76 protein-coding genes (2 of these 76 running past the window's edge) are annotated in these 115343 nt (G+C 35.3%); 40 read left to right on the top strand and 36 right to left on the bottom strand.

Annotated features, from left to right (window positions below):
- From KMW28_RS02740 to KMW28_RS02765, 6 genes are all read right to left on the bottom strand, one after another.
- On the bottom strand, positions 1-354 hold the start of the coding sequence (locus KMW28_RS02740) for a COG3014 family protein (RefSeq protein WP_169664997.1). The gene continues 1038 nt to the left of window position 1, outside the view; only the first 354 of its 1392 coding nucleotides appear in the window; its start codon is at positions 352-354; the stop codon falls past the left edge of the window.
- A 120-nt stretch (positions 355-474) separates the two neighbouring features.
- The gene (locus tag KMW28_RS02745; protein ID WP_066210309.1) at positions 475-1065 is read right to left on the bottom strand and encodes a penicillin-binding protein activator LpoB; all 591 of its coding nucleotides are present in this window, start codon (positions 1063-1065) and stop codon (positions 475-477) included.
- A gap of 27 nt (positions 1066-1092) precedes the next feature.
- A complete protein-coding gene (locus KMW28_RS02750) occupies positions 1093-1512 on the bottom strand; it encodes a hypothetical protein (RefSeq protein WP_066210307.1) in 420 nt (139 codons plus the stop codon).
- Positions 1513-1622: 110 nt separating this feature from the next.
- Positions 1623-5264 carry a PAS domain S-box protein gene (locus tag KMW28_RS02755; RefSeq protein WP_169664996.1) on the bottom strand — a complete coding sequence of 1214 codons (3642 nt, stop codon included), beginning with the start codon at positions 5262-5264 and terminating at the stop codon, positions 1623-1625.
- A 5-nt stretch (positions 5265-5269) separates the two neighbouring features.
- A complete protein-coding gene (locus KMW28_RS02760) occupies positions 5270-6877 on the bottom strand; it encodes a mechanosensitive ion channel family protein (RefSeq protein ID WP_169664995.1) in 1608 nt (535 codons plus the stop codon).
- A 99-nt stretch (positions 6878-6976) separates the two neighbouring features.
- Positions 6977-8575, bottom strand: coding sequence for a mechanosensitive ion channel family protein (locus KMW28_RS02765; protein WP_169664994.1), 1599 nt, complete (start codon positions 8573-8575; stop codon positions 6977-6979).
- A 98-nt stretch (positions 8576-8673) separates the two neighbouring features.
- Here KMW28_RS02765 and KMW28_RS02770 point away from each other — a divergent pair, with 98 nt between their 5' ends.
- The 4 genes from KMW28_RS02770 to KMW28_RS02785 all read left to right on the top strand — a co-directional run bounded on the left by KMW28_RS02770 (position 8674) and on the right by KMW28_RS02785 (position 15022).
- Positions 8674-9303: an HAD family hydrolase gene (locus KMW28_RS02770; RefSeq protein WP_169664993.1), complete on the top strand. Its 630-nt coding sequence runs from the start codon at positions 8674-8676 to the stop codon at positions 9301-9303.
- A gap of 123 nt (positions 9304-9426) precedes the next feature.
- Positions 9427-12516, top strand: a complete 3090-nt coding sequence (locus KMW28_RS02775) for a glycosyltransferase family 117 protein (RefSeq protein ID WP_169664992.1) — start codon at positions 9427-9429, stop codon at positions 12514-12516.
- A gap of 196 nt (positions 12517-12712) precedes the next feature.
- Positions 12713-13507 (top strand): acyl-CoA desaturase, encoded by a 795-nt coding sequence (locus KMW28_RS02780; protein WP_066210296.1) that lies wholly within the window; start codon positions 12713-12715, stop codon positions 13505-13507.
- 165 nt (positions 13508-13672) lie between these two features.
- Positions 13673-15022 carry a hypothetical protein gene (locus KMW28_RS02785; RefSeq protein WP_169664991.1) on the top strand — a complete coding sequence of 450 codons (1350 nt, stop codon included), beginning with the start codon at positions 13673-13675 and terminating at the stop codon, positions 15020-15022.
- Positions 15023-15120: 98 nt separating this feature from the next.
- On the opposite strand, the gene KMW28_RS02790 is transcribed toward KMW28_RS02785, so the two are convergent.
- Positions 15121-17697 (bottom strand): T9SS type A sorting domain-containing protein, encoded by a 2577-nt coding sequence (locus tag KMW28_RS02790; protein WP_169664990.1) that lies wholly within the window; start codon positions 17695-17697, stop codon positions 15121-15123.
- A 432-nt stretch (positions 17698-18129) separates the two neighbouring features.
- On the opposite strand from KMW28_RS02790, the gene KMW28_RS02795 reads away from it, so the two are divergent.
- From KMW28_RS02795 to KMW28_RS02840, 10 genes are all read left to right on the top strand, one after another.
- Positions 18130-19098: a helix-turn-helix domain-containing protein gene (locus KMW28_RS02795; protein ID WP_169664989.1), complete on the top strand. Its 969-nt coding sequence runs from the start codon at positions 18130-18132 to the stop codon at positions 19096-19098.
- A gap of 164 nt (positions 19099-19262) precedes the next feature.
- Positions 19263-20576, top strand: coding sequence for a DcaP family trimeric outer membrane transporter (locus KMW28_RS02800; RefSeq protein ID WP_169664988.1), 1314 nt, complete (start codon positions 19263-19265; stop codon positions 20574-20576).
- A gap of 159 nt (positions 20577-20735) precedes the next feature.
- Positions 20736-22112 (top strand): serine hydrolase domain-containing protein, encoded by a 1377-nt coding sequence (locus KMW28_RS02805; protein WP_169664987.1) that lies wholly within the window; start codon positions 20736-20738, stop codon positions 22110-22112.
- A gap of 202 nt (positions 22113-22314) precedes the next feature.
- Positions 22315-23607, top strand: coding sequence for a serine hydrolase domain-containing protein (locus KMW28_RS02810; RefSeq protein WP_205958205.1), 1293 nt, complete (start codon positions 22315-22317; stop codon positions 23605-23607).
- A 155-nt stretch (positions 23608-23762) separates the two neighbouring features.
- Positions 23763-25418, top strand: a complete 1656-nt coding sequence (locus tag KMW28_RS02815; protein ID WP_169664985.1) for an amidohydrolase — start codon at positions 23763-23765, stop codon at positions 25416-25418.
- Positions 25419-25422: 4 nt separating this feature from the next.
- Complete coding sequence (locus KMW28_RS02820) at positions 25423-26478, top strand: CobW family GTP-binding protein (RefSeq protein ID WP_169664984.1); 1056 nt, start codon at positions 25423-25425, stop codon at positions 26476-26478.
- A gap of 175 nt (positions 26479-26653) precedes the next feature.
- Positions 26654-27292 carry a trimeric intracellular cation channel family protein gene (locus KMW28_RS02825; RefSeq protein ID WP_169664983.1) on the top strand — a complete coding sequence of 213 codons (639 nt, stop codon included), beginning with the start codon at positions 26654-26656 and terminating at the stop codon, positions 27290-27292.
- 102 nt (positions 27293-27394) lie between these two features.
- The gene (locus KMW28_RS02830) at positions 27395-28723 is read left to right on the top strand and encodes a serine hydrolase domain-containing protein (RefSeq protein WP_169664982.1); all 1329 of its coding nucleotides are present in this window, start codon (positions 27395-27397) and stop codon (positions 28721-28723) included.
- Between the two features lie 272 nt (positions 28724-28995).
- Complete coding sequence (locus KMW28_RS02835; RefSeq protein WP_169664981.1) at positions 28996-30219, top strand: DcaP family trimeric outer membrane transporter; 1224 nt, start codon at positions 28996-28998, stop codon at positions 30217-30219.
- A gap of 197 nt (positions 30220-30416) precedes the next feature.
- Positions 30417-30785, top strand: coding sequence for a hypothetical protein (locus tag KMW28_RS02840; protein WP_169664980.1), 369 nt, complete (start codon positions 30417-30419; stop codon positions 30783-30785).
- A 138-nt stretch (positions 30786-30923) separates the two neighbouring features.
- Here the strand turns inward: KMW28_RS02840 and KMW28_RS02845 are convergent, their stop codons facing one another.
- Positions 30924-31157: a ferredoxin gene (locus KMW28_RS02845; protein WP_062620355.1), complete on the bottom strand. Its 234-nt coding sequence runs from the start codon at positions 31155-31157 to the stop codon at positions 30924-30926.
- Positions 31158-31173: 16 nt separating this feature from the next.
- Positions 31174-32454, bottom strand: a complete 1281-nt coding sequence (locus tag KMW28_RS02850; RefSeq protein ID WP_236941073.1) for a peptidase U32 family protein — start codon at positions 32452-32454, stop codon at positions 31174-31176.
- 452 nt (positions 32455-32906) lie between these two features.
- On the opposite strand from KMW28_RS02850, the gene KMW28_RS02855 reads away from it, so the two are divergent.
- A complete protein-coding gene (locus tag KMW28_RS02855) occupies positions 32907-34856 on the top strand; it encodes a PAS domain-containing sensor histidine kinase (protein WP_169664979.1) in 1950 nt (649 codons plus the stop codon).
- 34 nt (positions 34857-34890) lie between these two features.
- Here KMW28_RS02855 and KMW28_RS02860 read toward each other — a convergent pair whose 3' ends face one another.
- The 4 genes from KMW28_RS02860 to KMW28_RS02875 all read right to left on the bottom strand — a co-directional run bounded on the left by KMW28_RS02860 (position 34891) and on the right by KMW28_RS02875 (position 41127).
- Positions 34891-37995 carry an efflux RND transporter permease subunit gene (locus KMW28_RS02860; protein WP_169664978.1) on the bottom strand — a complete coding sequence of 1035 codons (3105 nt, stop codon included), beginning with the start codon at positions 37993-37995 and terminating at the stop codon, positions 34891-34893.
- A gap of 17 nt (positions 37996-38012) precedes the next feature.
- The gene (locus tag KMW28_RS02865) at positions 38013-39128 is read right to left on the bottom strand and encodes an efflux RND transporter periplasmic adaptor subunit (RefSeq protein ID WP_169664977.1); all 1116 of its coding nucleotides are present in this window, start codon (positions 39126-39128) and stop codon (positions 38013-38015) included.
- Between the two features lie 29 nt (positions 39129-39157).
- Positions 39158-40429, bottom strand: coding sequence for a TolC family protein (locus KMW28_RS02870; RefSeq protein WP_215585789.1), 1272 nt, complete (start codon positions 40427-40429; stop codon positions 39158-39160).
- Positions 40430-40740: 311 nt separating this feature from the next.
- On the bottom strand, positions 40741-41127 hold the full coding sequence (locus KMW28_RS02875; protein ID WP_169664975.1) for a hypothetical protein: 387 nt from the start codon (positions 41125-41127) through the stop codon (positions 40741-40743).
- A 214-nt stretch (positions 41128-41341) separates the two neighbouring features.
- Between KMW28_RS02875 and KMW28_RS02880 the strand changes: the two genes are divergently transcribed.
- Positions 41342-42403 carry a Fic family protein gene (locus KMW28_RS02880; protein ID WP_169664974.1) on the top strand — a complete coding sequence of 354 codons (1062 nt, stop codon included), beginning with the start codon at positions 41342-41344 and terminating at the stop codon, positions 42401-42403.
- 81 nt (positions 42404-42484) lie between these two features.
- Here KMW28_RS02880 and KMW28_RS02885 read toward each other — a convergent pair whose 3' ends face one another.
- The 4 genes from KMW28_RS02885 to KMW28_RS02900 form a co-directional block, all read right to left on the bottom strand.
- Positions 42485-43282, bottom strand: a complete 798-nt coding sequence (locus tag KMW28_RS02885) for a class I SAM-dependent methyltransferase (RefSeq protein WP_169664973.1) — start codon at positions 43280-43282, stop codon at positions 42485-42487.
- 4 nt (positions 43283-43286) lie between these two features.
- A complete protein-coding gene (locus KMW28_RS02890) occupies positions 43287-44435 on the bottom strand; it encodes an AAA family ATPase (RefSeq protein ID WP_169664972.1) in 1149 nt (382 codons plus the stop codon).
- Entirely contained in the window at positions 44425-45213 is a 789-nt protein-coding gene (locus KMW28_RS02895; protein WP_169664971.1) for an RNA ligase family protein, read from the bottom strand. The genes KMW28_RS02890 and KMW28_RS02895 overlap by 11 nt, the downstream gene beginning before the upstream one ends.
- A 281-nt stretch (positions 45214-45494) precedes the next feature.
- Entirely contained in the window at positions 45495-46430 is a 936-nt protein-coding gene (locus KMW28_RS02900; protein ID WP_169664970.1) for an NAD(P)-dependent oxidoreductase, read from the bottom strand.
- A 184-nt stretch (positions 46431-46614) separates the two neighbouring features.
- On the opposite strand from KMW28_RS02900, the gene KMW28_RS02905 reads away from it, so the two are divergent.
- The 4 genes from KMW28_RS02905 to KMW28_RS02920 all read left to right on the top strand — a co-directional run bounded on the left by KMW28_RS02905 (position 46615) and on the right by KMW28_RS02920 (position 55567).
- Entirely contained in the window at positions 46615-49068 is a 2454-nt protein-coding gene (locus KMW28_RS02905) for a glycoside hydrolase family 31 protein (RefSeq protein ID WP_215585791.1), read from the top strand.
- 513 nt (positions 49069-49581) lie between these two features.
- Positions 49582-50652, top strand: a complete 1071-nt coding sequence (locus KMW28_RS02910; protein WP_169664968.1) for a DUF1573 domain-containing protein — start codon at positions 49582-49584, stop codon at positions 50650-50652.
- A 416-nt stretch (positions 50653-51068) separates the two neighbouring features.
- Positions 51069-54092 (top strand): SusC/RagA family TonB-linked outer membrane protein, encoded by a 3024-nt coding sequence (locus tag KMW28_RS02915; protein WP_169664967.1) that lies wholly within the window; start codon positions 51069-51071, stop codon positions 54090-54092.
- Positions 54093-54190: 98 nt separating this feature from the next.
- Positions 54191-55567 (top strand): RagB/SusD family nutrient uptake outer membrane protein, encoded by a 1377-nt coding sequence (locus tag KMW28_RS02920; RefSeq protein WP_169664966.1) that lies wholly within the window; start codon positions 54191-54193, stop codon positions 55565-55567.
- A gap of 233 nt (positions 55568-55800) precedes the next feature.
- Here KMW28_RS02920 and KMW28_RS02925 read toward each other — a convergent pair whose 3' ends face one another.
- The 6 genes from KMW28_RS02925 to ruvB form a co-directional block, all read right to left on the bottom strand.
- On the bottom strand, positions 55801-57237 hold the full coding sequence (locus KMW28_RS02925) for an efflux transporter outer membrane subunit (RefSeq protein ID WP_215585793.1): 1437 nt from the start codon (positions 57235-57237) through the stop codon (positions 55801-55803).
- Between the two features lie 4 nt (positions 57238-57241).
- The gene (locus KMW28_RS02930; protein ID WP_169664964.1) at positions 57242-60403 is read right to left on the bottom strand and encodes an efflux RND transporter permease subunit; all 3162 of its coding nucleotides are present in this window, start codon (positions 60401-60403) and stop codon (positions 57242-57244) included.
- Positions 60403-61584, bottom strand: coding sequence for an efflux RND transporter periplasmic adaptor subunit (locus tag KMW28_RS02935; RefSeq protein ID WP_169664963.1), 1182 nt, complete (start codon positions 61582-61584; stop codon positions 60403-60405). The genes KMW28_RS02930 and KMW28_RS02935 overlap by 1 nt, the downstream gene beginning before the upstream one ends.
- A 238-nt stretch (positions 61585-61822) precedes the next feature.
- On the bottom strand, positions 61823-63319 hold the full coding sequence (gene glpK / locus KMW28_RS02940) for a glycerol kinase GlpK (RefSeq protein WP_169664962.1): 1497 nt from the start codon (positions 63317-63319) through the stop codon (positions 61823-61825).
- Positions 63320-63451: 132 nt separating this feature from the next.
- Positions 63452-65674 carry a tetratricopeptide repeat protein gene (locus KMW28_RS02945; RefSeq protein ID WP_169664961.1) on the bottom strand — a complete coding sequence of 741 codons (2223 nt, stop codon included), beginning with the start codon at positions 65672-65674 and terminating at the stop codon, positions 63452-63454.
- 96 nt (positions 65675-65770) lie between these two features.
- Positions 65771-66802, bottom strand: a complete 1032-nt coding sequence (ruvB, locus tag KMW28_RS02950; RefSeq protein WP_169664960.1) for a Holliday junction branch migration DNA helicase RuvB — start codon at positions 66800-66802, stop codon at positions 65771-65773.
- Between the two features lie 98 nt (positions 66803-66900).
- On the opposite strand from ruvB, the gene KMW28_RS02955 reads away from it, so the two are divergent.
- The 7 genes from KMW28_RS02955 (at position 66901) to KMW28_RS02985 (ending at position 80196) form a co-directional block, all read left to right on the top strand.
- Complete coding sequence (locus KMW28_RS02955; protein ID WP_169664959.1) at positions 66901-68136, top strand: M16 family metallopeptidase; 1236 nt, start codon at positions 66901-66903, stop codon at positions 68134-68136.
- Between the two features lie 2 nt (positions 68137-68138).
- The gene (gene porQ, locus KMW28_RS02960; RefSeq protein ID WP_169664958.1) at positions 68139-69197 is read left to right on the top strand and encodes a type IX secretion system protein PorQ; all 1059 of its coding nucleotides are present in this window, start codon (positions 68139-68141) and stop codon (positions 69195-69197) included.
- Between the two features lie 26 nt (positions 69198-69223).
- The gene (gene hslU, locus KMW28_RS02965; RefSeq protein WP_169664957.1) at positions 69224-70597 is read left to right on the top strand and encodes an ATP-dependent protease ATPase subunit HslU; all 1374 of its coding nucleotides are present in this window, start codon (positions 69224-69226) and stop codon (positions 70595-70597) included.
- A gap of 378 nt (positions 70598-70975) precedes the next feature.
- Positions 70976-74107: a SusC/RagA family TonB-linked outer membrane protein gene (locus KMW28_RS02970; RefSeq protein WP_169664956.1), complete on the top strand. Its 3132-nt coding sequence runs from the start codon at positions 70976-70978 to the stop codon at positions 74105-74107.
- 1 nt (position 74108) lies between these two features.
- Positions 74109-75596 carry a SusD/RagB family nutrient-binding outer membrane lipoprotein gene (locus KMW28_RS02975; protein ID WP_169664955.1) on the top strand — a complete coding sequence of 496 codons (1488 nt, stop codon included), beginning with the start codon at positions 74109-74111 and terminating at the stop codon, positions 75594-75596.
- A gap of 8 nt (positions 75597-75604) precedes the next feature.
- Positions 75605-76516: a hypothetical protein gene (locus KMW28_RS02980; protein ID WP_169664954.1), complete on the top strand. Its 912-nt coding sequence runs from the start codon at positions 75605-75607 to the stop codon at positions 76514-76516.
- Positions 76517-76521: 5 nt separating this feature from the next.
- Positions 76522-80196 carry a S8 family serine peptidase gene (locus KMW28_RS02985; protein ID WP_169664953.1) on the top strand — a complete coding sequence of 1225 codons (3675 nt, stop codon included), beginning with the start codon at positions 76522-76524 and terminating at the stop codon, positions 80194-80196.
- A 68-nt stretch (positions 80197-80264) separates the two neighbouring features.
- Here the strand turns inward: KMW28_RS02985 and KMW28_RS02990 are convergent, their stop codons facing one another.
- From KMW28_RS02990 to porW, 4 genes are all read right to left on the bottom strand, one after another.
- The gene (locus tag KMW28_RS02990) at positions 80265-82769 is read right to left on the bottom strand and encodes a TonB-dependent receptor domain-containing protein (RefSeq protein ID WP_169664952.1); all 2505 of its coding nucleotides are present in this window, start codon (positions 82767-82769) and stop codon (positions 80265-80267) included.
- Positions 82770-82966: 197 nt separating this feature from the next.
- Complete coding sequence (locus KMW28_RS02995; protein ID WP_169664951.1) at positions 82967-83779, bottom strand: AraC family transcriptional regulator; 813 nt, start codon at positions 83777-83779, stop codon at positions 82967-82969.
- Positions 83780-83852: 73 nt separating this feature from the next.
- Complete coding sequence (locus KMW28_RS03000) at positions 83853-86264, bottom strand: transglycosylase domain-containing protein (protein ID WP_169664950.1); 2412 nt, start codon at positions 86262-86264, stop codon at positions 83853-83855.
- Positions 86265-86460: 196 nt separating this feature from the next.
- The gene (gene porW / locus KMW28_RS03005; protein WP_169664949.1) at positions 86461-88734 is read right to left on the bottom strand and encodes a type IX secretion system periplasmic lipoprotein PorW/SprE; all 2274 of its coding nucleotides are present in this window, start codon (positions 88732-88734) and stop codon (positions 86461-86463) included.
- A gap of 286 nt (positions 88735-89020) precedes the next feature.
- Between porW and KMW28_RS03010 the strand changes: the two genes are divergently transcribed.
- The 9 genes from KMW28_RS03010 to atpG all read left to right on the top strand — a co-directional run bounded on the left by KMW28_RS03010 (position 89021) and on the right by atpG (position 96438).
- Positions 89021-89893 (top strand): M23 family metallopeptidase, encoded by an 873-nt coding sequence (locus KMW28_RS03010; RefSeq protein WP_066210219.1) that lies wholly within the window; start codon positions 89021-89023, stop codon positions 89891-89893.
- A gap of 55 nt (positions 89894-89948) precedes the next feature.
- The gene (locus tag KMW28_RS03015) at positions 89949-90416 is read left to right on the top strand and encodes a bactofilin family protein (RefSeq protein WP_066210218.1); all 468 of its coding nucleotides are present in this window, start codon (positions 89949-89951) and stop codon (positions 90414-90416) included.
- Positions 90400-90666 (top strand): AtpZ/AtpI family protein, encoded by a 267-nt coding sequence (locus tag KMW28_RS03020; protein ID WP_066210217.1) that lies wholly within the window; start codon positions 90400-90402, stop codon positions 90664-90666. The genes KMW28_RS03015 and KMW28_RS03020 overlap by 17 nt, the downstream gene beginning before the upstream one ends.
- A 519-nt stretch (positions 90667-91185) precedes the next feature.
- The gene (atpB, locus tag KMW28_RS03025) at positions 91186-92241 is read left to right on the top strand and encodes a F0F1 ATP synthase subunit A (RefSeq protein ID WP_240972883.1); all 1056 of its coding nucleotides are present in this window, start codon (positions 91186-91188) and stop codon (positions 92239-92241) included.
- 134 nt (positions 92242-92375) lie between these two features.
- Positions 92376-92627, top strand: coding sequence for an ATP synthase F0 subunit C (atpE, locus tag KMW28_RS03030; RefSeq protein WP_044222836.1), 252 nt, complete (start codon positions 92376-92378; stop codon positions 92625-92627).
- Positions 92628-92740: 113 nt separating this feature from the next.
- Positions 92741-93232: a F0F1 ATP synthase subunit B gene (gene atpF, locus KMW28_RS03035; RefSeq protein ID WP_066210214.1), complete on the top strand. Its 492-nt coding sequence runs from the start codon at positions 92741-92743 to the stop codon at positions 93230-93232.
- 46 nt (positions 93233-93278) lie between these two features.
- Positions 93279-93815 carry an ATP synthase F1 subunit delta gene (gene atpH / locus KMW28_RS03040; RefSeq protein ID WP_066210213.1) on the top strand — a complete coding sequence of 179 codons (537 nt, stop codon included), beginning with the start codon at positions 93279-93281 and terminating at the stop codon, positions 93813-93815.
- Positions 93816-93889: 74 nt separating this feature from the next.
- Entirely contained in the window at positions 93890-95470 is a 1581-nt protein-coding gene (gene atpA / locus KMW28_RS03045) for a F0F1 ATP synthase subunit alpha (RefSeq protein ID WP_169664948.1), read from the top strand.
- 71 nt (positions 95471-95541) lie between these two features.
- Positions 95542-96438: an ATP synthase F1 subunit gamma gene (atpG, locus tag KMW28_RS03050; protein WP_066210211.1), complete on the top strand. Its 897-nt coding sequence runs from the start codon at positions 95542-95544 to the stop codon at positions 96436-96438.
- Positions 96439-96720: 282 nt separating this feature from the next.
- Here the strand turns inward: atpG and KMW28_RS03055 are convergent, their stop codons facing one another.
- The 4 genes from KMW28_RS03055 to KMW28_RS03070 form a co-directional block, all read right to left on the bottom strand.
- Positions 96721-98004 (bottom strand): c-type cytochrome domain-containing protein, encoded by a 1284-nt coding sequence (locus KMW28_RS03055; protein ID WP_169664947.1) that lies wholly within the window; start codon positions 98002-98004, stop codon positions 96721-96723.
- 194 nt (positions 98005-98198) lie between these two features.
- Positions 98199-99311 carry an NHL repeat-containing protein gene (locus tag KMW28_RS03060; RefSeq protein WP_169664946.1) on the bottom strand — a complete coding sequence of 371 codons (1113 nt, stop codon included), beginning with the start codon at positions 99309-99311 and terminating at the stop codon, positions 98199-98201.
- Between the two features lie 24 nt (positions 99312-99335).
- Positions 99336-100826 carry a DUF1501 domain-containing protein gene (locus KMW28_RS03065; RefSeq protein WP_066210207.1) on the bottom strand — a complete coding sequence of 497 codons (1491 nt, stop codon included), beginning with the start codon at positions 100824-100826 and terminating at the stop codon, positions 99336-99338.
- Between the two features lie 2 nt (positions 100827-100828).
- The gene (locus KMW28_RS03070) at positions 100829-104065 is read right to left on the bottom strand and encodes a DUF1553 domain-containing protein (protein ID WP_169664945.1); all 3237 of its coding nucleotides are present in this window, start codon (positions 104063-104065) and stop codon (positions 100829-100831) included.
- A gap of 205 nt (positions 104066-104270) precedes the next feature.
- On the opposite strand from KMW28_RS03070, the gene KMW28_RS03075 reads away from it, so the two are divergent.
- Complete coding sequence (locus tag KMW28_RS03075; protein ID WP_169664944.1) at positions 104271-105893, top strand: tetratricopeptide repeat protein; 1623 nt, start codon at positions 104271-104273, stop codon at positions 105891-105893.
- Between the two features lie 122 nt (positions 105894-106015).
- On the opposite strand, the gene KMW28_RS03080 is transcribed toward KMW28_RS03075, so the two are convergent.
- Positions 106016-107305, bottom strand: coding sequence for a Na+/H+ antiporter NhaC family protein (locus KMW28_RS03080; protein WP_183363984.1), 1290 nt, complete (start codon positions 107303-107305; stop codon positions 106016-106018).
- 275 nt (positions 107306-107580) lie between these two features.
- Between KMW28_RS03080 and KMW28_RS03085 the strand changes: the two genes are divergently transcribed.
- Positions 107581-108837, top strand: a complete 1257-nt coding sequence (locus tag KMW28_RS03085) for a hypothetical protein (RefSeq protein WP_169664943.1) — start codon at positions 107581-107583, stop codon at positions 108835-108837.
- A 105-nt stretch (positions 108838-108942) separates the two neighbouring features.
- On the opposite strand, the gene KMW28_RS03090 is transcribed toward KMW28_RS03085, so the two are convergent.
- From KMW28_RS03090 to KMW28_RS03105, 4 genes are all read right to left on the bottom strand, one after another.
- Positions 108943-109947 (bottom strand): aspartate-semialdehyde dehydrogenase, encoded by a 1005-nt coding sequence (locus KMW28_RS03090; protein ID WP_066210203.1) that lies wholly within the window; start codon positions 109945-109947, stop codon positions 108943-108945.
- A 243-nt stretch (positions 109948-110190) separates the two neighbouring features.
- Positions 110191-110796 (bottom strand): sigma-70 family RNA polymerase sigma factor, encoded by a 606-nt coding sequence (locus KMW28_RS03095; RefSeq protein ID WP_066210202.1) that lies wholly within the window; start codon positions 110794-110796, stop codon positions 110191-110193.
- Positions 110787-111908, bottom strand: coding sequence for a glycosyltransferase (locus KMW28_RS03100; protein WP_169664942.1), 1122 nt, complete (start codon positions 111906-111908; stop codon positions 110787-110789). The genes KMW28_RS03095 and KMW28_RS03100 overlap by 10 nt, the downstream gene beginning before the upstream one ends.
- Positions 111908-113179 (bottom strand): asparagine synthetase B, encoded by a 1272-nt coding sequence (locus KMW28_RS03105; RefSeq protein WP_169664941.1) that lies wholly within the window; start codon positions 113177-113179, stop codon positions 111908-111910. Before KMW28_RS03105 ends, KMW28_RS03100 begins: the two co-directional genes overlap by 1 nt.
- 217 nt (positions 113180-113396) lie before the next feature.
- Between KMW28_RS03105 and KMW28_RS03110 the strand changes: the two genes are divergently transcribed.
- Together KMW28_RS03110 and KMW28_RS03115 are read left to right on the top strand one after the other, a co-directional pair.
- Positions 113397-114239, top strand: a complete 843-nt coding sequence (locus KMW28_RS03110; RefSeq protein WP_169664940.1) for a PorV/PorQ family protein — start codon at positions 113397-113399, stop codon at positions 114237-114239.
- Positions 114236-115343 carry the 5' portion of a hypothetical protein gene (locus KMW28_RS03115; protein WP_169664939.1) on the top strand. The gene runs 827 nt beyond the window's last position, so 1108 of the gene's 1935 nt are visible here — the first part of the coding sequence; its start codon is at positions 114236-114238; the stop codon falls past the right edge of the window. Before KMW28_RS03110 ends, KMW28_RS03115 begins: the two co-directional genes overlap by 4 nt.

A 115343-nucleotide genomic window follows, 5' to 3' on the forward strand; every position in this document is an offset into this window, starting at 1 on the left:
GTCCTCACCCGGGTAAGTAGTTAAATTAGGGTTTAGTAATAAAGCACCACCTTCTTCGAACACATTTTTCTTGTGATCCTCAATAAAAATATCAGCTTTTTGAAAGTCTTTGTTACTTTTTTCGAAGTCATTCATTAAGGATGCCACCATACCGGCATTCACATAATAAAGAAATTCCAATCTTCCAGAGCTCATTTTTTTCTCGCTCTGTTGCATCATAATCGATGCAGATTCGAAATTACCTTCTGCAAGTGCTTTGTTAAATTCGTAGGTTTTTTCGTAAAAAGTAGGTGCACACGCCACCACAATTACGGCAACAACAGCACATATAAAAAATCGTAGATAATACTTCATTCTTTGAAAGAATTAAGTGAAGGTTGAAGTAAAATAGTAAATCTCCTTACCTTCATTTAAAAAGGTAAGGAGAAGTATAGCGGATATATGTATGCCCTCTAGGCATTGTCCATACGTCAACTAGTTTTTGATGTATTTTTTGATCTCTTTGTCACCAATCCATACTTTTTCAGTTGATTCTAAATCAGCCAACTCCAAGTTGATTTTGTAGTTTACTAATTTTTCTTTTTTCAACTGATCAACAGTAGAATTGATTGTACCAAACATAATAAAATCAGCACCTAATTCTTGAGCGATTTTCTTTTTAGTTTCCTCAGAAGCATTCACTTGCTGAGATTGTTGTTCGGCACGCAATTGAGCTCTAAACTGATCGTTTTCTACAACTCTAACTTTACCAGAGTTAACGAATTCACGCTCGATATCTTTAATGAAAGTCTCTGCTTCAATATGTTCGTGAGATTTATTGATCACACCACCAACAATTACAACAGGCTTTCTATTTTTTGAGTTTTCAAAGTTTGGCAACCAAGGGCGGCTCATCACATCTGAAATCATATCTTTAGAAACTTGTCTAGAATCTGTATCGTTCCAACGTCCACTGATATCTACAGCTTGGTTAGGATCCATACGAGTAACAGATCTTGAACATGATCCAACAACTAATAAGGAAATAAATGCGATTGCTAACGCGATTGTTCTAGTAAACTTCATTGTAGTTTTTATTCTTTAGGTATCAAATTATTGTAAAACGAACTTGCCCTTAGGCTTGTCTAATTTCTTTAGGATAATTCGTGTTTCTGAGATTTTCACGATTTTAAAACGAGAAGAAGCAGTATCTGATGATCCGTCTCCTTTACCATGAGTTAAAAGTAATGATTTCTTTCCTGCCATTACCCATTTTCCTGCAAGGTATTCGTTTTTGTTGTTTTTAAAACCAAATTTTTTGTCGATTGAAAAATGTAATGTATTTCCTTCGTCCAAAGCGTAAACTTCTTGTTTGGTTAGTTTTTCACGTTTTACCTCGGTAATAGTCCAATCTTTGCTAATCAAATATTGCTTTCTTTTTTCGATGTCTTGAGCTTTAGACTCTACTGAAGACAAAAGAAATATTGCAAAAAATAATGTGATTAAGCTTCCGAGTTTAGTAATTGTTTTCATAGTTATCGATTGATTTTGTTATAATGCACAACGTGAATTACGAATTAAAGTTACAAAAAAAAGTTTCTTTAACCCGACATGCATGTACATTGTATTAATTCAAGAAATATTTAAAATCCTACATTTTTATTCCAAGTAATCTTAAACTCTTCATAAAGAGTGAAAACATCGTCTATGTCTTCCATAAGATTAGTGGTGTCATCCGTTTTTAATTTTTGTTCAGAATGTTTTGCCTTATCCGCTAGCTTCATGATGCCTATGGTGGCAGCTGTACCTTTGAAAGTATGCATAATCGATTTAATTTCAACAATATTCATACTGTTTTTTGCTTCAACTAAATCATGAATCAATTGATCTCCTTCGTTGATAAAATCGGCAAAAGATAATTCAATTAACTCTACACCTCCATATTTTGCTAACTCAGCAGTGATTGAATAGTCAATAATCACATGATTATTTTCATCCATATCAACATCTGTTCTTGGCACTTTTTCTTCCTCTGTTTCCTCTTCTATTATTTCGGGAACTATATCTTCAATATTTTCATTTACTTCATTGTCCATTGGTAATTGTTCATCTATTTTTTGAACAATTACCTGTTCTACTTTTTGAAGTAAATCGTGTGCCTTAATAGGCTTTGCCAAGAAACCATCCATACCTGCTTTCATGAACTCCTCTTGTTCTTCTTGAAGGGTAAAGGCAGTCATTGCAATTATTGGTGTCTTCACTTCTGGAAATTGTTTATGGATTTTCTGGGTAGTTTCCATGCCGTTCATATTTGGCATCTGAATATCCATAAAGATCATATCAAACTGGTGTCCGTCTGATAATAACTCCAAAGTTCTATTTCCACTATTGGCTGTAGTTGTGTTACATCCTGCTTTTTTTAGGATACTTTCTGCAACCATTAGATTGACACTGTTATCATCTACGACAAGTACCTTAGGCTGTTGGACAGAAATTTTAGGAGAAAATATTTCTTGAACATCTTCAGCATTATTCGTTGGGGTAAGGTGATTGACCTCTTTTACCTCTATGGTAAACCAGAAAGTACTACCTTTTCCAACCTCAGATTCAACACCAATATCACCACTCATCATGTTACATAATTCTTGTGATATGGATAGTCCAAGTCCTGTTCCACCTTTTGTTCTTTTGTAGGCGTCTTCTTCAACTTGACTAAACTGCTTGAACAAATGTTTTTGACCTTCAGGAGAGATACCACATCCAGTATCGATAACGTCAAACATTAACGTATAAACGCCATTAAACTTCTGAATACCATTTACATCAATACGTACAGTTCCACCATCTGTAAACTTGATGGCATTCGAAGTTAAATTGGATAAGATTTGAAGTAAGCGGGTCTCATCAGCTAAAATAACTTTAGGTACGGAATCACTTACATTCGAACTTAATACGGTATTTTTGTTTTTTGCATTTTGATGAAAGAGAGCGATCAATTTTGAAATGGTCGTTCTCGGATCGATAGGCAATGGACGAAGCTCCATTTTGCCTGCTTCAATTTTTGATAAATCAAGAATATCATTCAGAATATTTAATAAAATTTCTGATGATCTTTTGATTGTGGAGACGTATTTTTCTTGTTCTTGAGTGAGTGTTGTTGTTCCCAATAAATCTACCATACCAATAACACCATTCATAGGTGTTCTGATCTCGTGGGACATATTGGATAAGAACTGACGTTTCACCTCCAATGAACGTTCGGCTAAATCTTTTGCCTCTCTCAGTTCATGTTCTGATTGTTTGATTGGGGTAATGTCACGAGCCAGACCTTCAACTCCTGCGGGCTCTTTATCTTTATTGTATATCAAACGGAAGTTCGATAGGATATACCTCACTTCTCCCTTTTTATTTCTAACTGTACTTTCGTAGTTCTTTACCGATTTTTTTACAGCCAATTCCTTCATCAATCTCGATAACTGAGATTCACTGATGTAATAATCGGTGACATGTTTATCGACCACATGCATTTGATCTTCTCCCAACATATCTTTCACTGATGGAGAGATCAAGCTGAATTTACCTTCTAAATCGGTTCTAAAATAAACGTCTTGAAGGGTTTCAAAAATATTACGGAAAAGCTCTTCACTATCGGCCAAGTGAAGTTCCATTTTCTTTCTGTTGGTAATATTTTTAGTTACACCGGCTATTTCCTGAATAATTTCGCCATCCCCAGAGTACATTCTTACTGGGTTGAGTGAAATTGAGTGCCATTGTTCCTCTTTAGCGAAAGTGTTAAACTTAAATTCAAAAGATTCTGATTTTCCTTCGAAAACGCTTCTTAAACGATCCTTCCAGAATTCAGGGGGAGCCATTTCTTCAGGAATGACATCTTTTAGATTCATGCCTTGCAGCAATTCGATATTCGAATACTTCTTGATTATTTCCGCAAAGCGCTGATTGTGTCTAGTGATTTCACCCTTTTTGTTAAAGGTCCAGATGGCTTGGTTACCACTTTCAAAGATTGCTTCCAATTGTGCACGTTGTGCCCTTACTTTTAATTGAGATTGATCTCTAATGATGGCAGCGGCTAATAAACCTGTAGCTAAATCAAATAAATTTAAGTCGGGTTTACTGAATGCTTTTCTATTGGAGAAAGATTGTATCACAATCATCCCCATTTTTTGATTATTAGTGACTAAAGGTAGTCCCATCCAAATTTCAGGAACTTTATCTAGTTTGATGTTGTATTGATCTGCCAATTTTTCGATCACTTCACGATACATAAACATAGGTCTGTTTAATACATCGACCATATGTAACGCAAAATCGGAGGCAGGGACTTGTTTTTTATTGTTTGAGCGGGTGTGATTATTAAAAGCGATATACATTCCGGCGTTAAAAACTTTCTTTCTAACGACGATAAAGCTTTCAATATCCACCACCAATTTCATGGCTAAATAGACTTTCTCGAGAAGATCACTAATGCTAAAGTTTTGTTGTAATAACTTGGCAAAAGTGATAATCACTTCTTTCTCTCTATCCTTACGTTTTTTCTCTGTAATATCCGTAAGGTGAAGTCGGTAGCAGTTGTTGGCTTCTTTTTTAAAGTTGATTTGACAATGGGTGATTTTAGTTTTGCCTTCTGTTTCTAAAGCAAGTTCAATCTTTTTGTCTGAAGTAGATTCCTCTGCCAACTTTAAACTAATCAGAAGTTTTTCTTGATATTCTTTTGGGATAAGATCAATAAAAACAGTGCTTTTGAGATCTTGATCATTTAAGTTGAGAAGTTGTCGAAACTTTTCGCTGGCAAATTGAATAAGACCTTGTCGGTTAAAAACAACCACCATTTCATCAGAAGAACTAAAAAGCTCTTTCATTAAGGTATTGCTTTTGACTAAATCATGTACATGATAGGTCTCCTTAGAAATGTTTTGGACAGAAATATAGACGCGTTCATCATCTTGATGTTCCACTTTCACACCGCCAATTTTCAAAGCAAGTTCTTCTCCATTTCTAGTTTTCACTCTGGCATCAAGCGATTGAGTGAGACCATTTAAAGAGAATGTTTTTTCATAATGAAAAATATCGAAAAAATCAGAATAGTGTTTTCCTATGGTTTCCTCAGGGTAATAATCAGAAAGGGTGTGCATAGCACCATTCCAAAAGATTATTTCACCTTTTGCATTAAGCCCAAAATTGGGAAGGTCACCTGACTCATAGGCCTTTTCGAAAATTTCAAAGTAATTTTGTTCTGCGGTTATATGGGTGGAGTGTTCTTTATCCATTGTTGTTAATCATCAATGAGCATATTGTCATTTTGAGCAAGATGTATTGTTTGAGTTGGAAATGCAAAATCAATACCCATCTGTTGTGCAATACGTAAAATTTTCAGCATCAGATACTCTCGAGCTTGTAATTCCTCGCTCCAATCTTTGGTAATAAAGAAAATATACAAAAGAATATCCAATGATGAGCTAGAAAAGTTGTTCAATCTTACTTCATAGAAGTCTTTTCTTGTTTGAGGATGCTCTTCTACTGCTTTTTTTATCGCTTTGATAAACATTTCAATCTTATCTGGCGGTGTGCCATATGGAATAGCCAAATTAGTTTTAAATCTTCTGTATTGTCTTTTTCCTAAGTTATCGATATCACTATCAGCTAAAGAACCGTTAGGGATATTTAAAATGGAATTGGCAAAAGTTCTTATTCTTGATGTTCTGAATCCGATCTCTTCCACAATACCTTCTTGACCTCTTACAATAACCCAATCGCCCACCTCAAAAGGACGATCAGCAAAGATCATGACCGATCCAATAAAGTTTTTGATAGTGTCCTGAGCAGCAAATGCGATGGCAACACCACCAAAAGAAATACCTGTAACTAAGTGTGTAATGTCGTATCCTAAAATCTGGAGCACCATCAAAATCCCTAATGAGATGGCTACTATTCTGAAGATTACTTTTAGTATTGGGATGAGGTTTTCGTCTACCTTTTTCGATTTCTTAGAGAAGATGCCAATTCTTAAGACCAAAATATCAGCAAATTCAAAGAATAAAACGGCAAAGTTTATTCCCAAACCTAGTTTAACAAGTATCGTGGCTACATAAGAAAAGCCGCTTGGAAGAAGTAAAAATGGAATGGCCACTAATCCAAAGGCTAAGATACTGAGCCAAGCAATTGGTCTTCTTAATTTAGGGACGATAATCTTGGCAAGCTGTTCTTGTTTTGCTTTTAATAATAGTCTTGAGAGTACTTTCTCAGTAAACCAAACACTAAAAAAGTAATAGAGATAGGTTAATACCAATAAGCTAAAAATGGAGATCCATTGCCATACTTTTAAGTTAAGAAACTTGCCCTGTGTACGCTGTAAATTACTTGTGTAAAGTACTAACTCTCTAGCAAAAGAGGGATAGGTATCTTTAAATAGCTGATGGATGGACTGACAAGAATATGTAGAATATCTCCATTGTCCGTTTTGATATTCTAGATAAATATTTGGAATCTTATCACTTATCTGAAAACGTCTTGATTTTGTTTTCGGGTCTATGTATTTCTTAGTTAATGGTAGGTCGATATTATTTACATAAATATTATTCGCTAAATAGATCAATTTAAGTTCTATAGCCAACTCTTTTCTCTCTTCTAAAGAGCCTACATTCGAAGGAAATACTTGTGCAGAAACTTTAGGATGAAAACTAGATTCTTCCAAGTTATTCAGATGCGTATGAAAAGCGTGATATGGAGTATTCAATGAATATTCTACACTGTCTAAATTTTTAAAATTATAAAAACTGTGATCATCTGGGTAGCTTTGTTCTTGTATAGTAGAATCTGATTGTGCATAAACACTAACAGAAGCAACTAAAAATATATATATGTAAGTGAAGAATCTGTTCATAAGTGTATTCCGAAGAATTAAATGTTCTTTAGTTTATGATGTAAATGTAAAAATAAAGAATCACTTCGGCTTTCAAACTTTTTGATTAATAACATACATTTATTCTTCTCCCGATTTATTGAGGTGAATAGTTTGTGTAGGAAAGGCAAAATTCACTTCAGCACGCTGAGCGATTTCCATAATCGAAAACATCATTTCTTCTCTAGATTGTAACTCTATATTGTAATCGTCTGTAATGAAGAAAACATTAAGATACACATCGATTGAACTGCTAGAAAACTGAAAGAGCCTTACTTGATACCCTTCTTTACGTGTGAGTTCATGGTTTTCTATACATTCTTTGATACCTTCAATAAACCTTTTGATGTTTTCAGGTGGTGTTCCATATTCTAAAGTGAGCATTGTTTTGAATCTTCTAAACTCCCTTTTACCCAAATTATTGATATCATTATCAGCTGCTAAGTTATTTGGTAAACTGACCAATGAATTGTCAAATGTTCTGATTTTAGTTGTTCTGAATCCAATTTCTTCTACTATTCCTGCTTGCCCTTTCACAACAACATTATCACCAACTTTAAAAGGCTGATCAGTAAATAGCATGATTGACCCTATAAAATTTTTCACAGTGTCTTGTGCTGCAAAAGCCAAAATCAAACCACCAAATGAGATTCCTGTAATTAGATTTGTAATGTTATAGCCCATCACCTTCATCAAAAGTAGAATACCGATCATTAAGGCAACTAATCGGAGGGACGATCTTAAAACAGGTTCTAAGTGTTGATCTAATGATAAACGCTGCTTTGAGTGCATCAATTGAATGACTATAATATCAGCCGTTCTAAAGACAAAAACGGCAGAACAAATACCAAAGAAGAATCTGATGACTAGTGAAATGACTCTCATGACCTGACTATCCAATAAAAGCATAGGAAGACAGAGGTACATTATAAAGGCTAAAAAGGCGAGTGTACTTGGTTTACTAAATTTTTTGATGATTAAATGAATCACACTAGGGCTCGCCTGCTTCGAAAACAAGAGTTTGATGATGATGGCTACCACCCATTGAGAAATAAAATAGGCGAGGTACATAATCACTCCCAAAGCTAGAAAGGCCATCCATTGCCATACTTTTAGTCCAAAGTAGATTTCCTGCCCTTTATTTAATTTACTCACATACTTAATAAACTTTCTAGAGTAAGGTGGGTAGGACTTTTCGAATAAATCCCGAATTTTTAAACAAGAATAACTGGAGTATCTCCACCTTTCGCCCACTTTTATCAAGTAGATCTCAGGAATACGACTATCGATGATAAAACGCTTTTTGTTCGTGTTTTTTTCGACATAGTCTTTTTCCAAGGGTAACTCTTTAGCAGAAAGATAAATTCCTTTGGCAGCATAAATCAATTTTAGTTCATAGGCCATATTAATACGTTCTTCCAATGAACCCATTTTTGTAGGGAATACTCTTGCAGCAACGGCAGGACGGTAGTTTTCTTCATCAAGGAAGTCCATATGTGTATGCAGAGCATGATAGGGAGTACTTTGAGAATACTCGGTACTATCGTAGATGTAAAACTTGTAGAAATCATGGTCGTTTGGAAAGCTTTCCATGATGACTTCTTCCTCAGTTTCTTGTCCGTAAATCGGAAAAACAATAAGAAAACTTAAAAGTGATAGAAAGGATAGGTAGTATTTCATTTTTAATTTGAAAACAATAGTATCTTTGGCGGTCAATAAGAATTAAAATGGAAAAGTTCAGCTCATAGAGTAGGAACAAACCAATTAAATATCTAAAAATGTCATACGAAGCGATCATTTTTGATTTAGGAGGCGTAATCCTGAACTTAAGATACGAAAATACATTAGAAAAATTCGCAGAAATCTTACAAAAACCTGTTGCCCCTTTTTATACTAAAAAAGAGCAGACTTCTTTGTTCGATGATTATGAGAAAGGAAATATTTCTTCTGCCGATTTTAGAAAAGGAATTAGGGGTCTTGTAGATGCTCCAATTACCGACGAACAAATTGATGAGGCTTGGAATGCCATGTTATTGGATTTACCTGTGGAAAGAATTGAAATGTTGAAGGAAGTGGGTAAGAAGTACAGAATCTTCTTATTATCAAATACCAACGAGATTCACATTCACGCTTTCAATAAAATTGTGAAGGACACATTGGGAGAGGATTTTGGCGATTTCAAAAAACTATTTGAAAGAGGTTATTATTCTTATGAAATGTCTGATAGAAAACCTCATCCAAGTATTTTCGAAACAGTTATTGAAGAAAATAAATTAGACAAATCAACTACTTTATTTATAGATGATTCCATTCAACATGTGGAGGGAGCAAAGAAAGCAGGCTTGCATGCACATCATTTAGAAGACTTGAACGTGATTGGTTTCTTAAAATCTATTGACGTCTATTAATAAAGTATGTTAAAAAATAAATAACTAGACCTACAATTTGAGCGAAAACGAACAAGATCAAGATTAGGGTTTGAATGAAGACCATAATTTCACCTATTTTCGCTAGTTGCAAACAGAAATAGAATGAACGAATTTAAGCGATTAAACAATTTAGCAGGTTGGACGGTATTTTTAATATCTTTAGCTGTCTACACCATCACAATGGAAGAAACTGCATCCTTTTGGGATTGTGGTGAATTTATAGCGGTATCTTATAAGTTAATGGTACCTCACCCTCCGGGAGCTCCTTTCTTTCTTTTAATAAACAGAATGTTCTCCTTCTTAGCATTTGGAGATGTACTTAAAGTAGCTTGGTGGATCAACTTCCAATCTGCATTTATGAGTGCACTAACGATCTTATTCCTTTTCTGGAGTATTGTGATGTTAGGGATGAAAATTGTTAAACCATCAGAAAACGGTTATTCTTTAACGAATAAGATTCTTCTTTTAGGATCAGCTGCTGTTGGTGCGTTAGCTTACACATTCTCAGATTCATTCTGGTTCTCAGCTGTAGAAGCCGAAGTATATGCTATGTCGTCTATGTTTACGGCCTTGGTATTCTGGGCCATCTTAAAATGGGAACATATCGAAAATCCTGCGGCTTCCAACCGTTGGTTAATCATGATTGCATATATCATCGGATTATCTATTGGGGTCCACTTAGAAAACCTTCTTTGTTTACCAGCAGTAGCAATGATCTACTACTATAAAAAATATCCTAATAATATCACCTTTAAAGGTACTATCGCGGCAATGGCTGCTGGTGGCGCAATTATCTTAGGTATTATCATTATTGTCATTCCAGGCTTACCTTCATTTGCCTTTTTAGTGGATAGAATCTTTGTAAACATGTTTGGTGCTTCATTTGGTACTGGCGGTTTAGTATTCTCATTCTTATTGGTAGGAGCACTTGTTTTCGGTATTTATGTGACGCAAAAGAACAACATGGTTACCCTAAACAATTTGATTCTTGGAACGACATTCATTTTAGTAGGTTACATGAGTTATACTTTGGTTATTATTCGTTCAAACCAATTGACTCCAATTAATGAAAACGCTCCAGACGATTTGTTAGGATATGTATCTTACCTAAAACGTGAACAGTATGGTGATCGTCCATTATTATACGGACCAACTTTCGATGCTGAACATGTAGGAACTGAGGTTGTAGGTGATAAATACAGACAAGCAAAGAGAAACGGAAACGATTATTACGAAGCTTACGATAAGAAAACAAAAGCTGAATTTGCTAAAAAGGACATGATGTTGCTTCCTAGATTATATTCTAGACAAGGTCATCATGCTGATTTATATAGACAATGGGCATGGATAAAACCTGGAGAGAAACCTACGTTTAAGCATAATATGATCTATCTATTTAGATATCAGATAAAGCACATGTATTTGAGGTATTTCTTGTGGAACTTTGCCGGTAGAGAAAGCGATGAAAAAGATGCTAACTCCCTTGCTCCATGGGATGACATGCAAGACCTACCTGAGTTATTACAAAAAAATAAAGCGAGAGCCAATTTCTATTTCTTGCCTTTAATCTTAGGTATTTTAGGTGCATTGTATCATTATATGAAGGACAGAAAGAACTTCTATGTAGTCGCAATATTATTTATTACTATGGGTATCGCTTTGGTTGGATACCTGAACTCTCCTCCTGTTGAACCTAGGGAACGTGACTACATATATGCAGCCTCCTTCTATGCCTTTGCCATGTGGATTGGATTCGGTGCATTTGCTATCGCTCAATTCTTGGCAGAGAAATTAAACGCTAAAGGAGCAATTGCTGGTATTGCTGTATCGTTCTTGATTCCTTCAGTAATGGCTGTAAATGGATGGGATGGTCACGATAGATCGAACCGTTGGCATTCAGTTGATCAAGCAAGAAATACATTAGCTTCTTGTGCACCGAATGCAATTCTATTTACAGGTGGTGATAATGATACCTTCCCATTATGGTATGTTCAAAACGTAGAAGGATTTAGAACCGATGTTCGTGTGGCAGTATTAAGTTACTTTAGTACTGGGTGGTATTTGGATCAGATGAAACAACAACAGTATGAATCAGCTCCATTGCCATTATCAATTTCTAAAGAAAACTATGTGGAAGGTAAAAACGATTACATTCCATTAGTAGAAGACGAAAGAGCAAAGAATGGTGTGAATCTTAAAGCTTACTTAGAGTATGTAAATAAGAACTTGCCAGCTGTTCAAGTAGGATTACAAGGTGGATTAACAACATCTAAATTATTATCAAGAAGATTTATTTTAGATGTTGATAGTGCCGATGTAGTCAATAAAGGAATCATTCCTAAAGGGAAAGAAAAATTTGTTTCTTCTAAAATGGTATGGGACTTGAAGTCATCAAAAGGACATATCTTCAAAAACGAATTGGCCTTACTTGATTTGATTGCGACCAACGATTGGAAACGCCCTATCTATTTCAATAACACTTCTGCAAATACCATCAACATGGACTTGAGAAGATACTTGTATTTAGAAGGTATGACGTACCGTTTACTACCTGTAGTTACAGAAGAAAATCCTGGTGAGGTAGGAGAAGTAAACACTGAAGTGATGTTGGAGAACATCAAGAAGTTTGCTTTCAGAGGTCTTCAAGATGAAAGTGTATATTATGATGATGAATACCGTAAGTTTGGTGCAAACACTAGAAATAACGTGTACCGTCTTGCAGAAACATTATACTATGATGGTCTTCTAGAAAACGATCCTGGGAAATTGGCTAAATCGAAAGAAACATTGGATTGGATTCTTGAGATGGTTCCAGATAAAACAATTCCATTTAGTTTCTACGCACCTAAGTACATGGATTTATACTATAGTTTAGGTGATATAGATAAAGCTAACGAGATCTTTAACCTATTGGTAAGACGTGATGCTGAAAATGTAAATTACTATGTCGCTACAGGCATGGGTACAGATACTGTTGCTAGAAGATCTTTGATTACTTTACAGCAGCTTTTCCAAATTTTCCAAGGCAAATCAAGAGATATCGATGCTCGAATTAAGTCAGTTGAAAATGGAGAGGCAGACTACGAAGGAAAATCTTTAGAAGATTTGAAAGCTTTAAAAACAGTATATGCTGAAAACTTCAAGTTAGCACAATCTACTTTCCAAGATTGTTATAAAAAGATGATGCAATAGCATTTGTCTCAAAAATAAATACGAAAAGTGATGGTTCCTTAACATTAGGAATCATCACTTTTTTATTTCTCTAAATCAATGTTTTATTAAATATTTGTAAAAATAATTTTAATTTTTGTCACAAATACGTGTGTAAGGTGGTTTTAAAGTCGACAGTTTCAATTAAGCTATTGAATTTTTATTTACTACGGAACATATGTATTTAATTATTGCCTTTTTTATAATTCATTGGTACTCTTCTTTATTCTTCCAAACATTTTTCTTGCATAGATATGCAGCACATCAAATGTTTACCATGTCGAAAGGATGGGAGAGAGTATTTTTTGTATTAACCTACATCTTTCAAGGATCAAATTATTTAAGTGCGTACGGTTATGGAATTATGCACAGAATGCACCATGCTTTTGCCGATACGGAAGACGATCCACATTCACCCAAATACTCACCATCGTTATTCTCGATGATGTGGTCTACAAAAAACATTTATACAGATATCTGTAAAGGTAGAGTAGAAGTTGATGCTAAATTCACTAAGAATGTTCCTGAGTGGCATTCGTTCGATAAATTTGCAAGTAATTGGTTCTCAAGAATTGGTTGGGGATTAGTTTACGTAGCTGTTTACGTTTATGCTTACATGGAATTAGGTATGAGTCCTTGGTTCTTCTTATTACTTCCTATTCACTTTTTGATGGCACCGGTTCACGGGGCAATCATCAATTGGTTTGCACATATCTACGGATATAGAAACTTTGAAGTAAGTGATACATCAACGAATTTCTTACCTTTTGATTTCTTGATGATGGGTGAGTCTTATCACAATAACCATCACGCAAGAGGTTCAAGAGCCAATTTTGGAGGTATTCGTTGGCACGAAATCGATCCAACATATCTAATCATTATTGTATTGGATAAGGTAGGAGTGATTAAGTTGAAACAAACGAAAGAGAAAAAATCAACTACAGTAAATGAGAAAGCTGCTGTGGCAGGGTAATTTGTTTACTGGAATAGTTGATAGGAAAGAGTGAATCAGAAGTGGTTCACTCTTTTTTGTTTAAAAAAATATTGTCGACTAATTTATCATAACTTATTTATTAGTAATTGTTAATGAGAATTGATAAATTGAACAGTATCAATTTTTTAATCATTTCTTTCTAACATGTACAAACTATTTTCAATATTAATTTTAGCAAGCTTACTTTTTTCATGCTCTTCTACAAGTCTAGATCAAGTTTTGGAAGATGATAACATTGAAGAACCAACAGATGAAAGTGATAGTGTAACTATTTCTTTACAAGTAGACCCTAATTTCTTTGATAGTGTTGAAGATGATGTAATCAAAACAGAAGTCAATCATGGGTATTTATATTTTCAAAATAAAGAAGGGGAACCAATATCTGATTTTATAAATATTCAAAATAATGTTAGTGAGCTGAAATTACCATCTGAATATCTTGATGAAACAGTCTACTATGCATTTGCTAGAAACATCAAACGAACTTATGACGGTGAAAATACTAACCTTGCAAATATTAATTTCTATGAAATTCAGTTGAAAGAAAATTATCAATTAGATATACACAGATCAGGGAACCTACAGTACATACCACTTTCTTCAAGTGAACGATTAAATACAATTTTATCAACTATTAGAAAAGTAATTATAGTGCCTAATACCTATGAGATTTTAGATTACAACCCTTCTAGATATGATTTTTTGGAAAAAAAAGAATATGATGAAAATAGAAGTTGTTTTACTATTGAATTAAAAGCAAATAATTATGATGTGGAGAATGCTATTTTAAATTCTATATCTTTTATAGATAATAATGATGAAGTAAACTTTGTAGTGGTAGCAGATAGTTATGATCAAGATACCATCAAAATAAATGATGATCAGATTAATAAAACTATTCAAATATTGAATTGGGATGAAACTGGTAAAAATAAATTAGAACATTTTTATTTATTTACTGAATTAGAAAAAAATGGAATTACATTTTATGTGCAATTAGTAAATTTATATGGATTTAATTCGACGATAAAAAAACAGAATATTTTCCCTCAATTATTCATAAAGGATGCAACTGATGTTAACTATGGTATAAAGCATTTATATTCGAATGAAGAAAAAGCAATAATGTACTCTCAATATAGTTCTGAAATACCTTTTGATTTAGAGGAAAAAGATTTTAGTCCATATTTTAATATAAGTGGAAGTAATCATTTATACACATTAACTTCTAATGAGATAGAATGCACTTCTTATAAAGTTACTGCTGATTTTCAAATATCTATGATAGGAGATTACATTTCATATCTTTCTTACAATTATGAAAGTGTTCATCCTATTGAAGGATTCCAGTTTTTGTTCCATGAGCAATTATTGGAAAATCCTGAATTTGATATTACCAATAGAGAGGTAGAAAATAAGTGGGGTTATTTTGATAACCTTAATAATGTTCACTATTATCATAAGGATGCCTATAACTACGGAATTAGTTTTTAAAGAGCGTACTGCAAAAAAGAGTTTTATAAAAATGGGGTAGTTTATAATTTTATAAGCTACCCCATTATTTATAAGTTTTATGATTATGATAAGATGAATTATTGTAATACTATTCGCCCAGTATAAACATCATCATTTTTCATTGCCTTAACTATATATATTCCTGGATTTAAAGTACTAATGTTATATGACGGTTGTTCTACAAAGCTCTTAATTAGTGTTCCCTGAGTAGAATAGATGTTTAGGGAATCAATATTTTTATCTATACTAAAGCTTTGAGAAGTAGGGTTTGGATATAAATTTATCGATAAGAAATTTGTGTTTATTGAATTTATATCTTGATTATTTTCAACTTTTAGTGTTTTGTAAATAATAGTACCGTATTGATTGGGTGAATCTTCCTGTTTTAAGGTAATATTTACTTCCCCTTCATTTTTCAATCTAATTTTATTATCGACTATTTGAGCAATTTCTGGGTTAGAAGAAAACAATGAAATATCATCCAAACGGTTAGAGCTAATTTGAGGTATCAACTCTTGCTTATCTAAATGTATAGTCTCTGGGATTTCAAATTGTACATCATTAGCCTCTTTAATAATTATTTCATTTCTGTACTCAGAAAGTGAATAACCAAATCCCTTATTTTTATCTATTTCGTACTCAATTTTAAATAGATCGGTACTTAGGTCTAAAGAATAAAACTTAGTATTATTTTCTCTTATCCAGCCATTATCAGAACAGAAGTATAAAAGCCCTTCATTAATAGAAAATTGTTTTTGATAATATATTAAAATATCATCTGGAATGATAATATCTTTAGTTATTGACCATGTTTCCTTATTAAAAAATCTAAAAATACTAGGTTTCGTGAAGTCATTAGGCTTGTATAAAACAATAATTTTATCTTGATATTCTTTAAAAGTTAAGTATTTATAATCTTCATCAACTATAGTACGTTTAGTTACCTTTTTTTCTCCAAATGAATATTCACAAAAATCAACTTTTTGACCATTATCAATAGATACACTATAAAATAAATTTCCTTGTGAATTGATATAAAATTGATGTGGATAAAAGTTATCTTCATCTGATTCATATATATATGTTAAGGACTGCCGATTTAAATCAAATTCAAATATTCCAGGTTTTTGAGTACTTCCCTTATTTCTTGAATACCCATAAATCTTATCACCTTTTTTATAGAACTTACTTGAATTATTTTCAGCTTCTAAATCAGAAAATGTGTAAAGATCCTTTAATTGTTTGTTGACTAGATCATATAATATGAATTTCCCTTTATTGTAAATACCAGAATAAGGTATATACATAATTAGTGAGTCATTCTCAAGATGAAAAGAATTATTAATATCAGGGTAAGGTAGTTTATCAATAATTTGGTGTTCAGAAGTTAGAATATCAAGGGTATTTATATAGGATTCACCTTTTATGATGTCTTTAGTGAAGAAAATTACTTTATCCTTATTTTGTATTAATTCTGTATTGGTAAATTTATATTGTCCATCATCAAGTAATGAAGCTTTTGTAACAGAATTGCTTCGGTCATCATAAGTGAAAAATTCCCCATGAGCAACACTAATAAAGTGCATTTTATAGTCAGTTACAATAATATCATAATTCGGAATATATTCACTTTGTAAACTATTTTCTGCAAGTTCAAATGTTTCATTTTCTTTATTGTATTTAAAAAATGAATGATCATGACTATTTATACCACTATCATTAAAATAACAAATGCTATTATTAAATCTGAAAAATGGTAAATAATTCCAATATCTTTCAAACCTTTTAATTTGTTGATAGGAATTGCTTGTTAAATTAAACGTGAAAAGTTCATATTGACTCGTATTATTCTCATTGGAGAAAAATAATGTCTGCCCAAAAATAACTCCATCTTCTACTATAAAATCAATATTATAATTTATATCTAGATTTAATATTTCGAACTTGTTAGATACGTTTACTTCGTTAGTTGAAATATTAATTTTATAAAATTGATAATTATTGAGTGCATAAATGTGATTATCTTCAATTTGAATTCTTATCTCACTACCATTAGTTATAGTGTAAAGTAGCTTACTTGTATTATTTTCAATATCATATGAATAAATTTTATCTGAAGAACTAATAATGATATTTTGGTCATTAGCAGCAATATCAAAAATATCACTTTGTAGATTATTCCCCAATTCTATAATTTTTTGATTTTCTAGGTCAAATTCAACTATGGTATCCACTTTATCGTTTTCAGTTTTTAACGCATAAAGCTTATTTTGGTATTTGAATAAGTGAGAGTAAAATATTTTTGTATTGTTTGCTTTAAAATGTAAACATATTATTAGTTGATTGGTCTCAATATCAAATTCATTTATTCCTCCTGCTCCAAAATTGCCATAATTGACAAATAGATTATAAACTTTATTACCTATTTGGACATTTTCTAAGCGGTCAATATGACCATTGTATTTTTGTTTAAACTGATGTTCTAGTTGAAACGATTTTTCATCACTACTTAAAGATGTACTAACAATTGAACCTAAGGAATTTTCTCCACCATATAAATAGGTAAGCCAAAGTTCTTTGTCTTGAGCTTTTGATGTTGAAAAAAATAAGATTAAGAATAGAATAAAATAGTTTGCTTTATTGAAGAAGTTCATAGTTGTGTAAAATAAAAAGTACCAGTATTAGTTTTGTGATTACAATCTAATATTTTTCTAACTAAATGCCTATAATACTAGAAACTCAAAACACTAAAAGCCCCCTACGTTAGCAGGAGGCTTTATAATTACCCAAAATTAGCTTGAGAGAGTAGTAGAAACTAACCTATTACATTTTATTCTAATTTGATATGAAATGATAATTACGTGATACTATCTATCTTTTGCTTTACAAAGTTCAAGGATTAATTCTGAATTGATTTACACGATTTGATTAATGATTTGCATAAAATCGTCAACATTAAATCAACAGTTTACATCAAAAATTATTTATATTAGATTCGTGCTTTCATTTACTTTCTTATGAATTGATGGTACTCCCGAATCAATGGGACTCCTAAAAAAAATATTTCATTAACCTGCTATTTAATTGTGAAAAAATACCAAATCCAATCCAATGAGGACATGCCTCATGAGAGTTATCAAAGAATTGCTGAAGATTTTAATGGAACCTGGGATGGTGTCGATATGTTCATCGATAATGATGATTTGAAATTACAAATCACATCTTATGAATATATGGATGGAATGTATGTAGGGCATTTAAAGATGAACAGTAATACTCAAATTATATATTCCAACGTTCCCAATAAGGATAGAAATTTTGTGATCTTAAGAATTGGATATTCTGGTGCTTATTCTAAAAAAGACAAGTTTAGAAGGTTTAATCATGATGGGATATTTTTATACAATGCCAACCAATTATTTAATATAGAATATCCTTTTCAAATAAGCTGTCAGTGGATTACAATTCGTTTTCCATTAGAAGTATTCGATTTTTTCGAAGAGGATGGCGATTCTAAATTCAAACAGCTAATTAATGAGAAAGATGATTGGTTTCATTACTTTACTTTATCACCAGAAATTGAGGGGTATGTGAATGAATTAGTGAAATCTAGTCAGAATAAAACCAAAAGAAAGTTTTCGTATTTCTCTAGGGCCTTGGATATTTTAGGTGCTTTAAAAGAGAATATGGAAAAAGGATTGATGACGAAATCCAACATCAAAATACATCCCGAAGACTTTAGTAGTATGGTCTTGTTAAAGGATAAAATTTTAGCCGACTTTACCGAGCCACCTAATCTTAACGATTTAAGCTTCGAGCTCGGAATGAGTATATCAAAGTTAAATAGAAACTTTAAAGCAGTCTATCAATTACCAATTCTACAATACTTTAACCAACATAGAACGGAGGAAACATACCGTCAGGTGAAATATTCAGACAAAAGCTTAACAGAAATTGCTGATGATTTGGGCTACAGTCATGTAGGTCATTTAAGTAGAACCTTTAAGAAACATTTCGGATATGCACCATCATCTATCAGAGGAACTTTACAGTAATACAAAGTTTACTTTTTGATGTAAGTGGTTGCCGAGAATTTGTAAAGCATTTGAAATCTATTCCTACACCTTTGTAAAGTCATCATTAAGGGGGTGTCTATCAACGTCTCTAACTATTTGATGATATCACAATGATGATTTCAATCTAAATACAAATTCTTAAAATGAAAAAGTTTACTACACGTCTAAAGAGTAAGCATAGGCTTTTACACCCTTATGTTTTATCAATTTTAGGTTTTTTCCTTTCAGTACCATTATTCGCCCAAGAAAATAAAGAAGATCTAGTGGGCGTAAAAGGGGCAATTAACCCTCAGCAGATGAATGCTAGACAATTAGTAGGACAAGAATTAATCGATGATGCTTTTCCTAATTCCATTCCTATTTTTGGTTCGAAGTCGAGAATCAAGTTTGGTGGTTATGTGAAAATGGATTACATCCAAGATTTCAATTATATCGGTTCTGCTTATGAATTCGAAAGTGCAACTATTCCAATTAAAGGTTCACCTGAATCTTACCTTAAAGGTCAGTCTACATTTCATGCTAAAGAAACACGTTTCAACGTTGACTTTAGAACGGTGGTTAAAGGATTAAGATCTGGTAAGGAAATGCCATTACAAATTTTTATTGAAATGGATTTCTTTGAAGACGATCCTTCATTATATCGTCAACCACGTTTACGTCATGCCTATGGTGTATTTGGAAATATCCTTGCGGGTCAAACATGGTCTATTAATGCCGATTTAAGTGCAATTCCAGGTATTATTGACTTTGCTGGAGGTGATGGAACATATGGCGACCGTGTAATTCAAATCCGTTGGACCGATAAAATCACAAAGAACTTAAGTTATACTGTAGGTATGGAAGGACCAAAAAGTGGTATCGATAACCCTTACGAATTAGAAGGAGTTGCACGCACTACTATGCCTACGTTTGCTGGTAATGTGAGATGGGAAATGAATAAGTTTTCCCATATGCAGTTAGGTGCTGATGTATTTCAACATCATTGGCAAGGCGGTCAATATGGCCCAACGCAAAAAGCGTATGGTTACGGTATTAACCTAACAGGACGATTTGTATTGGACAAAAAACATCGTAATTCATTGATGTTTGGTGCCTCTACAGGTAAGGGTGCTGGACATAGAATTTTATTCTTAGAGTTTTCGCCAAGTGATGGTGTGATTTCTGACAATCAATTGGAATTACTCAATGCCCATCAAGCATATATCGGTTATAATCATTACTGGACGAAGAGCTTAAATACAACCGTTGCGGCTTATTATGCTTCATTGAATACAGTGGATTATCAATTAGACGAAACCACTCAGCAGGGAGGTACATTCCACGCCAACCTAGTTTGGATGCCTTATACCAATGTGTCATTTGGTGTAGAATATATGCACGGTGTTCACGTCGTTAAAGATGGAAGATACGGTCAGGCGAATCGTCTTCAGTTTATGACAAGATTCAGAATTCCTTAAAGACAATTTTATTGATGTAAAAACGAGTATTGAAAACGATTTCCGATTTCATGTAACTACTATCCTATTTCTTGTAAATCATTCAGTATCAATATTTTGATATTTGTATCATCAATCGAAATAAAGACACTTTAAAAGTTTAAATCAATCTAAAAGAAAATGAAAAATCAATTAATTAAATTCTCAACTATTTTATTGCCTTTTACCATGATGTTAAATACTGCATGTTCTTCTTCGGAAGCACAAAGCGAACATGAAGTAACTGTTCCAAAAACGGAAAAATATATTAGTAAAATTACAGAGACTACAACACCCATATCAAAAGTAAAAGATGGTTTCTCATTAGATTTTATCAGAGAAACGCATAGAAACTTTAGTACTCCCAATTGGCAGGCGGCAGGTGACCAATCGGTGTATATCAATATGAATATCCCTGAGTTTATCAATGTAGATATCGCAATGCCTACACATGAAGAACGTCACTTGGAACGTAATATTGATGCTGATTTAGGTAATACAAAGTTCACTTTAGAAGACGGATCTGAAACTCCTACTTTAAATGAATACTTGAATGATGATTACAATAGAGTACAAGGGATCATCATGGCACATAAAGGAAAAGTAATTTTTGAAGCATATCCAGGTATGAAACCTTCAGACTTCCATGTGTGGATGTCAGCTTCAAAAACAACGGTAGGTACTTTGGCGATCTTGCTGGAAAGTGAAGGAAAATTGGATCTTGAAAAACCAATTACTTATTATGCAAAAGAATTAGCCGGAACAGCTTGGGATAAAGTATCTGTAAAAAATGCTTTGAACATGGCTTCTGGTTTGGACTTGGAAGAAACAACAGCGGCATTCTCTGATCCTAATAGCTGGATTGAACAGTATTTCGCTTCTCTATTCGATATTGAAGGAACAGGTGACGGTTGGATTGAGGTAATGCGAAGAGTAAAGCCAATTGAAGGTGAAGAGCCAGGTGATCGTTTTCGTTATTCAACAGCTATTACGCAAGCTTTAGTATTAGCGATAGAAAGTGCGACAGGTCGAGCTTACAAAGATGTATTCAATGAAAAAATTTGGTCTCAAGTAGGTGTTCATAATCAATTTATGGTGGGACTAGCTTCCGATTACCATGCCGTAGGAGGTGGGTTAGTCAACACTACAATTGAAGATGCATTGAAATATGCGATGATGTATACACCTAGTTGGAATGTGGTATCTGATAAAAGAGTAGTTACCCCTGAGATCTTAAAAAGAATCAGAACTTTAGGCGATCCAAAAGCTTACCAAGGAAGTGAAGAGGAAGGATATAGCTTAGAATGGACTGGCGATATCGGTGAGAGAAACTCTGCACAGTGGGATCAAGTTTGGGCTGATGGAGCGATGTTCAAACACGGTAACATGCACCAAGGTATTTATGTAGATCCTGACAGAGATTTCTGTGCGTTTGTTTTCTCAAACACTCCTAATGAAAGATCAGATAAAGCTCCAGGTTTTATGCGTGCAGTGGCGAAAAAAGTAGCTGATCAATAAGAAAATATAGATTTAATAAATAAGGTAATAATAAGCTCGTCAGGAAAGGTCTACGGACTGATTCTGATGGGCTTTTTTCATATAAAAACAGAATTATCAAATAGCCGAAATCTTGTAAACACCTGCTTTTATCTTGTAAATGATTTCACCATCAAAGAGAGATATTTGTATATCATTAATAATCAATCAAATTACTAAGAAAATGAAAAGCTTAAATCAACAATCTCAAGAAAACAATATCATTGAAGCAAATGATGAGAATTTAAAAAGCAATATCCCTTTGAATAAAACACAAGAGGTGAGCCAATTCTTTAATGAGCCAGAGAACAAAGTCAAGATGCAATTTCCTAACGAAATGTCATCTTATGCATGGATAGAGCAATCAAAATATTATCCGACAGCACAAGTACCAAGGAGTGGTCAAGTAAGTGAATTGCCTTATAATGTAAATGCAAATATTGGAGAGATTCAGTATAAGAATAAAGACGACAATATGGTAAGTGTCAACCAACACTTTGATACGAAACCTATTGATGCAATGGTAGTCGTAAAGAATGGTGAAATTGTTTATGAGCGTTATAAAACAATGAAGCCAGATGAAAAGCATCTTTGGTATTCAGTATCTAAAGTAACAGGAGCATTGATGTTGGCTTTTCTTGAATATGAACAAAAAGTAGATGTCAATAATTATGTTTCTTTCTACTTACCAGAATTGAAAGATTCCGTTTGGGATACTGTAAAAGTAGAAGAAGCATTGGATATGGCTACTGGCTTAAATGGCACTGAGCACGATGAGGAAATTCAGAATTCAAGAACTGATCCTGATCAAATTTGGTACCGTTGGGCAGCAACTTCAGCAGTGGGTATTTTGCCAGATGTAAAAGAAAGAAATGAAACTTGGGTAGATGTCTTAAGATCTATGGAAAGAAAAACTCCAGGTCATCAGAAGTTTGAATATAACTCTATCAATACTTTCGTAGTCAACCGTATTGCTGAGAGAGTAGCGGACAAACCATTGAACGAAATGTTTGCAGATCGTATCTGGAGTAAAGCTGGAATGGAGCATGATGCATTTTATATGATGAGCCCTTCAGGAAATACATTAGGCTTTTTAGGAGTTAATTCAAGCCTTAGAGATCTAGCAAGATGGGGAATGGTATTTACACCAAGTTGTGAAAAAATAGCAGGAGAAGCACTTGTCCCAAAAGAAATCATGGATAAGTTTTATGATAACAGATTTGTAGAAATGTATGATAAAGGGTGGATTGGTAAACAAAACACAGTTTCTTTCTATGATGAAGCAGGAAAAATCTACAATAGATACCAATGGGATGCGATTATGTCTGATGGAGATTTGTATAAAAAAGGAGTAGGAGGACAAGGTGTTTACATATCACCAGAAAATGATACAGTAGTAGCATGGTTCTGTACTAGTGATGGAGAAAACCAAGAAGAAGCAATGGCAAGAGCAATTGTCAAAGCGATTAACGCATAACAATGAGCAATAATGTAAGGGTCCTGATTTATATCTCTTTTGGTGATGAAGGAGGTAAATAGAAGGTGTTTTAAAACCAAGACATTTGTATCATAAGCTTTAAGGTAATGGATAATAACCCAATTGCCTATTTAATATCAATCAATACTATAAATATGAAAAATCAACAAAAAGTAACTGTTTTCACTGCTAAAAAAATTCATACCATGGATCAAGGAAATCCAGAAGCGGAAGCAATAGCAGTCCTTGATGGAAAAATATTATCAATAGGAACATTAGAATTTATGAAGCCTTGGCTTGACAGGTATGATGTTACTTATGACGATACATTAAAAGATAAAATTATTCTTCCTGGTTTAATCGAACCACATTCTCACTGTTGGATGTCAGCAGGTTTTCTAGGATTAGATTATATTGGTCCACTTCCTTGGCCAGGTTTGAATGGTATCAATCCACCTCACCCTCATTATGAAGATGTGATTGAATATTTAAAAGAAATTCATGCGAAGAAAGAAGATCCAAACGAAGCAATCATTGCTTGGGGTTTTGATCCCGCCAATCAAGGAGGTAGCTTGGACCGTAAAGTTTTGGATGCTATATCGACGACTCGTCCCATCTTTGTGATTGGCTTTGTTCCTCACTTTGCTTATTTAAATTCACCTGCCATTGAGATGGCAAATATTCCAGAAGGCTTACAATCTCCTCATATTTTAAGAGAAGAAAATGGTGATTTGAAAGGTGTTTTCTTAGAATCTGATGGTGCAAAATTAGCCATCGCACCAATTATCGATGTCATTTCAGAATTGGGTGGAGAAAAAGGTTTGAAGTTTATGAGTGGAATTGGTCACCGTGCTGGGATCACCACAATTGCCGATTTGATGTTTGGTGTTTTGAATTATGATGAAGAATTAAAGGACCATGTCAATGCGACCAACGATCCTGATTTTCCTATCCGTATGTCATTAACTCCACATGCGATGTCGATGACATTGGCTCACGGAGATAAAGCACCAGAATTTGTAAAAGGGTTGAAGCAATATGAAACGGATAAGTTATTTTTCACAGGAGTAAAATTCTTGAGCGATGGTTCTTTCCCGTTGATGGGATCTCAAGTCAATTTTCCAGGTTATTTAGATGGAGGAAATGGTGTAGATGGAGATGCTTCTTTCAAAGAAATGCTTCCTTATTGGAAAGCTGGGTTCCAGATTCACTGTCATGCAAACGGCGATTTGGCTTTAGATAATTCTTTAGACATGTTAGCCAAATTACAGGAAGTTCATCCTCGTTTTGATCATAGATTTACCATAGAACATTATGCGATTAGTAATCCAATGCAAGCAAGAAGATTGAAAGCATTAGGTGGCTTGGCAAGTGTCAATAACTACTTCTCACACTTTAGATCATTATTGCATTCAGAACATGCATACGGTCCTGATAGAGCACAGAGAGAAGCACGTCTTGGATCATTAGAAAGAGAAGGAGTTATCTTCGCTTTGCATTCAGATTATCCACAAGTAGTAGTTCCAATGCATCCATTAACTGCTGTATATGCTGCAGTCACAAGAATTGCTGAAGATGGAAAAACAGTGGTAGCAGAACACGAAAGAATTGGTGTGGAAAGAGCATTACGTGCCGTAACGATTGATGCTGCTTACATCTTAGGATTGGAAGATAAAATAGGTAGCCTTGAACAAGGAAAAATGGCGGACTTTACCGTATTGGATCAAGATCCGATGGAAGTTGAGCCAGAAGAAATCAAGGATATTCCAATCTGGGGAACAGTATTAGGTGGTAAAATCAATAAATGCTAGTAAGATGAATTCGATTAAAAAAACAATGACGAATCCATTGGATCAAGCTTTGGATGCAAGACAAACAATGTCGGGGTTAATATTTGCCGCTATGGCATTGAGAAATAAAAATATAGCACCTGTAAAAACAATTCCTCTTACCATTTTAGGAGGTTTTCTTGGAGCAGGAAAAACAACCATGCTAAATCATCTCCTTCAAAATCCAGGAGGAAGAAAGATTACCGTTTTGGTCAATGACTTCGGAAAAATCAATATTGATGCTGTAATGGTAGAATCGCAAACGGATGATATGATTAGTCTGACCAACGGTTGTGCATGTTGTGCTGTATCAAGTGATTTGACAAAAACATTAATTGATATTGCAGATAAGGAAGAACAACCTGATGCCATTATTCTTGAATGTAGTGGTGTTGCAGAACCGGGTTCTATAGCACAAATCGTTTTGTCAAATAAAGCAATTCGATTGGATGGGATCATTACTTTGGTAGATGCGGAGACGTTTTTTGAACGTTTGGAAGATGAATCAAGCCAACAATTATTCATCAATCAACTGACTTCTGCAGATATCATTTCCATTGGTAAAACAGATTTAGTTTCTGATGAAGAAAAACAAAAAATCAATCAATGGATCGCAAAGCATCAACCCAATAAAGCTGTTTTGGAAACAGTGGAAGGTGATGTACCTACTGATGTGATATTGGGTGTTGAGGCGGATCATAATTTGGAAGATGAAAAAGCAAAGGCCATCAAAAAAACAAATCACAAGCACACATTTGAGAGCGTTAGTTTTTCATTCGACACACCCTTTAAGGAAGAAAAGATCAATGCATTTATAAAGAATTTACCCGCTCATATCATCAGAGCAAAAGGAATTTTGCAAATTGATAGTGATTTGGATAAAAAAATGATCTATCAAAGAGTAAGTAAACGCTGGTCGTTGAAAAGTGATGAACAGTGGGGAAATGAATCACCTGTTTCTAAGTTGGTATTTATTGCCAACAAAGGATCAATTGATAAGACTCAATTAAAAAAAGAATTAGAAGAAGCTTTATATGATTGATATACTTTGCTAGTTATGAAAATGCTCATCAGGAAAGACAAGTCTTTTGTCTGATGGGCTTTTCTATTTTATCATTTGCCTATATCATATAACCAACTGATTATTTCTTGCAAACCTTTACAATTTTAAAAAAGGACCTTTGCTTATCGATTATTGAAAAACAAAACACTAAAAAATGAATACTCCAGAGATCTATTATACATTAGGAATGCTGGGAACAGTGGCTTTTGCAGTTACTGCCGTGCTTGCTGTTATCCCCAAACAAATTGATTTATTCGGTGCTATCGTTATGGGAATAGTCACTGCTGTTGGAGGTGGAACAATTAGGGATATGATATTAGATGCTCCCGTTTTTTGGGCTACTGATCTCAATTATATTTGGGTCGCAGTGGTATCTAGTATTGTCGCCTTTTATGGGAATCAATTCATGTCCAGAAAAAATATCTACTCTTTGATGTTGTACCTTGATGCGGTAGGTATTGCTATGTTCGTCATCCAAGGAGCTGAAAAAGCGATAGCTTTAGATTTTGCTCAACCTGTTGGACCTGTTTTATTAGGTTTGATAACCGCTATTGGAGGAGGAATTACAAGAGATGTATTGGCTGGGAACACCACTTTATTGCTTAAAAAAGAATTGTATGCTCTTCCACTAACTTTTGGAGTGATTTCATATTTAATTCTAATTCAAATTTTCCCTGATCAAGTGAAGTTGATGGGTACTTTATGTGCTACCCTTACTTTCTTTATCCGTGCGGCCGCTATTCATTGGAAATTACATGTTCCAAATTGGATGTTGATATCTAAAAGGTCATAAGATCAAGATTGACAAAATCATGTAAAGACTAAGTCTTTTCTTGTAAATAGTTTCAGGTTGAACAAAAGATATTTGTGTCATCAATCAATCTAAAAATGAAACATGAAAAAAATATTATTATCATCATTATTAGCAGGATCAATTATGTCACAAGTAAATGCTCAAGGAACCAACGTTCACGAAATTGATGGAGATTATAGAACACCGATAAAAGAATTCTCAAATGGTTTCACTCAAGATCAAGTTCAAAAGTTTAGAGAGAACTATAATTTGCCGCATTTATTAAAGGGTGGAGATGATGCCGTTTGGTGGGGATTAAGAACTTCAGAATTGTTCAATACGGCATTACTTGAGCCGAATCACAAAATGGAACTAGTCAAAAATATTAATCCAGCGGTAGGAGAGATCAAAGCACAAACCAAACATTTTGGAGAGATCTCATTAAATGATTTCATGGTGCATCCTCACAGTTATGCACAAGGTTTCTTAGTGGTTCATAAAGGTGAAATCGTCTTTGAAAACTATCAAGGAATGACAGAAAACGATCATCATGTTTGGATGTCTGCAGCGAAGATTATTCCAGGTTTGGCAGTAGATTTATTGATTTCTGATGGTAAAATAGATGAGAATCAAACCATCGGACATTATGTACATGACTTTAAACACACTGCTTATGGTCAGGTAAAAGTAAAAGACGTGATGGATATGACTACAGGACTTAATTCTGAAGAAAATGACGAAACACGTTCAGATCCCAATTCTATTACTACAAGAATGTTCTTAGCAGAATTTGGTTTGCCGTACAATGGTAAAAATGAAAAAGTAAGGGATGTATTGAAAGATGCGGAGTCGACTCACCCTGCAGGGGAAAAATTAGAATACGGATCACCACATACACAAATGTTGGTTCTTTTAGTAGAGGCGGTTTCTAACCAACCTTTTTCAGAGTTTGTCGATGAAAGAATTTATTCAAAAATGGGAGCAGAGTCTACCCTAAACATTCACTTATCGCCCAACGGAGTGGCCATTGGTCATGGTATTGTTTCCAGTAGACTACGTGATATGGCAAAGATAGGTATGTTATACACACCAAGTTGGAATAAAACGGCTACAGAACAAGTGGTTTCTCCTGAGATCATTAGTAGAATTCAGCATGGAACAAGATCAAGAGAGTTTTATAGAAACGGATTTGATGGTTCTGTGTTTGTAGACCGAATAGGAGACGACGATGTGATTTCGAATGCTAGACAATGGGATGGCGTTTGGGAAGATGGTGATTTCTGGAAATCAGGTATCCAAAGTCAAGGTATCTATGTTTCTCCAAAGAAAGATTTAGTAATTGTTTTCTTCTCAACCAATGTTCCTGACGATTCTATCCATAGATATGCTCGTCAGATTGCAAACTCAGGTTTGTTTGATGAAGAACAATAGAAGACAAGTGTTTTAGTAATATTTTCATTGATTGAAAATTGATTTGGGTATTCCCAATAGAGGTATTCATTTTGATAGTTTATCAGAATGATGCCTCTTTTTTTTAATCAAATAATTGTGGTGAGTAACTGATATAAATGAAGACAGTTTTATGCAAAATACCTGTCGTTTTGTGTAAATGTTTCCCTCATGAACAAAGTAATTTTGTGGGACATCAAGTAGAAAAGAAAGGAGTTCTATTTGATATTTAATAACCAATCTTAATACTACAAATGAAAACTATTCAATTATTTCTCATTGTTAGTTTTTTCTTTATCGGCGATCTGTTTTCTCAAGGCTTTATATCAGATCAACTCTCAAAAAAGAAAAATATTGATGAAGAGGAGGTACCATGGGAAGACCCATCGTTTCCAGGGTCTTGGCCTATGTCAGGAAAAGGAAACGTAAGAATGAAAATTGGGGGCTACATGAAAAACGATTTCGTATATGATGTGAACGGCACCCGAGATAAAACGCAATTTTTGATGTCGACCATTCCTGTGAAAGGGGAGGCAGATTACGGAAGTACCGGATATGTGAGCTTTTTCTCAAAAGAAACAAGAATCAATTTAGACGTCAGAAGTAAGGTGAGTAATACGCCTGTACAAATGTTTGTGGAAGGCGATTTCTTTTCTTCAACAGGAAATCAATTTCGAATGCGACATGCCTATTTAAAAGTGGGGAAATTTACTTTTGGACAAACATGGACCAACCTTACATTCTTGGAGACACTTCCTTTTATTATTGATTTTGCAGCTGGCGATGCCCTTTTTGGAGGTCGTTCTAATCAGATTAGATACGAGACCAATATCAATAAAAATTGGTTGTTTGGAGCAAGTATCGAATACTTGGAAAATATGGGTATCGAAAACCCAAATACCTTAAATGGCGTGGCTCAAGCACAGCTTCCATTACTATCGATGAAATTCATTTACAGTAAGAAAAACACTAAACTATTTTTCGGAGCAAGTGCCGCTCAATTAAATTGGACAGGTGGCCCTGAAGGAAAGAATGCATCCACTCCACAATTGGATATCATTTTTGGTGGACGAAGACAAATAAATAGAAAGAATTCAGTTTCCTGGAATGTCAATTACGGTATTGGATCTGGAGAAAATATTCTGGCTTTTATTGGTAGTAATGCCAATGCAGTTTTAACCCAAGAGGGTGAATTAGTGGCCATGAAATCATTTTCTGCCTTGGTTGGATATACGCATCACTGGAACGAAAAATGGTCTTCCAACTTTTCATATGCCTATGGTTGGCTGATGGACATTCCAGACTCTAGAGATCCATTTGCTTTAAAGGCAGGCGGTATATCTCACATCAACTTGGTTTGGCAACCGCTTAAATATTTCTCTACAGGTATAGAATACATGAGGGGAACACAAAGAACGGCCAATAGTGCTTTAGGAACAGCCAATAGATTTCAGTTAATGACAAAATTTGATTTTTAATCATAATGAACCATTCTATACAACAAAAATTGAATGGTTCATGTCAAATACTATGTTGGAGGATGAATTGACTAGAATGTGTAAGTAGTATGTGATTTCGTGCAACTGAAAATATGCTGTCACCCCGATATTTGTATCATCATCAATAAGGAATAACTTCTTGATGTCTCAAAATTCAATCTTTAAATAATCTGACAATGAAAAAGCTATTTATTATTTCTCTGCTATCCCTAATTTCGATGTTACATGTGAATGCTCAAGACATTAAAAAAGAGTTGTCTTCTGAAAACGTGGTGGAAATTAAGGCAGATATGAGTCAAAATGAATTATCAAAGCTGATAGAAACTTACAGAGTGAAGCATTCCAATGACGGAACAACGGTGAATTGGACTGAGTTTAAATCAACATCACTTTTAAAAGGAGTATTTGATGCTAAACAAAATGATGAACAGACTCAAGTAGAAAAATTAAATGCTTCAGCAAAACGATACAAAGAAATCAAATTGAATGATTCTGTAAAACAGCTTCAAGAAAACGAGCTTTTTGATAAAAAATCGAAAGATTAAACGATCGAAAAGGTAAAAAAATTATATCTCAGAATAACCCTTTAAGCCGCTTGATACATTTATTGAGTGGCTTTTTTTGTATAAAAAAAGGTGAATACCTGTAAGATATCCACCTCTTTACGCTTCATCAAAAAGCTATTAAAACTCTTTGACCTTTATAATCTTCACTGGGCAAGCTTCCGCTGCCTTAATGTTTTCGTCTAATTCGATAGGACTTACCTTAGTTGTATAGAAGCCTTTTTTATTGACTCCTCCCACCAATGTAGCTTTCCCATCTCTTTTGGACATCACCCATCTGTCTGGAGCAAACTCCACACAGTAGTTACATCCTATGCATTTATTTCGTTGATGCGTAATTGTAATTTTACTCATGATCGTTTTTAACGAATTAAGCTTCTACAGTCTCTGCATCCACTAATTTATACAATTTATCTGAAGGACGAATTTGTGTGTCCAATTTGATACTGAATGTATCGCCTTTTACCGCCATTTCTTTCTTTCCTTCGTCGTTTACGTGAAGTTCCTCTACTACTGTTTCCACTACACCTGTTGTTGGTCCAGTAATTAAAAGGCGATCACCCACTTTTACTTTTTGAGTTTCCAATTGGAATTCTGCCACCTGAATATTTTTGAAATAACGACGACCGTTACCCAAGAATACTTTTCTAGTTTTGGCTTTAGATCCGTGCTGATCTGTCCATTTACCCATTTCCTGACCAAGGTAGTAACCACCCCAGAATCCGCGGTTGTACACTTCAGTCATACGCTCTTTCCATTGCTCACCTTTTTCTTTAGTGTAAGTACCGTCGAAGTAGCTATCGATAGCCTCTCTGTAGCACTGAGCAACTGTTTTTACGTATTCAGGACCTTTACCACGACCTTCGATTTTCAATACTTTCACTCCTGTATCTAATAATTGATCTAGGAAGTCGATAGTACATAAATCTTCTGGCGACATGATGTATTCGTTATCGATTTCTAACTCGTGTCCGTCTTCGATATCGATTACTTTGTATTTTCTACGACAGTTCTGTACACAAGCACCTCTGTTCGCAGATGAGTTTTGCGTATGTAATGATAAGTAACACTTACCAGAAACGGCCATACACAATGCACCGTGAGCGAATACCTCAACTTCTACCAATTCTCCAGAAGGACCAGTGATGTTCTCGTTTTTGATCGTATCACAGATCGTTTTCATTTGAACCATAGAAAGCTCTCTTGAAAGTACCATTACATCTGCAAATGTAGCGTAGAAACGTACAGTCTCAGCATTCGTAATGTTTACTTGAGTAGAGATGTGCACTTCTACACCTACTCTAAATGCATAAGCAATTACTGCTTGATCTGATGCGATAATGGCTGTAATACCAGATTCTTTTACACGATCAACTACTCTACGCATAATAGATAAATCATGCTCATAGATAATCGTATTTAAAGTAAGGTACGATCTAACACCGTTCTCATTACAGATACGAGCTACTTCCTCAAGATCATCAAGAGTAAAGTTCATAGAGGCACGAGCTCTCATATTGAGCTGTTCTACCCCAAAATATATAGAATCGGCACCACCTTGGATGGCTGCCATCATTGAGTCAAATCCGCCTGCTGGGGCCATTAATTCCACTGGACGTTTTGTCGCAGGTTTTTTAAATGTATGCTCCACTTTTTCTTTGTTTTAAAATTCGGTTTGCAAAAATACGATTAAAATAATCGGTAATCAATTTTTTTCGTAAAATAGCTACCCTTTATACTATGATTATCAACGAAATAGAAGTTAAAAACTATCAATAGATCAATATTTATTCACAAACCGTGTAAGTATTCCTCCTATAAAGAAGCAAATTAAAATAAACTATCCCCTCATTGGTTGTAGTAGTGAATGTATATCTGGGACCTTACTACATTTTGATTTTTCTACTCCTAAATCATCAAATAGTTAGAAAACTCATAGAAGTGGAAAATGTTAGATAGAAATGAAGTGTTTTTTGTAATTATATTTTTTTTGATGTCAAAAAGCTGATTTTTAATTCTTTAATAATTTGATCTAAATAGATATTTCATTAATTTAAAAAACGACTAATCTTACTGCTTCTTAATTCACTCTAAATTTATTTAATGACCAAAAAGGACGAATATTATAATCAGTTACTCAGATTAAACCTTCGGTATAATGATCATGACCTCGATGTAAAGGAGATCATGGAGATGCTGTTGACGATTTATATGAATTATCAACAAGCCTATTACGGTATGATCTGTAAAGTAGATCATCAGTTAGAATTTTTTAATTGCATTAGTCGTTTCTCAAAACAAAATGTAGCAGTACCCAGTTTTGAAAATCTTCAAATCGAATCGGTTAAATCAAAAAATATAGCTCAAAATAAAATGGGACAGGTTTGTGTGCCCATTATTGATAGTCAAAAAGATGAGGTTTTTTGTCTGATATGTATTCTTATTCCAAAAAATGGAGTGGATTTGGATACGAATGCAACTCAGCAATTGAAAATTGTGGCAGAAACTTTAATCCATAAAAGTGATCAAAAGAAGAGGAATGCATTTAGAGATTCCACAATGAGAAAAGGTATTATTGAGGAGAATGAGGTAACGTTTAAACCTTTCTTTTCTGATGCTTTTAGTTTATGTGCGGTAGTTGATCCAGGTACTTGGGAATTTTTATTTTTGAATAATAGTTGGGAGAGAACATTAGGTTTCTCTATTGAGGAATTAAAATCTTACTCTTTTGTCAATTGGTTGCATGTTGATGATATCAACGAGTCTTTACGTATTTATCAGGAAGTTTATGAAGGAAAATTAGTAAAGTCTTTTATTAACCGATATAGAACAAAATGGGGGGAGTTTAAATATTTTGAATGGGATATTTCTAGAAATACCGACAATGGTTTTATTTATTGTATGGGTAGAGATATCACTCTTCAGCATGAAAATCATGAAAAGTTATTCTTTCAATCCAATATATTAAGAGGTGTTCAGGACAGTGTTTTAGTTATTAACCTGGAAGGAAGAGTTACCTATGCAAATCAGACGGTTATTGATTTAACGGGCTTTCCAAAAAAGTACTTATTAAACCGTTCATTCGATCTCATATTTAAAGAATATAATAATGGGATACATCAACCTATCACTCTAAATAAAATAAACAATAACGATAGTTTAATTGAAGTTCAGGTTCTAGATAAAGACGAACAAAAAATTTGGATGGAGGTGAAAACCACTTTTCTTTCGGATGTTTATGGAGATCCTATTGGGCATTTATGTATTCTAAAGAACATTGCACACAGAAAGGATTATGAAGAAACTTTGATGAAAAGAAATGAAGCTTTAAGTAAAGCCAATAAAGAGTTGGATAACTTTGTTTACAGAGTATCTCATGATTTAAGGGCACCAATTACCTCAGCTTTAGGTTTAATTGAGTTGAGTTTAGATTCTGATTATACCCAAGTAAAAGAGTATTTAAAATTACAGCAAAGAAGCTTAAAAAAATTGGATGATTTCATTCATGATATCTTGAATTACTCAAGAAATAATAGAATGGAGTTAAAACCAAGTGAGATAGATATTCATGAATTATTACAAACAACACTGGATCAGTATAAATTTATTAATGAATATCAGAAAGTATTGATAGAGATTGATGTAGAGGCTAATAATCCACTTTACTGTGATGAATCAAGGTTATTGGTCATTATTAATAATATCATTTCCAATGCTTTTAAATTTACTTCTAGATCCTACAAGCCTTGTATTAACATTAAAGCAGTAGTCGAACCCTCCGATTTAATCTTAAAGATTTCGGATAATGGTATCGGAATTAGAAAAGAGCATGTGGAGAAAATATTTGATATGTTCTACAGAGCTACTGATATTAATTATGGATCGGGTTTAGGACTTTATATCGTTCAGGAAGCAGTAAAAAGATTAGGAGGGGAGATTGAAGTTGAATCTGAAATTGATGAGGGAACTACGTTTACGATTACGGTGCCTAACCTTTGGAGTATTTTTCCGAATGGCTTGAAAAAAACAAAAGAAATAAAATTGAATAGCTAGAGAAATTAATCTCTAGCTATTTTTTTGATGATGATTATGCCAAACTAGGTTTGGTTTTATTTTTATAGAAAATACTGAAAATGACAGGGAAAACGACTAACGTAAGTACGGTCGCCGTTAAAATTCCCCATACAATCACAACAGCTAATGGTTTCTGAGATTCTGACCCAATACCCGTAGACATTGATGCTGGCAATAGACCAACAAAGTCAGTTACGGCGGTCATTAATACCGGACGGATTCTAGATTTAACACCATCTTTAACGGCATCATCCAAGGATAATCCATCGTTAAGGTTAGTCTTGAATTTGGAGACGAGTAATACACCATTCTGTACACAAATACCGAATAGGGCGATAAACCCGACACCTGCTGAAATACCAAAGTTGATGGTGAAGAACGAAAGACCTAAAATACCACCTACTAAAGCGAATGGTACGTTGATCATGACCAAACTAGCATCTCTAATATTATTGAAGGTAGTTAAAAGGACAAGGAAGATCATGACCATGACAACTGGTACCACTTGCATAAGTCGTTGTTGGGCACGTTCCATGTTTTTAAATTCTCCATCCCAAGACATGTACATTCCTTTATCGAGTTGTAAGGCGGCATTTACTTTTTCTTGAGCTTCTGCTACAGTACTACCCAAGTCTCTACCTCTAACTGAGAAAGTCAGGGCAACAAAACGTTCTCCATCACTTCTGTACACAAAGGCAGGGCCTGTTTTGGTGAAGATATCAGCGATTTCTTTCAACTGAACACTACCTCCATCTAAAGTCGGTACTTTAATTTTTCCAATGGCTTGTGTATCGTTTCTATATTCCTCAGGATAACGAATTCTGATATCAAAACGACGTTCGTCTTCATACAATTGTGTAGCTGCTTTACCTCCGATAGCCATTTCTATTACAGAGTTGGCATCTGCTGTAGCTACACCATATTGTGCCATTTTTACCTGATCAAGATCGATATACAATTCAGGCTGACCAATAAGTTTGATAATATTCAGATCGGCAATACCATCGATGTCTTGCATCACTTCTTGTGCTTGTTCTGCAAGGTCTTCTAATTGATATAAATCTTTGCCATAGATTTTCAAGGCCAAAGCCCCTTTTACACCTGTAACGGCTTCCTCCACATTGTCCATAATTGGTTGGGAGAAGTTAAAAGTGACTCCTTGATAATCGCTTAATTTATTTTCTAATTCTTCTATAATTTCCGCTTTGCTTAGACCACGTTTCCAATCGTCTTGAGGATACAGATCCACATGGAATTCGATATTAAAGAATCCTGTAGGGTCAGTACCATCGTTCGGTCGACCTGTTTGTGAAAGTACGCCTCTCACTTCTGGAATTTTTCGAATCTCGTTCCTTAGTTTTTTGGTCATGTCGTGGGACTCATTCAAGCTGACGCTAATCGGCATAAATGCTCTAATGTATATGGCGCCTTCATTCAATTGAGGTAAGAATTCTGTACCCATCTGACTTCCCATAAATAAACCTACGGATAACACTGCTCCTGAAATCATCAAGGTGATTTTCTTACGAGCATATGCCCATGAGAATGCACCATAAAAGATTTTCTGCATAAAACGAGTGAAGAAATTTTCTTTCTCTTTTACATCCTTATTCAATAACACACTTACCAATACAGGTACTAGTGTTAATGACATGATTAATGCGCCTAATAATGCAAATCCGAAGGTGAAAGCTAAAGGCGAGAACATCTTACCTTCTACTTTTTGAAAGGCGAAAATAGGTACTAAAGCAAGGATAGTGATTAACTGAGAAGAGAAAAGGTTAGCTCCTAATTTTCCACCAGTTTCTTTGATTAAACCTAGCTTAGAAAGCTTATTGAAACGAGTCATTCCTAACGACTTTGCTTTTCGATCAAGGACCACAAAAAGTCCTTCTACCATTACCACAGCACCATCGATAATAATACCGAAGTCAATAGCACCCAATGAAAGTAAGTTGGCTGTCATACCTTTCATTCGCATACAGATCAGAGCAAATAAAAGGGACAAAGGAATGATGATGGAAACAATAAATGTTGTTCTCCAATCGGCCATGAAAAGTAACACGAAGATGACGACAAAGAAGATACCTTCAGCCAAGTTTTTTGTGACTGTGTTCGTGGTAAAATCAATTAGTTCGGAACGATCGTAAAAAGGATCAATTTGCGTTCCTTCCGGCAATACTCTTTCGTTCAGTTCTTCAATTTTATCTTTTAATCTTTCGATCACTTCACTTGGGTTTTCACCACGACGCATCACGACAATACCCTCAACAATATCAGATTGTTCGTTAAGCCCTACGATACCTAATTTTGGAGCGTGAGTTTCTTTCACCTCAGCAACATTTTTAACAAGGATAGTTGTGTTATTCTCTCTTTCGATGATGACGTTCTCAATTTCCTCTTTATTATTCAGGAGACCGATACCTCTAACCACATAGGCTTGGTTACGTTTTTCGATCACATCACCACCAACATTGACATTGCTATTTTCTAGTGCTTCATATAATTCTAAAGAAGTGATACCGTATTGAGACATTAAGTGAGGATTGGCAGAAACCTCGTAGATTTTTACTTCACCACCAAAACTGACCACATCAGCAACGCCAGGAACGGCTCTCAATTTTCTCTCGATTGTCCAATCTTGTAACGTCTTTAATTCACGTACCGATTGATGATCCGACGAAAGTGTATAACGGTAAATCTCTCCTGTAGGACCAGAAGAAGGTTCCATTTCTGAATCCACACCATCTGGCAAGTCCACATTCATGATACGGTTAGCGACCAATTGTCTTGCTTTGAACTCGTCTACATCATCACCAAAAGCGATGGTCACTACAGACAAACCAAACAATGAAATTGAACGAACCTCTGTTTTACCTGGAGTGGAATTCACTTCTACCTCAATGGGTAAAGTGACAAATTTTTCCATTTCTTCGGCACTACGACCTTCCCATTGAGAGATAATTCTTACTCTTGGGTTGGTGACATCTGGAAATGCCTCGATAGGTGTATTCTGATAACTAATTACACCCGCAACGATCATGATTAACGTTAAGAAAAAGACAAAGAATCTGTTTCGTAACGAGAATCCGATAATGTTTTCTATAAATCTTTTCATTACAGCAGTGGATTATATTATAGTTTAATCAGGTCGTTAAATAGTAAAAGTGCTTTTTCGGTAACTACCTCTTCTCCATGAACAAGGTTACCTTCAATTAAAGTGTCACCAAATTGGTTGCTCCCTTTTACTTTTACTTCCATGATGCTGTACGACTCACCATTTTTCTTTACGATAAAGTCTTTATTATTATGGAAAACCACTGCATTTTCATTCACTGCAAATACCTCTTCGTTCGTTTTCTGAATCACTTGAATATTCATGGCCATATTTGGCATCAATAAACCTTCTTGGTTAGGAATAGCTACTCTTGCGTGCATCACCTTAGTTTCTGGATCGATAAACTTAGAGATCTTTTCTACTTTCCCAGTGAAAACTCTATCAGGATAAGCTAAAGCTGATGCTTGAATATCTGAACCCATTTCGATGTATTGAATATCCGATTCGAAAACATTCATTTTCACCCACACTTTCTGAAGGTTCACTACAGTAAACAACGCTTCGTCGTGATCCTCTTTGATAATCATGTTAGGTGATATCGATTTCTCTGTAATTGTTCCGCTGATAGGTGCTCTAACGATATGCGTCGCACTGTTCGTATTACCCATCAACTTCATTTTCTGATTTACTTTTTCTAATTGAGCATTTGCCGCCTCCAACTCACTTTTAGCTTGTTGGATTTCCAAAGTAGAACTCAAACCAGCATCAAATAATGATTTAGCCACTTCGTACTCTTTTGTTTCACGGTCTACATTTGCTTTTGCCTCAATCCATTCTTGTTGGATCTCTGCCATATCAGAAGAGTAGATTTTTGCTAAAACCTGACCTTTTTTCACTTGGTCACCTAGATCAACGACTACATCAGTTACTCTACCTGAAACGATAGCAGGAACAGAAATTTGTTGGTTAGGCACCGCTTCCACATTACCTGTAAGTTGAGTGATATGCTGCATGAAATCACTTTTTACTTTCTGAGTTTTGATCATTTTTTTCATACTCTCAGTAAGCTCATTCAATGAAGAAGTAGTATCAATTTCTTGAGTTTTGGCATTAAGAATACCGAACTTCATTACCATACCGATAAGGAAAGCAATACTCAATACAGGAAGGAAGATTTTATATATATTTTTCATGATTTGTTCTGATTATTAGGATCAATAGATTATTGGATAGGGTAGATGTCTTTACCCACAGTGTAGTTGATTAACTCTAAGGCCGAGAATAATGCATATTCCGTATCAAATAACTGCCCTAGGTTCTCTTTGTAACTTTCGAAAAAGTCGATGAATTCGATCAAGCTGATTTCTTGTTTCTGATAACTTTTCGTTACAGATTCCATCACCGCTCTCATCTCTTCAGAAAGTTCGGGGTCGAGTGCATCGTACACCTTAGTAATTTGATTAAGCTTTTGGGCAGCATTGTACACATCAATCTGTAACTGATTTTCTGCTTGAGTAACTTTTACCTGTTGTTGCTCTTGTGCAATTTTTGCAGCTTGGATTCCCCCTTTGTTTCTGTTCCAAACAGGTAGATCGAACGCAATTTGCAATGCCCAGTAATCCGCTTGGTGTGCACCTCTACGGTCGTACATTGTTCCTAATTCGATATCGGGAACATTCTCCGCTTTTTCCAAAGCTAAAGACTCCGCCACCTGCTGTAATCTTAACTGCTCAATTTTGAAATCCATACGGTGTTCCTGTGCTTCAGAAACCCATAATTCAGGATCAACAACATTTTGACTGTAGTTAAAAGTAGGAAGTGTAATCGTTAAATCTACTTGAGGTTGCAGGTTCAATATCAGTTTTAATTGAGAAGAAACATCAGTGGCCTCTTGTTCGATATCTAACCACCCTTTGCGGGCATCAAGAAGTAAGGCTTTTAAACGTACTACTTCTGATTTGGCGATATTGCCTTTTTCAGATTGTTCTTTGTAAACTTCGATCAATCTTTCCAAAGGCTCTATCACATTCAAATAACTATTTGATTTTTCTTGAAGGTAATGCAGTTCCACCATTAAAGATCTTAGTTCAGTTCTAAGCTCTCTCATTGTAGTGTAGAATTCATATTCAGCAATTTCTGCTTCCTTCTGAGCGATATTTGTACGCTTTTTACGCTTACCACCCATCTCGATTAATTGATGGATTTCTACCACTCTTTGTGCTTCAGAATCAGTTCTGAACCACTTGTTATCCTCGTTGTCGTACATAGCGATCTCGACTCCGAGTTCAGGGTTTGGCCATGCTTTGGCCTGAATGATTTCCGCTTTAGCGATATCTATATTATGACGTTCCGCTACTAACGTTAAGTTTTTTTCTAAGAATATTTCTTCACCTTGAGGCAGTGTAAGCGACAAGGATAATTGGTTTTTATTTTCCTGTGCGTATGATGTTATATGCATACACATTAGGATAAGCCCTAATAGTACCTTTTGCATTGTTACTAGGAATTGTACATCAAAGAGTAATCAAGAAGAGATATCATCAGATGCTCTTTTGATGTAGGAATAAACAATAAATGATTGATTATTGTGAGTGAGAGTCAACTATAGATTAGTTAATTAGAGAGGTCATAAGACCCATAAATCATCACTCAAACAAAAGGAAATGTGTTGGAATATTATTAATAGAATATAGCTTTCGAATAAGTTCTAAAAGCATAAAAGATCCAAGGTAATCTAAAATTTACCTCTTACTTATTACCTATTAGTTATTACTTAATACCGAGCGTTAATTCAGCTTCCCACACCTAGCTCAGCTTCGGCGGAGGCGTATCAATAGAAAATGTTGGATTAGAATAGAATAGCGGACGAGCGATCGGTAAGGATTGATCGGTTGGAAGTTCGTCCTTATCCAACGGGTTTGAAGGAATAATTGTGGATGCGTTCATAAACCAAGTGATGTTGATGACACCCACTACAGTTTTGTTCTCATCTTCAGAAGAAGGGTTATCTGAGAAGTTACCATCGGAATCGAAGGCATACACAGATATCAACTCGAAAATACTTTCGATCTCATTTTCCATTTCATCAGGCAATAGATCATCATTAACATTCACACTTACGTTGAATAAGTGAAATGCCATCATGGAGATCATGATCTGAATGGAAATTTTATGTGATAAGAATTTTCTCATTGTTTGATTTTGAACTAAACTATCAACTACATTAACGCAGTCGAATAGAATTCGTGCACAAAATTAACAGGTATTATTGAAAAAAAGATGATTCTAATTTTAAATAAATCCTTTTAGAGGAAGTTTAACTTATTTTTAATTTTTATCAATTTTGTGTTTTTAGGTTAATATTGTTATTTTAACTTTACATAGTTGCTGTAAAAAATAATAAAGTATGTATAACTTATTTGATTTTCCTTTAAATATACAAAACATAGAGAATATCTCTTTGCTTAAAAAGCTTACTGAAACTGTTCGTTATATAGAACGTATGAATGAAGCAGCTAAAAGTTTACCAAATCAAAATATTCTTATCAATACACTTGTATTAAGAGAAGCAAAGGAATCATCAGAGATAGAAAATATTATAACTACCTATGATGAACTATATACATCACTTGCCATACCTAAACTAACGCAGGCTTCTGAAAAAGAAGTGATCGGTTATAGAGAATCCTTATTTGAAGGAATGAGAATGTTAGAAGACGTTGGTTTTTTAACCGAGAATATTATCAATAAAATACAATCTATAGTTGTTGGAAATAGTCAGGGGTTAAGAGTTAGAGGAGGAACTGTTATTAGAAATGATGTGACGAATGAAGTAATCTATACACCTCCTCAAACGTTTGAGGAAATAACGAAACACTTGTATAACTTTCTTATCGAATTTAATAAAGAAGATATTAATATTGATCCTTTAATTTTTGTTGCTTTTCTTCATTTTCAATTTGAATGTATACATCCTTATTATGATGGAAATGGTAGAACAGGAAGAATTTTGAACGTTCTTTATTTAATGAAAATGGAAGTGATTAATTCTCCGATATTATATCTTTCATCTAAAATAAATGAAACAAAACATGAATATTATGGTCATTTTAAACGAATGAATAATAATGAAGGGTTTGAAAAATATGCTATTTATTTCTTGAACTTAATTACTGAAACAGCAAAGGAAACGATTAGAATTATAGAAGATTTTAAAAACAAAATTGAATATGTTCATGAGAGTTTAAGAAACAGTTCAGGTAAAGCCTATGACCCTAGATTAGTTGATCTTCTTTTTATTCAAGGATACACAAGGGTGGAATATATTGAATCTGGTTTAGGAGTAACTAGAGTCACCGCTTCTAAGCATATTAAAGAATGTCTGAAGTTAGGTATTTTAGAAGAAGTGAAAAAAGGAAATAATAAGGTATATATCAATAAGCTTATTAAAGGAATTTTTAGTCATTAACCCAGGAGTAAAACCTGGGCTAATGTTATAAAAAGTTGACTTTGAAAGACCTTCATTTTGATGTATAGAAGGTTCCACAATTTATTTTTTGAATTTCACTTCAAGTATATAAGGAATATTCACTTTTACATCTTTAAAGACAAACTCGTCTTTCTCTCTTTCGATCATGTTATCGAAACAATCGTAGGTCTGATAATCGTGTTCCTTGAACTTGGTTAGGCTTAAACCATTCTCGAAAAGAGCATTGATAATCTCATCTACAGAGTGCACCCAGAAATACTCTGTTAAGTTCATAGGAGTACTGTCTGCATAACTCGATTCTACTGTTTCTTTATACACTCCTTTGTTGTAATAATGATATTCAGGAACAAAGGTATCCCAGTTTAAAGTGTAGATAAAAGGGTGCATTTCGACCATATAAAACTCTCCACCGGGTTTAAGGTAAGAAGCAATAAGTGATGCCCACTTTTTAAGATCAGGAAGCCAGCAGATAGCACCATAGGATACAAATACCATATCAAATTGTGCTTCTGCCGTGAGATGTTGATCAATATCGTAGAGGTTGGCACAAATAAATTGAGCATCCAATCCTAACTGATCGTTTAATTCTCTGGCCTTGTCAATCGCTTTATCAGAGATATCTAAAGCAGTGACATCAGCTCCCATTCTTGCCAGTGATAATGAGTCCAGACCAAAGTGACACTGAAGGTGCAATACTTTTTTGCCTTCCATACCGTGTAACTCGGTCAGTTCTATTTTTTTCAAAGAGGTGTCTCCCTTTAGGAAACCTGGAACATCATACATTTTAGAGGCTACATGACTGTCGACTCTAGCATTCCATTGCTCTTTGTTTGCTGCGAATTCTTCGTTGTAATCCATTTGTTTATTGTGTTATAAATTCTATTTCGTGTGCCTCATGGTATTGAGGAATATCTATTTTTTTACTGAGCTTAGAAATGACTTGCTCAGGTACCACCCACTGTCTTTGTTGATTCTGAAGGAAGATCTCTTTTAAAGGCTTTTCAATATAGACTATTTTTACTTTGGCTTTATAGTCCAAAAAGAGACGAATCCATTTTAGTCGAAGATCTAATGTGAGGTTTGTCGCATTGAAGACAAATGAAACTTTTTTTCTTAACAAGACTTTTGCTTCTTCTTTACCCATTTGAATCACTTTGCCATTGTGTTTAGCATTCGTAGGATCAAATTGATTTTCTCTTCTAATCTCATCTAAAGATACCATTGGAAAGTCATTATAATTCTTCTTGATGTGAGTATCTTTTCCTACTCCTGGTAAGCCTGATAAAACAATCACTTCAAAAGTTAAATCCTCAAAAGGTTCATAGAATGGAGCGATATCCGATCGATTGAGATAGAGGAATCGACCATAATTTGAAGCAAAAGCATAAGGTTTGTCCCAACAGTTTTGTTCTTTAGACAGTTCATCAAATAAAGAAATCTTGTAGAGAATATCTTCTTTGTCATCACAAATTCGACCCAATACATCTGATCTAGCCAGCATGCTTAACCACTTGTTATTGGTAACCAAACTCGATTTGATGACTTCTTTTGAAGGATCATCTCTATCAATCGCCCAAAGAGGTAAACCATGTAATCGGACTAAATTGGAAATATGTTCCCTTATTTTGAAAGGAGTATTGTACTTTTCAAAAAGTAGTGATCTCACTGTTTGTGCTCCTTTTTTAGCATGATTTGGAGAAACGATTCTCTCTACACCGTCTATTATTTCGGTGGTGGTAGTCGATCGTTTTTCAATATCATGAAATAAGGCGGATAGAAACAAAATATATTGTTCGTTGGGTGATAAGGCCTTAAAATCATTAAAATTAAGTAAAGTTTCCACCACCATTTTGGTGTGCGTATAAACATCACCTTCTTGATGCCAAATAGGATCTTGAGGAATTGTTTTTAATGTGGATAACCATTCAAATTCAGATTCTATTTTATTCCAATCTAATGGATAAGAAATTTGAACAGAAGGAATTTCCCATGTGATATTTTTAGTATTCATATGCGTGCCATTGATAAGTGTGATAATTAGTAAGTTTTGCAGGTTTCCAATGCTTCACCCAATGTTCATCCGTTTTCACATGATTGGCTCTGACTAGTTTGAACAAGTCACTAAACTCATTTTCACAAACAGAAACTAATCCCGAATTAGTAGGAAACTCATCTGCATTTCTGATGACAAAACCCTCACAACAAGGAAGATCAGTGTGAACATCGTATCCACCTAATTGTCCTTCTGTTTGAATATATTCTTCCCATGGATATCCTAATTGAAAAGTCAACCAATTTTGTAGTGCTTCCTCATCATTTTTACTATTTGATAGAAATTCAGAGAGCGATTTTTTGATATTGATTTCTGGAACTGTGGGAAAATCTAGTAATGCTGCATAAAACTTAACTTCCTCCCATGAAAGCCATCGATCGTTTTCTCTAATGGCAAATACATAGAAGAAGGATTCTAATTTTTTATACCCAATGGAATGGATGCCGTACATATTCTCACCAAAGACTTCTAAGCCTTTTAGCTGATTTTTGATCAATTGCCATCGATCCAATAAAGGTTTATCCCAGGGTAATTGAGATGGAGCGGCATGTGATCGTGCAAATACTCCCAATTTACTTAGACAGTTATTTTGTCCGTCTAGCTTTTCGGTGAGGACAAGTCGATCTAAAGAAGAAAATGCTTGAACATATCCTTTAGGCATAAAGCGATCGTCGGAGGTCGTGCCTTTACTACTATAAGCGTGCAGACTCCTGTTGTACTTTTTTGAAAAAGTCATGATTTTAAAATGAAGTAATTGATTTTCTTGTTTTGGCAAACAAGGTTTTCTCTTTTTGATAGAGTCAATTTTATTGCATAGCAAAAGGTCCATCTTCTGTGGAAGACAGTTAAAATTGACGGAAGGTATTGAGAAAACAATTACATGACTTTTATCCTGAGATATGTTTTATGGTGAATAGAAGTTTATTTCTGAATGCAATTTTACTAAAAAATATATTAATACGAAAATCCCTTCATCATTTAAATGTTTCATGATGAAAGGATTGTGATATTTTTCTTTTACTTATTTAATAAGTTGATAATCTTCCGCCCAAGCACAATACTAATCTTCTCATACGATTCAAACGACCATCCACCTACATGAGGAGTGAAAATAACACGGTCGTCGTTGGCTAATTTTTGGAAGATTCTGTTTTGCTCATCCGTTAGTGTATGGAGTTTTTCATTTTCCAATACGTCTAATCCTGCGGCTATAATTTTATTGTTGTCTAATCCCCATTCTATAGTAGAGAAAGGTATCACTTCACCTCTTGCAAGGTTAAGTAAGTAAATCGGCTTTTTGAAACCACCTAAATAATCTTTAGAAACAAGGTGTTTGTTATGATCATTTAGAGGAATATGGAAACTCAAAACATCCGATTGTGCTTGAATTTCTTCAAGAGTGGCTTCTTGAGCATATTCATCTCCATAGTTGGTTTTACCGTTATCATAGGCCAATACTTTGCAGCCAAATCCAATAAGACGTTTGGCAAAAGCTTGTCCCATATGACCGTAACCAATAATACCAACAGTTCTTGTGGATAACTCATGCCCACGATTTTCTTCACGTTGCCATAGTTTTTGTCTTACCTCGTAATTACCAATGTGGAGGTAATTCATCAGGCAAAGTAACATAGCGATGGTATGTTCACCCACTGCATCCATATTTCCTTCTGGAGCATTCAGTAAAGTAATTTGTCTACGTTCTAGATAGTTTTCATCAATTTCGTCTACACCGGCACCGGCTCTAGCTATGAACTTTAATTGGGGAGCTAATTCTAATAAATCAACACCTACTTTCATCTTACTTCTTAAGATTAGGCCATCAAAAGGAGGAATAGCATTGGGTACCTCATCCGCCTTGATATCGGGTTGATAAGAATATTCTATACCTGCTTCATCAAACATTTTGAAGATGGAATCATGTACTTTATCGATAACTAAAATTTTGGTCATAGCTGAATATAAACGTTTGAATTATTTCTGATAAGAAGTTCATTAGCCTTGAGGTTAATCAATGCTAACTTCAGTGGATTACTTTTGGAATGCCTATTTACTAAAATTAATAACATAAGAATAGTAATGCCTATAATTTTTTTTTAATTTGATTCTATCATAATCATAAAGAAAGATTTAATTGATGCGTCACACTATATCTACTAGCTTTTTTCCAACATCAAGGAATTTATTTTTTTTCGTTTTCTTCCTATATACATCACTTTGTTTTGGGCAAAGGAAATATGAAGGTTACACTATGGATGGACAGAATTTAGTCCTTCAAGTAAATGATGGAAAAGTGGTTCTTCGCCCTTTTCAACCTTTCATTTTAGAAACTCAATTTTACCCCAAGGGAACAGAAACATTACCACTTTCAGAGGCGGTTATTCTTGCACCAAGCAAATTGATGCCGGAGGTGAAAGAGAAAGACAACATCATTTATTTTAATCTACCGGATGGCATTCGAGCAGAAGTTTCGAAGGCTCCTTTTCAGATTTCTTATTACTTAAAAAAGGAACTTTTATTAAGAGAATCTGATGGCTATTTCGATGCAGATACATTAAAAGGATTCAAGTTCGAGATTCAGGAAGGAGAGGCTTTATATGGTGGAGGTGAACGTGCTTTACCTTTGGATAGAAGAGGTTATCGATTACCATTATACAATAGAGCGGCTTATTCTAATGAAGAGTTTGCTCCTCAGATGAACTTTGGAATGCCTCTGATGATTTCTTCTAGAAAATATGCTTTGCTTTATGATAATGCTCCTATTGGATTTATTGATGTAGGCAACACCAATGAAGAAGAATTGGCTTTCGAAACGATAGGAGGACGATCTTCTTATGTAGTTGTGGCAGGGAAAGATTATCCTGATATGCTGAATCACTTGACCAATTTGACCGGAAAGCAACCTTTACCTCCGCTATGGATGTTTGGTAATTTTTCTTCAAGGTTTGGTTATCATTCTCAAGAGGAAGTTTTATCCACCATTCAAAAGTTTAGAGAAAAAGAAGTTCCAGTGGATGCGATCATCTTAGATTTATATTGGTTTGGGCCGGATGTAAAAGGTGATATGGGAACATTGGATTGGTACAAGCCTAATTTTCCTAATCCAGATCAAATGATAAAAACATTGAAAGATCAGGATGTAAAAACCATATTAATTACAGAACCTTTTATTACCACAACTTCTAAAAAGTGGGAGGAAGCAAAGAATAAAAAAGTATTGGGTACAGATCATTTAGGAAAACCTTTTGTGTACGAATTCTTTTTTGGAGAAACGGGTTTGGTCGATGTCTTTAAACCCGAAGCTGCCCAATGGTTTTGGGATATATACAAAGGATTAAATAACCAAGGTGTTGCCGGTTGGTGGGGCGATTTAGGAGAACCTGAAGTGCATCCATCAGAGTTACATCATGTAAATGGAACTGCCGATGAAGTACATAATATTTATGGACATCAGTGGGCAAAAGTAATCTATGATGGTTACAGAAAAGATTTCCCAGATCAAAGACCATTTATTTTGATGCGTTCAGGATATGTTGGTTCTCAGCGATATGGTATGGTTCCATGGTCGGGAGATGTGAGCAGAACGTTCGGAGGATTGACTCCTCAACCACAAATTAGCATGACGATGGGATTGAGTGGTGTACCATATATGCACTCCGATTTAGGAGGTTTTGTGAATTGGGATTTCACTCAAGAGGATGTAACAGAATTGTATATCAGATGGTTGCAGTATGGAGTGTTCCAGCCTGTTTATCGTCCTCATGCACAAGAACAAATTCCTTCGGAGGTAATTCATTATGATGGCGAGGCTTTTGATATCGTCAAGAAATACATTGAGTACCGATATAAAATGTTGCCTTACAATTATAGTTTGGCTTATGAGAACAGCACAACAGGTATGCCTTTATTACGTCCTTTATTCTTAGAAGAAGAGGAGAACGAAGAGTTAAAAAATGAGTCATTAACTTATATGTGGGGAGATGCTTACTTGGTATCGCCAGTGACAAAGAAGGGAGGAAGAGAACAGCAATTGTACTTACCTGAAGGAAAGAATTGGTACCACTTATGGAACGGTAAGAAATACGAAGGAGGGCAGAACATTACTGTAGATGCTCCTTTAGATGAGTTGCCTGTTTTTGTAAAAGGAGGGAGTATTATTCCATTATCGACAAAGCCACTTCAAAGTACAGAAGATTATACAAGCGAAGATATTACTTTTCAGGTTTGGAGAGATGCTGAGGTGGACAATCATAGTATCACCATGTACGCTGATGATGGAAAGACATTTGGAAACATTGAAAAGGGAAATTATCAGTTGATCGATGTATTGGCAAATTATTCCAAAAAAGGGGTGGATATCACCTTATCAAAATCGGGAAATTATGATGGTGCTCCTGAAACTAGAAACATCACTTTAGAAATTCATAATGTACCGACCTATCCTAAAAGTGTTGGTATCGATAAGAAAAAAATGCCAGCTGAAGAGTGTGATATGGGATACGATCAGGAGAAGCATATCCTTAAAATAAAAATCAAATGGTCGGGTGAACAGAAGAGAATTATTATTCGTGATGGAAAGTTAAAGAAGTAAAATGTTAATGCTAGACTTGTTTGTCCCTTAAAACTATTTAACCAAACAAGAATTTACAAGAACAACTTTACGATAGAATTCGATGTATATAGCAATAGGTTAACGATTAAATTACATGGGATTCTTACTTATATACTTGATACTGATAAACTTACTTGGAGTTACAATGATTCTTCTAGAAAAGAATACAATAATTCCAAAGGTAAAAGAATGGGTGTATCATACAATCGAATTATTAGGAGGCGTGATATTAATGCTTCCCACATTTTATATAGTAAAAAGTAGTAAAGTTAAACGACAAAGTTACTTTTTGATTAGTATATGGTCTTTAACGATATGGTTTTTTATTAGCTATATTAAAATAGAAATTTTAGGTTAATTTTGTAACCACTAAAAATATTGCATGACATCATTTTATGGTGTCATGTTTTTTTATGCTTAAAATACTCTTAATTCTTCAAAGCTTCTGTTTTAGTCATTATATTTGACGCTCAGACTTTGTTTCCCCATAATATGATTAAAAAGTTATTTGCCTTCCTTTTGTTAATCTTCGGATTAACCCTTACTACTTTTGCACAGTATGTACATTTTGAATCGGATAGTGTATTCTTAGGAAAACTATCGCATACAGAAGATACCCTTACCCAATCTTTTCCATTTGTTGTAGACGGAGCATCGAGCGTACAGATTGATACTGTCATTGCAGATTGTGCTTGTTTGCTACCAGAATACCCTTCAAAAGAGCTGAAAAAAGGAGAAAAAGGGGAAATTAAAGTGGCTTACGTTCCTTATAAGGCAGGGCCTTTTTCTAAAGAAATCATCGTAAAGTTTAAAGATAAATCGGTAGAGCAAGTTGTGAAATTTGCGGGTTTTATTCGACCTTATAAACTTTCTGCAGAACAGCTTTTCCCTTATGAAAACGGAGGTATCCGATGGGGACATAAAAAAGTGAGTTTTGGTAATCTAACAGCGCAAGGCATTACATCAAAAACAGTTTATTTTTATAATGATACGGACGATACGCTGTATTTTGAAAAACCGTCTTTATTGCCTGATCATCTTGGGATCTTAATTGATAGTACTCGCTATAGTGTGGGGCCAAAATCAGAAGGTTCGTTTGAATTATTTATCAAACCAGAAGATAGAGCAGAGTTTGGATATGCTCAAGATACAATCAATTTGGTATTGTCCAATCGTCAAGAAGATATCAAAAGTAAATTTGTAGTATCAGCATCAATTCATTATCCAGAATCACAAGGTGATGGCCCAAAGCCAAAAATGAATTTATCTAATACATACATCAATTTAGGAAATGTAAAAAATGATGGCCAAAAGATTGTATCATTCTCTGTAATGAATACAGGCGAAGTTCCATTGAAAATATTAAAAGTGGAAGCAAACCATGGCTTGGAATTACTTAGTGTAGAAGATGAAGATGTGCAGCCATTGGAATCATCAAATATAAATTTACGCTTTTTAGAAACAGCCAGAACGGGTAAAGAGGTGAGATCGTTTACCATTTTTACTAACGATCCTACAGATCCTGTGACGATCATTTCTGTAAAAGCGAATGTAGTGAAATAGAAAGATTACGCATAAATAATCTAAAAAGAGCCGAATTACTTTTAGAAAGTGATTCGGCTTTTTTATTGATTTATTTTCTTAAAAATGAAAATCAGTATAAGTTAAATTAATCTAAGCATTGTTATTAACAAATTCATGATCTATAAAAAGGTCTTTTCATCTTTAAAATACTGAACCAAGAATTTTAATTATATAGATTTAATAAAAAAGTAGAAAATTGTCTTGTTTTTAACTTTCAGTAAATCAGTGTATAAGGATTTGTATTTACAAATATTAAGTATGTGGGATTGAAATAATTATAAGTGTTATTGTGTCACTTAATTTTTTATTTATACATTTGGTTGACCAATGATTGGTATACTGGTCAACCAAAATAAAGTATGAAAAGTTAAAAGTGAACACATTTTTTTAATCCAATGTTAAAATTATTACTTCAAAAATGGCGTTTGTCGCATATCATTTTATTGATGACACTCGCTAGTTCTTCAATCTATGCACAAACAAAAATTTCTGGTACAGTCATCTCTCAAGAGGGTAGTCAACCTATCCCTGGCGTATCAGTATTAATCAAAGGAACAACAACAGGTGCAGTAACAGACTTTGATGGAAAGTACACTTTAATGTGTAACCCCGAAGATGTACTAGTTTTTAGTTACATCGGTATGCTTACTCAAGAAGTAGCAGTAAAAACACAAACCAAAATTGATATTACCATGGCAGAAGATGCCCAACAATTAAGTGAAGTTGTTGTAGTTGGTTATGGCGTTCAAAAGAAATCTCACCTTACGGGAGCTGTAGCAAAATTGGAAAACGATAATTTGGAAGAAATTCCGGTTGCTCGTGTAGACCAAGCTTTATATGGTAAGCTAGCAGGTGTCCAAATTCAAACTACAGACGGAGATGCTGGAGCAACACCTTACATTCAAATCCGTGGTCAAGCAACTATTAACGCAGGTAATGGACCACTTATCGTAGTAGATGGTTTTCCAATTCCAGATGATTTATCAGCAGTGGATATGAACGATGTGGCGTCCATCGAAGTCTTAAAAGATGCAGCTTCTGCTGCAATTTATGGATCAAGAGGAGCTAATGGTGTAATTATCATCACAACGAAAGAAGGTAAAAAGGGTAAAATGAAAGTTTCCCTGACTTCAAATTTAAGTTTAAGTACGCCAGCATTGGAATATGGATTGTACAATCCGAACTCATGGGCTGATTACGCATTAAACCGTCCGGGAATCTCTGAAACAAATAGAAACCAAATTAAACAAGCACAAGAGATTGGCTATAATTATGATGCGAACGATATCATGACTAGAAATGCTTTCTCTCAAACGTATCAATTAAACTTAAGCGGAGGAACGGATAATGTCAATTATTATATTTCTGGTCAAGCCCTAGACAACCAAGGTATTGTCGAAGGAAACGATTACACTAAATATTCAGTAAGAGCGAAGATTGATGCAAAACTGAATGAAAGAGTAAAAGTAGGTATCAATATGAACGTTTCTTCTCAAAGCAGAGATCGTATTGAAGTAAGAATGCATGATGTAGGACGTTCAGCGTCGTGGTTACCAACTCATCATAACGAAATGACTTCAGCATTAACAGGTTATCCTGTAGGATCTTGGGCAATGGAAGATCATTTTAATACTTCTGCTAATCCGAATTATACAGGGGTGACTATTCGTAATACCAACAACGTTAACGGTTACGCTAAATTAACAGGTAAGCCTAAAAACGAGCAGACGACTCGTGCTTTTGTCAACTCTTATTTATCTGTAAACATTGCAGATGGATTAGATTTCAAGACCACTTTAGGTGCTTATTACACAGATTTCAATCGTAACTTCTTCCAAACGACTTACGGTCACCGTAACGGAAATCCAGAGGCTCACGCAGTACACCAAAATACGGTCAACTTATTAAATGAAAACATCTTGAGTTATAATAAAACATGGGGTGATCATCAAATTTCTGCTATTGCAGGTTTTACTGCTCAGACAAATAGAAGACAAAGTCAGGAAATTAGAGGTAATGGTTTCTTAAATGATAAGGTGAGAGTCATCTCGGCGGCATCAAATATTTGGTTACACGATGCCTATGAAACAGGTGATAACTTAGCCTCTGTCCTTTCTCGTGTAAACTATGCTTACAAAGATAAATACCTAGTTTCATTAAGTTCAAGATGGGATGGTAGTAGCCGTTTTGGATCAAATAATCGTTGGGGATATTTCCCTGCAGCAAGTGTGGGTTGGAGAGTTTCAGAAGAACCATTCTTCCAAGGGATCAGAGAAGTGATTAGTGAAATGAAATTATCAACTTCTTACGGTACTACGGGTAACAACGCTATTGGTGATTACTTACATATCGGTAATATGGTAGCTGACAATTATGTTGGTGGTGGCGATAATATCGTTCCGGGATATATTCTTGATAATAAATCAAATAATGATTTAGGTTGGGAACGTACATTTGAATTCAATACGGGTGTTGACTTCGGATTCTTTGATAACCGCATCTTGTTAGGTGTTCAATATTACAGATCAACAACGGATCAATTACTTCTTGAGATGGATATTCCTGCAACTTCTGGTTTCGAACGCCTTTGGGTGAACCAAGGTAAAGTAAGAAACAGTGGTTTGGAATTGGAGTTGACAACAAGAAACATCGATAAGGATAATTTCTCTTGGACAACCAACGCGACTATTACAACGACTAAAAACGAGGTGTTGAACTTTGGTGAACATGAGTCGTTCCAATCGACGTGGGATTCTAAACGTCCTGCTCACTTTATGACTCAAATAGGATCGCCAATTTCTCAGTTCTATGGATATAGAGTGAAGCAAGAATTATCGGCTGAGGAGTTCCAAGTATATTGGCCAATTGGTGTGCAAGCAAGTAGTGTATATGTGCAAGACTTAAACGGAGATGGAGTAATTGATGAAAACGATATGGAAGTACTTGGACAAGCAAACCCTGATTTTGTTTGGGGCTTAACCAACAACTTGAGATACAAAAACTTCGATTTATCATTTACTATTCAAGGGTCTCACGGTGCATCGGTTTTAAATATTGATGACCATTATTTAGAAACTCACTGGGCTGGATCAAATGATAAGGATGGAGTAAATGTATTAGATCCTGATGCGACAAGATTGAAAACTGAAACAGATTGGCACGTTCAGGATGCATCATACATTGCATTACGTAACCTAACATTCGGTTATAATTTCCCTATGACGAACAGTAAAGCATTTAGAAGTGCTAGAGTATTCTTTGCAGGAAGTAATTTATTCTACATTACTGCTAAAGGGTATACAGGGTTGAATCCAGAAGGTATCAACGATGCTTTGACTACTGCTTATACACGTGGTTACCAAAGAGGACCAATGCCTGTAGCAAAGACTTTCTCTTTAGGTCTTAAACTAGACTTTTAATCAATAAACAACACATCATCACGGTCTTTTTTTGACAACAGACAAGTATTAAATAAAAGGCCGTGTTTTACTTCTTCCATAGAATTAAGACGACAATAATGAAACTAAAAAATATATTATCTGCAGCTTTGTTCGTGTCAGCATCAATGGGTATGACAAGCTGTGAAAGCTTCTTGGACTTAACACCTCCAACAACTATTGGTGAAAACAATTTCTTCGAAACTAACGATGAAATTGAATCAGCTACTATTGGTATCTATGCAGGCTTACAAGAATTTACGAACCAAGCTTGGGCCATAGATGGAATCTGTGATGATAACACTTTCCCTGGTACTGAAGGATTCTATAATCAAATGAATACATTTACCTTCAATACTTTTACAGGTTTCTTTTATGATTATTACAGATTATCGTACATGACAATCAACCGAGCGAATATGGTTTTGGAACATGTAGATAAAGTCACTGAAGAAAACCTCAGAAATCAACTTAAGGGTGAGGCCTTGTTCTTGAGAGCTTATTTGTATCATCAATTAGTACAAGCATATGGGCATGTTCCTTTAGTGCTAACACCTATTGCTCATGATGATTACACAGCAATGAGGAATGATAAAACTGTGGCAGAAATTTATACTCAGATTTCAGCAGATTTAGAAATGGCTATTCCATTACTTCCTGCATCATATAATGGGAGTGATTTAGGTCGTGCTACTTCTTGGGCAGCTAAAGGTATTTTGGCTAAAGTGAGAATGAATACAGATAATAATTCAGGTGCTAAATTATTATTGGAGGATATTATTAATAATGGTCCGTTCTCTCTTCAAGAGGATTATAAATCAATTTTTGAGAACGAAATGAACAGTGAAATCTTATTCGCTGTTCGTTATAGCGCTGGTAATAATGAGCATCAGACATTCTCTTATGAGTTTAGTGCAAGAGGTACTTTTGGTGGTGTTCAGGCTACTCAATCGTACTTAGATTTATTCGATGCGACGGATATTCGTAAGGAGGCTAGTTCAGGAGAAGATCAAGGTAAAATAGTGGTCGATAAATATAGCTCTGTTGGTGCTGATGCAGAACAATCTGGTGTTGATTGGGTGGTTTTACGTTTAGCAGATGTGAAATTATTGTATGCAGAAATTCTAAATGAGGAAGGTAATCAGCAAGGAGCAGTTGATATTATTAACGAGATTCGTACTCGAGCAAAAGCTTCTGCTGTAACCGCAACTACACCTGCAGAGGTAGCAGAAGCAGTGGCTTTGGAACGTCGTTTGGAATTGGCGTTTGAAGGACATCGTTGGCAAGATTTAAAACGTTATGGAATGCCTTACGCTATGGATGCTATAAATGCTTACTATTTATATGATGATATAAATGGAGGTGATATTCAAGAATTGCATAAAATCTTCCCACTTCCTCAAAGAGAAGTAAACGTTTCTCAAGGAGCGATTATCCAGAATGAAGGATATTTATAATAGCATATGATTGATTTATGATAGAAGCCTAATACTTTTAGGTGAAAAAGGCTACCATGTAATAGTGGTGGCCTTTTGTGTTGTATTAATAACTATCGATAAGCTTTACAGTGCATTGGCAATTCTTATATAAGGGTAATGAGTAATTTTTAATAAAGGTTACACAAAAACAAAAAGAGGTTGATTCAAACAATTTGAATCAACCTCTTTCTTATTTATAAGGCTTAACAATACTAGTTATTTTGCTGTTCTGCTTCAGCCTTTTCTTCTCTTGTGATCCATCCACCACCTAAAGCTTTATAAAGCTGAATGTATGAAACTAAGATTCTACTTTTGACATTGATAAAGTTAAGTTCTGCTTCGAATGCCTGACGTTGCTGTTCCAAGTATTCTAAGTAACTCGTAACACCTCTATCGTAACGTTCTTTTGATAAACGTTCAGCATTTCTAGCTGCTCTAACATGACGCTCTCTTGCAATAAGCTCTTCTCTATAGAATTGTACCGAGGCTAAAGCATCTTCTACTTCTTGGAAAGCCAATATTACAGATCTTTCATATTCTGCAATTGAAGCTTCCAATCTAGCTTTTTCTACTTCAACTCTACGTTTGTTTTTACCCCATTGGAAAAGTGGTCCTACGATTCCAGCACCTAGGTTCCAAGCTCCCGCAGCTGAGTTTGTAGTACTTAAAAACTCTGTTGCAGCTCCGGCAAAACCTGTTAAACTAATAGTAGGAAAACGTTGTGCAATAGCTGAACCTACTTTGGCATTTTGAGACATAATAGCATGCTCAGCTCTTTGTAAATCGGGTCTTCTCAATAAAAGATCTGAAGGAATACCGGCAGGGATAATTGGCGGTTTCTTTTGATCATCTAATTCGAAATCTACTAGGAAACCTCTCGGGTTTTCTCCCAATAATACCGCCAAAGAGTTTTCAGACAATGCGATAAGTCTTTTGTAGGTTGGTACAGAAGCTGCTGCAATTGCCTGCTGAATTTGTGCTTGGTTCAAATCAATCTCTGGTATATAACCAAATTCATATCGGTCGACCATAATTTGAATAGAGCTATCTCTTGAAGCCAATGTTTCTTCAGCAACTTTTAAACTTGCGTGATTTTCAAGAAGTCGAATGTAGGCTTCGGTTACCCCAGCAATAACTGATAATTGTACCGCTCTAAGTCCATAAAGCGTACCTTTATAATCGGCCATTGCTGCCTCAGAAAGTCTTCGGTTTTTACCCCAAAGGTCAATCTCCCAATTTAATTGAGCTCCCCCGTAGTAACTTAATGCAGCACCTTGTGGATTAACAAACCCACTGTAATTACCATAATTTACACCGGCAGCATATTCTAAACCTGGACGAGTTTGTACTTTTTGCATGCGGTACAACTTCTGAGCCTCTACAATACGTTGCATTGCTATATCAACATCTTGATTATTTTCAAGTGCAGTAACAATTAATGTATCAAGTAGTGGATCACTAATAAGTTCCCACCACGCAATAGTATCAGATGCAGTACTTACTAAAGTATCCGTACCAAAGCGATAATCAGCCGGAGTGACAACATCCGGAGACTGATAGTCTTTACCCATCTTACAACTCCACATGAGTTGTGAAGCGAAGAGGAGTATGAATATTTGTTTGAAATTTATATTTCTAAGTATGTTCATCTTTCTATGCTTCTGATGTGTTCGATTTTTCTCTATCTTTTTCATAACCTGCAATTTTACCTACAAGCACGAATAACATTGGATATAAGAATAGACCTAAAATGGTTGCCATACCCATACCACCAAGAAGTGCCATACCCATTACTTTACGTGCCTCTGCACCTGATCCGGTAGCAACAACCAATGGTAAAACACCTAGGATAAATGAGAAGGCCGTCATTAAGATAGGACGGAATCTTAGTTTTGCAGATTCTAATGCCGCATCAAATAGAGACAATCCTTCATCGAATTTTAATTTGGCAAATTCGACAATCAGAATGGCGTTCTTTGCAGCCATGGCAATCAACATTACTAATGATATTTGAGCAAATATGTTGTTCTCGTAACTTTCACTAAAGAATCTTGCTACCCATAATAGGAAGAAGGCACCGAAAATGGCGAATGGAGTTCCCAATAGAATACTAAATGGCATCGACCATGATTCGTACTGTGCTGCGAGAATCAAGAATACGAAGATTAATGAGAAGGCGAAAATGATAAATACAGATCCAGATGATTTCTTTTCTTGGTAGGACATACCATTCCAAGAGAAAGTCATGTTATCCGGAAGGACTTCTTTCGCTACTTCTTCTAATGCGTCCATTGCTTGACCGGAACTGTATCCTTTGGCAGGAGAACCGGTAACTTCTACAGAACGAAGTAAGTTAAATCGGTTAGTAAATTCTGGTCCACTAATTTTTTCAACATTTACTAAAGTTGATAAAGGAACCTTTGCTCCACTTGCCGATTTTACATAGAACATATCCAACTGCTTCTCGTCGTTTCTATATTCAGGCTCTGCTTGTACATATGCTCTGTATAGACGACCAAAACGGTTGAAGTCGTTAATATAAGATCCTCCAAGGAAGGCGGCGAATGTGGTATAAACATCATCCAGACTAACACCTAATTTTAAGATCTTATCTTTATTTATATCAATAAATCTTTGAGGTACACTAGATTCAAAAGTAGTAAATGCCATACCAATTTCTGGTCTTGCATTGGCCGCTTTAATGAATTCATTGGTGTAATTGGCTAGATAATCTGGGGTATTACCTCCTTTATCTTGGATCATGATACTGAAACCTGATCCATTACCTAAACCTGGAATGGCTGGAGGGCCAAAGGCAAAGATTTTTGCTTCATTAATCTGTGTAGCAAATAAATAATTTAGTTTATTCACTACCTGCTTGGCTGTTAATTCTCTTTCATCCCAACTTTTTAAAGTGACGAAGAAGAAAGCCGAGTTAGTAGAGTTACTACTTGAAAGAAGTGAATAACCTGCTACTGTAGTATTCATGTCGATTTCAGGAACTTGAGCAACGATCTTTTCAACCTTTTGGGCTAAATCGTTTGTTCTCTGTAATGATGAAGCTACTGGTAATTGAGCGTTGATATAGATGTATCCTTGATCTTCTTCTGGAATGAAACCAACAGGTACTTTAACACCTAACCATCCTGCAGCTAGTAGTGTAACTCCAATAAATGCACAACTCATCAGAATCTTACGAGTGGCAATTTTAGTTACACTGAGGTATGATTTTGTAGATCTATCGAAAACGTTATTGAAGACCTTAAAGAATGCTCCCAATGGACCTCCTACCGGTTCTGTTTTTCTTAGTATCAATCCACAAAGTGCAGGCGATAATGTTAAGGCGTTTAATGAAGAGAAACATACTGATACAGCTACTGTAATGGCAAATTGTTGGTACAATCGACCGGTAATACCCGACATGGCTGCCACAGGAATAAATACGGCAACAAGTACTAGAGTAGTGGCAATTACAGGAGCGGTTACTTCGCCCATTGCTTTATTGGTAGCGTCCTTAGGACTATACCCTTCTTCGAGATATACCTGTACGGCGTCTACTACTACAATGGCATCATCCACTACAATACCAATAGCGAGTACGAGACCGAGAAGTGATAGTACGTTAATTGTAAAACCTAAGAGTGGGAATAGCATAAATGCCGCCACTAGGGATACTGGAATCGCCATTGTTGGTACCAATGTCGCTCTCCAGTCTTGGATAAACACATATACTACCAATATTACAAGTAGTAGGGCAACGAATAATGTTTCAATAATTTCGTTGATACCCGCTGTAATAGGTTTTGTTGAATCAAGTGATACTTTATAATCAATACCGTTAGGGAAGTCTTCTTTTAGTGCTTCCATTTTAGTGATCATTTGATCCGCTAAATCTACCGCATTTGATCCTGGTGCTTGATAAATGGCAATTACCGCACAGTTGTTACCGTTCAGACGAGTAAATGCTGAATATGTTTCAACACCTAATTCAATTCTAGCTACATCGCTTAATAGTACTCGGCTACCATCCTTGTTGGTTCTAACAACGATGTTCCCAAATTCTTCTTCTGATTGAAGACGGTCTGGAAGTAGTACTGTGTAAGTGAATTCTGTACCTTTAGGAGCAGGTTCTGCACCAAATTTACCGCCTGGAACAATCACGTTCTGATTAGAGATCGCATTCTTGATTTCAGGGATAGTTAAATTCAGTTTGGCTAATCTATCTGGTTTTACCCAAATACGCATCGAATAATCTGATGTACCTAATACAGCAACACTACCAATACCTTTTGTTCTTGCCAACACGTCTTTGATATTAATCAAAGAGTAGTTACCTAAGAAGTTTTGATCATATCTACCATCAGGAGAGGTCAAAGTGATCAACATTAAGATGTTTGGAAGTGATTTCTCCGTTTTTACACCTGTTCTTTTAACGGCGTCCGGAAGTTTAGGAGTGGCAGTAGCTACACGGTTTTGTGTAAATACCGTACTCATATCTGGATCTGTACCGATTTCAAAAGAAGTTTGGATTTGTAAAGTACCATCGTTAGAGTTGATGGACTTCATATAGATCATGTTTTCTACACCATTAATTTCTTGTTCCAAAGGTGTAGCTACAGATTGTTCTACGTTAAGTGCACTCGCTCCTGTATAAGTTGCAGATATTTTTACAATAGGAGGAGTAAGGTTGGGGTACTGTTCAATAGGAAGTCCTAGAATCGAAACACCACCAACGATGGTCATGATAATGGCAATGACCATGGCGACAATCGGTCGCCTCACAAAAAAGTTTGATTGAATTTGTTCCTTGCTCATTATGCTCCTTCGTGCTGTGATTCGAATTGGACTACTTTGTATTTGATTGTTGCTCCTTCACGAACTTTTTGAAGTCCTTCTAGAACAATCTTTTCTCCTTTTTTCAAGCCCTCTCTAACAAGGAAGTAATCTTTGTAAGAGTGTCTAGCTAATTTGATAGCTCTTTGAGCAACTTTTCCTTCTTTGTTAACAACAAACACGGAATATTTGCCTTGGAATTCCATTACGGCTCTTTGAGGAACCAACACACCATCTTTTACAATTTCAATGGTAGATCTCACCTTAGCAAATTGTCCAGGTCTAATTAGTCCTTCGTTATTAGGGAATGTCGCTTGAATTAAAATGGCACCTGTATTCGCATCTACATTACGATCTAGGAAATCGAAATGTCCTTTATGATTATATACTGTGTTATCAGAGAAGATCAAATCTAATTTATTGACATCCTCATTTTCGCTTTGTCTTCTTTCGTTTTCTTTGTTATTAATAGAATAACGAGCTAATCTTAAATAATCATTTTCATTGATATAGAACCTCACATTTACAGAATCGATTCTTGAAACAGTATTCAAGATAACTGGGTTTGGATCTCTACCAACGAATTCACCTACTTTAGCTTCAGTTCTACCAATGATACCAGAAATTGGCGACTTAATAGTCGTATATCCCAATTCGATTTGAGACATTCTTAAATTTGCCTTAGCTGCAGCAACCATAGATTCGGCAGCATCCTTTTCTGCTTGAGCAGCATCAAGGTCTGATTTAGAAACGGCATTTTTTTCTGCCAAAGGTTTAATTCTGGCTAAATCGTTTTTCGCACGTATTAAAGTAACTTCAGCTTCTGCTAATTTACTTTTTAACATAGTTACTTCAGCAGCATACGTCTGAGGATCGACTGTATATAACAGTTGACCTTTTTTAACTCTGCTACCTTCTTTGAAGTGAATACCTTCCAAGTAACCTTCTACTCGAGAACGGATAGGAATATCTTTTGTACCATAAACTTGGCCAACAAAAGATTTTGAAATGGGTACATCTTGAACGATCACTTCTGTTACAGGAATTTCGATTTGCGGAAGTTGAGATGTAGGTTTCTCATCTCCTCCACAACTCATCAAAAAGTTTGTAATCAGAAAGAGCGTTACTAGTTTTAAAACGGCTCTAAAGAAATTAGATGTCATTATGTTAGGTTGTGTAGTTAAATGTTTACTATAGAATATCAATATGAGGTTTTCATCAGCTGATAAAACCTCTCTAGAAAATAAGAGCAATACCACTTTTATCTTCATCGCACTAATTCAAAAGTCAACTTTTTATCAGGGTACTCATTTTTAGTTTGGGTTAAAATGAGTGTAGAAAATTAAAGTGAATTGAATTAATAAAAAACTTAAAGCAAATTTATAGAATATTTGTAAATGATCAGTCTTTATCCCACGAAAAACTTCGTTTTACTCCTTTTTTCCATTGTTTATAAACTCTATTTTTAGATTCTTGGCAATTATCTGGATTAAATGTCTTCTCAACCGACCAAATTTTTTCCAATTCATCAATATCTTTCCAATAACCAACAGCTAATCCTGCTAAAAAAGCAGCTCCCATAGCCGTTGTTTCCATCGTTTTTGGACGTACCACTTGAGTGGAAGCAATGTCACTTTGAATTTGCATCAGTAGATTGTTTGCAGAAGCACCACCATCTACTCTCAACTCTTTAGTCGATTTATTTGTATCTGCTTCCATCGCTTTCAAAACGTCATACGATTGGAATGCGATTGCTTCTAAAGTTGCACGAACAATATGTCCTCTTGATGTTCCTCTTGTAAGACCTAAAATGGTACCTCTTGCATATTGATCCCAATGAGGAGCACCCAGTCCAGCCAATGCAGGAACAAATACCACACCTCCACTATCTTTTACCTCTTTGGCAATTTTTTCGGTGTGCTTTGCCTTTTTGATGATACCAAGACCATCTCGAAGCCATTGTATCGCGGCACCTCCAATAAAGACACTTCCCTCTAATGCATAGTTGGTGGTGTCTCCAATTTTCCAGGCAATTGTGGTTAATAATTTATTTTTTGAAACCACTGGTTTTTTTCCAGTGTTCATTACGATAAAACAACCCGTACCATAAGTGTTTTTTGCCATGCCTTTTTTTAAGCAAAGCTGACCAAATAATGCCGCTTGTTGATCTCCTGCAATTCCGGCAATAGGAATTTTACTGGCAAATAAGGTAGTGGCTGTTTTTGCATACACCTCACTACTTGATTTTACCTCGGGCAACATTGATTTTGGGACATCAAAAATTTCGAGTAACTCTTTATCCCATTGTAGCTTATGGATATCAAATAGCATGGTTCTACTCGCGTTGGTTACGTCGGTAACATGTACTTTTCCTCGAGTAAGTTTCCAAATCAACCAACTATCCACTGTACCAAATTTCAATTTTCCTGCTATAGCCTTTTCTTTGGCCTCCTTGACATTATTCAGGATCCAATTAATTTTACTAGCAGAGAAATAAGCATCGATGATGAGCCCCGTTTTATTACGAATCAAATCAGCATATTTCTTCTTTAATTTATCGCAAAATTTAGAGGTTCTTCTGTCTTGCCAAACAATAGCATTATAAATAGGTTGTCCGGTATCTATATCCCAAACAATGGTGGTTTCTCTTTGGTTGGTAATTCCAATCCCTGCAATATTTAACCCCGTTAAACCGCCTTCAGCAATGGCTTCTGCAGCTACAGAAACTTGTGTAGCCCATATTTCATTGGGGTTGTGTTCTACCCATCCACTCTTTGGGAAAATTTGTTTGAATTCTTTTTGGGCGACAGAAATAATGTCACCTTTTTTATCAAAGATAATAGCGCGAGAACTTGTTGTTCCCTGGTCTAAGGAGAGTATATATTGGTTATCAGGCATTATAGTGATCATTAGTCGTTATTTACTTGAATTTTTTCCTAATATCTTTTTTAAGAAAAAATCACCCAAGTAACTATCACTAATTTAATAATATCTCTGATGGATAAAAAATGTATTTAGTGAATACAAATTTTATTTTTTGATTTTAAAATTGAATCCTAATACTAAGGTATCATCTGTAGCATTGTATTCTAGATCTTTTGAAGGAGATCTCCAATTCCAGTAAGTATTCTTCAGTTGTTTTTTCTGATCTGCCATATTCTGATGATTGATTTTAGATAATAATTTACGAAGGTTAGGCTCTTTAAACTTCTTATTATTTAAACCACCAAACTGATCAGAGAATCCATCAGAATACATATAAACCTTAGTATCTGATGTTAATTTCTTGCTATGTCTAATGAAAGTAGACTCTTTACCAATTAGTGTATCACAGATAGACTTTTTGGTACCTTTAATGTAATATTCTCCATCCTCATCTATAATGTAAACAGGTCTTCTTGCTCCAGAGAATTCTAATGTTTCTGTTTCAAAATTATAGGTGATAATAGAGGCATCTACTCCTGTAAGGCTTTGCTCAATATTATTTTCATCTTTAATTCTATCATCCAATTCCTCAAGAATTTCATCTGGGTGAATAATTTCATCATTGATGATATCATTTAATGTTTTTATGCATAAAGTAGCCATCAAAGAAGCAGGGGCACCGTGCCCAGTACAGTCCATCAAAGTAATAAATAATCGACCATGTTTGTATTCCATATGATATACATCTCCACTTACTTCTTGTATAGGTTGCCAAAAAATAAAATGATCAGGAATTACCTCTTTTACTCTATCAGATAAAGCAATTAATGAGTATTGAATTTTTCTTGCAAATCGTAAACTCTCAATAAGCTCGCTGTGGATTGAAGTAATCTCCCTATTCTGTTCTTTAATTAATTGATGCGTCTTTTTTCCTCTTTGGTGTATAAAGAAAATAAATACCATAAAAGTGAATAAAAACAAGCACAAGACAAGTAGGAAAATAGAAATACGATGCTGAAAAGAAATTTGCTGATTTTTAAGTAAGGTATCTTTATGAAGCTGATCGATAAGTAGTTTTTGTTCCTTCGATTCAAACTGTTTATTCAATTTAGCCATCACCTCTTTTTCTTTGGAATTATTTACCTCAGTATTTACTTCTGCATATAAAAGCTGATAGTTGTAGGCTTTTTTATAATCTCCGGAAGCAGATAAGCATTTATGAATTAACAGGAGTGTGTTTCTATATTCTACCCTGTAGTGAGTACTTTGTTGATAATATTTTTCTGCTTTAAAAAGGTAAGTAATCGCTTGCTTGTATTTTTTTTGATTGTATAGTATTTCCCCCTTTAAATAAGAGGCTTTCATAATACCATTTAGATTATCAATTTGTTTGAAAACCTTTAGAGCTCTATTGATATAAGATTCTGCATGAACTAAATCTTCTTTCTCTATGTAAGTGTTTCCAATATTTGTAAGGGTCTCTGCTACTCTAAATTGTTGATTTCCTAATTCATCGAAAATATTTAAAGCCGTAAAGAAAAATTGTAAAGCTTCATCTTTCTTTTGCATTAAATGATAGACAGAGCCTTTATTACTATTCGCTAATGCAATTCCTTTTTGATCGTTGATTTCTCTACAGAGTACCTCCGCTTTATTAAAGTAATCGATGGCCGTTTCATAATCTCTTGTAATGAGCATTACTTGACCAATATTATTACAGGCAATTGCTTGATCTTTTGGGAGATCATGAAGCTTATTTAATTCTAAATCTTTGAAATAATATTCAAGTGCTTCAGTATAATCACCTTTAATTTTATGCGCAGCACCTATATTGTTATAAGCGATTGACATACCAACATAATCATCATCCAATGCCAAAAATTCAACAGCTTTTTGATAAAAATGTATGGCTGAATCGTATTGATTGAGATATCTTGAATTTCTAGCAAGGGTGAGATATATATCGCCAGCTAATGCTTTTGTTTCTTCTGATTTTATAAAGTCAATAGCTTTTAAGCCTTCTATTTGACCTTTTTGGAATTGTCTATTTTTGTATAAACTTTTGGTTAAAAATAGGTATAGCTGTGCCATCTCTCCATTCATTTTGTGCCTACGAGCAATGACTAATCCTTCGTAGGACAATGAAATGGCAGAATCATATTTTTTTTCATTAAACAGGCGCGCAATTGTCGTGTTAAGAGAATCGAGTCCATAAAAATTATGGTGCTCAACTTTTTTTAATTCCTCAGAAGTAGCCTGTTCGTTAGTTTTATTACAACCGCTAAATATAAATATACTTGCAGTTAATAGTGACAGAAAGAATTTCAATTATCTAATGTTGATAGTGTTGTTAATAAAATACACACAAAGTGTACCATAAAAATAAAGGATTGAATCTAATTTAGACCAATCCTTTACCATTTCTTAAAACAATGACCCCTGATTTCCATCAGAAGGGGGTATAATTCCCAAATGTTCGTATGCTTTTAAGGTAACTTCTCTACCGCGAGAGGTTCTTTTGATAAATCCTTCTTGAATTAAAAAAGGTTCATAAACTTCTTCAATCGTCTCAGCTTCATCACCACAGGCTGTAGCTATTGTGTTGATTCCCACAGGGCCACCTTTGAATTTTTCAATGATGGTGGTGAGAATACGATTGTCCATTTCGTCCAAACCTCCTTGATCCACATTAAGTGCACCCAAAGCCATTTTTGCAATATCAAGATTGATGGTTCCATCTCCTTTAATCTCTGCAAAGTCTCTTGTTCTTCTCAAAAGATTATTTGATATTCTTGGCGTTCCTCTACTTCTTCTGGCAATTTCAAATGCAGCATCTTCATTAATTGGTGTCTGTAAAATTCCCGAAGATCTCTTTACAATCGTAGAAAGTAAAGCAGAATCATAATACTGCAGTCGCGCATTGATACCAAAACGAGCTCGAAGTGGAGCTGTTAATAAGCCCGATCTCGTTGTTGCTCCAATGAGAGTGAAAGGGTTTAAATCAATTTGTATGGTACGGGCACTTGGTCCCGAGTCCAACATAATATCAATTCTAAAATCTTCCATGGCAGAATATAAATATTCTTCCACAACAGGATTTAAACGGTGTATTTCATCAATAAATAATACATCGTTTTCCTCTAAGTTGGTTAAAAGTCCGGCTAAATCACTAGGCTTTTCTAAAACAGGGCCGGAAGTTATTTTTATTTCCGCCTCCATTTCGTTGGCAATAATGTTGGAAAGGGTGGTTTTACCCAAACCCGGAGGGCCGTGTAGCAAGACATGATCAAGAGGCTCACCTCTCTTTTTGGCTGCTAGCACAAATATTTTTAGGTTCTCGACAATCTTATCCTGACCGGTAAAGTCATCAAAGGAAAGGGGTCTTAATGCACGCTCAATATCTCGATCGGAATCAGAGAACCCTGAATTGTCACCATTTAAATAGTCTTCTCGCATATTGTAAAATCTATAGAAAACAAAGGTAGTAAAATGTTTTAAACCTTTGTATTGTGGTTAGGGTCTACTAACTTTATTGGTCAAATAAAAAATATAGAATGATTCACTTTAATGAGTTTGTCCTTGATAACGGTTTAAAGGTATTCGTATTGGAAGACCAAACGGTTGCTTCGGCGGTTGTCAATATAATGTATGATGTAGGCTCTAAGGATGAGGATCCTGAAAAAACGGGTTTTGCTCACCTCTTTGAACATTTAATGTTCGGTGGTTCAGTAAATGTGCCTTCATTTGATACTCCTATTCAAAAAGTAGGTGGATCTAATAATGCTTTCACTTCACCTGATATTACCAACTATTATATCACTTTACCCGCTCAAAATATTGAAACGGCATTTTGGTTGGAATCTGACCGTATGTTGAGTCTTTCCTTCGACCCTAAAGTTTTAGAGGTACAACGAAAAGTGGTCATAGAAGAATATAAGCAAAGGTATATTAACCAACCCTATGGTGATGTATGGCATATTTTAAGAAAAATGGCCTACAAAAAGCATAGTTACCAATGGCCTACTATCGGAAAAGAAATTAAGCATATTGAAGACGCTACTATGGATGATGTGAAAGCATTTTTCCATAAGTATTATGTACCTTCGAATGCTGTAATGGTGGTGGCAGGAAATGTGAAGACGGAAGAGGTGAAACGTTTAAGCCAAAAATGGTTTGGACCTATACCTGCAGGGGTGAAACCACTTCGAAATATTCCTGTGGAACCAAAACAAACGGAAGCCAGATTCCAACAAGTTGAAAAGGATGTACCAATCGATATGTTATATAAAGTATGGCATATGGAAGGAAGAAAGGAAAAAGAATATTATACTTCCGATCTTGTAAGTGATTTAATGGGAAGAGGTAAATCTTCTATTTTATATCAAAAACTCGTTAAGGAAGAGCAACTTTTCTCTGGTATTAATGCTTATATCACCGGATCATTTGATCCCGGTTTATTATGTATTACTGGTAAATTATCTGATGGTGTTTCACTGGAAACAGCCAATCAAAGTTTAAACCAAGTAATCAAAGATTTCAAGAATACAGAATTTACTGAAGAAAATATGAATAAGGTGAAAAACTTGGCAGAATTCTCGATGACTTACGGGAAAACAGAAATTCTTCCTCGTGCCATGTCGATCGCTTTCGGTGCTTTACTAGGCAATCCTAATTTAATTAACGAAGAAGAAGAACTACTTAGAAATGTTCAGTTAGAAGATGTGATGACAAAAGCAAAGTCTATTCTGAAAGAAGAAAGTTGTTCTACACTTTTTTATAAGGCAAAATAATAATGAAAACTAACCTTCGTCTGTTCATTACTTTACTTCTTTTCTTATTTGTTCATCCATTATTTGCACAATTAGGCGGATCACAAGCGTTTAATTTTTTAAATGTAGCCAATAATGCAAGACAAGTAGGTTTGGGAGGTTTTTTAGTCTCCTCGGGATTAGACGATCCTAATGCGATGTTTTACAATTCTGCTTTATTAACAGAGGCATCTACCAATCAGGCATTCTTAAATTACTATGATTATCATATGACTGCAGGAATGACTTCTTTGGGTTATGCTAAACAAGTAGGAGGAGGAATCGTAGGCATTGGAATGTCTTACATGGGTTACGGACAGTTCGATGGTTTTGATCAAAACGGGAATTATAACGGAACGTATACAGCCAATGATTATTGGTTTCAAGGAAGTTATACACATAAAGTAGGCGTATTTTCTATGGGAGCGAATTTGAAGTTTGCTTCTTCCAGAATCGAAAGTTTTAATGCAAATGCTTTAATGTTGGATTTAAACGGAGCATTTATCCACCCCACCAAAGATTTAGTAGTCGGGTTAACCATCAAAAATGCAGGGTTTGTAACCAAGCAATACCAACCGAATGATGAGAGTGAATTACCTTTTGATACACAATTAGGTGTTTCGTTTAAACCCGAAAGAATGCCCATTAGATTTTCAGTAACTTATCATCATATTCATCAATTTGATATTACTTATACAGACTCTTCTTTAAAAGGAGAAAAGGACGCTTTTGGCAACGATCTCTACGAGGAACCCTCATTTGCTGACAAATTGTCACGACATTTTGCATTTGGAGGTGAATTTGTATTAGGCAAAGTGTTGAACATTCGTGCCGGTTATAACGTCATGAGGCGTCGGGAAATGGTTGCTCAGAATGTAAAAGGTCTAGCAGGCATGTCCTTGGGAGCGGCATTGAAGGTAAAAAAACACATCAATTTCGGTTACAGTGTGGCTTGGTACCATATTGCTGGACCAACCAACAGTTTGAGCTTATCGGTGGCAACGACGGGTTGGGATAAGAGAAAAAAGACTGTCATCGAATAAAATATTCACTTTAAATAAAAGACATTATGCTAGAGAGCTCAAATTATTTGACCCCAAGAGAAATTGTAGCAGAATTAGATAAATATATTATCGGTCAGAATGATGCCAAAAAGAACGTTTCTATTGCCCTAAGAAATAGATGGAGAAGAATGAATGTGAAAGGCGATCTTGGAAAAGAGATTATGCCAAATAACATTTTGATGATCGGTTCTACTGGTGTTGGTAAAACAGAAATTGCAAGAAGATTAGCTAAAGTAGCCAAAGCACCTTTCGTAAAAGTAGAAGCTTCTAAATTTACAGAGGTAGGTTATGTAGGTCGTGATGTAGAAAGCATGGTAAGAGATTTGGTTGAACAATCTGTTAGCATGGTAAAGGAATTAAAGAAAGCATTAGTAGAGGAAAAAACAGCTCAAGCTGTTGAAGATGCTATTCTAGACGCATTAATTCCACCATTAAAATCTGCACCAACGACTAATAATTCTGGAGAATATATTAATTCTGATCACGAGCTAAACGAAAAAACTCGTGAGCGTTTCAGAGAAAAATTAAGAGCTGGAGAATTAGAAGACCGTAAGATTGATGTTACAGTTGATAAGAACTCTGGTAATTTAGGCTTTATCGGTGGAGCTCCAATCGACGAGGGTTCTATGATGAACATCCAAGAGATGATCAGCGGAATGATGCCTAAGAAAAGTAAAAAACGTAAAATGTCCATTGAGGATGCACGTAAGATCTTGGTAGAGCAAGAAAGTGCAAAATTAATCGACATGGATGAGGTGAAAGATGAGGCAGTAAAACTTGCAGAAAACTCAGGTATCATTTTCATCGATGAGATTGATAAAGTAGCAAGTGGAGGTTCTAAGCAAGGCGCAGATGTTTCTAGAGAAGGAGTACAAAGAGACTTACTTCCAATTGTTGAAGGATCAGCAGTAAATACAAAGCATGGTGTTGTAAAAACAGATCATATTTTATTTATCGCAGCAGGTGCTTTCCATTTATCAAAACCATCTGATTTGATTCCTGAACTTCAAGGTCGTTTCCCAATTAGAGTAGAGCTTCAAAGCTTAACAGAAAACGATTTTAAAGTGATCTTACGTCAACCTAAAAATGCACTTACTAAGCAATATGAAGCTTTATTAGGAGCTGAAGACGTTCAACTTTCATTTAATGATGATGCATTGGATGAAATTGCAGTAATCGCTCATGAGATTAATGTGGAAGTAGAAAACATTGGTGCAAGAAGATTACACACTGTAATGTCTCACCTACTAAATGATCTACTATTTGATGTTCCTGATGTAATAGGAGCAAATGCACAAATAGTGGTTACTAAAGAGATGGTTCATGAAAGACTTTCTGGGTTAGTGAAAAACAGAGATCTTTCACAATACATACTGTAATTAATTAATCATTAATTATTTAAGTCCTTGTTATGAAATTAGCAAGGACTTTTTTTTAACAATTCCACGATCAAACAGTTGTCTTGAAAAAGTTCAATTTTCTTAAAATAATATAATTTTTTCTTATCAAAAGAGTTCGAAAAGAAAATAATTATACGTAATATTATAAGTGAAAATTAGTTTTTTCTTCATCACCGATCAAAAGAGAAGAATGATCGCCCAAATTTTATTGATTTAAACCAATAAATACGCATTCGCAAAACTTTCTATTATTAACTGAGCGGACGCCCTAATCAACTTAACTCTTGTACTCTATCAAATATAGCTTTCCGGCGATGAAAAAAAGTAAACTGAATTTAAGTAAACATCAAAGAACGAATGAGATTAACTAAGACGCTTTGCTTTTTACTACTCTCTTTAATCACTTTAACCTATTCGTACGCCCAAGATAGAATCATTACAGGGACAGTTACTGATGGAGTTAAACCTTTGCCAGGAGTAACTATTGTTGTTCAAGGCACCAGAAGAGGAGGAGTATCTGATATCGACGGTAACTTTAAAATTTCCTTACAACCGGGCGATAACAAATTGGAATTTAATTTTATAGGTATGAAATCCCAAGTAATTGAAATTGGTAATCGAACCAGTTTTAATGTGGCTATGGAAGAAAATACCGAAGAACTCGACGAAGTAATTGTCACAGCTAATGCCATTGAAAGAGAAAAAAGAACTCTAGGTTATGCGGTAACTTCTGTGGATGGGGAAGAAGTAGATAGAGTAAAATCAACTAACTTTTTGAACTCTCTGTCAGGTAAAGTTCCAGGTGTACAAATTTCTCAAGCGTCTTCTAACCCTGGTGGATCGACAAGAATTGTGATTCGTGGTACGAACTCATTGAGTGGTGGAAACCAACCATTGATTGTTGTTGATGGTATTCCAGTAAGTAATACAAACATCTCTACAGGTAGTGGTATTCAAGGTGCTTTTGATGCAGGTAATGGTGCAGGTGAGATTAACCCGGCAGATATAGCTTCAGTAACTGTTCTTAAAGGGGCATCTGCAGCTGCACTATATGGTTCTAGAGCTGCCAACGGAGCCATTATTATTACAACCAAAAGAGGTAAAGCGAAAGAAGGACCAACGGTGAGTTTAAATTCTAGTGTGCGTTTTGAAACGCCGAACAGATTGCCGTCTTTCCAAAATAGATATGCACAAGGTTTCCACGGTAAATACGATAAGAATTCGGAGAATGGATGGGGACCAATAATAAATGGACAAGTGGTTCCAATGTACGATTATGCTTCGGACACGTCCAATCTTCCGGAAAGTCAGTGGCCATTGCAGACACTTGCTGCTTATCCAGATAATGTCAAAGATTTTTACGAGACCGGTTCACTTTTTATTAACTCAGTAGATGTTTCTTCTGCTACAGAAAAAGGAGATTATCGATTAGGTTTTACTTCTATGAACCAAAAAGGTATTGTTCCCGGTGCAGGTTTAGATCGTTATACTTTTGCAGTAAATGCTGGTCATAAATTAAATAAAGTAATTAGCTCAAGAGTAGGTATGAACTATGTGCAATCTCAGACACGTGGTTCTGTATCCCAAGGGGGTAACTCACCCAACGTATTGACATCAATTATTAATGGCATACCAAGAACAACACCTTTAGAGAGATTGCAATTAGTCGATGGAGAACAAAATCCGATTGGTCGTTTTTCAAATTCACCTTATTGGGTAGCAGAGAAAAATGGTAACGACGTCAATGTAAATCGTTTCTTCGGTTTTGGTATGTTAGAAGCGAAGGCAACAGATTGGTTGACATTTAGAGGTAGAGCGGGTTTAGATTATCGTGTGGATAAACGATTTACACGATCAGCCAAAGGGACATTGGGAGCTATCAATGGTTCGTTTACAAATGATGACATGGAAAGAACCGAGTTGACCACTTCTTTAATGGCGACCATTCAAAAAGATTTTGGTGAAAAATTCAAACTTACTGCAATTATAGGTCATGAATATAACTCGAGAGTATTTAAGAGAAATACATTATCTGCATCAGAGTTATCAGTGTCAGAATTATATACACCAACCAATGCTAAAAACACTGTAAGTACAACCGATTTTGTAGAGCAAAGGTTATTAGGTATGTACGGTGATATATCACTTACTTACAACAATTACTTGACATTGAATATGACCATGAGAAATGACTGGTCATCTACACTACCAAAAGATAATCGATCATACTTCTATCCATCAGCCAGTTTATCATTTATCTTCTCAGAGGCATTGAATATTCATAATGATTTCTTCTCTTATGGTAAATTGAGATTAAGTGCAGCACAAGTTGGTAATGATACAAGCCCGTATCAATTGGATTATTATTACTATCCTCGTTCTTCTTATTTTGGTCAGTTTGGTACAACGAATAATTATCCATTTAATGGTCAAACAGCTTATGCAGCAACCAATGTTATTCCTCCAGAAAACTTGGTTCCGGAAAGACAGAACTCTTGGGAAATAGGTACTGAACTTAGCTTCTTTAATGGTAAAATTGGAGTAGACTTTACATATTATCAAATAGAGACCAAGAACCAGATTCTAGCTGTACCTACACCAGAATCTACAGGTTATAATACCAAAAGAGTAAATGCAGGAGCTGTACAGAATAGAGGTATTGAATTACTATTATCATTTATACCAATTCAGAAAAAAGATTTTGAATGGAACTCTCAAATTAACTTTACACGAAACCAAAATAAAGTTACTGAGTTGATAGAAGGTTTGGATAAACTTCAAATTGCTTCTGGTTTTAATGGGGTTTCAGTTCAAGCCGTTCCTGGCGAGTCATTGCAGTTACAAGGTGTTGGATTTAAAAGAGCAGATTCGGGAGAAATTTTGGTTGATCCAAATACTGGTTTGAGAATGCAGGGTGATGAAGAAACATTTGGTGAGATTCAGCCAGAATTCCTACTAGGTTTCCAAAATAGCTTTACATATAAGGGTGTTACTCTAAACTTTTTGATCGACTGGAATCAAGGAGGAAAAATGATTTCAAGAACTGTTGGCGATTTAAGATTTAATGGTCTAGCAGAAGAAACAGCCGTAAACAGAGAACAATCTTTTGTAGATAGAAATGCTTACATAGAATCAGGAGATGGTACAGTGAAGCCGAATGATATTTCAGTGTCTCATCAAGATTTTTGGCAAGCGTATTCATCAAGTGGTATTGCCGAAGGATCTGTATTTGATAAGACATATGTGAAATTAAGAGAAGTAAGTTTAGCGTATACTTTACCTCAGTCTTTAGTGGCTAAATCAGGATTTATTAAATCTGTAGCTGTTGGTTTTGAAGCTAGAAACTTATGGATCATCTACAGTAAGATTCCTCATATTGACCCAGAAACCAGTTTATTCCAATCGGCTAGTGATGCTTCTGGAGCTGTGGAAATGGGTAGTTTACCTTCTACGAGAAGTTTTGGTGGTAACTTAAAATTAGTATTCTAAGATGAAAAATAAACAAACCTATCATTATATCGTTGGTCTATCCTTATGCCTGACTTTTCTTTTCGGAGGTTGTGACAGCATCTTGGATATTAATAAAGACCCTTTTGCTGCTGGAGATGATCAGGTAGCAGAACAACCAGGGTTATTAATGACAACCTGTATCACTGGTATTTCATCAGACAAAGTGATGGAAACCGATGTGTTTAACCGTTGGGCGCAACATTATGTTGGGGCAGGGGCTTCGGTGTTTTCAACATCAGATAATTTCTCTGTACCTACATTTCCACAAACCAATACTTGGTCTACATTTTATGTAAGTGCTTTAAAAAATGCATCAAGAGGTGAGTTATTAGCGAATAGAAATGGAGAAGTAAATACTGCCGCTCAATTCAAAATAATTCAAGCCTTCTGTTTTTATCATCTTACTTTAATGTTTGAAGATATTCCATTTTCAGAATCTTTAGATACAGATATTTTATTCCCCAATAGCGATACGCAAGAGATCGTTTTAAAAGGGATAGTGAGAATATTGGATGAGGCAATGGGGTCGATTAATGTAGGTGACCCGAATAAGATTTCTGGAGAAGATCTTTTATTCAGAGGGGATATGAATAAGTGGTTGTTGTTTGCCAATTCTATTAAAATTAAAACTTTGATGGTCATCGCGGCTAAAGATTCTGGTTATGCTGGATCAAGATTAGAAGCAGCTTTTAATGCAGCCCACATTGAAAGCTTAGCAGATGAAGTAAAGTTGGATTATTATGATGATCTAACAAATGCCAATCAGTTTTATAAACTTCACTTTCAATTTGCTGGTGGACAAAGTTTATTTTTCTATGCTTCCAATCCATTTATTGATTTATTAAGAGGATCAAATGATCCTAGAATTGATATATTTTATGATCGACCGGATGGGACATCTGATCAGGTACCTCATAGAGGGGTGGATCCTGGATCAAGATCTGCGTTTACGGTGACTTCAGTATTGAGTTTGCATTACATTACGGCCACCTCTCCAGATTTTTGGATAACAGCAGCCGAGTTAAAGTTTATGAGAGCTGAAGCGATTTTGAATGGTTGGATCAATGGTACAACTGTAGATGCGAATGATTATTATAGAGAAGGCATCTTGTTAAATGTAGTTCATCTCAATTCATTATCAACAGTACAAGCATCTGGAAAAGGAGTAACAGTTCAAGGGTTTGAAAACTACAACAATTCTCTTCCAGATTTACAAAACTTATCAACAGCTAATGCATTAACAGCTGTGCATCAACAAGGATATATAGAAACTTTTAAAAGAGGAATAGATGCATGGACTTATGTTCGAAGAACAGGATACCCATCCAACCGTCCACTTCCTGAAGATGCCACCTTATCCAATCATATTACAAGGTTGCCTTATTCACCTAGTGAAATAAGTTCAAATCCTAATAACCCGAGTCAGAAAGCATTGGATGCCCCAATGTGGTTTATGAGCTCTAACTAACAAATTGTATGAGAAAATTAATTTATATCATCACTTTAGGTATAGCTTTCACCTTTCAAAGTTGCGAGTTATACGATACATATTCAGAAGAGCTGAATGCAGGGTTTTCGGGTTCTACAGTTTCATTTGAAACCGCAACAACTTCTCCTGACTCTGTGAGAGAAAATTCTATTCCTTTGAGTTTGGTAGTAGAAATGCCTTATGCTATTCAAACATCAAGAGGTGTGGAAGTAAAATATAGTTTTGCAGGAGATGCCGTTTTTGGAACCGATTTTACAGCAAAGGCTATCGAAAGAAATGAAGCCAATTCATCTGTTATTGTAGAGAAGTTTGCCACCGAAAATGGGGGGACTTTTATCATAAAGAATAGAGAAAAAACGCAAGATGAATCGGGAGAACAGAGTTTTACCAATACAAGAAATACAGCTACGATCGAAGTTTCTCCATTGGTAGTTCAAGGAGTAGATAAACCTAATGGTAAATTCTTAAGTGTTATTCTCTCTTCAGCAAAAAATCTTGATGATAATTCTGAGGTAACTGTCGGACAAGGTGGAATAAAAAGAGAATATAATCTTCTTATTAGAGATATCCACTGTCCATCTGATTTAGATGGTACATATGCTGCAAGAATTACTAAAGATGAAGGAATTGTTGACGTCCCAGATGTAACCATAACCAAAACGGCAGATAGTGCCAACCCAGACAATATTTGGGGATTGTATGAGATATCAAATATCGCGGGTGATTTACAAGATATTCCTTTCCAAATTATCGATCAGTGTGGAGAGTTCTTGGGACCATCTGATGAATACATAACGATATCAGGTACGACCGCTTCTTCCGGAGAGATTAGCTTGGATGTTTTGTTCTCTGATGGAATTACGACAAGACAATGGACATTATTCTTAACTAAAAAATAGACATCATGAGAAAAATTAATTTCATAATAGCAATACTTGGCTGTCTGTTTTTTATTCATAACGGATATGCTCAAAACATAAGACAAATTACAACACCTCAACCAAGGTTAATTACTGATAAGGAGTTTTCATCTCCTAATAAGCTATTTGTTCGGTTGAAAAATCCAACAGACATTCAAATGGCTTATATGGATACTGATCAGGATGTATTTGTTGAAACTGAGAAAAGAAATCTATTCAGACAATTAACTGATGCTAGAATTGCTTCGGTGATAGAACCAATGAAAGTACTTAAAAATTCGGTATCAGATGTTCTACAGATTACACTTAATGATGGTGTCGATCTTAGACGTTTTATGCAAGAGTTAAGTGCTGATCCTAATGTATTGTATGTTGAGAATGTGCCTTTACCTCAAATTTACAGTGATCCCAACGACCCTTTAGCAGGATCTCAATATCATTTAAATTTGGTTGGAGCAATAGAGGCTTGGTCTAAGCTATCTGATAATGCTAATACTCCTCAAAATGATATTGTAGTAGCCATTGTTGATGATGGCGTATTAATCACTCATGAAGATTTAGCACCAAATATTTTCACGAACACAAAAGAGATTCCTAATAATGGTAAGGATGATGATTTAAACGGTTACGTAGATGATTACCAAGGATGGGATGCTTCCGGAGATGAATATATTAATGGTGATCCAAATCCAAATCCTCCATCAAACCAGGCAGATCGATATACATTTTCACACGGAACTCACTGTGCAGGTATTTCAGCTGCAGCGACTAATAACAGTGTAGGTGGAGCTTCGGTTTCTAATAATAGAGTGAAAATCCTTGCAGTGAAAGCAACATCAGACGATACTCCAGATGCACGACTAATTACTCATGCTACAGAAGCTTTAATGTACGCCATTGAGATGAGAGCAAATGTGGTGAGTATGTCGTACGGTAGCTATTTCTATTCGGCTACAGTGGCGAGAATGATTCGTGAAGCTTCTGAAGAATATGGAATGTTTTTCGTTGCAGCCGCAGGTAATGATAACGTAAATCTACCAAGTTATCCTGCAGGTTATGACTACGTGATGGCCGTTGCCAATACTACAAGTAATGATGTGAAAGCACCTTCTTCACAATATGGACCATGGATTGATATTTCAGCCCCTGGTACGGACATTATCAGTACAGTAGCGGCAGATAATGGATCACTAGATGGAGATTATGCACCTTATACAGGAACCTCAATGGCTTGTCCTATGGTAGCCGGAGCAGCTGCATTTTTATTAACACAAGACTCAACGATTTCACCATTACAAATGTCGGCCTTATTAAAAGGTACCGCCACAGATATTAACCCAAGAAACCCTAATTATCAAAATGCATTAGGGTCGGGTAGAATCAATATGAGTGCGGCGATGGATGCTTTATTATCCAATCGACCAATAGCAGCCTTCGATATATTATCAGATAATGGTATTATTAATCAAGATATCAAGTTTGTCAATTTATCTTATGCCACTGGAGCCACATATGAGTGGAACTTTGGGGATAGTCAAACTAGTACATCAGCTGCTGATACGATAGTTCATAACTACTCAGAAATACCTGAATTAGAATCTTATATCATCAGTTTGAAAGTTACTGATGCTGAAGGTAGATCAAATACATTTAGACGAGGATTGAGAATGACGGAAGGACCTCCATCAGGACCATCAAAAACACTTCCATTCTCTACAGATTTCCTAGCAGATACAGGTGGTTTTGTGACTGAAACCGTATATCTCGATGGTGGGGATGGAGATGATGTATGGGAATGGTCAAGAGCTAGAGGAGATTTTATATCAAGTGGAGATTCTACGGTATGGGTAACTGCAGCACAAGGCGGAGTACCTAATCGATCGTATGCGGCGATTTTATATACGCCAACTTTTGATATGACGGAAACAGGGAAGGAGTACAAGATCAACTTCACAAAGAGTATGGATATTACCTATTGTAATGCTCCTGCAGCATGTCAGATGCAATACACCGTAGACAATGGTGGTACCTGGGAGTTACTTGGTGAAGCTAACGATGGTTTAGGTTTTGGTTGGTACAATAAATCTCCTGAAGATGCCTGTGCGATTCATCCTATCATTTTTGAGAATCAAACAGGTTGGTTAGGCATTTATGAAAATGATTCTACCGCTTACAATGTATCTTTCTTGGCAGGAAATAATGTTCGTTTCCGATTTGTTTATCGTCATGAATCAGCTTTCCAAATTGAAGATACTGATGATGGGTTTATGATCAGAGATTTTGAAGTGACAAAAGAAGATCCATCAGCAGATTTTAATATTACTTCTGATGTAGAGTACACAAATAGACCTGTTCGTTTTGTTTATAATTCAGGCGGGGCAACTTCATACAATTGGGATTTTGGTGATGGTACCACTTCAACAGAACAAAGTCCAACACACATTTATACAGATACTACAGGAGAATTTGAAGTAGAGCTATACATTAATGGAGATCAAATGATGAACCATAAGGATACTATTCCAATTCTAGGTGTAAAAAGTGTTCCATTCGAGTTAGCAGATGGAGGAGATTTGGAGTCAGACGATCTTTTATTCTACTCATTAAATTTAGCTGGAACCGATTTGGCAAAAGGAAATTCCACTATAGCTGGTAAATCGGGAACAACAAGTGGAAGTAATGCTTTTGTATTGGGAGCAGATACTGCGGGGTATAGAATTCCAACAGGGTTCTATCTTTATACATCAGTATTTGATCTTCCGGCAAGTACCGACACAGAAAGTAATACACAACGTTTCTCATTTAATATTAAACATGATATTAAGGACTTAGTAGATGGAATGTTTGTTGAATTCTCCAACGATTTTGGCCGATCGTGGAGATTGCTTGGAGGGTATACAGACCCTGCTTGGCATAATGAATTGTCGTCGGAAGATTTCTGGGGAGGAGAAGATTTTCCAATTATTACAGGTTCTACAAACGACGAGTGGGTCACTAAATATATTCCATTGGCAGGGTTTGAAGGAGAACAAATAGCCATTCGTATGTTCTTTGTAGCCGCTAATCAAGATTCTTCTGGAGGAATTGGTTTAGCAATGGATGATTTTAGAGTAGTTGATTATAATCCAAATGTAAACTCTCTTTCATTCGATTATTCATCTGATAAAACACAAGTCGGACTTAATTCACCAGTAGTGTTTACCAACCAATCAACTGCTGATAGTACGTTAATCGGTTGGTTCTTTGGAGAAGAAGATGATGCGACACCGTCTGTTGTTTTTGGTGAAGGCCCACATGAAGTGGAATGGGCAACTGAAGGTCAAAAAGACATCGTTATGTTTGCTGTAGGTACTAATGTACAAAGGCAATTTGATGATGCTATCTTGGTAGATGCTTCCATCACCAATTTAGAAGATGATCTCAGATCTCTTGGCCCAATAGTATATCCTAACCCGAACAATGGAAATATGCTTTATATAAGCTCTCCGGAAAAAATTAACCAAATTCATTTGATGAAAACAACTGGTCAGTCGGTGTTATCATCAAATAATATGGAGGAATATAAAATGGATATTAGTGATCTATCTCCTGGATTGTATATCATTCAGATGGAAATGAATAATGGAGAACGATTTACTAAGAAGTTCATCAAAAAATAAACTATTTGATATGAAAAAGGGGCTGATTCTTCAAATGAAAAATCAGCCCCTTTTACTTTATAATTTGATTAGAACTGTTTATCAAATTCTGTTTTCTTACCTTTCTTCTTAGGCTTAGCATTCATGGTGTAATTTACACTAAACTCTACGATAGGTCCATATCTGTAGTAAGTGGTTCTTTGATAGAAAGTATTCTCATTTGAGTTTCTATCCTTACCCGTAGTATCTAAACCTTTAATGTTCGATTGGAAGATGTCGTTTGCTCTACCAGTGAATGCCCAATTAGGCATGGTCGTAGGTTTATACACCAAAGCAATATTCGACATATAGAACAAGTCATTCTGACCTTGTGCAGTTACAGTTGCCGATTGAACATCGATATCAAACACAAAACTTAAAGTTTTAGAGAGTTCAGTATTTAGTGTCGATTTCAAGCTCCAGTTTAAGCTACTTTGATCAATAGTTTGTCCATAAATTGAACCGTTGATTGCATAATGATACAATGAACCTCCCATAAATAATTTCACTCTTTTAGCAATATTGAAGTTCGAGTTCAATTCCAAACCTAACGATTGATCATCACCTGCATTAGTGTATGAACGCATTAAAACGTTTTCGCCTTCATTCACTACATTCACACGGAATACAGCATTTTCCACACCTCTATAGAAAGCAGTTAAGCTAATGTTTTGGTTACCGATTTTCTTATCAAAAGTAACCTCAGCAAGGTTAACGAATTCTGGTTGAAGAGTTGGATCACCTACTTCGTATACCTCAAAATGCCTTCTGTAAAGGAATGGTGCCATATTTTTTGTTGGAGGACGGTTGATACGTCTACTCGCACCAAAAATCAATCGGTTATTTTCGTTAAACTCATAATCCAAGTTTAATGAAGGGAAGGCATTTAATTGTTGTACTACAAACTCATCTTGTTCAGGTACATCAACAATTGGGAAAACTTCGTAGTTACCTACAGTCATTACTTGGTCTGTATATTCTAAACGAAGTCCAGCTTTTAAATTCAATTTGCCAAAACTCGCCGAATAATCTACGTAACCTGCATAAATATTACGTTTTAAATCGTAGCTATTTGAATAAGGATGTTCTTCCCAAGCACCATTATTTAGGTTAAGCGTATCGTAATTATAATTACCCGACTGTGTTAAGAATTGAGGTTGTACACCAAAAGATACTGTTTGATTATCACTAATTGGCTTTTCGTAATCTAATGAAAAACGAATGGCATGTAGTGGTTGATCTGTAGTTTGAGTATAGTGCGTTAAGATCGTTTCTTGAGGAGTCTCTGTTCCTTTATCATAAACTTGGTTTTTATTATCCAAGTCGTCTCCCAAAATAGAGTGCTCATAAACTAACCCTAAGTTTAATTTTGATTTATCTTCAAATTGATGGAAGAAGTCTAGATTGGCAGTGTGGAAATCACCAAAACGATTATGGGTATTGGGGTTATAAATATATTCCTCAGCACCATCAATAATCTGTCCGTCTAGTCCTTTGTAATAGTTATGGTACACATAATTCGCTGTACGTTTGTTACTCTTGTGTCCATAGAAATAAGACGCTTTTAATGAAGTGTTATCATTAAAGTCGTAACCCACACCAGCATTAGCAGAATAGTTGACATGCCACTCTGGGCGATCACCTGCCGCGTCCATGTGATAAGTACCCGTACGGTTGCCGAATTCATCTTTCTGAGTGATTTCAGATTCACCTTCACGACGTCCATCTACATTTCTACTTAAATAGTTTGCACCAGCATTAAAAGTCCATTTATCTTTTTGATGAGTGATGTTGAAATTACCACCACCACGAACAGGTTCGGCTCCATCTCTCCAAGGAGATCCACCAAGCATACCGCCAGCAGTTACAGAAGTACCTTCCAATTCAGATTTATTGACTGTGATGTTGATGATACCTGCCTTTCCTTGAGCATCGTATTTAGCTGAAGGGACAGTAATTACCTCAATGTTTTCAATAGAACCAGCAGAGATTTGAGATAACAAAGTAGAAGGATCTATTTGTGTAGGTTTACCATTAACGTAGACCATAAATCCTTGGGTGCCACGAACGGATACATCACCTTCCGGAGATACAGAAATCTGAGGAAGTTTATTCAACATATCAGTTGCAGTACCACTTCTTGCAGTTTCAAAATCAGAAGCTGCATATACTTTTCTGTCGATTTTTGTGGATACTGTTTCTTTTAAATCCTTTACTACAATTTCGTCTAACTGCTGAACATTTGGAGCAAGGAAAACAGTACCAAGATTTAAATCATTCGATAAAGAAATTGATTTGGTTAGGGAGTGATACCCTACAAAAGAAACTTCAATGGTATAGTCTCCTTTCTTTACTTTATTCAATTCGAATTTACCATCGAAGTCAGAGCTTGTAAAGGTGATGATCTCTTGTTGTGCATCTAAAAGTTTTACAGATGCATAAGGAATGGTTTCTTGATTATCGTTATCAATGAGTTGCCCTGAAATCTGAAAATTTTGTGCAGATACTAGAGACACATTGATACATATCAAAATGAAAGATAAGATTTGTTTCATTAGGTCTAGATTGTTTTTTTAATTGGTTTGAAGTTGGTGTAGATAAAAGTATAATTACATCTACATGTCACACAATACAAAGATGATGGATGAGAAGAGTAGGTGAATGGTCTATTTGAAAAAATTCACCTTTATAAATGTACATTTTGAAAATATGGAGAGACGGGGAAAGTTGTAGGTATTGTTATAAACGTATATTAAGAATTTCTAAACTGAACAGGAGTAACCTCTACCTTTCTTTTGAAATACCTTGTAAAGTGAGAAGAGTCTTTGAAATTTAAATGAAAAGCGATTTCACTAGCCGTCATATTCGTGTACAACAACATTCTTTTGGCTTCTTTTATAATGTACTCGCCAATAAATACTGAAGCAGAAATTCCAGTTGCATTTTTTACAATACTATTTAAATTCTGAGGGGTAGTATGCATCAATTCTGCATAATGATTCACACTATTAATTACTTGATCTCCTCCTTCCAATAGCTCTTTAAACTGGATAAATGTAGCGTTGTATGTAGATTGGTTTTCTACTTTTGGAGATGAATGGTTAAGTAGTTTTGAAAATAAAGTTTTTAATAGACCTTCCACAATATCATGTTGATATTTTCCAGATAATTTGACTTCCTTGGTGAGTAAATCAAATAGTTGGTTGATGGTTGAAGTTTCTTTTACTGATAGTGAAGGATAGTGGCTCAATTCACCTATCAAGTCAATAAGCTGTTTGTCTTTACTATTATCTAAAAAACCTTTTTTCATGATAATCACATATCCTTTTGGATCGGATTGTAAATTCCAATGATGCATTTGGTCTTTTTGGATAAAAAACAATATAGGTTGGTCGATTTGATAAGTATCGTAATCTATTGTATGTGCGCCTTCTCCTTGAGATAGATACACAATCTCCATATACTTATGATGCTTATGCGGATTGGTTTTTCGAATACCCGAACGAAAAGGTTCCACTTTTATTTCCAAGCTTGATTCAATTTTATTTTTCGTACGAATATCCATAGTTGTTTTTTTTGAATAAAAAAGCGAGGAAAGTCTTCACGTTCCTCGCTTTAATTTTAATATCTCTATTGAATTACAAAATGCCATCTCCAACTTCTGTTGGAGCCTCGTATTGTTCTTCCATTGTAGAATCAGGTTCAGCATCAAAATCTCCAAATTGATCTGGATCAAATTTACTACAATCTAATTCTACCCCTAAATTCATAGATGGTTCAGGGAAGAAACCTTTGTTGTAATGTAATTCTTTACATAATTTTTTGTCTTCATAAACGTCTTCCATGAAGTAAGCAAATGCAGGTAAGGCTTGTCTTGCACCTTGACCATATTTAATCGTTCTAAAGTGAACTGAGCGATCTTCAGCACCACACCATACACCTGTTACTAAGTCGTTAGTAAAGCCCATAAACCAAGCATCAGAGAAATTGGCTGTTGTACCAGTTTTACCAGCAACATGACTATCTTTCTTAAATTTATAACGATTTAATCTTAAAGCTGTACCTCCCGATTCTTCAGATGTACCTCTAAGCATATATGTCATTAACCAAGCAGTTTTCTCGTTAAGAACCTCCTCTTTCTTAGGAGTGAATTCTTTCAATACTTTACCGTATTTATCTTCGATACGAGTTAAGAATTGAGGTTCAGTCCAAGTACCTTTATTGATAAACACCGAGTAAGCAGTTACCATTTCATAAACGGAAACATCTTCTGTACCCAAACAAAGGGAAGGAACACCTGCAATAGGCTTTTTATCGTAACCTGTTATACCTCTTGCTCTTTCATCATCAGAAACCATGTAGTTGAACATCTTATCTCTGATAAATTTAAAGCCAAATTTATCTCTTGCGTATCTAGATAAGTTAGGTGCACCTAAGACTTTTACTAAGTATGCTGCAGCGGTGTTAATAGAACGAGACATTGCTTGTCTAAGTGTATAGGTCTTTCCACTATAACTATCAGCATTCTTTGGCGTCCAAGGTTTATCAGCCATTGCTTCTTCAGCTGTAAAGGTAATTGGTAAATCGGTTACCGGAGAACAAGGTTGGAAGCGATCTTCCAAAGCTTTTGCATACAAGAAAGGCTTAAATGTAGATCCAGGTTGTCTATAACCTAAACGAACGTGGTCGTATTTAAAGTATTTATAGTTGATGCCACCTACCCAAGCTTTAATATTACCTGTTTTTGGTTCCATCGACATCATTCCAACTTGTAAGAACATCTTATAGTAACGCAATGAGTCATAAGAACTCATTACAGTGTCTTTCTCGTAATTTGGAGCATTCCAAGAGAAGACTCTCATTTTCTTCTTTACTTTTAATGCCTTGTCAATTTTTAATGAATCACCACCGTATTGTTTGTTTAAACCTTTCCAAACGGCAGTTCTTCTAATTGACATTGGAAGGAAATTTGGAATTACTTCACCTTCTCTATCTCTCCAAGGATCGCCGTGTCCTTTCCAGTGTTCATCAAATAATGTTTGTTGCTCCATCATATGCTTTTTGACGGCAGCTTCAGCTTTAATTTGAATTCTAGAATCGATTGTAGAGTAAATTTTCAAGCCATCACCATAAAGGTCCAATCCTTTTTCTCTACAAAAACGTCTGATATCTTTTACTACTTCCGCTCTAAAATATTGAGCTAAACCTTTGTTGTGGTTTTCTACATTATATTCTAGTTCTAAATCTGTAGCAATGTATTTCTCTTTTTCCTCCTTTGTTATAAAACCATATTTAGCCATTTGTCCAATAACATTATTACGAACTGTAATTGCTTTATCTGGATTATATACAGGACTATAACTTGAAGGTGCTTGTAAAATTCCTATTAGCAAAGCTGACTGGGGAATGTTCAGACTATCAGGAGTGGTTGAAAAAAATGTTTGTGCTGCAGTATGAATACCAAAAGAGTTTGATCCGAAATCCACTGTATTTAAGTACATGGTTAAGATTTCTCTTTTTGTATAGGCAGTTTCTAATTCCACAGCAACAATCCATTCTTTGAATTTGTTGATGACAAGGTCAAGATATTTAATGCTAGATAGTCTTCCTTCTAGATTTTCATCACGACGTATTTTAAATAGGTTTTTAGCAAGCTGCTGTGTAATCGTCGAAGAACCTCTTCGTTTACCTTTACTTATTACATATTTCGCTAAATAATAAGGTACAGCAAGAGTCGCTTTAAAATCAATACCGGAATGTTGGTAGAAACGAATATCTTCAGATGCTTCTAAAGCATTTTTAAGGTCTTCTGATAATTCATCATATTCAACCTTTTTTCTATTCTCTCTAAAATATTTACCTAACAATACTCCGTCTGCTGAGTATAATTCAGAAGCTTCGTTACGGTCAGGATTTTCTAACACACTAGGATCGGGGAGTTTACCATATAGGTTAAACCAGTTATTTTTAAGTGAAACCCCAAAAATGATTATGGATATTAATCCCACAAAAAATAGGATCCAGAGTGCTTTAATCGTTTTTAAGTACATATATAAAAAAGTTCAGAACTGTTTTTTTAGTCTAAGAATTAAAGATATGACAAGTAAAATTACCGCAATTTAATCATTTTGATCAAAAAGGCATTTTTAAATTTTATGAAACCAGCAGCATTAACGGTGTTTTGTAATGACTACTTTAAATTGATCTCAAGAAAACCATACCAAAGAAGAGTATATTAAGAAAGGTTTACTCTTCTATAGTGATTTGATAATCATGATATCTACCAGGAATATACCCGTTTTTCAATCGAGCTTCATCGATTTCATCTAGCATACCTCGAGCAGTTTCCTCGAATTCACTATCAGGGTATTTCTCTAAATAGTCTTCTAAAGCTTTCTTGAAAATTTTGTAATATTTGGTGGTTCTACCGATAAGTAAAACTCTCAGAAAGCGACCTTTGATTTCAAAATCACTATCCGGGAACTGTGTAAATAACTCAGTCAATTTGATATCCGACTCATTGTACTGCCCATTGATATACATCTTGTAAGCATCAGCGTATAAATTTTCTATGTACAATTCTCTTTCATTGGTTTCTTTAATGTAATTTGGATTTTTAAGAATCTTGGCATAAAGACAATCAGGGTAATAATTTATCAAGAAGCTTTTTGCTAGTTCTTCATCGCAACTATCATCTGTTTTACAAATAACATAAATAAGGTAAGCAGCCTCATGCGCCATTTCATGATCTTTAAATTGCTTTATCATTCTGTAGAAGTTTTCTAAAGCATGATCATTCATTTTCATTCTATATAGGTACACTTTACCTAGACCGAAAACACCATCACCTAATTTATTCTTTGTATTCTGAAGTTCACCCTCGTTCCCTGGAATTTCAGCTTTTCTTTCTTCTACAGATTTTAAACCAGCAAATAAGTCTTCACTACCGCCTTCTCCATCTTCATTAGATTTGTGTTTGCCTTTGTTGTTGTTCTTTCTTGGATCGTCATTTTGATTAGCAAGGTTATCATTGCTGCTAAACTCCATTTTATTCGACCTTCTCCAATTGTCTTCCAAAGGTCTTGAACCCCATGTTCTCAAGAATTGAGATTTTCCTTGAGAAATTGCATTTGTATTATAGAAATAAAACTCGGTTGATTCTTTATTGCTGAATGACCCTGAACTAGAAGTCTCTGGCTTTTGTCTTTTCTTTTCGTTTTCTAAAGCGTACTGTTGTCTTAATATGAGCTCTTCTTTTTCCTCTTCCATTTCTTTTTCAAGAAATTCATTTCGCTCTTCTTCGCTCATTTCGTACAACTTTATCAGACGCTCATTTTCTTCGACCATCTTTGTGTATTTCGCCAGTTCTTGAAGATTTTCTGATCTTTTTTTGATGTTTTCAAAGCCATATACACTTTCGTTGAAGTTTTGTACTGCACTATCATAATAAGCTGCAGCCTTAATATAATCTTGTTTCTCGTCGTAATAGATTTTACCCGATTCCCAATAAGAGTGGCCTTTTTGAGTTTGGTTGGTTGTACTTACTTGAACCGATTCATTAAAATAATGTAAGGCCTTATCGTAATCAGGTTTTCTCATTTCGAATTGTGCCTTTTCATAATATATTTTATCTCTGTAATCCCAGTAATTATGATCCTTTAGTTTCTTTGCGAAGTATTTCTCTATTTTCTTTTCTTGTTTTGGATCACCAAAATCAACGGGCTGCATACTATGCGCACTTATATCCGATTGGAAATCTAATTCGTTTGTTTTTGAGATTTTTCTAGATTTTACATAGTAACGGTACGAGTTGTCAATATCTCCAATTTTTTCGTAAAGCTGACCTAAAATAAAATAGTATCTAGTTCTATATACTTTCTTTTCCTCTAAATCTGCAGCAATACGTAAGTGCTTAATCGCTTCTGGATAGAAGTTTTTATTTCTGAAGTAATGTGCCAGATTTAGATGATAATCTTTAGTATTTAGTTTATTGTAAGGAGCTTTTTGCTGTTTGATGATGTCTAACACCAAATTCATGTTGGCTTCTTCGTCTGTTTCAATAAACATTCTTAACAACGCATTCAAAGCAGCATGTCTACTGTCCTCATCGGTGAATTTAGAATTGACATATTTAAATGTAGTCAAGGCATTTTCAAAGTCACCTTTATACATTCTCACCCAACCGACAAGTAAATAACATTCATCAATAAAATCGCTGGATTTATGAAACTTAATTGGACGTGATGCTTTAGTAATCACATAATCAAGGTCCTCTTTATAATTCATTGTTTGATTCGTATCCAAAGGAATAAGAATCGAAAGGACATCATTGTAATCATCCTGATGAGCCTCAAATAATTGCTTATGAAACCTATCCATTCCTTCTCTTGCTAAAAAGTAGGAATTATAATGAGTGGCGGTATTATGATAAAAATGACAAGAAGTTGTTGTGCCAAGTATCAAAAATAAAATCACCTTAAAGGCTAAAAAGTATTTTTTATGTGAAAAAGTATGCTTCATTATTATGAGCAAGTAGGTTCTTATTGTTTACTATTGATTGTTGAGGCCTACTGAAGACCATTAGTTTAAGTAGGCGAGTAATATTCATCGATCAATCTACACCTTAATGAATCAACTAACAAATTTACGTTTTTTTATCGTCCAAAAAGTTATAAAAAATCAATAGTTCATATAAAATGTATATAAAGTGACTATTTATTGTAATTTTACGGGTTATAAACATAGTCTTGGAAAGGTCTTTGACCGAATTCGTAGAAGGGAAACTTCTTAACAAGGAGATAATTTGATGAAGAAACAAGGAAAAACGTTATCAGAGTGGCTAACCACTAGATTTGTTTTGGTCGTAAGAGATGAAGAAACCTTTGCTGAAAGAGCAGCATACAGATTTAGTTATGTGAAGATTCTTTTGGTTTTAGGGATGATATTTTCTGTTTTAGGAGTTTTGAGTTTTCTTCTCGCAACCACTTTGCTATCTAGAATTTTTGACCCTAGGGTGGCTTATAGAGAGACAGATAGAAAGTTGATTGAAATGGAAAGATCACTTGATTCTCTAAAGATAGCATCTGATGAAAAAGATGTTTATATGGCTACTATCAAGGCAATTATTGATGGAGAAGTAGATGATGAAGAGGATTATAAAGCAAAAATTGTAAATACCGAAGAGGTATCAGATATTCAAGTTGATTTAAAAACTATTGATCCTGTAGATTCCTTGTTTAGAAGTGAGTTTGAAGGAGTGGAATTAAAGCCGACTTCAGTGACAAGCAATTATTCTGGAATAGAGAACGTGTTTTTCTTTCCTCCTGTTTCTAATGGAGTGCTTTCTAAAAAATTTAGCTTAAAGGAGTCTCATTTTGGTGTGGATGTTCTAGCAAAAAGAAATGAAGGAATAAAAGCGATTTCTGAAGGGACAGTTATTTTATCTTCTTGGACACAAGATTCTGGTTATGTTATAGGTATTCAACACAAAGGGCAAGTAGTGTCATTTTATAAACACAACTCCGTGTTGCTTAAAAAAGTGGGTGAGTCTGTAAGAGCAGGGGATATTATTGCCATTATTGGTAACAGTGGAGAAATGACAGACGGTCAGCATTTACATTTTGAATTATGGTACAATGGAATCCCTGTTGACCCAGTGGATTTTATTGCATTTGAATAGATTTTATAGACACATTAGGATTGTACTCTAACCTAAAAGAAAAACGATTACGATTATGGGATTATTCGGAAATAACGAAGAAAGAAGTGTAGCACCTGTACCACAAGGAGGAACTGCTACAAATAACACTATCGGACATGGAACTACACTAAAAGGAGATGTGGAGACTCATGGTGTTTTGAGAATGGATGGTAAGATCATTGGTAACCTTCAATGTCATTCTAAATTTTTTCTAGGAAATGATGGTCAGATTGAGGGGGATGTTTTTGCTCAAAATGCAGAGATCGAAGGTGAAATTCATGGACGTATAGAAGTAGCAGAAAACTTGGTATTAAGAGGATCTGCTGTAATTCACGGTGATATCATTACAAAGTCTTTGACAATTGATCCAGGTGCTGTTTTTAATGGGACTTGTAAAATGGGAAATGAAAAACCATTGCTAACAAGTACAACATCAACTTCTCAAGAGACTGTAAATGCAGTGGATGAAAAGGAGAAAGTTGAAAATGGAAAAGCAAAATAGTTCAGACGAGAAAAAGTACTCAAAGAAATATTCTACTTTTATTAAGTATTCTTCTGTAAGCACAGAAATGATAGTTACATTATTAATCTGTGCTTTCGGAGGAAAGTATTTGGATGAGTATTTTGAAACTAAGGGACCATATTTTACCATAGGGTTGTTACTCTTTGGAGTGTTTGCATCCTTGTATATTTTAATCAAAGGATTACAGAAAATATCTAAAAAAGGACCCGATAATGAAAAAAAAAGGTAAAGTTGACAATTTTCTAAAAAAATGACCCATGTCATTTTGAAGTTTAAATTCGTTTACCTTATGTTTGCAATCGATTCCAATTAGAAGAATTGGAAATTTTATAATGCATCTAGATTTTCGAACACGCTTCTACGTCGGTTTGCTAATTGTGACAATGTCATTTGTCATTTTTATACTGTTAGCATCTCACTTTGGAGTTGATTTAGGCCGCTTCATTTATCATGAATTAATCTTCAATGTTGTTTTAGCGGTAATGTCATTTGAAATAACGTGTTTAGGTGCGGATACCGGCAACGGACCCACTTTTCACACATTTTACATGGCTACAGTCTTGATCCGATTAGTATTATCATTGACTGTTTTTATCCTGTTTTTTTTAAAAGCAAATGCAGACAAGACAGAAAAGTTGAGCTTTATTTTATGCTTCTTCTTTTTTTATTTTGCCTACACAATTTTTGAAATTATTTGCTTATACCATAAGTTGCAGGGTAAATCGGGGAAATGAGTGATTTTATAAGAATGAAAAGTAATTATTTATCTTTTTACAGCCGTCTAGCAATGCTAGCAGTGCTTTTTTCAGCACTTTTACAATCTTCGACACTTTTGGCTAGCGATGGTCATGAAGAAGCTTCAGATAGTGGTTATGATCCAGTAGCAACTATCCTTCATCACGTTCAAGATGAACATCATTGGTCATTAATTACGACAACAGATGAACACGGACACGAACATCATTATGGTATCTCATTACCAGTGATTCTTTATGTACCGGGTAATGGTTTTGAATTTTTCTCTTCAGGAGATTTCTTGCACCATGCTAAAGTAAAAGGTAATTATGGTACTTACGTTAATCACCATGAGCACATTGTAAATGTTGATAACGAAAATCAAGTAATCTATGACTTTTCATTAACAAAAAATGCTACGTCAACTGCATTATCTGTAGTTGTTTTGTTGATTTTGTTCTCTGCAATCTCAAAAGGATACAAAAAGAATGTAGGTAAAGCTCCTTCAGGAATCCAATCTTTCTTCGAACCTCTAATTCTTTACATGAGAGACGAAGTAATTGCTCCTAACTTAGGTAAAAAGACAGACAAGTTCTTACCTTATTTACTTACACTATTCTTCTTTATATTAATCAACAACTTGATGGGCTTACTTCCAGGTGGTGCGAACTCATCAGGTAATATTGCTTTCACAATGACGTTTGCGGTAATGACTTTCTTAGTCGTAAACTTCAGTGGTAATAAGCAATATTGGGGACACGTTTTTGCTACACCGGGTGTACCTTGGTGGTTGTCTCCGATTATGATTCCAGTAGAAATTATCGGTTTGTTTACCAAGCCAATTGCCTTAATGCTTCGTTTGTTCGCTAACATCACAGGTGGTCACATTGTATTGTTATCGTTCATGTCATTGGTATTCATCATTGGAAAATGGTGGGTAGGTGGAGTTGCTTCATTTATCATTATCCCATTATTCTTTATGGAGATCTTTGTAGCATTCCTGCAGGCATATATATTTACGATGTTATCAGCACTGTTTATTAGTTCGGCAGTAGCAGATCATCACTAAGAAATCTCGCAATTTACTGAAATTAAGTTAATTAATTGCTCTGTAAGTTGTTAGGTACAATCAAATGAATGATATTCGCGCAAGCGAAAGCTTCATATACGTTTCTTTTTATAAACTTTTTAAACAAAATTCAAATGTCATTACTTTCAATCTTATTAGAAGTAAGTGGTAACGTAGGTCAATTAGGTGCAGCTATCGGTGCTGGTCTAGCAGTATTCGGTGCAGGTATCGGTATCGGTAAAATCGGTGGTAACGCTGTTGAAGCGATGGCACGTCAACCAGAAATCGCTGGTAACCTACAAACTGCAATGATTATCGCAGCAGCCTTGATTGAAGGTGTTGCACTATTCGCAGTAGTAGTTTGTCTATTGATCGGTTTAGGTTAATCCCTAAATTCAGAAAACATTTTGTTTGGATATCCATCGCAACAGGGGATTGCCCGGCGGTGGGTATCTTTCAACAAAGAAACGTCAGAACGCTCACGCAAAATTATTAAGAGATGGATATTATAACTCCTGGTATAGGTCTTTTATTTTGGAACACATTATTCTTCTTAATCGTATTCGCGATTATCGGAGTGAAGATCGTTCCAGTAATTTCAAAAGGTTTAAAAGATAGAGAAGAGTCTATCGACAATGCTCTTAAAGCAGCTGAACAAGCAAAAGCAGATATTGCTAATCTAAAAGCTGAAAACGAGAAGGAAAAAGAGAAAGCTCGTGCTGAAAGAGAAGAAATCATTACTTCTGCGAAGAAAAAAGCAGATCAAATGATTGCTGAAGCAACAGAACAAGCTAAATCTGAAGCGAAGAAAATCGTTGATGATGCAAGAAGTTCTATTGATGCAGAAAAAAGAGAAGCGTTGGCTGAAATCAAAGGTGTTGTATCTGAACTTTCTTTAGATATCGCTGAGAAAGTAATCCGTAAGCAATTATCTGATGATGCCGCTCAACAAGAACTTGTAGCCAAGTTAGTTGAAGACGCAAATATCTAATTTTTTGAGAAACACGCGTTTTTTACGCTGTATATAAATCATAACCATGAGTGCAGAATCTAGAGTAGCAACACGTTATGCAAAAGCTTTTGTCTCTGTAGCTTCCCAAGAAGGAAATCAGGATGCGTTGTATGCTGATGCAGAGTTGATCATGTCTACTATTGAAGGTAGCCGTGAACTATCAAATGCTTTGAGTAGCCCAATCATTAAAGCTGAGAAAAAAGCAGCTATCCTTAAGGAAATTTTTTCATCTAAGGTAACTGATCTTACAAATAAACTTTTCAACCTAGTGGTAGAAAAGAACAGAACTTCGGCTTTATATGAAATCGTTATTGCCATCAAAGCAGAATTTGATGCAGTAAAAAATATTCAAAGAGCTACTGTAGTTACTTCGACTCCTCTAAATGCTTCTACTAAAGATGCATTAGTTGCGAAGGTGACAAAATCTACTGGTAAGACAGTGGTATTGGAAGAAAAAGTAGATGCCTCTCTTATCGGTGGTTATATCTTAACTGTTGGCGACAAGCAATTGGATTGCTCAGTGAAGTCTCAGTTACAACAATTGAAAGTAGCTTTCAATTAATTTTTTGAGTATCCTCAAATGTGAGTGATACTTTTTTAATAAAGAATAGTCAAAATTCAAATCCAGATACAAAAATGGCTCAAGTAAGACCAGACGAAGTGTCTGCGATCCTGAAGGAACAACTTACAGGTTTCAAAGCTTCTTCGGATTTAGAAGAAGTAGGAACAGTATTGGAAGTAGGTGACGGTGTAGCTCGTATTTACGGTTTGCTTAATGCAGAAGCTGGCGAGTTGATCGAATTCGAATCAGGTGTCGTAGGTATGGTATTGAACCTCGAAGAAGATAATGTAGGTGCCGTAATTATGGGTAAATACACAGATATCAAAGAGGGTGATACAGTAAAACGTACTAGACGTATTGCATCTATTAAAGTAGGTATGGGTATGTTTGGACGTGTTGTAGACGCGTTAGGTAACCCTATCGACGGTAAAGGTGAAATCGAAGGCGATTTATACGAAATGCCTATCGAGCGTAAAGCTCCAGGTGTATTGTTCCGTCAGCCAGTAGATGAACCAATGCAAACAGGTATCAAGTCAATTGACTCTATGACTCCAATCGGTCGTGGACAACGTGAATTGATTATTGGTGACCGTCAAACAGGTAAAACTGCGGTGACGATTGATACAATCATCAACCAAAAGGAGTTTTACGATAAAGGCGAGCCAGTATATTGTATTTATGTTGCAATTGGTCAAAAAGCATCAACTGTTTCAACTATTGTTCAGGCATTAGAAAAAGCAGGTGCAATGGCTTATACTACTGTAGTTGCAGCGAACGCTTCTGATCCAGCTCCAATGCAATACTTTGCTCCTTTCGCAGGTGCAGCAATTGGTGAGTTCATTCGTGACACTGGACGTCCTGCATTAGCAGTTTATGATGACCTTTCGAAACAAGCGGTAGCATACCGTGAGGTTTCACTTCTTCTTCGTCGTCCTCCAGGACGTGAAGCATATCCAGGTGACGTATTCTACCTTCACTCTCGTCTATTAGAGCGTGCATCTAGAATCAACACATCGGATGATATTGCAAAGAACATGAACGACTTGCCTGAGTCTATCAAGCATTTGGTAAAAGGTGGTGGATCTTTAACAGCCCTTCCAATTATCGAAACTCAGTCAGGTGACGTATCAGCATATATCCCTACAAACGTGATCTCAATTACTGACGGTCAGGTATTCTTAGAAACTAACCTTTTCAACGCAGGTATCCGTCCAGCGATGAACGTAGGTATCTCAGTTTCTCGTGTAGGTGGTAACGCTCAGATCAAAGGTATGAAGAAAGTATCTGGTAAATTGAAAACTGACCTTGCTCAGTTCCGTGAACTAGAAGCTTTCGCAAAATTTGGTTCTGACTTGGATGCAGCTACTAAGCTTACAATTGATCGTGGTCGTAAGAACACAGAGATCTTGAAGCAAGCACAGTACTCTCCATATACTGTTGAAAAGCAAATCGCTATTATCTGGGCAGGTTCAAACGGTATTACCGACCCTGTAGCAGAAACTAAAGTGAAAGCTTTTGAAAACGAATTCTTAGAAGTTCTTGAAACTAAACACAAAGATGTAATGGACGAAATTGCTGCCGGTAAGTGGGGCGATAATCACATTGCAGTGTTTAAGAAAGTAGGTGAAGAGGTAGCTCAAAACCACAAGGCTTAATTATAATATGCAATTAGCAATGGTAATTTATAAATTACTATTGCTAATTCACTTTCATTACTCATTAGAAAATGGCTAGTCTTAAAGAAGTAAAAGAGAGAATCTCCTCTGTAGACTCAACGCAACAAATCACAAAAGCCATGAAAATGGTTTCTGCGGCAAAAATGCGTAGAGCACAAGACCGTGTAACAGGTATGCGTCCTTATGCTGATAAGTTGGCGTCTATCCTTGAAAACGTTACTGCGGCACTTGGTACTGATTTTTCTAGCCCATTCGTTGAGGCTCGTGAAGAAGTGAATAGCGTTCTTGTAATTGTAGTTACTTCAGACCGTGGTTTGGCAGGTGCCTTTAACTCGAATATTCAAAAAGAAGCTACTCGTTTGATCAATGAGGAATACTCAAAACAACATCAAGCAGGTAGAGTTGAAGTGCTAGCAGTTGGTTCTAAAGGAGCCGATTTCTTCAGAAGAAGAGGTCATCAAGTAAATAACGAGTTTATGAACTTGTTCCATAACCTTGACTTTGATGGTGCTAGAAAAGCTGCTGAATATGCTATGGATGGCTATGTTTCAGGAAAGTTTGATCAGGTTGTGATGGTGTATAACGAATTTAAAAATGTGGCAACACAAATCGTTAGAGCTAAACAATTCTTACCTTTCGCTTTAGAAAACAATACTGAAGAGCAAGAAGATAACGGTCAGGAAGCTGATTATATCTTTGAGCCAGAGAAAGATAAAATCTTATCAGAATTGATTCCTAAAACACTTAAGGTAAACTTCTATTCGCACTTACTTGATTCGAATGCGGCAGAACATGGTGCTCGTATGACGGCGATGGATAAGGCAACTGAAAATGCTGGAGACTTATTGAAAGCATTGAAGTTGGATTACAACAGATCTCGTCAGGCAGCAATTACCAACGAAATCCTAGAAATTGTTGGCGGTGCAGAAGCACTTGCAGGCAGTTAATAAGAAATAAAGCTGTAAGGCAAAAAAGCTCTCATTTTTAATAATGAGGGCTTTTTTTTTGATTCAAAATTTGAGTTTTGAATGGTGAAATATGTGGAGCTTTTTTTAAGTTAAAAATGAAAAATTAAAAGTGAAAAACGTGAGATGTTAAGTAGTTCGTGTAAAGAGTTGATTTAGGCTTTATCCAACCTCTTTAATCGTTTCTTTACATTGAGATTACACGTTTATTCATCTTGCGTAAACATTACATTATACGTTTTTCACTTTTAACTTTTCATTTCCTTAAAAGCTATTCCAAGAATAAATCTTCTTCACACTCTCATGTCCTTCAAAATACGCCAAACTAGCTTCTGTGATCTTTGTAGAGTGTAAGTTCAAAACCTCTAAATGTTTTAACTGTTGAAGTGATTTCACGCCTTTATCTGTAATTGGATTCTTACTCAAATTAAGTTTTCTCAATTCACTAAACTCAGCTATTAATTTCACGCTTTTATCATCCAAATGATGTCCCTTGAGGTCTAACCAAACGATGTTATCTTTTATTTCTGATAATTTATGTAATAATTCTTTGGCTTGATTTGTTTTGATTGGAAGAGTAATATCATATGCGTTTGTTCCAGGTACTAATTCCCTAATTTGAAATCCTTTTTCCTCTAATTTTTTGATGTTGCTTTGTGGAATTTCAGCTAAAGTAATTTGATCTTTTGGGGCAGCTACAAAACCTAACTTTGTCATACAATAGGCGTGTAATTCCTCTTGAATATCAAGTGCTGAGTAGAGCGTATCGAAACTGCCTTCACCTTGATTAATCCATAGTGTTACTAAAGCAATCTCATCATCACTTAAACCTTTCTTTCCTTCAGGAGGCATAATATCTTCATGTCCATGGGGTAAGCTGACTCTTTGAATGAATGAACTAGCCTCAGCATCACCAGAAACGATAAAAGCACCATTTTTTCCACCTTTTAGAATGTCCTCTTTACTTGATAGTGATAACTGTCCTTTCTTTTTATCTTGATTATGACAGCTCGTACACTTTATTTCCAAAATAGGTTTCACCAAATGACCATAGACAATGACTTCTTCAGGAGTAGTTGCCACTGCATAAGATTCTACATCATCATCCCCAAATTGAATGGGTGCATATTGAGTTAGATAAGTTGATCCATGTGTCAAGTTCCCTCCAAGATGCCCAGTATAAGACATTACCACGACTAATAATCCCAATAGGGAAGGATATATAAAAGGATGCAACTTTTTATTTTTGATGAAATAGCACCCAAATGCTATCAAAGTAGTGATAATACCACCCCATTGATGATTATCTAAAGTAGTCTCATTATAATCACTTCCCGATTGCCCCAATAAATAACCCAAAATACAAGTACCTACCGCACTTATACCACCCACCAAAAGAGTAAATGATATCACCTTTTGAGTATCCTTTAACCACTTAAATCTAGTCGCCACCTCAAAGATCATCGCCAACAACAAAAAGCCAATGGGCAAATGCACCAATAAAGGATGAAAACGACCTATAAATATTGAAAAGTTTGAAAAATCCATTTGAAATTAAATTCAGATAATGTCTAAAAAACTATCCCCAGGAATAAATTCCTGGGCTTTTGATACTCTATCCACATAGCAATTGTTTGCCCCTTAGTTCCTTAGTTCTTAGTTTCTTAGTTAAAAACGAGCGTTAACTTTGCTACCTGCTACCTGCTACCTGCTACCTGCTACCTGCTACCTGCTACCTAATATCACACTCTCTCCAGCATCAAAGGCGCTGTCTTATTCGCATTCCACTGACAGACATACAAATTCTTATCCTCATCCACACATACATCGTGGCCGTGGAAAATAGGTTTATGTTCTAATTGGAAAGAAGGTGCTAATTCGCCGTTATCTTCATATTTTGGAGCAGTACCTCCAGGGTTAGAAACCACTTTATCACCTTCGAGAATAGTAACAAATCCAGTATGTTTTGTCCAATCATATCCTCCAGCATTAGTAGGAGAAGACCAACACACGCCAGCATATAAGTTTTGATCATCGAATACCGCTCTACACATATACATGTTGGTGAGCTTTAACTTCTTGACGAATTTGCCATCCAAAGTGTACCATTTGTAAGTACTTTCATTTCTTGATGAACAGCATAAAAGTGGATTTTTAGGATCACGATTATCGATAGTGACTCCGTGGGCATTGACCAAGTTGTAGTTATTGTCTTTGTTGTCGTGTCCACCCCAGTGTCTGATGTACTTACCATATTGATCGTATTGAATGATAAAATCTTTACCATACCCATCCGCCACATAAATATCTCCATTTGGACCTACTGCTACTTCTGTAGGACAGAAATGATCTCCCGGCTTGTAAATACCAATAGTTTGTGGATGTCCGATATCAAAGATGACCTGACCATCTGTTGTTGTTTTAGTCACTCTACCATTATGGTGTATCATTTTGCCTCTACGGTCTAAATACCAGCCTGAATCGGTGAGATAGAGGAAATCATCTTCACCTTCTTGAGACAATGTCAAACCATGTCCACCGGGATAAGCGGTTCCCCAATAATCAAGAAGCTTACCTGATTTATCGAAAATGAGGATATTATTGTCGGTATGATCACCCATCATAATTAAACGACCTTTAGAGTCCATCACCATTTCATGACAATTCAATAAAGGATTTCTTACGCTACTGATCTTTGCCCAATCTCGGTTTAAGTTATATTGATAGTCACCATGACCTAATATTTCTTGTTTTTTTTTTGCTCCTTTTAGAATATTGAAGCTATACAGAGGAGTGGATAAGGCACCTCCTAATACGATTCCACTTTTCTTTAAAAAATCTCTTCTAGAATTCATTTCAAATAATTATTTGATAGTCAATTAAGCTAAAATATCTTTCACCACATTACCGTGAACATCAGTTAGTCTAAATCGACGTCCTTGATGTTTAAAAGTGAGTTTCTCATGATCGATCCCCATAATGTGCATCAGGGTAGCATGGAAGTCGTGAACATGAACAGGATCTTTTACAATATTGTAGCTGAAATCGTCCGTTTCACCATAGGTAATACCAGGCTTTACACCAGCTCCTGCCATCCACATCGAGAAGCATTTAGGATGATGATCTCGACCATAATCATTGGCGGTTAATTTCCCTTGAGAGTATACTGTACGCCCAAATTCTCCACCCCAAATCACTAAAGTGTCTTCTAATAAACCGCGTTGCTTTAAGTCTTTGATGAAGGCCGCAGTGGGCTGATCAGTGGCTTTACATTGGTTCTTAATTCCACCAGGTAAACCGATGTGCTGATCCCATCCTCTATGGTACAATTGAATAAACTTCACATCTTTTTCTAAAAGGCGACGTGCCATTAAACAATTGGCAGCATACGTTCCGGGTGTTCTACTATCCGGACCATACATGTCATAGACATGATCAGGTTCATCAGACATATCGGTTACTTCAGGAACAGAAGTTTGCATTCTGAAGGCCATTTCATATTGTTTGATTCTAGCATCAATCTCAGGATCTCCGAAAGCTGAATTTTGCACCTCATTTAAATCTTTTAAATAAGCCAACATATCTTCACGGTCTTCGTGATGATAATTCTCTGGATTATTGAGGAACAATACAGGGTCTTTACCCGATCTAAATTGTACTCCTTGATGTTGGGTCGGCAAGAATCCATTTCCCCAAAGTCTTGAATACAGCGGCTGACCAGAATTACCAGAAGTCAGTACTATAAAAGAAGGTAAGTTATTATTGTCTGATCCAAGGCCATAACTTAACCATGAACCAATAGAAGGTCTACCTGGCAATTGATGTCCAGTTTGGAAAAAAGTAATCGCAGGATCGTGGTTGATTTGTTCAGTGTACATCGATTTGATAATACATAAATCATCCACCACTTCTGCTGTATGTGGTAACAACTCACTCACCCAAGTTTGAGATTTACCATGCTTATTAAACTTAAATTTTGATGGAGCAATGGGTAAAGACGATTGCTGTGCACTCATGGCAGTCAATCGCTGACCTTGTCGAACTGAGGAGGGTAATTCCTGTCCAAACATGTCCATCAATTTGGGTTTATAATCAAATGTTTCGAATTGAGAAGGACCTCCGCTTTGGAATAAGTACACCACACGTTTCGCCTTTGGCATAAAGTGAGGCAATGAAGACATAATATCTTCAATTCCTTTTGGTTGAGGATTTGATTTTGCGAACAATTTATCCATTCCAAATAAAGAACCTAGCGCTGCTGCTCCTAACCCCATAGAAGTGGTTTGCAGGAACTTTCTTCTATCCATTTTCTTTTCGACAGATTGAAGGTCTTTATTGTTCGATCTAATTTTTTTATGATGATTGCACATGATTATCTTCTTGTAATAGTAGCGTCTGAATTTAAGATTACACTGGCCACAATAGCATTGGCCACCACAGTAGATTTCGATAGTTTATCATCTACTTGATAATGCCCCATAGTGAGCCACCCTTTTGTTTTATCGGGATGATTTTCGAAACGTTCTTTTTCCTTGGTATGCACCCCCATTAAAATACTCAGCTCTTTGTCTGAGATATTTTTGCCAGTCAGTTTCTTATAGGTCTTCTTGATCCCTACATCTAACTTATCGTGTAGAGCGATTTCTTCTCCCAATTTTCTACATGCTTCGATATAGGTCGGATCATTTAATAGCACCAATGCTTGAAGGGGTGTGTTTGTTTTTTGTCGTCTTACCGTACACTCACTTCTGTCAGGTTGATCAAAAGTAGCTTGCGTAGGGTTGGGGACAGTTCTTTTCCAAATGGTATAAAGCGATCGTCTATACAACTCACTTCCATGTCCTTGTTGATATTTACCTCCGTTCATGACCCAAAGTCCATCAGGTTGATAGGGGTGGACCGATTTACCACCAACTTCCTTGATCAAAAGATTACTTGCCATAAGCGCATTATCCCTCATCATTTCTGAAGTTAAACGGAATTGAGGACCTCGAGCCAACAAAACGTTATCGGGGTCTTTCTCCCTCATTTCATCAGAACATAAGCTGCTTTGACGGTAGGTAGAGGACATCACAATCATTTTATTCAACTTTTTGATATCCCATCCATTATCAATAAAAGAGTTAGCCAAGTAGTCCAATAACTTTGGATGTGAAGGTAATTTTCCTTGGTTACCGAAGTCTTCAGTAGTTTCTACAATACCTTGACCAAAGAAGTTTTGCCAGTATCTATTGACAGCCACTCGAGCCGTTAAAGGGTGCTTGGGATCAGTGAGCCAACGAGCCAATCCCAATCGGTTCTTAGGAAGCTCATCAGAAAAAGAAAGAATACTTGATGGTGTATTTGGATACACTTTTTCACCGTAATTATCATATACACCTCTTTCCAGAATATAAGCCTGACGTGGTGTTTCCATCTCTTTCATTACCATCACTTCTTGAACTGTATCTAAAGTGAAATCCAATTTCTTCTTCTCCGCCAAATACTCTTGTTCCGCTTTTTGATAATTATCCGATTCCTCATGAATAAAATAATCCACCAATAGCTGACGATCATCTTGAGTTAATTCTGTATGATTTTTTGCTAGTAATTTATCAAATGATAATGGGCTGTAGAGTTGTTTTACTTCTAAAGGAGTAAGCATTTTAGAGAAAACATCTATTTGATCCACCTTAGAGTTTTTCAATCCTAAACCTCTCCATCGAGCACCAATTTGAAGCCCTTTTTCAATAGGATGAGCATAAATAATATCTTCATAGTCATGGAAAATGATACTCTTCGTAAGGTTGTCTTTCTCCACTTCCATTTCAGTCTTTTCACCATTGATATATAAACTTATACCATTCGCTTTGCTGCGTCCATCGTTAGTCATACATAGGTGCACCCATTCATCTCTTGGAATATCATTTTTCGAGTTGTTGATAATGGCATTCTCAGGCCAAGTATGGGCTAATATGGTTTGAAGCTTTCCATCTTTTAGGTACAAAGTATAGCCTTTCATGGAGTGAAGCATTACCGCTTGATTCTTATGGAAAATCACGCCCTCTTTTAGATCTTTCGGAATATTTACCCACAAACTGATGCTGAAAGGATCATTTCTATCGTAGATACCAACAGGTTTTAAATCAATCCAAGCATCTCCATTTAATAATACACCTTTGCCGAATTTACCATCGGTATAACTCGCCACCTCATTATAAGAAAACTGACGATCCATTTTCGCCTTTTTACCGGTCTTCGAGTTCACTAAACTATTGTTTAATTTAAACTCGGCAACACGACTCCTATACAGTGTATTTTTACTGATTTTCTGATAGCCGTTATTTTCTACCCATTTTTTGGCTAAAGGAGTTTCTTGAGCGATCACTTGTTTTTGATGTAATTCTTTATCATCACATAGTTTTTTTAGATAAGCAATCACTTCTTCTTGGTCTTTGGTAGGTAACATCATTGTCGGAACAGGAATATCATCGGGATCCCAAGAAATCTGACCTGTTTCATTGATGTTATTGAAGAAGCTATAAAACTCATAGTAATTCTTCTGTGAAATGGGATCATATTTATGATCATGACAACGGGCACAAGCCAAAGTCAATCCCATTAAACCCTGACCTAATACTGCAGTTCTATCCGCAACATATTCCACTCTAAATTCTTCATCTACAATACCACCTTCGGCATTTTGAGGGTGTAAACGATTAAAACCCGTAGCTAATATTTGCTCTTTGGTAGGATTCGGTAATAAATCTCCAGCCAATTGATATGTGATAAACTGATCATAGGACATATTATTATTGAAAGAGGCAATGACCCAGTCTCTCCAAGGACTCATATCTCTTGGTCGATCAATTTGATATCCATGCGTATCAGCATATCGGGCAACATCCATCCAATCGGTTGCCATCTTTTCACCATAATGCTTAGAGTTCAATAAACGTTCTACTTGCTTTTCGTAAGCATCAGGTGATTTATCGTTGACGAACTGATTGATCTCTTCTATAGTTGGTGAGATGCCAGTTAAATCTAAAGAGACACGTCTTAATAAAGTTTCCTTGTCCGCCTCTTCGTTTGGTTTTAGCTTTTCTTGTTTTAGTCGTTCGCCAACATATTTATCGATATCATTATAACCCCAATTCTTTAATCCTTTGGGAACATGTGATGTCTTTAATGCCATAAACCCCCAATGTGGTTCGTATTGAGCACCTTCTTCTACCCATTTAATTAAAGTAGCTTTTTCGTCATCAGTTAGGCTAAGATGAGATTCAGGAGTGGGCATCACCTCGTTTGGATCTTTACTTAATATTCTTCTGATCGCCTCACTTTTATTGGGAGACCCAGGAACAATAGCATATTTACCTTTTGATTCTGTAAGTTCTGCTGTCGCTTTCTCAAAAGTATGCAGTTGGAGTCCACCTTTTATTTTTCCATTATCAGGACCATGACAAGCAAAGCATTTATCCGATAAAATAGGTTTAATATCTTTATTGAAGTTTAATGATTGAGGAAGTTCCTCATAAGCTAGTTTTACCTCTTCAGGCATTTTGGTAGAACAGGAAGATGTTCCCAATAGAATAGCAAGAAGTGAGAAAAAAATAAATTTTTCTTTCATGTTTGAAAAAGTCATTTGATGGTAATTCCGAGATAAGTGCGTGACCACTTTATTAATTTAGTAAGGTCAATATGATTATTATTTACATATATTTAGGTAAGAGATGTATAGACTCTCTATAGACAAGTGTTATTTTTACATCAATAAAATTGGAAGAAAACTTTACTTAAATGATATTTAAAGCAGATTGTAACTAGACAGCGTAATGAATCGAATATATACTGATAGACTGTGCGTATTTTTTAATCTCTTGATTGTTCTCTCGTTTTTATCAAATGATATTCTTGGAAAAGAATACCTTGATATTAAATCTAGAAAAGTAATTTCACCATCATTTTTAAAAGGAATTGAAAACGATAGTTTAATTCAATCTTTAGAAAAGAACTTTGATGCACAATCATTTTTTGATAAAGTAGAGACCAGAATTCAATTGGGCGAATTGTATTGTAATCGAGTAAATTATCAAAAAGCGTATGCCTCCTATTGGTCGGCTTTAGATCTTTTGGACGAAAGAGAAAATCTTGAACTAAGAGCAAGAGTGTACGATGGAATGGGGATTCTTTATAGCCTTTATGAGAAGAGAGATCAAGCATTGACTTACTATAAAAAGTCATTGGAAATAAATCGCTTACTTGTAAATCAAGGAAAAGTTCCGAAAATAAACCTTAGGAAAAACTATTTTGTGATTGCTGTACATTACCGTTATGATAAAAATCTTGATCAAGCAAATACCTATCTTGACAGCTGTTTGATGATTCCTACTGAAGGTGATTTTTCGGAACTAATTGTAAAGTCAGAAAGAGCATATTTATTATCAGAAGGCAAACAATATTCATCGGCACAAAAACTATTTGATGAAATCTTACCCAAAATTGAAGATCAACAAGTAAAAAGTTATCATGTAGTTTTTTATTCATTGTATGCTGATATGTTTATGGAGTTAAATCAGTATGAAAAGGCCATAAAAAACTATTTACATTCTGCGGATGCTGCCATGAAATATAGAGCACATATCAACTTTGTACCTGATATTTATAAAAAGCTATCTACCGCATTAAACAAGGTAAATGATAAGAAGGCCGCCTTATTTTATTTAAATGCGGCTTATACATTAGATCAATGGTTATATAGTAGCAAGAGTGAGAATAACCGATTTTTGTTAGAGATTAATGATGTCTACAAAAAGAAGGAACAAGAACAACAAAAAATCATTACTCAGCAGAAGATTCAGAATGTTACACAAGAGAAGCAAATCTTATGGTTGTCGATTGGTATCCTCACTTTAGTATTCGTTTTTATCACTTGGTTGGTATTTACGAGAATTCGACTGATGAAGAAAAATTATAAAAATGAGCGTCGAATGATGGTGGAGAAACAGCATTTGGAAAAGGAGAAAAACGATCAAATATTAGCTATCAAGAATAAAGAATTGACGCAATCGACACTTCAAATTATTGCTAAAGATGAGGTGTTGGCTACTGTAAAAGATAAACTGAAAGAACTTCAAAAGAAGGAGGGAAGTAAAGAGTTGAGATCTGTACTCAATTCCATCAAAGTCAATCAAGATACGAGTTGGCTGGAGTTTGAACATCGATTTACCTCTGCCAATAAAGACTTCTTTGAGAATCTAAAAGATAAATATCCAAACTTAAGTACCTACGATTTGAAAATATGTGCTCTAGTGAAGCTGAACTTTACTGGTAAAGAAATGTCTAGACTATTGGGGATATCGCCAGAAAGTGCGAACACTTCTCGATATCGTTTGAGGAAGAAACTAGGCTTACAAAAAGGGGAAGATTTAGTTGAATTTGTGAATGGGGTAGTGTAAAAAAAGAGGATGTCCCATAATTCAATAAAACCTCATATCATAAGCCCCGGATTTAAATTCGGGGCTTATGATATGAGGAAAAGTGGATAAATTAGACACCCTCTTTAGGTTATATGATTCGATTATTTTCTCTTCATCAAAAAGATATAAGCCAATGCACAAACACCTAAAATGAAAGGATAATATAGGTATTGAATAATATCTAATGGGGTGATTATTGTGGTAACAGTAACTGCGGCAAGAATCTGAGCACCATAAGGAATAATACCTTGTGTAAAACAAGAGAAGGTATCTAATATACTCGCCGATCTTTTCGGATCAATATTGAATTTATCTGAAATTTCTTTGGCGATGGGACCTCCAATAATAATGGCAATAGTATTATTTGCAGTACACACATCGATAAACATAATCAAGATGGCAATTCCAATTTCGCCACCTTTAGTTGATTTTATACGTGAAGTTATAGCATAAATGATATAATTAATTCCACCATTTTTATGAGTGATGGCTACAACACCACCAATCATTAAACAAAGAATGATAATCTCCGACATTCTCATAAAGCCTTGAGAGGTAGCGGCAATCATTCCCCAGATATCAAATGATTCGGTAGATATACCGATGATACCAGAAAGCAAGGTGCCGAGTAGTAGAACGACCATTACGTTCATTCCTGATAAAGCACCAATAAGAACAACCAAATAAGGGATCACTTTTATGAAACTGAAATCATAATTTTGAGCCAAGTTAAGTTGAATATTACTGGTAGTTACTATATAAATTAGTATTGTTATGATAGCTGCAGGCAAAGCAATTTTGATATTGGCCTTGAACTTATCTTTCATTTCTACACCCTGCGTTCGTGCTGCTGCGATAGTTGTATCAGAAATCATCGATAAGTTATCACCAAACATGGCTCCGCCTACAACAGCTCCTAAGCCAATACCTACAGGCATTCCTGTTTTCTCGGCAATACCAACAGCAATGGGAGCAATAGCTCCAATCGTACCTACAGAAGTACCTATAGAAATAGAAATGAAACAAGCGATAATAAATATCCCTGTAATCAGTAAATGACTAGGAAGGTAATTGAGGGCCATATTTACTGTAGAGTCAATGGCACCCATAGATTCACTAACAACACTAAAAGCTCCTGCTAACAAGAAAATAATACACATCAGCATAATGTCTGAGTGTCCCATTCCTTGTGTATAGGTAGAGATTTTTTCCTTTAAAGTTGCTTTAGGATTCATCGCTAAGGCAACAATAGATGCCAACAAGAAAGAAACGGTTGCAGGCATTTTGTAAAAGTCGTTAGTAATAAGTGAGACTGCTAAGTAACTCACCAAGAATGTTAGCAATGGAAGTAATGCTAGTGGATTTCCTTTTTTAGTAATTGTCTGTTCCAAATTAATTTATTTTTATCCTCTCAAATACAAAGTGGACTCACACACAATCAAGTCCGAACTTCAAAACTAATAAGATTGATCAAGTGATTGAAAAAAAGGGTGTTAAATAAACTAATCCTTTTATGGTAGACCTTCATAATATGAATCTTGAGTTATTACTTCAAAGTTTTATTTCATATTTGATACTACTTCTTAACTACGTCAACCCCTTTAAGTGTTTTTCTTTTTTTACAGGATTAGATTAATTGATGAATACTTTAATCAATTAATCTAATATGAAATACTTTAAATTTTTATTATTGTCTATTTTACTTGGAGGATGTCAACTATTCGATCGGTCCAGTGAGGAATTAGGTACTTTTACTTATTATCAACATATAGATGAATTACCTCCTGTTTATTCTGAGCATGAGTTTATTCAGGGTACTGCTTATTTTTATTTTGTAGATAAAGACTCTTCGATAATATCAGATTTGTATGAATATGATGATTTATCACCCGTAACTGTTCCCGTTGAGATTTCATCAAAATATAAAAATGAAGACGTGTATAGAGTTTCTTTGGTTCTTCAAACTTGGGATTATACTGATGAGTTAATATCACATTTAGTATATAAAGAAGTGAACTTACAAAATAGGAGCACTTCAGATGAAGATCATATTCTAGAAAGAAAATATACTTTTCCAATTGGTTGTACAGTGTATTTAGAAACAAAAAGCCGTTCTATTCAAATAAAGGAGTCAGAAGATGAGAGTACTAATACTATGGATGTAACGATAACAGGTAACTTAGAAGGAGATTACAGTGCACATTTATTAATTTATCATTCAACATATAATATCAAAGCCTATTTACCATTGTATTTTTTTGATGAAAATGAGAAAGTTTTTTCAGTGGATGATTTAAAGTCCACTAAAGCTGCAATTAATACAAGACCAATTGATTTGAGAAACACTTATAAAGGATTTGCAAGATTAAATTTGAATAATGCTTCTGCAGAGTTATTAGTAATACATACTGTCGAACTGAACGGCGAATTTGAATTTCCTAAGGTTTTAATAAATAAGGGAAATATAAACTACTATTTTACAAGGTATTATACAGCACCTTCTACAAATACGTCTTCTTATGCTGTTGCTGATTATCAACTAGGTAACTTTGATCTGGATTATTTTAACCCCTTATCTGAGAAGGAATTAATTAACTCTTATTCTATTGATAATGGGGAAAGTTTGGTTTATCCAAATCAAGCTATTGTAGATGAATACTGGATACGTACAATATATAAACCTTTTGATCTTGAAGATTTGGGGATGAATAATACTCTTATTTTAGTTGTAATAGGAACAAATGCTATACACAATTTTAAACCGCTTCTACATCCAAAAATAAGAGAAATTGAAAAAAGGTTTGATGTTGAGTTATCAGAATTAACAGAATCAGAAAAATGGATTGATGTTGCAGGCAACTATGTTGAAGGTTTGAATACAAATATCAAATATGAAATGAGGGTGAATATATTTAACCATTAAAAAAAGCTGAGTGCACATTAAAGTGTACTCAGCTTCCATTAAATCTATTAATTCCAAAACTTAGTTATTAGTTCCTAACTCCTAACTCCTAACTTCTACCTAAACTTAAACCAGTCCTGCAGATACAAGATATTCAGCAATTTGAACTGTGTTAGTTGCTGCACCTTTTCTTAAGTTATCTGCAACGATCCACATGTTCACTGTTTTCTCTTGAGTTTCGTCTCTTCTAATACGACCTACGAAAGTTTCGTCTCTGTTGTGAGATGTCAACGGCATAGGGTAAACGTTGTTTGCTGGATCGTCTTGGATGATGATGCCAGGAGCATCAGCAAGGATCTGACGTAATTCAGCTTCGTCGAATTCGTTTTCGAACTCAATGTTTACAGATTCAGAGTGACCACCAACTGTAGGGATACGAACTGTAGTAGCAGTAACTTTTACAGAATCGTCCTCTAAGATTTTCTTAGTTTCATTGATCATCTTCATTTCCTCTTTAGTGTAACCATTGTCTTGGAATACATCGATGTGAGGAAGAACGTTTAAGTCAATTGTATGAGGGTAAACTTTGTTTACTTCTTGCTCTTGACCTGCAGAAACAGCTCTTTCAGCGAACAATTGATCTACTGCAGCTTTACCAGAACCAGTTACTGATTGGTAAGTAGAAACTACAACACGTTTGATTTTATATTTTTCGTGCAAAGGTCCGATAGCCACAATCATTTGGATTGTAGAACAGTTCGGGTTTGCAATAATTTTATCTTCTTTAGTTAAAGACTTTGCATTTACTTCAGGTACGATCAATTTCTTCGATGGATCCATTCTCCATGCAGAAGAGTTGTCGATTACTGTAGCACCTGCTTCAGCAAATTTTGGAGCGTACTCTAAAGATGTACCACCTCCAGCAGAGAAAATAGCGATATCCGGCTTCTGAGCGATAGCGTCTTCAGCTGTAACTACAGTGTATTCTTTTCCATCGTAAGTGAATTTCTTACCTGCAGATCTTGCTGATGCTACTAATAATAACTCATCGAAGTGGAAACCTCTTTCTTTGATAACGTTTAGGATTTGTTCTCCCACAAGTCCTGTTGCTCCTACTACTGCTAGTTTCATATGTTGAAATAAATAGTGTTGATTCGTTTGTTTTTAAATCATCGCATCACATAAGTAAGAAATCGTTCCAACACGTTTTTACTTAGTTTTTTGATTACGATGTAAAAGTAAAAAATCATTTTTTAATAAATGATTATTCTATTCGATTTATACAAAAATAACACACCGTGTTATAAATAAAACAGCATCAATTTCCTTTAAATGAGATTGATGCTGTTTTGATTAGACTATTTGATGTATCCCTTATAGTACGTTTTTACTATTCTTAGCTAAATCATACAGTAACTCTCGGGCTCTGTGTAATTGTGCTTTAATCGTACCTAGAGGTGCTTCTAGTTCTGCGGCAATCTCGTCATAAGATTTTTCCTCAAAATATCTAAGCTTTACTAATCTTTGGTATTTAGGAGGTAGCAAGCTTACAAACTCATGTACAATCTGAATTTTTTGTTTCTTGATTGCTTCTTCATGAGGTGTTAGGCCTGAATCCTGAATGTTCATACTCATTGTATCACCGTCTTTGTTGGTCACTTCGGCGTCAATAGAATATGTTTCTAATTTCTTTTTACGGATAAAGTCAATAGCATTATTCGACCCAATTCTGAAGAGCCATGTACTGAACGTATAATCCTTTTTAAACTTTGATAGGTTTTTGAATGCTTTAGCAAAGGCTTCGATAGTTAAATCTTCGGCATCATCGACATTCCTTACCATTTTCAGTATTGTATGATATACTGATTTACGGTAACGGCCCATCAACTTCGCATATGCCTGTTCATCTCCGGCAATAGCTTGATCTATTAATTCAAAGTCTTCTAGTGCTTTTTGGGAAAACTGTCTCTCTAAATCCATGTGTTACGTTTCGAGATCACTGAGGATGCTCCAATTATAATTTGATATGCAATAAGCATGAAGTCCATAATAGGAATAAACCACCAACTAAACTTTGTATTCGTCATTCTCGTGAATTTTCTAGTACAGATCGTGATGGCAACTAATCGAATTATCAACAAAAGGGATAAATACAATAAATTTGCCACATTTAGTGGTAGTAATAGTAAATATATAAAATATACTGATAGGTGCGAAGTACTTAAGGCACCTAAAAGCAATTTATTTGATAATTTATAGTGATGTCCGGCACTTAAATGCCTTAATTTTTGAAAATACCATTTTTTCCAAGTGGACGGTGGCTGACTATATGTCAGACTATCTGGGTGAATGATTGTTGCCGTATTGTCTTTGTTTGCCACTTGATTGATAAATAAGTCATCATCACCACTCAACACATTTTTATGACTTTCAAACCCATTTCCTGATGTATAAAGTGCTTTTGTATAGGCAATATTTCTACCCACCCCCATGTAATTGATGCCTATTCGACTAAATGAGACATATTGTAAGGCAGTGATTAAGGTTTCAAACTGTGTAAATTTTTCTACTAAACGTCCATGTTTAGGTAGGTACCACCCAATGCCTAAAGTAAGTGGATGAGTCGATAACCTAGCCGTCATTAATTTTATCCATTGATTAGAAGCAGGTACACAATCGGCATCTGTAAATAATAATTGATTGTATTTCGCTTGAGGAATACCTTTACTTAAAGCAAATTTTTTAGGGCTGATTGCTCCAAAATTATCATCAATTACTATTTCCTTTATAATGTTATGTTTTTGTTGATATTCCCTAATTATCCTAGAAGATTGGTCAGAACTACGATCATTTATAATGATGATTTCAAATTCTGGATACTCTTGATTTACTAAATGATCCAAGAGTGTGGGTAAGTGATGTTCCTCGTTTCTTGCGGCTACAATTACACTTACGCCCTCATTATTTGATGTTGGATGATGACGTTCTACTTTCCACTGAGAAGGGACAATAATGCACCATAATATTAACTGAGGAAGTAGAAATGCAGCGTAAAGTAGTTCAAAAAAGTATTCTTGAATAAAATCGAGCATCAAGTTTTTTGTTTCTTTTTCTTTGCGGCAGGGAATAAGATATTATTCAATATCAAACGGTAACCCGGAGAGTTGGGATGAAGGTTTAAATCGGTGGGTTCTTCACCTACTAAATGCTGATAATCTTCTGGATCGTGACCACCATAAAACGTCCAAGTACCTTTACCGTATGTTCCGTGGATGTATCGTACTTCATTCGCTTCTGCTGTTTCGCCCATCACAATCACATCTGACTTTACTAAATGCTTTTTAAAGGCCGTTGTTTGTCCCATAAAACCTTTAATATTTTGCTGATGATTTTGTGAAAGCATCGTAGGAATAGGGTCCCATTTTGCAGAGAAAGAGAAGAGTTTGAAGAAATCATTTCCTTCTGTTAAACCTCTTTCGTAGTACTGATTATCAATATTTGAATATTCGTATTTGTAAGGATCCATATACAATTTGAAATCCTTAAAGGCGAATGTTTTAGAATAATCAAGTTTGGATTGAGCAGCTGGATCGGCAGGGTCACCATCATACATGAAATCACAAATATCTACTCCTTCAGCAGATAAAGCGATGTCGTAAGTATCCGTAGCTGAACACATGGCAAACAAGAATCCTCCACCCGCACAGAAATCTCTAATTTTTTTAGCTACCCCCAATTTCAATTGAGAAACTTTACTAAACCCGTGCTTTTGGGCAGAAGCTTCGAATTTCTTTTGGTTATCAATGTACCATTTCTGACGACCATAGGCTCTAAAAAACTTGCCGTATTGACCAGTAAAATCCTCATGGTGTAAATGCAGCCAATCGTATTTCGGAAGAAGATCCGCAATTACTTCATCATCAAAAATGACATCGTAAGGAATTTCTGCGTAGGTAAGTACTAAAGTTACCGCATCATCCCAAGGCATTTTTGATGGAGGAGAATATACTGCAATTTTAGGAGGAACATCCAATCGCATGATATCCATATTAGCTTCAGGATGTTCAATTTCTCTTTTTATTTGCAAAGCATCTGCATCAGAAATCACATCATAGGATACCCCACGGACAATCATTTCGTTTTCGAATTCCTGAGCATACTTAAAAAGGAAGCTTCCGCCTCTAAAATTGAGGAGCCATTCTGCTTCAACATCTTTTTGAAGTACCCAATAAGTTATGCCATAGGCTTTTAAATGATTGGTCTGGGTGACATCCATAGGTACCAAAATATAATTGGCCAAACCTATAAATGGAAGTAATAAAAGTCCGAGAAGGGAAAATATATATTTTGATGTTCTTTGCATCTATAATTTTATTATTCAAAAAATGGATGAATTAGGGTTAGATTTACCTTCGTTAAGTCTTGTCAGCTTCACTAAATTCAATCTTGAACTATCAAAATGCAATTCATTTACGAAAGATTGAAGAATTTTACGATTTTTTTTCATCGAACCTTAGATATAATTATAAAAGTAGTAATTTAGGTCGCTGTAAATTAAACGATTAACGATTCATTGACTAATGCTACTATTTACAAGAGTGGGTACTTTGTGTACTTTTCTTTTTCTAAGCTATTCTCTTTTTTCACAAACTCCTCGTCCTTCTTTGGGGAATATTCCATTGGGTGCATCAGCCCAAGCAAAAGGAAATCAACACCTTTTTTCTGATGATGTTTGGGGAAGTTTCAACGATCTATCTTCAATACTTTTACCTGCGTCTGAAGTTGGGGTAACACATCGAAGTATATTTCAAGAAGTGGCCTATTCTGCTATTGGAATCGTTCATCCAATTCATTCAGACTGGTCAACTTTTCTAGGTATTCAAAGTATTGGGGATGCCTATCTATCTGAGCAATCTATTGATTTAGGTACTGTGCATAAAATTGGTATTATTCGATTAGGAGGAGGTATTTCTTACAATCAATTACGAGCAGAGGGAGTAAATACCCTTCAATTAATCACCTTTAATTTTGCTGTTCGAACGAAGTTATCGTCAAAAGTTTCTTTGGGAGTGGCCATGAAAAACGTAGGTCAATCGATGTATAAAGAAGGCATATTTGGAGCGGATAAATCATCATTATTGGCATTTGGTCTTCATTATCAAATCAATTCGTTTTTTAAGTTTTCTACTTCATTTGAAAGGGAAAAGTATCAACCAATTCAATTTAAATCGGGGTTTGAGTACCAATGGAAGAAGTATTTGTTTCTCAGAGGTGGCGTTCAAATGTTTCCTTTTGATATTAGCTTAGGAAGCGGATTTCATCATAAAAAATGGAAAGTCGATTATGCTTTCTCTACTGACGATGTATTTGCATGGTCTCATCAGTTTTCAATTTGTTATGTCATTAGAAAATTGAAATCATGAGAAAATATATCTTAGGTCTCATCTTTCTGATGACGCATCAAATAGTAGCCCAAAACGCTGAAGAACAATCTACTCTGGAGAAAGTTTTTTCAGATCAAGAGTTAGAATTAATGTCCACTCAAGAAATTGATTATTGGTTAGATTTATTTGCTCATCCCAAAGACATCAATAAGTTAAAACCTTATCAATTGATGGAAATTTATGGCTTAACCTACGATGAGTTAACTGTTTTTCTAGAGTACAAAGAGACATTTGGCAAACTGATTAATATTAGAGAAATTGATCGTTTAGATTGGGTAGAATCCACAAAAAAACGAGTGAAGCAAGCTACTTTTATTGATTCAAAGGATAAAGAATCACTTTCAGCAAAAGACCGTTGGCAATTGCCCGATCAGCATTTTTTAATGTTAAATACAAGTCTTAAAATCCCTTTTGATGATGAATTAATTGTACCGTTTTCAACTCAGTTGAGGGGAAGGTGGACTAGAAAAAATGACTATAGTGTGGGAGTGAATATTCAACATCAAAATGACGAACTGTTTACCTGGAATCCTAAGTCATATGATTTTGGAACAAGCTATTCCTCCGCACATGTGGCTTTGTATAACAAAGGAAAATTTCAAAAAATAATATTAGGTGATTATCAAATGATCGGGGGACAAGGATTGGTGTTTGGTGGCGGTTATTTTCTAGGGAAAGGAGGAGATCCGTTATTGAGTGTGTATAGAGGACAAGATGGAATTAGACCTTATAATTCAATGGCCAACGATAATTTCTTTAGGGGAGCAGCCACAGATATATCATGGTCTAAATCGCTTAACTCTGAAGTGTTTGTTGGGTATCAAAAGAAGGAGGCATATGTTCAAGTTTCTGATGATGATGAGTTAGTAAAAAGAGAAATTGAAGAAAAGATATATGGAGCTAGATTAGGGTATCATCAAGAACTATTTGATGTACATTTAAATACTTTGATGGGAAATTATGATCAAGAAATAAAAATGAATTTGAGGAATGATTCACTTGGAATCTTTTCAGGAAAATCATTTATCAACACATCATTTGATGTCAGCTTTCGATATCAGAATTTCCATGTAGTTTCTGAAG

It is taken from the genome of Flammeovirga yaeyamensis, from assembly GCF_018736045.1.
GTDB classification, from domain to species: Bacteria; Bacteroidota; Bacteroidia; order Cytophagales; family Flammeovirgaceae; genus Flammeovirga; species Flammeovirga yaeyamensis.

Coding starts and splice junctions, on each gene's coding strand:
- atpA (WP_169664948.1), top strand. CDS start 93,890: ATGGCTCAAGTAAGACCAGACGAAGTGTCTGCGATCCTGAAGGAACAA.
- KMW28_RS02885 (WP_169664973.1), bottom strand. CDS start 43,282: ATGGATTACAACGAAGAATTCGCAGCAAACAAAGAGCAATGGAATGCT.
- KMW28_RS02785 (WP_169664991.1), top strand. CDS start 13,673: ATGTACAAACTATTTTCAATATTAATTTTAGCAAGCTTACTTTTTTCA.
- KMW28_RS03055 (WP_169664947.1), bottom strand. CDS start 98,004: ATGGATTTTTCAAACTTTTCAATATTTATAGGTCGTTTTCATCCTTTA.
- porW (WP_169664949.1), bottom strand. CDS start 88,734: ATGAAGCATACTTTTTCACATAAAAAATACTTTTTAGCCTTTAAGGTG.
- KMW28_RS02790 (WP_169664990.1), bottom strand. CDS start 17,697: ATGAACTTCTTCAATAAAGCAAACTATTTTATTCTATTCTTAATCTTA.
- atpH (WP_066210213.1), top strand. CDS start 93,279: ATGAGTGCAGAATCTAGAGTAGCAACACGTTATGCAAAAGCTTTTGTC.
- KMW28_RS03105 (WP_169664941.1), bottom strand. CDS start 113,179: ATGCAAAGAACATCAAAATATATATTTTCCCTTCTCGGACTTTTATTA.
- atpE (WP_044222836.1), top strand. CDS start 92,376: ATGTCATTACTTTCAATCTTATTAGAAGTAAGTGGTAACGTAGGTCAA.
- KMW28_RS03100 (WP_169664942.1), bottom strand. CDS start 111,908: ATGCTCGATTTTATTCAAGAATACTTTTTTGAACTACTTTACGCTGCA.
- atpB (WP_240972883.1), top strand. CDS start 91,186: ATGAAAAGTAATTATTTATCTTTTTACAGCCGTCTAGCAATGCTAGCA.
- KMW28_RS03020 (WP_066210217.1), top strand. CDS start 90,400: ATGGAAAAGCAAAATAGTTCAGACGAGAAAAAGTACTCAAAGAAATAT.
- KMW28_RS02770 (WP_169664993.1), top strand. CDS start 8,674: ATGTCATACGAAGCGATCATTTTTGATTTAGGAGGCGTAATCCTGAAC.
- KMW28_RS02900 (WP_169664970.1), bottom strand. CDS start 46,430: ATGACCAAAATTTTAGTTATCGATAAAGTACATGATTCCATCTTCAAA.
- KMW28_RS02860 (WP_169664978.1), bottom strand. CDS start 37,995: ATGAAAAGATTTATAGAAAACATTATCGGATTCTCGTTACGAAACAGA.
- KMW28_RS03065 (WP_066210207.1), bottom strand. CDS start 100,826: ATGTGCAATCATCATAAAAAAATTAGATCGAACAATAAAGACCTTCAA.
- KMW28_RS02800 (WP_169664988.1), top strand. CDS start 19,263: ATGAAAAAGTTTACTACACGTCTAAAGAGTAAGCATAGGCTTTTACAC.
- KMW28_RS02870 (WP_215585789.1), bottom strand. CDS start 40,429: ATGCAAAAGGTACTATTAGGGCTTATCCTAATGTGTATGCATATAACA.
- KMW28_RS03090 (WP_066210203.1), bottom strand. CDS start 109,947: ATGAAACTAGCAGTAGTAGGAGCAACAGGACTTGTGGGAGAACAAATC.
- glpK (WP_169664962.1), bottom strand. CDS start 63,319: ATGCCTGATAACCAATATATACTCTCCTTAGACCAGGGAACAACAAGT.
- KMW28_RS02810 (WP_205958205.1), top strand. CDS start 22,315: ATGAAAAGCTTAAATCAACAATCTCAAGAAAACAATATCATTGAAGCA.
- KMW28_RS02895 (WP_169664971.1), bottom strand. CDS start 45,213: ATGACTTTTTCAAAAAAGTACAACAGGAGTCTGCACGCTTATAGTAGT.
- KMW28_RS02855 (WP_169664979.1), top strand. CDS start 32,907: ATGACCAAAAAGGACGAATATTATAATCAGTTACTCAGATTAAACCTT.
- porQ (WP_169664958.1), top strand. CDS start 68,139: ATGAAAACTAACCTTCGTCTGTTCATTACTTTACTTCTTTTCTTATTT.
- KMW28_RS02765 (WP_169664994.1), bottom strand. CDS start 8,575: ATGAAATACTACCTATCCTTTCTATCACTTTTAAGTTTTCTTATTGTT.
- atpF (WP_066210214.1), top strand. CDS start 92,741: ATGGATATTATAACTCCTGGTATAGGTCTTTTATTTTGGAACACATTA.
- KMW28_RS02820 (WP_169664984.1), top strand. CDS start 25,423: ATGAATTCGATTAAAAAAACAATGACGAATCCATTGGATCAAGCTTTG.
- KMW28_RS02905 (WP_215585791.1), top strand. CDS start 46,615: ATGCGTCACACTATATCTACTAGCTTTTTTCCAACATCAAGGAATTTA.
- KMW28_RS02995 (WP_169664951.1), bottom strand. CDS start 83,779: ATGGATATTCGTACGAAAAATAAAATTGAATCAAGCTTGGAAATAAAA.
- KMW28_RS02930 (WP_169664964.1), bottom strand. CDS start 60,403: ATGAGCAAGGAACAAATTCAATCAAACTTTTTTGTGAGGCGACCGATT.
- KMW28_RS02955 (WP_169664959.1), top strand. CDS start 66,901: ATGATTCACTTTAATGAGTTTGTCCTTGATAACGGTTTAAAGGTATTC.
- KMW28_RS03000 (WP_169664950.1), bottom strand. CDS start 86,264: ATGTACTTAAAAACGATTAAAGCACTCTGGATCCTATTTTTTGTGGGA.
- KMW28_RS02970 (WP_169664956.1), top strand. CDS start 70,976: ATGAGATTAACTAAGACGCTTTGCTTTTTACTACTCTCTTTAATCACT.
- hslU (WP_169664957.1), top strand. CDS start 69,224: ATGCTAGAGAGCTCAAATTATTTGACCCCAAGAGAAATTGTAGCAGAA.
- KMW28_RS02915 (WP_169664967.1), top strand. CDS start 51,069: ATGTTAAAATTATTACTTCAAAAATGGCGTTTGTCGCATATCATTTTA.
- KMW28_RS02910 (WP_169664968.1), top strand. CDS start 49,582: ATGATTAAAAAGTTATTTGCCTTCCTTTTGTTAATCTTCGGATTAACC.
- KMW28_RS02865 (WP_169664977.1), bottom strand. CDS start 39,128: ATGAAAAATATATATAAAATCTTCCTTCCTGTATTGAGTATTGCTTTC.
- KMW28_RS02760 (WP_169664995.1), bottom strand. CDS start 6,877: ATGAACAGATTCTTCACTTACATATATATATTTTTAGTTGCTTCTGTT.
- KMW28_RS03015 (WP_066210218.1), top strand. CDS start 89,949: ATGGGATTATTCGGAAATAACGAAGAAAGAAGTGTAGCACCTGTACCA.
- KMW28_RS02880 (WP_169664974.1), top strand. CDS start 41,342: ATGTATAACTTATTTGATTTTCCTTTAAATATACAAAACATAGAGAAT.
- KMW28_RS02920 (WP_169664966.1), top strand. CDS start 54,191: ATGAAACTAAAAAATATATTATCTGCAGCTTTGTTCGTGTCAGCATCA.
- KMW28_RS02750 (WP_066210307.1), bottom strand. CDS start 1,512: ATGAAAACAATTACTAAACTCGGAAGCTTAATCACATTATTTTTTGCA.
- KMW28_RS02745 (WP_066210309.1), bottom strand. CDS start 1,065: ATGAAGTTTACTAGAACAATCGCGTTAGCAATCGCATTTATTTCCTTA.
- KMW28_RS02755 (WP_169664996.1), bottom strand. CDS start 5,264: ATGGATAAAGAACACTCCACCCATATAACCGCAGAACAAAATTACTTT.
- KMW28_RS02780 (WP_066210296.1), top strand. CDS start 12,713: ATGTATTTAATTATTGCCTTTTTTATAATTCATTGGTACTCTTCTTTA.
- ruvB (WP_169664960.1), bottom strand. CDS start 66,802: ATGCGAGAAGACTATTTAAATGGTGACAATTCAGGGTTCTCTGATTCC.
- KMW28_RS03060 (WP_169664946.1), bottom strand. CDS start 99,311: ATGAATTCTAGAAGAGATTTTTTAAAGAAAAGTGGAATCGTATTAGGA.
- KMW28_RS02845 (WP_062620355.1), bottom strand. CDS start 31,157: ATGAGTAAAATTACAATTACGCATCAACGAAATAAATGCATAGGATGT.
- KMW28_RS03085 (WP_169664943.1), top strand. CDS start 107,581: ATGAAATACTTTAAATTTTTATTATTGTCTATTTTACTTGGAGGATGT.
- KMW28_RS02935 (WP_169664963.1), bottom strand. CDS start 61,584: ATGACATCTAATTTCTTTAGAGCCGTTTTAAAACTAGTAACGCTCTTT.
- KMW28_RS02975 (WP_169664955.1), top strand. CDS start 74,109: ATGAAAAATAAACAAACCTATCATTATATCGTTGGTCTATCCTTATGC.
- KMW28_RS03070 (WP_169664945.1), bottom strand. CDS start 104,065: ATGAAAGAAAAATTTATTTTTTTCTCACTTCTTGCTATTCTATTGGGA.
- KMW28_RS02985 (WP_169664953.1), top strand. CDS start 76,522: ATGAGAAAAATTAATTTCATAATAGCAATACTTGGCTGTCTGTTTTTT.
- KMW28_RS02990 (WP_169664952.1), bottom strand. CDS start 82,769: ATGAAACAAATCTTATCTTTCATTTTGATATGTATCAATGTGTCTCTA.
- KMW28_RS02835 (WP_169664981.1), top strand. CDS start 28,996: ATGAAAACTATTCAATTATTTCTCATTGTTAGTTTTTTCTTTATCGGC.
- KMW28_RS02890 (WP_169664972.1), bottom strand. CDS start 44,435: ATGAATACTAAAAATATCACATGGGAAATTCCTTCTGTTCAAATTTCT.
- KMW28_RS03110 (WP_169664940.1), top strand. CDS start 113,397: ATGCTACTATTTACAAGAGTGGGTACTTTGTGTACTTTTCTTTTTCTA.
- KMW28_RS02805 (WP_169664987.1), top strand. CDS start 20,736: ATGAAAAATCAATTAATTAAATTCTCAACTATTTTATTGCCTTTTACC.
- KMW28_RS02875 (WP_169664975.1), bottom strand. CDS start 41,127: ATGAGAAAATTCTTATCACATAAAATTTCCATTCAGATCATGATCTCC.
- KMW28_RS03095 (WP_066210202.1), bottom strand. CDS start 110,796: ATGGATTTAGAGAGACAGTTTTCCCAAAAAGCACTAGAAGACTTTGAA.
- KMW28_RS02980 (WP_169664954.1), top strand. CDS start 75,605: ATGAGAAAATTAATTTATATCATCACTTTAGGTATAGCTTTCACCTTT.
- atpG (WP_066210211.1), top strand. CDS start 95,542: ATGGCTAGTCTTAAAGAAGTAAAAGAGAGAATCTCCTCTGTAGACTCA.
- KMW28_RS02825 (WP_169664983.1), top strand. CDS start 26,654: ATGAATACTCCAGAGATCTATTATACATTAGGAATGCTGGGAACAGTG.
- KMW28_RS02925 (WP_215585793.1), bottom strand. CDS start 57,237: ATGAACATACTTAGAAATATAAATTTCAAACAAATATTCATACTCCTC.
- KMW28_RS02775 (WP_169664992.1), top strand. CDS start 9,427: ATGAACGAATTTAAGCGATTAAACAATTTAGCAGGTTGGACGGTATTT.
- KMW28_RS02815 (WP_169664985.1), top strand. CDS start 23,763: ATGAAAAATCAACAAAAAGTAACTGTTTTCACTGCTAAAAAAATTCAT.
- KMW28_RS02840 (WP_169664980.1), top strand. CDS start 30,417: ATGAAAAAGCTATTTATTATTTCTCTGCTATCCCTAATTTCGATGTTA.
- KMW28_RS03010 (WP_066210219.1), top strand. CDS start 89,021: ATGAAGAAACAAGGAAAAACGTTATCAGAGTGGCTAACCACTAGATTT.
- KMW28_RS03075 (WP_169664944.1), top strand. CDS start 104,271: ATGAATCGAATATATACTGATAGACTGTGCGTATTTTTTAATCTCTTG.
- KMW28_RS02830 (WP_169664982.1), top strand. CDS start 27,395: ATGAAAAAAATATTATTATCATCATTATTAGCAGGATCAATTATGTCA.